The sequence below is a fragment of the Tessaracoccus rhinocerotis genome (assembly GCF_007197885.1).
In the GTDB taxonomy this organism is placed as follows: Bacteria; Actinomycetota; Actinomycetes; order Propionibacteriales; family Propionibacteriaceae; genus Arachnia; species Arachnia rhinocerotis.
Genome location: NZ_VKKG01000003.1, coordinates 114,451 through 227,656, shown reverse-complemented (window position 1 = coordinate 227,656; position 113,206 = coordinate 114,451). Strand labels below are relative to the sequence as shown.

Below are 113,206 nucleotides of genomic sequence, written 5' to 3'. Positions count from 1 at the left end.
AGGACTGGAACCAGCAGCAGCCGGCCCAGGACTGGAACGCGCAGCCACAGGGCAGCGCCGACTGGAACCAGCAGCAGCCCCAGGGCGGCGCCGACTGGAACCAGCAGCCGCCCGCCCAGGATTGGAACGCCCAGCAGCAGCAGGGTTGGAACCAGCAGGGCGGCTTCCAGGGTGCCCCCGCCTACGGCGGCCAGCCGGGCCAGCAGCAGTGGCCCGCGCAGCGCACCGGTGGCGGCAACGCCTTCGCCAACGTCTTCGACTTCTCCTTCAAGAAGTTCGCACTGCCGAAGGCCGGCGGCACCATCTTCCTGGTCGCCGTGGTCTGCTTCGCCGTCTGGTGGGTCTTTGACCTGGTATCTGTCCTCACCATGGGGGCGGAGTACGGGGGGGTCAGCACGTCCACCGTCCTGCAGGTCGTTGTCGGTGGCCTTGCTCGTACCTTCCTCGGGATCCTGCTCGTGCGGGTGCTGATCGAGGGCGCCAGCGCCGTCGTGAAGCTCGCCGACAGGGCAGACGACGACAAGGACCCCTCGGGCGTCTGACGCCCCCCGAACGAACGAAGGGACCGCAGCCACCTGGCTGCGGTCCCTTCGTCATCCCGCTGATTCTGCGACCCGGAACGCTTTCTGAACTGTTTCAAGGTGACCTCGGATAGGGTTCCGGGTCTCGGAATCAGCGGACCGGCTCCGCCACCCTCAGGCGGTCACCTGCGCGAACCGGTTGGGGCGAGAGGATCTCCGGAGTCGGACGCCGACGTTGCGCGCCACCTTGCCGACTCCGCGGGCGGCATCGACGGCTGCCGCACGCACGGCGCCGCCGACCTCCGCGACGCGGGAATGGCCCGGCTGCTTGTTGGGGACGGCGTACTTGAACACCTTGCCCCAGGCGGACGCCACCTGCTTCGGCAGCGGGCCGGTCACGTAGGTGAGGTTGTGTCGCTCCATGAGTGCACGGATGCGCGGGGCGATCTGCGCGTACCGGTTGCTGGGGAGGTCGGGGAACAGGTGGTGCTCGATCTGGTGCGAGAGGTTCCCGGTCATGATGTGCATCGCACGGCTGCCGGAGATGTTGGCCGAGCCGAGCATCTGGCGCAGGTACCACTCGCCGCGGGTCTCGTCGTCGATGGAATCGGTCTCGAAGGTCTCGACGCCCTCGGGGAAGTGCCCGCAGAAGATGACGCTGTGCGTCCAGACGTTGCGGACGGTGTTGGCGATGGCGTTGGCCAGCAGCGTCGACAGGAAGGACGGGCCGGACAGCAGCGGGTGGACCAGGTAGTCCTTGGTCATCTGCGTTCGGATCTTCTTGAACACCTTGCGCAGGTCGGCGCGGAACTCCTTGTCGGACTTCGTGCCCTCCTTCCAGCCCTTGATGTCCAGGTCGTAGGCGGCGATCCCGTACTCGAAGAAGAGCGCGTTCAGCAGGTTCGTCACCGGCTGGAACAGGAAACCGAGTTTCCACTCCTGGTCCGGGTCGACGCGCAGGATGTTGTAGCCGAGGTCGTTGTCCATGCCGATCACGTTCGTGAACGTGTGGTGGCCGACGTTGTGGGACTTCTTCCACTGCTCCGCCGGGGAGGCGAAGTCCCACTCCCACTTGGTGGAGTGGATCTTCGGGTCCCTCATCCAGTCCCACTGGCCGTGGAGGATGTTGTGCCCGATCTCGGTGTTCTCGAGGATCTTCGCCACGGTGAGGCCGGCGGTCCCGACGAAGAACGCAGGCGGGAACTTGCTGAACAGCAGGATGGCCCGGGAGACGAGCTCGATGCTGCGCTGCACGGTGATGACGCGACGGATGTACTTGGCGTCGGACTCGCCGCGGGAGGCGATCACCTCGTCGCGCAGGGCGTCGAGTTCCTTGCCGATGGCCTCGATGTCGTCGGGGCTGAGGTGGGCGATGGGGTTCGCCTTGCCCGAGGCCCAGGTGGCGGGCTGCTCGGCGGCACGGGAACCGGTGATGCGGTTGGGACGTGCGACGACGGTGTCTGCGGGGGCGTCGACGTCGACGCCGGTGGGGGATTCGAGTGTGGTGGTCATGGTGGTGGGCCTCACAGGACGATCTGGCATGGGCCGGCGGCCGCCGACACACATGTCTGCACGAGGACTGGGTCCTCGGGTACAGCGGTGGTGAGTTCGCCGGTGCGCAGGTCACGCACGCTTCCCTCGCGCAGGGGGGCCACGCAGTTGAAGCAGATGCCCATACGGCATCCCGACGGCATCAGGACGCCGGCTTGCTCGCCGGCGTCGAGGATGGTGGTGCCCGCGTCCGCGGTCACCAGGGTTCCGGAGGCGGAGAAGTCGATCTCTCCCCCGTCACCGACGGCGGTCACCCGCGGTCGGAAGCGTTCGGTGTGGAGGCGCTCGGCGATGCCGTTGGCCTCCCAGTGGGCGTCCGCCTCGTCGAGTAGCCCGGTCGGGCCGCAGGCCCAGGTGTGGCGCTCCTGCCAGTCCGGCACGACGTCGCCGATCCGGTGGGCAGGCAGCCGGACCTCGCCGGCGTCGCGGCCGGTGATGCGCTCCAGGAAGCGGATCCTGCCGGTCTCGCCCAGGTGGCGCAGCTCCTCGCGGAACAGCATCTCCTCGGCGGTGGGTGCGGAGTGGACCACGACGATGTCCGCCGTGGCGCGGGAGTGGTTGCGCAGGATGCCCATCACGGGGGTGATACCGCTGCCCGCGGTGAGGAACAGGAGGCGCTCGGGTGCCGGGTCGGGCAGCACGAAGTCGCCGGCGGCCTGGTCGAGGTAGACCAGTTGGCCGGGCCGGACCCGGTTCAGTACGTGGTTGCTGACCTTGCCGTCGGGGATGGCCCGGACCGTGATGGAGACGGTGTCCGCGTCGACCGGACCGGTCAGCGAGTAGGCACGCCACAGGCGGACACCGTTGACCTCGAAGCCGACGCGGATGTACTGGCCGGGCGTGGGCCGGCGCCAGCCCCGCCCGGGGCGGATCACCAAGCTGGTGGCGCTGGGCGTCTCGCGCCGCACGTCGACGACCCTGCCACGCAGGTCCGCGCCGAAGCGCATCGGGTCGATCAGACCGAGGAAGTCCTCGGGCAGCAGCGGCGTGGCCATGGCTTCGGCCAGCTTGCGAGCGCTCTGCCCCACCATCCCGGCGGTCCTGCGGGCGAACCCGCCGAAACCACGGGAGTCGGGCTTGGTCCGCTCTGAGGTGTCCACTTCCTCAAGCGTAACCTACGGTTGCGTAGGTTCAAGGAATGGCGGGAATCTGTCCATCCAGTGGCGCTCAGAACAGCAGTGCGAGTGCCGGCTCGGCGAGGATCTCGGCGACGTCGTGCAGGAACTGCGAGCCCTGCTCCCCGTCGATGATGCGGTGGTCGAAGGCGATCGCGAGCGTGGTCACCGAGCGCGGGACCACCTCCTCGACCCCGTTGGTCTCCACCACCCACGGGCGCCGCTGGATGGCGCCCATGCAGAAGATCGCGGACTCGTTGCCGTTGATGATGGGCGTGCCCGCGTCGACGCCGAAGACCCCGACGTTGGTGATGGTGAACGTGCCGCCGGTGTAGTCACCGGGCTGCAGCTTGCCCTCCCGGGAGACCGCCACGAGCTGGTTGATCGCTCGGCACAACTCGATCAGGCTCAACTGGTCGGCGTTCTTGATGTTCGGCACCATCAGACCGCGAGGGGTGGCCGCGGCGACGCCCAGGTTCACGCCGGGGTGGTAGACGATCTCCTGGTTCTCCTCGTCCCAGGACGTGTTCAGGTCCGGGTTGCGGGCCAGCGCCAGGCAGATGGCCTTGGCGTAGACCAGCAGCGGCGAGATCCGCAGTCCGGTGAACTCGCGCCGGTTCTTCAGCTTCTCGACGAAGTCCATCGTCGGCGTGACGTCGATGGTGATCCACTCGGTGACGTGCACGTGCGTGTTGACCGAGCGCACCAGGTTCTCCGCGGTCGCCTTCCGCACGCCGCGGATCGGGACGCGACGCTCCTGCCGCCCGTTGAACGGGTCCGACTGGGCACCGCCACCGGCCCCGAACCCGGAACCGGCGCCGAAGGGGCCGTAGCCGCCACCGGGCGGGAACGTGTCCTGCCGGGACTCGCGCTGGAAGGTGGAGTGGTCGTTGACGATCCGGCCCTGGCGCGGCTCGTCGGCCAGGCGCTGGAACGCGACTGCGGCCTCGACGTCGGCGCGCGTGATGGTGCCGTCCGGCCCGGAGCCGACCACGGTGCCGAGGTCGACGCCGAGGTCCTTGGCGTACTTGCGGATCGGGGGCTTGGCGCGCACCGCCGTCGGGTCGGAGGCGAGCACCAGCGTGGACTCGGTGGGGGCCTTGCCCGCGGTGGGGAGCGGGTCCCCGACGGGCTGGGCGTGCACCTCCCCGGCCGGGTGCACCTCGTCCGGGCGGCGGCCGGGCTCGTGGGGCTCGTAGGAGTCGCTGATGGCCTGGCTGACCTCGGACGGCTCTTCGCGACGGCGCCCGCGACGGCGCGAGCGCGGCGCCTCCGAGGGACCGGTCCCCACCAGGTTGGGCGCTGGGGCCTCTGTCTCGACGCTCTCTGCGACACCGTCGTCCAGCTCGATGATCGCGGCGCCCACCTCGACGGTGGTGCCCTCGGCCACCAGCAGGGACTTGATGGTGCCCGCCCACGGCGAGGGCAGCTCCACCAGCGACTTTGACGTCTCGATCTCCACGAGCACGTCGTTGACCTCGACGATGTCGCCCTCGGCGACCCGCCAGGCGACGATCTCGGCCTCGACGAGGCCCTCGCCCGGGTCCGGCAGCAGGAACTTTCGCAGCATCACAGGCTCCTAGTAGGCGAGGGACGCGTCGACGGCGTCCAGGATTCGGTCCACGGAGGGGAGGAACTCGTCCTCCACCTTCGAGTGCGGGTAGGGCATGTCGTAGGCGGTGACCCGCTTCACGGGAGATTCCATCACGTAGAAGAGGTCCTCGTGCAATCTTGCGGCGATCTCGGCGCCGAGGCCAAGTGTGCGCTGGGCCTCGTGCACGACGACGGCGCGGCGGGTGCGCCGCACCGACGCGGTGATGGTCACCCAGTCGATGGGGCTGAGGGTGCGCAGGTCCACCACCTCGAGGGAGGTCCCCTCCTCCGCGGCGAGCGCGGCCGCGTCGAGGCAGGTCCTGACCATCGAGCCGTAGGTGAGCAGGGTGGCGTCGGTGCCGTGGCGGATGATGTCGGCCTGGTGCATCGGCTGCGGCCGCGCGGAGAAGTTCACCTGGTCCTTGGCGTGGTAGCGGCGCTTCGGCTCGAGGAAGACCACCGGGTCGTCGGAGGAGATGGCCTGCTGGATCATCCAGTACGCGTCGTTCGGGTTGGAGCAGGCCACCACCTTGATGCCAGGGGTGTGCACGAAGTAGCTCTCTGGCGACTCGCCGTGGTGCTCGATCGAGCCGATCGCGCCTCCGTAGGGGATGCGGATCACGATCGGCATCGGTACGCGGCCGGCCGTGCGGGCGTGCATCTTGGACACCTGCGTGACGATCTGGTCGAACGCCGGGAACACGAAGCCGTCGAACTGGATCTCCACCACGGGCCGGTAGCCGCGCATCGCCAGGCCGACGGCGGTGCCGACGATGCCGGACTCGGCCAGCGGCGAGTCGATCACCCGGTTCTCGCCGAACTCGGCCTGCAGGCCCTCGGTGATCCGGAACACGCCACCGAGCTTGCCGATGTCCTCACCGGCCAGCAGGACCTTCGGGTCCGCCTGCAGCGAGCGCCGCAGGCCGCGGTTGAGGGCCTTCGCCAGGGTCAGGGTCTCACTCACAGCGCCTCCTCGAATCCGGCGTTGTACTCCGCGTACTCGCGGCGCTGGGCCTCGAGCTCCACGGTGTTGTCCGCGTAGACGTTGTCGAACAGCTCGTCCATGGTCCGCACCCTCAGCTGGTCCACCCACGAGCGGATCTCGGAGCCGAAGTCTTTGGACTCCTCCTCGAGGCGGGCCAGGTGTGCGTCGTCGATGGCGCCCTGCTCACGCAAGTATGCGGTGAGGCGCTTGATCGGGTCCCGCCCGGCCCACTCCTGGGTCTCCTCGTCGCGACGGTACTTCGTCGGGTCGTCGGCGGTGGTGTGGGCGCCCATGCGGTAGGTGAAGGCCTCGATGAAGGTCGGCCCCTCACCGTTGCGGGCCCGCTCGAGGGCCCACTCCGTGACGGCCTGCACGGCCAGCACGTCGTTGCCGTCGACCTGCACGCCCGGGAAGCCGAAGCCGCGGGCCCGTTCGAACAGCGGGATCCGGGACTGCAGCGTCATCGGTTCCGAGATGGCCCACTGGTTGTTCTGGCAGAAGAACACGACCGGGGCGTTGTAGCTGGCGGAGAAGATGAAGGACTCGTTGACATCGCCCTGCGAGGAGGCGCCGTCGCCGTGGTAGGCGATCACGGCCGCGTTGTCGGCTGGGTCCGGGTTGCCGACGAGCCCGTCGAACTGCAGCCCCATTGCGTAACCGGTCGCGTGCAGCGTCTGTGCACCGATGATGATCTGGTAGTTGCGGAAGCGGTCGAGCATCTCCCAGTCGCCGGCGTCGGTGCCGCGAAACAGGGCGATCAACTGCTTCAGGGGCACCTCGAGGCAGAGGGCGACGCCGTGCTCGCGGTAGCTCGGGAAGACCGTGTCCTTCGGTGCAAGGGCCCGGGCCGAGCCCACCTGCGCGGCCTCCTGGCCCAGCGACGGTGGCCAGACCCCGAGTTCGCCCTTGCGCTGCAGCGCAGTGGCCTCGTTGTCGAACCGCCTGGTCAGCGTCATGTCACGCAGCCGCCCGACGAGGTCGTCGTCGGTGCCGCGCCACTCGAACTCGTCGTTCGTGACACGTCGACCCTCGGGAGTCAGCAACTGGACCATCTGGTCGCTCTGTCCGCGCACGGGGTGTCCCCTTCCGATTGGGTTACGGTCCCGTAGCTTACGCAACCGTAGATTCAGATTCCAGCTTCGCCCCGCGTTTCCGCCGCTGGCCGCCGACACGCACAGGGCCCCGACCTCTCGAGGAGGTCGGGGCCCTGCGTCGGTGGGGTCAGTTCTTGAACCTCACCATGTTGTTGAACACCCAGTCACGCTCGAGGGTGAACGTGGTCGAACCGTCCGGTGCCGGGGAGGCCTGGATCAGGTCCGAGAGGATGTAGCTGCGGCAGCCGCCGCGGCCGGTGTTGGCCGTGTCGCACTCGGTGCGCCACTGCCTGCCCTCGGCCGAGGTCCACTCGTTGGTGTACCCGAGTGGGTTCTGCGCCCACTGCGCACGCTTCATCATCGGCAGGTAGGTCAGGTTGTTGTGCTGCCAACCCGTCGTCTGCACGTAGCTCCCGCCACTGCGGGTGACGGTCGTGCCCCAGATGGAGGTGTTGCAGCGCACCGTCTGCGAGTACGGCTCGCACTCGGTGTGCCAGGTCCGGCCGTTCACCTTGTGGAAGCCGGGCGTCGAGTAGACGTCCACGGCCCCCGACGGGGTGCTCGGCGGCACGGTGGGCGTGGCGCTCGGGGCGCCGGTGGGGGTCGCCGTCGGGTCCTGCGTGGGAGTCGGGCTCGGATCCGGGGTGGGAGTCGGGCTCGGATCCGGGGTGGGAGTCGGGCTCGGATCCGGGGTGGGAGTCGGGCTCGGATCCGGGGTGGGTGTCTGGCTCGGCTCCCCCGGCTCGGCCGTCTCGAAGGCCCAGTTGTCGACCTCGATGAGGCGCTGGTCCTGCGGTCCGTGGAACACGAAGAACAGGTCGTGCACCCCTTCGGCCCCGGTCACGTCGGCGGTGACGTCGCTCCACTCGCCCACCGTTGCGTCCACGCCGATGGTGGCGACGACGGGCCCGGTCTCGGAGTCCAGCCGGACCTCGATCGTGGTGTCGTCGACGAGCGGCTTGACCCGCGCAGTGACGCTCGCGGCACCGTCGCCGAAGTCCACCGAAGAGATCCCGGTGAAGTCGCCGTCGTCGATCTTGGTGATGACGGTGTTGCCGTTCTCGTTGTGCTCCGGGAACTCGACGGAGGCGATGTCCACCTGCTCGGTGCGCACACCCAGCTGCCAGGCCAGGGTCTCCGCCTCGAAGGTGCGGTACGGGTCGAAGTCCTTGATCTGCTCGACGCCGGCGTTGGTGCCCTCGACCTCCTTGATGGTGCCGTCCTCGTTGAACTCGACCTCGTCGAGGTGCACGCTGCGGTAGTTGACCACGTTGCCGTTGTTGAGCTCCTCGCCCCACGCCAGCCCCATCACCTGCGTGTGGTAGGTGAAGTAGGTCTTGCCCTGGTAGTTGAACACGTCGGAGTGGTTGTTGCCTCCCGAGCCCGGGAACCACTTGCCGTGCGACGCGAACAGGGTGCCCGCGTACTTCTCCCTGGTGAGGTCCATCGGGTCGTCGGACATCATGTAGGCGATCTGTCCGGCGCCGGGGTAGTCCTGGCCCTCGATCATCTTGTCGTCGTACTGGGAGTTGCCCACGGCGAAGTTCGACGAGTACGAGTAGTAGTACGTGCCGTTGCGCTTGAACATCGAGGAGGCCTCGAACATCCCGGGACCGTCGATGACGGTGATCCCCGCGCCCGTCGGGTCGGCGAGCTTGGAGTAGTCGTTCGGGTCCAGCTTGACCACGCGGGTGGACTTCGGGTGGTACGGGTCCTGCGCGAAGTCCCAGTTGCCGCCGAAGTACAGGTACGGCTGGCCGTCGTCGTCGACGAAGACCTCCGGGTCGAACAGCCACATGCCGCCCGGGAACTGGATCGGGTTGTTCTGGCTGATCAGCATCTTGCCGTTGGGATCCTCCCAGGGACCCAGCGGCGAGCCGCCGACGATGACACCGGTGCCGGACCCGCCGTTGCAGAAGTACAGGTAGACCTCCTCGTCGCCGTCGCCGTCCAGGTCTGCCGACACCGCGGCCGGGGCCCACGAGTTGCCGGCCCACGTCGCGACGCCGTCCATGCCGGCCACAGGGACCTCGCCGTGATCGACCCAGTTGACCATGTCATCGGTGGAGATGACGTTGAGGTGGTTGATGCGGTCGTAGCCGCCGTCGCGCACCGGCAGTCCGTTGGCCCGCTTCTCGGCGGTGCGGTACTGCTGGTCGTCGCTGGTGGAGTAGATGTAGAGGCGCCCGTTGAACACGACGTGGTGCGGGTCGGCGCCGAACTTGTGGCCCATCAGCGGGTTGTGGTCGCCGACCGGCTTGGCCTGGATGTCCTCGACGGGCGACTTCTCGCCCTCCACCGGCTCGGGTGCCGGGTCCTGGACCTTCACCAGCGAGACGTTGTCGATCTCGAAGTCCACGAGGTCCGCCGCGCCGGGCTCGCCGGTCCAGTCGGTCTCGAAGAAGGCGTGGGCCCAGTCGTCCACGCCACCCACGCCGGCGTTCGGGACGTTGGCGACGAACTCGCCGTCGAAGCTGGTCCACTCCCCCTGCGTGGCGGTCCTGGACACCGCGTTGAGGCAGATGCCATAGGTGAAGTTCGCGTCGCAGATCGTGAAGGCGAAGCCCTGCGTCTCGTTGCCACCGGTGTAGCGCAGGTCCGCCTCGAGGCGGTAGGTGGCGCCCTCCTCGAGTGCTCCCGCGACGGCCGCCGAGGGTCCGGTGTTGGTCTGGGTGCGGCCGGTGATCCGCAGCGCGGACTCCGACTCGGAGCCGGGCGAGGTGATCTCGAGTGCGCCCTCGCGGCCGTCGACGATGTACCAACCCTCGTGGTTGCCCTCCTCGAAGGTGCCCGCCGGGAGGATCCCCGCGGGGGTGTCCAGCCGGACGACGCTGACGTCGTCGATCAGGAAGTCGACCGTCGAGGACCAGGGGGTCTCGAACTGGAAGTGCGAGAACACGGTAGTGGCGTGCTCTTCGCCGTAGTTCGTCGACGCCTCGGGGACGAACTCCAGCGAGTACTCGGACCAGCCATCCTTGGCGACCTGCTTGATCGCCCCGGCGGCCGCGACGCAGGACCCGGAGGCCGGGCAGTAGGCGAACCCGAACGGCTCGTTGTCCTGGCCGGTGGTGTGCTTGACCTTGGCGGTCACCAAGTACTGGCCGTCGTGCGCCAGGGCCTCGGTGAACGTACCCCTGAGGCCGTCGTAGAAGGCGGTGCGGTTGGTCAGGGCGCCACTGTTCTCGCCCGATGCGGCATCGTCGCTCAGGGCGAACTGCCCCCCGGCAGAGGGCGCCCAGCCAGTGGTGCCCTCCTCGAATCCGGGGTTCGTGACGATGTTGTCACCCGGCGCCGCCATCGCGGGCGGGAGGGTGACGGCTGTGGTGGCGACGAGCGCGATCACGCTCATCCCCAGGAAGGCCCGCGAGCCCGGGCTGCGCATTCTCCTGCGCTGTCTGCTGCTTGTCACTGCTTCTCCTTCGATGCAATGGGTTGCGGGGGAACACCGGCGGTGGTCCCCGGTCGACGGACCCTCACGGGCCGTCCTGGCGACCCGGGTGGGGAGGAGCCCACCCGGGCCACGTCAACTGCTGAACCTGACCTGGTTGTTGAACACCCAGTCGCGGCCGGCGCGGTGGGTCCAGGCGCCGTCGGTCCCCTGTCGGGAGACCACCAGGTCCGTCCAGATGTAGCTGCGGCACCCACCGCGGCCGGTGTTGGCGGTGTCGCACTCCGTGCGCCAGCGGCGCCCCTCGGACGAGGTCCACTCGCCGGAGTACCCGAGGGGGTTCTGCGCCCAGGAGGCCCGGGGCAGCAGGGGTAGGTAGGTCAGGTTGTTGAACTGCCACCCGGTGTTCCCGACGAACTCGCCGTCGACCATCCGAACGGCGGTGGCCCAGATGTCCGTGCGGCACCGCTGGGTCTGCGAGTACGGCTCGCAGGTGGTGTGCCAGGTGCGCCCGTTCACCCGGTGGAAGCCCGGGGTGCTGTAGACGTCCACCTGCACCGCCGCCGGGGGCGAGGGCGGAGCCGTCGAGGGCGTCGGCGCCGGGCTCCCGGTCGGGGATGGCTCAGGAGTCGGGGGCGGTGTCGGACTCGGGGAGGGCGTCGGCACCGTCGCCAGATCAGCCCGGAGCTGGGCGACGACGGCCGCCAGCGCCTGGGCGGGTGCGTCGATCTGGTTCTGCGTCGACGGTGACCCCACGGCTTCCGCTGCGGTCAGGGCCTCCCCCAGCTGCTCGGCCTGCGCCGCTGTCAGGCCGGTCTGGTCGAGGGTCCGGGCTGCGGCGACGGAGGCGTCCAGCAGGCTGCGGTCGAGGGCGACGCCGTCGGCGCTCAGGGTTCCGCTGAGCAGGTAGTGGTCAACGTCCACGCGCCCACCGGTGCGCTCCAGGGCGTAGTTGAAGATGCCGAACCGGTACCCCATGAAGTGGGACAGGCTCCAGTCCATGGTCAGCGGACCTGCGGGGCTGCCCAGGTCCTCCCAGGTGCGGCCGTCGAGGGAATAGCGGAACTGCACCCACAGCTGGCCTGGACTGCTCTCGAAGTCCGCATCGGCCTTCAGGTGCACGTCGGTGGCCGTGCCGAGGGCGACGGTGGAGCCGGGCACGAACGCCTCTGCGGCGGACTGGTCGAAGGAGTCGCTGAACGGCTGCAGCCGCTGCACCACGCCCAGGGTGAGTTCGCCGTCGACGCGCTTGACGCCGGCGTAGGCGAAACTTCGGGTGTAGGTGGCCAGCCCCGCGACGTCGCCGTCGAGCATGCCCGAAACGTCGAGGCTGATCTCGGCCGAGGCCCTGGGCCCGAACGTTCGCTGCGAGAGCGTGTTGCGGGCCTCCTCGAAGTGGGCGAGTTCCCTGGCGGGCGCCTTGGTGTAGACGGCGTTCCCGCTGACGGTGTGGCCGTTGGTCAGTCGCAACCACCCCGGGCGCTCGGTCAGGGACCAGTAGCGGTTGTCCGGGTTGTGGTTCCACTGCCAGGCCAGGTCCAGGTTCGAGCCGTTGTGGGCGTACTCCGCCTCCACCGGCTGCTCCACCACGCCGGCCCGGCCGATGAAGGAGATGTCGTCGACCAGGTAGTCCACCTGGTCGGCCGGCGTCTGGTTCGGCCCCCAGGGGGTCTCGACCACCAGCGTGATGTCGCTCACATCGTCGCCGTCGGGGACGGCGAACTGGCCCGCCACGTCAGTCCACTCCCCCCTCACTGCGACGGCGCTGGCAGCCTGCTTGATGCCGCCGCCGTAGCTGAGGCCGATGATGAATCGCATCGTGTCGGGCCCCTCGTCGTAGCGCACGCGCATCGACGACGAGTAGGTCACGCCGTTTCGCACCTTGCCGTCGAGCACCTGGCCGGGGCCGGAGCCGTTGTTGACGCGTCCGGAGACTGCCAGCACCTGGGAGCCGTCGACAGCGGCCACCTCCAGGTCTGCGGTGTACTGCACCGCCCACGGGGCTACCTCGCCGCTCTCGAAGTCGCCGTTGCCGAGAAGTTCCACCCCGATGAGGGACTCGTCGACCTCGGGGGCCGCCGGCAGGTCCCACTGCTCGTCGCGGAATGGCTTGTGGGGTGCATCGTTGCGGAAGTCGTCGGAGGTCACGACGCTCTTGAGCCGCTGCGCCGCGGCCAGCTCGGGCGGCAGCGTCACCAGGTGCTGGAACTCGTCGCCGAGCCGCACCCGGCCCTCGTCGCCGAAGGTGGGCCAGCCCTGGCTCCAGGTGGCGGGGATCAGCGCGGGAATGCGGCCGACCGGGAATGTGTCGCGGAAGAAGAAGCCGTGCCAGACCGTCTCCCCGTCGGTGGTCACGGGCACGAGACTGCCCTGGGCGAAGCCGTCGGAGTCGAGGACGCTCCTGGCCTCGTAGGTGTTGCGCCCGTCCTCGGAGGTGTATCGACCCAGGAGTTCCTCCGAGCGGAGCAGGACCACCTGCCGCCCGCCGCCCGGGGGCCACGTGATCGTGGGGATGTAGTAGTAGCCGTCGAACCAGAAGACCTGTTGCCCCTCGTAGGCGGGGGTCATCGCCGGTAGGTCGTGGTCCGTGTGGGTGGTGATGTCCGGGTACTCGGCCACCACCGTGGTGAGGTCCTCGCTGAGCTGCACGGCGCTGGTGCTACCGCCTCCGTAGAACACATACGGCGTGCCTCCGTCGGCCTCGTCGAAGAACAGCGACATGTCGTGGAAGCCGCGGCCCAGCGCGATCCGCGTCCAGGCGCCGTCCTCGACGTCGTCGGTCCAGAAGATGTAGGCACCACCGACGTTGTTGGTGTTGAAGGCGACGTAGAACCGGCCGTCGTGGTAGCGCAGCGACCCGGCCCACTGGCCGGCTCCGTATGAGTTCTGACCGTTGCGCAGCGACGACGCGTCGCCCATCGCCAGTCGGTCGTAGACGTAGTTGACGATCTCCCAGTTGACCAGGTCGTAGGACTTCATGATTGGGGCGCCAGGACTGAGGTGCATCGTCGTGCTGAGCATGTAGTAGACGTCTCGGCCCTCACCGCTCTCGGCGGCCGGCACCCGCGCCACGCTGACGTCGGGCACGTCGGAGTTCAGCACCGGAACCGTGTAGGTGCCGTCGCCCCCGTCGGTGCTGGTAAGGCTCCGCACCACGTCGGGGTCCTCGGCTGCGGCCGGCGGGCCGAGCAGGGAGCCACCGATCACCAGCCCGAGGACCAGGAGCAGCACACGCATTGCGGGGCGGGACTCTCGATTCACCATGACAAGCTCCTTTGCCTGCGTCTGTAGAGCACCCGGGACGAATGTTACCGGGAACACAGCGAAGGTATACCGATAAACCTCGGGCGTCAAGGGTTGGGCGCAAGTGGTCGGTTGGTTCACCGGAAGGGGCGAATCGCGGCCGCCGGCTGACGTCGTCGGAAGGGGCTCGAGGGGCGCTTTTCGACGTGGAAAACAGCCTTCGGGTGACGTCGCGGTGACTCGCAGGTGAACGACACCTTAACCCCTTGACCAAACGCTCGGCGCCAACGAGAGTGTCGTCAAGGACACAAGATGGCATCGCTCGATGCCCAACAGGAAAGAAGAACACGATGAAACTTTCCCGACGCCTGACGGCGGGGATGGCCGCACCGGCAATGGTGCTGGGCGGCCTCACCCTCGGCACGGTTGCGGCACCTGTGGTGGCCAACGCCGCCACCATGTGCGAGGCACCGGACGACACCGTCAGCATCTTCAGCTACAACGACTTCCACGGTCGTGTGGGCCAGTACGACGAGCGCTCCGACGCGAACGTCTACACCGCCGCCGACCTGTTCACGCCGGTGGAGGACGAGCGCGCCACGATCGGCGCGGACCACGTCGCCCTCATCAGCAACGGCGACGACATCGGCGGCTCCACCTTCGTATCGATGATCCAGGACGACATCCCCACGCTGGACATCCTCAACGCCATCGGGCTTGACTCGGCCACCACGGGCAACCACGAGTTCGACAAGGGCGCCGCGGACCTCCTGGACCGCGTGGTCCCGTACGTGAGCCACCCGATGATCGTGGCCAACGTCAAGGACGCCTCGGGTGACATCCCCGACGGGCTCACCGCCTACACGACCTTCGACAAGGGCGGCATCACGATCGCCGTCATCGGCGCCGTCACCGGGGCACTACCCAGCCTGGTCTCCCCCGCCGGGATCGAGGGCCTCACCGTCGAGAACCCCGTCGAGGCCATCAACGAGACCATCGCCGACCTGCCGGCCGGCGTCGACTTCGTGATCGCCTCCCTCCACGAGGGCGCCCCCAACGGCGACGCGACCATCGAGGAGAACATCGCCGCCAGTGGCGCGTTCGCGAACATCGCCGAGGCCCTGTCCGCCGACGTCGACCTGATCCTCAACGGCCACACCCACCAGCTCTACGACTGGGAGACGGCCAACGGCACCCCGATCGTGCAGGCCGGCCAGTACGCCGAGCACCTGATGAAGATCGAGATCGGCGTCAACGCCGCGGACGAGTACTGCGGCTTCACCGACATCTCCGTCGTCGATCCCGGCGACTCGTCCGCCAGCACCTCACCGGTGATCCAGGAGATCCGTGACATCACCGACGAGGCCATCGAGGTCGCTGCCGTCGAGGGTTCGGTGGGCGTCGGCTTCGCCAACGAGGCCGTCAGCACTCCCGGCTCCGGTGGCTCCGGCACCCGCAACGTCGAGTCCCCGATGTCGAACCTGGTGGCAGAGATGTTCTTCGAGCAGCTCGGCGCCGGCGACCCCGAGTTCATCGGTGTCCAGAACCCGGGCGGCACCCGAACCAGCTTCGACCGCGGCATCATCACCTACGAGGAGGCCGCACTGGTGCTCCCGTTCGCGAACTCCCTGATGACCACGCAGGTCACCGGCGAGCAGTTCAAGAAGGTGCTCGAGCAGCAGTGGCAGCGCGACGCGAACGGCGAGGAGTACGAGGAGTCCCCGAGCCGTCCGTTCCTGGCGCTGGGCCTGTCCTCCAACGTCACCTACACCATGGACGAGTCCCGCGCCTGGGGCGACCGGATCACCTCGATCTCCATCAACGGTGAGCCGATCGACATGGCGAAGCTCTACACCGTCGGCTCGGGTTCGTTCCTGATCGCCGGTGGCGACAACTTCCACGAGTTCGCCAACGGCGTCAACACGGCCGACACCGGCCGGGTGGACCTCGAGGCCTGGGTCGAGTGGATCGGTGCGGGCGATGCCCTGAGCCCCGACTACTCCAAGCGCGGCGTCTCCGTGATGGGTGAGATCGGCACGCTGACCGAGGGTGCAGCACCGGTGGAGATCACCCTCGGCCAGCCGCTCGAGGGCGGCATGCAGACCGACACCCTCGACATGCTGCTCGACGCAGAGGGCGAGAGGGTTTCCCCGCAGCTGCCCAACACCAACGTCAGCGCCTGGATCGGCGACGAACTCGTGGGCGGCGGGGCTGTCACCGATGGTGTCGCGACGGTCAACCTCGCCGTTGCACAGGGCACCGACCTGGCGGCGGGCGAGCACATCGTCACACTGGTCGTGGAGCCCTCCGGCACCGAGATCTACCTGCCGGCCACCGTGGCACTGACCGCGGACCCGGTGGAGCCCGAGGAGCCGTTCGACGTCTACACCACCCCGGGCCTGCACCACCACAACGGGCGCCAGTGGATGACCGCCTGCGAGCCGTACTCGCAGACCGAGCGCTGCTGGACCCTGATCTGGGCCACCCAGGTGGACCTGGTCAACGGTGAGGTGTTCAAGCGCAACGCCTGGACCTTCAACAACCTGACCTACCTGCCGATGGCACGCAGCGCGTGGGCCAACAACCCGCTGGGCTACACAGGTCAGTGGACCGCCACCGACGGCCGCATGTGGCGCACCGAGTGCGACACGGCCAGCACCGGCAAGAACGGTTGCCGCTCCTACGTCCAGGCTCGAGTGGTGTCCTCCATCGCCCGCGCCGACGGCGGCTACAACTACGTGCCGGAGACGAAGTGGGTGTTCAACAACATCGTGAGGTTCAGCTGACCGGCTGAGCGGTACCTGACGATCCCGGAGGGGTCGGGCCCCGGGCCCGGCCCCTTCGTGGCGCTAGAACGACCCGGGATCTGCGGCGGCGATGGCCCGGGCCCAGAACGGGTCCTCGGTCCAGTCGGCCGGGAAGCCCATCGTCTCCCGCTCCAACTCCCGGCCCGCCAGCAGGGACGCGAGCTCGCCGGCCCACGGGCTGGTCGGCGACACGGTGAACAGCGTCGACTGCACCGCCGACAGGACGCAGTACATGGTCTTGGCCGACTCCTCGAGCAGCCGGTCCCAGTGCCGGGGCCACTCGACAGCCTCGCCCTCCGGCACCTGTGGGTAGCGCTCCAGCCGGACGTCCCACATCCGCTCGTGGTGGGCCGCGAGGTTGCGCAGGCGCACGAACACGTCGAGCCATGACGAGAGCAGGTTGTCGGTCGAGCCCATCCCCCTGGCGACGGCTCGACGGTGCGCCGGCTGCTTCAGCGCCTTGTGCACCCGGTTCAGCTGCCCGATGCTCAGCACCTCGACCATCAGCCACGACGGCGGCAGTTCGGGGGTGCGGTAGCGGCGCAGGTAGTCCTGCAGGGCGGGGAACGGCTGCTCGAGGGCCTGCGCCACGTTTCCCTGCAGCACCCTGAAGTCGTTGGCGTCGGCGAAGTAGTGGGGCCTGGTGTACCAGTGGGAGTCGCTGTCCACCTGACTCATCACCTCGCTGAGAGCGGCCCGGAAGGCGATCTCGATGCGCGCCAACGAGTCCATGGCCAGCAGCCGGAGGTCGCGGTCGAACGAGTACAGGGACAGCACGTCGGCGAAGGTGGTGCCGGGCGCGATCTCGTGCCTGCCGCCCTGGCGCTCGAACGGGCGCAGGTAGGGCGCGAGCCGGTAGTAGCCGATGTGGAACAGTGCCTCCCGGGCGAGCGACCTGTCATCGACGACGAGCCCTCGGGCCACGAGCAGGTCCACCAGTTCCGCGCTGCTCAGGGGCGGCTTGTTGAAGTGCCCGCCTCCCCTGCCGTTGCCCATGGCCGGAGCCTATCGGTCCGCTCAGTCGGCCAGGGTGGCGACCAGGACGGCCTTGATGGTGTGCATGCGGTTCTCGGCCTGGTCGAACACGATGCTGGCGTCCGACTCGAACACGTCGTGGGTCACCTCGAGGGCATCCAGGCCGGTGGCCCGATACAGCTCCTCCCCCACCGTCGTGGCCCGGTCGTGGAAGGCCGGCAGACAGTGCATGAACTTCACGTCTGGGTTCCCGGTGAGCGCCAGCAGTTCCGCGTTGACCTGGTAGGGCCGCAACAGCTCGATGCGCTCGGCCCACAGCTCCTTGGGCTCGCCCAGGGAGACCCACACGTCGGTGGAGACGAAGTCCACCCCGGCCACGCCGGCGGCGACGTCGTCGGTCACGGTGATCCGGGCGCCGGTGGCGGCGGCGATCTCGTGCGCCCGTTCGAGGACCTCGGGTGCCGTCTGCTGCTGCTCGGGGGCCACCATGCGGATGTCCGATCCCATCATGGCCGCGGAGATGAGCGTGGAGTTGCCCACGTTGTTGCGGACGTCCCCGATGAAGGCGTAGCTGACCTGTTCCAGGGGCTTGCCGGAGTGCTCGGTCATCGTCAGCTGGTCGGCGAGCATCTGCGTCGGGTGCCAGTCGTCGGTGAGGCCGTTGAACACGGGCACCCCGGCATACTCGGCGAGGGTCTCCACCGTGGCCTGGGCGGCGCCGCGGTACTCGATGCCGTGGTACCAGCGGCCCAGGACGCGTGCGGTGTCGGCCGCGGACTCCTTGTGGCCGACCTGGGATCCAGCCGGGTCCAGGTAAGTGGTCCGGCCACCCTGCTCGGCCACCGCAACCTCGAAGGCGCAGCGGGTGCGGGTGGAGGTCTTCTCGAAGATCAGGGCGACGTTGCGGCCCTGCAGCCGCTGCACCTCCCGACCCTCGCGACGGGCGGCCTTCAGCTCCGCGGACAGCTCCAGCAGCGAGCGCCACTCGTCGCTGGTGAAGTCGAGTTCCTTGGTGAAGCTGCGTCCCCTGAGGTCTCCCATGAGCCGGCCCTTTCGTCGCTTGCGCAAGACAGCAGACTAGCGGGCCGCGGCAAGCACCTCGTCGAGGATTCCGGGGATGGCGGCCTCGACGTCGGCGAGCGTGGCGTGGAAGCCCGCGGAGTCCCCGTACCAGGGGTCCTCGAGCGGGGTTCCCGGCGGCATCGCGGGGTTGAAGTCGTTCAGCAGGCGGATGTGGTCGGCGCCCGGGCTCATCCGGCGCAGCCGCTCCACCTGGTACGGCTCGACGGCAACGACGAGGTCAGCGGAGTCGACGTCGGCGGCGCTGATCTGGCGCGCGCGATGGCCGCCGGTCTCGTAGCCGGCGGCCTGCAGCACTGCGGCGGCACGCGGGTCGATCGGGTTGCCGGCCTCCTCGGTGGAGAGTGCGTAGCTGGAGATCTCCAGTTCCAGCCCACGCTCGGCGGCCACCCGGCGGGCGACCCGCTCGGCCATCGGGGAGCGGCAGATGTTGCCCAGGCAAACGAAAACGAGAGAGGTCATCGCCCCAGCCTAGGAGCCGAGCTGGGGCAGCACACCGTCCCAGATGGCGCGCAGCACGTCGTGCATCGCGAACTCCTCGTGGCTGGTCACGGTGACCACGGCGCGCTGGTGGGGCAGCACCACCACGAACTGGCCGCGGTTACCGTCTGCCCGCCAGGCGCCCTCAGGGGTGCAGTCCCACACACCGAGCCCGTAGCGGACGGCCTCGGGCTCGTCGCTGCCGGTGGCGACCCAGTCGTCGTGCATGGCATCAACCCAGTCCGCGGGGACGAGCTGCTGCCCGTCCCACTGCCCGCGCTGCAGCAGCAGCCGCCCCATGCGGGCGAGCTCGTCGGTGCGCAGGTGCAGGCCGTAGGCGCTGTAGCTGTGGCCGCCGCGACAGGCGGCCCACAGCGGGTTCACGATGCCGAGCGGTTCGAAGAGGGTGGGCAGCAGGAAGTCCCGCACGCTTCGCCCGGCCACCGCGGCGACGGCACGGCCGAGCATGTAGGTGGAGCCGTTTGAGTACTCGAACTCCGCCCCCGGCGCGTGGCGCAGCGGGGCGGCGTAGAACTGGCCGGCCAGGTCGGGCGCCAGCTTCTCCTCCTCGGTGAACACGGTGGAGCTGCTGCCCGAGGTCATGGTCAGGAGGTGGCGCATCGTGATCGAGTCGACACCGTCGGCGGCGGCGCCCGCGGGTTCGACGACGTCCACCAGTCTGGTGTCGAGCCCGATCCGCCCCTGGCCGTGCAGGATCCCGAACGCCAGGGAGGTGAAGGTCTTGGAGCAGGAGAACACGTGGATCGGGTCGTCCGAGCGCCAGCGCACCTCGATGTCGTCGTGGCCCTCCCGACGCAGGTGGATGCCCTGCACCCCGAGCCCGGTCTCCCCAATGATGCGGACGAACTCGGAGAGCTCCCGCGGCGGCTGCTCGCCCTGGTCCACTCGGACCGGCGTCGGGCGCATCAGAAGATGTAGGTGGGCAGGCAGATGATCACGAACAGGACGAAGCCGATGAACAGGGCGATCGAGATGATCGCCTCCTTGCCGAAGGCCTCGATCAACTGGGGTCCGTCCTGCTCCTCGCCCTCGACGGGTTCAGTGGCGGGGACGTCCTCCGGGGCGGGTCCGGCCGCGTCGGCGCCTTCCTCGGTGTGCGGTCGTGTGGACATGGTCCTCACCCAATCAGTCTGTTGATGTCTGCGTACAGCGCGACTGCCAGCACGAGGAACACGAAGGCCATGAACCACGTGTAGAGCCACTTCATCTTGTGGTCCGCGCTCCAGAACCGGCGGACGCTGTGGATGCCGTTGACGACGGCGACGACGCACAGCACGATCCCGATCGGCGCGGCGAACACGCCGGCGAAGCTGATCAGCGGCACCGCGATGGGGACCACCAGGTAGGTCACCAGACATCGGACGGCCGAGACGACGAGCGAGGTACGGAAGGCCCTGTGGGCGTCCCCGACGACCTGCTTGCCCGTGCCCGAGATGCGCAACAGCCGACGCATGAACCGGTCGGCGGCGCCCTGCGGCGCCCGAACTGGGGTCGAGGTGTCAGCATGCGTGGTCAAGGTGCACTCCTGGAGGATTCACCACCGATACTAACCGACCGGGATCCCGCCCGGTCCTCTGAGGCTGGGGATACGCTGGAAGGTGCCGGGCCGTTCCCCCGGGGCCCCGGGGATACAGGAGAGCCGTGACCACAGCAGCGTTGGGGAACAGTCCCGAGGCCACCGAGGCGGCCGAAGTCGCGGCAGCCCTGGAGGTGGACCCCGACAAGGGCCTCAACTCCGACGAGGCCGCACGACGACTGGCCGAGTCCGGTCCGAACGAACTGCGGGCCAGCCCACCGGAGCCGACGTGGCGCAAGGTCCTGCGCCAGTTCCAGGAGCCCCTGGTCTATCTGTTGCTGGTCGCCATGGTGATCTCGCTGGCAGCCTGGTTCGTCGAGGGCGCCACCGGCGCTCCCATCGATGCCATCGTCATCGCGGCCATCGTCATCGCCAACGCCGCCATCGGGTACGTGCAGGAGAGCCGCGCCGCCGACGCGGTCGCCGCGCTCCAGAGGATGACCACCGTGAACTCGACGGTGGTCAGGGACGGCTCGCAGAGGTCAGTGCCCTCGAGCGAGCTGGTTCCCGGTGACGTGCTGGTGCTGGCCGAGGGCGACGCCGTCGGTGCCGACGCCCGGCTGCTCACCGCCACCGGCCTGCGCGTCCAGGAGGCCTCCCTGACCGGTGAGTCCGAGGCCAGCACGAAGAACCCGGCAACACTTGCGGCCGGCATCGCGCTGGGCGACCGCGCGAACATGGTGTTCAAGGGCACCTCCGTGGTGCAGGGCGTCGGTCGTGCCGTGGTGAGCGCCACTGGCATGGGAACCCAGATGGGCAGCATCGCCGAGATGCTCGACGAGACCGAGGCGGATCCCTCGCCGCTGGACCGGGAGATCGAGCAGGTCTCCAAGATGCTCGGCATCCTCGTGCTCGGCATCGCGGTGGTCGTGATGGCAGCGCTCGTGCTGGTCAACGGGGCGGACACCACCGAGGAACTCGTCACTGTGCTGCTCATGGGCGTCTCCCTCGCCGTCGCTGCGGTCCCGGAGGGCCTGCCCGCCATCCTCTCGCTGGTGCTGGCGGTGGGCGTGCGCACGCTCGCGGGCCACAACGCCCTGATGAAGGAACTGCACTCGGTGGAGACGCTCGGCGCGGCGTCGGTCATCTGCTCGGACAAGACGGGGACCCTGACCCGCAACGAGATGACCCTGCGCACCGTCGTCACCGCCTCCGGCGAACTGGACCTGAGCGGAACCGGCTACGACCCCGACGGCAAGGTGACCGGGGAGCCCGACGACGCCACCCTCCGTGAGGCGCGGATGGCGCTGACAGCCGGCTCGATAGCCAACGACGCGCAGCTCAGGAAGGACGAGTCCTGGGAGATCCAGGGCGATCCCACGGAGGCGGCCTTCCTGGTGGCCCAGCACAAGCTGGAGGGCACCGCCGACCGGGTCCGGGCCTACGGTCGCGAGGGCGAGGTGCCGTTCACCTCCGAGCGCAAGCTGATGTCGGTGGGGGGCCGCGAGGCGGGCACGGACGCGATCCGGCTGTTCTCGAAGGGTGCCCCCGACGTCCTGCTCGCGGAGTGCGACAGCATCCAGGTCGGCGACGCCGTCGAGGAGATGGACGAGGCGCGCCGGGAAGGCATCCGCGCGACGGTGGAGCAACTCGCCGCCCAGGGCTACCGCACGCTCGGCACCGCCTTCCGCGACCTGAGCGAGGAGGACGCCGCCGTCATCGACGACGCCGACGAGCACGCTCTCGTCTGGCTCGGCGTCGTCGGCATCATCGACCCGCCCCGCACCGAGGCCGCCAACGCGATCCGCGAGGCGCACCGGGCCGGGATCCGCACCATCATGATCACCGGCGACCACCCCGTCACCGCGGCCCGCATCGCCTCGGACCTGGGCATCGTCGAGGAGGGCGCCCGGGCCCTCAGCGGCAACGAGCTCGACGCGCTCAGCGACGAGGAGTTCCAGCAGGCCACCCGCGACGTCTCCGTGTTCGCGCGTGTGGCCCCGAAGCACAAGCTGCGCATCGTCGACGCGCTGCAGGCCGACGACCAGCTGGTGGCGATGACCGGCGATGGCGTGAACGACGCCCCGGCCCTGAAGTCGGCCGACATCGGCGTGGCCATGGGCATCACCGGCACGGAGGTCACCAAGGAGGCCAGCGAGATGATCCTGGCCGACGACAACTACGCCACGATCGTCACCGCGGTCCGCCTCGGGCGAGGCGTCTACGACAACATCCGCAAGTTCCTGCGCTACCTGCTGTCGTCCAACATGGGCGAGGTGGCGACGGTGTTCTTCGGGGTGCTGCTCGCAGGCTTCATCGGGCTGGCGGTCCCGGACGACCCGAGCGCGATGGCGGTGCCGCTGCTGGCCACCCAGATCCTGTGGATCAACCTCGTCACGGACTCCGGCCCAGCGCTCGCGATGGGCGTCGACCCCGAGGACGGCGACGTCATGGGGCGGCCGCCACGGCATCCGTCCGAGCGCATCCTGAACCGCTCCATGTGGCTCCAGATCATCTCCATGGGACTCGTCATGGGCACGGTCACACTACTGACGATCGACATCTTCCTGCCCGGCGGCCTGGTCGGTGGCTCCGACTCACTCGAGGTGGCCCGCACCGCCGGGTTCACCACACTGGTGTTCGCCCAGCTGTTCAACGCCTTCAACTCCCGCTCGGAGTTCCACTCGGCCTTCTCGCGCCCCTTCGACAACAAGTGGCTGTGGCTGACGGTGCTGCTCGCCGCCGCGCTGCAGTTCGCCGTGGTGGAGCTGCCCTTCCTGCAGGTCGCCTTCGGCACGACGCACCTGGACGCGGCACACTGGCTGGCTGCGCTCGGGATGGCCTCCATCGTGCTCTGGTACGGCGAGCTCGCCAAGCTGGGCCGCCGCGCCCGCGCCCGGGCGCGGAACCGGTAGCAGCCTCGACGCCGACGCTCGGCCGCGCCGTCGTTCCCGGATGGCCCCATTGGATAGGGTGGTGACATGCAGATCCTGGTGGTGGACGACGATCAGGCCGTCCGTGATTCCCTCGCGCGCTCGCTGAAGTACTCCGGCGACGAGGTCATCACGGCAGGCGACGGTATCGAGGCCCTGGCCAAGCTCGCGGGGCACACTCCGGACGCCGTGATCATGGACGTCATGATGCCGCGCCTGGACGGCCTGGAGGCCACCCGGATGCTGCGGGAGAGCGGCAACGATGTCCCCATCCTCATCCTGACCGCGCGCGACGCCGTCGGTGACCGGGTGGACGGGCTCGATGCCGGCGCGGACGACTACATGGTCAAGCCGTTCGCACTCGACGAGCTCCTGGCGCGCCTGCGCGCCCTGACCCGCCGCTCGAAGCCGGCGGCCGAGAACGACTCGAAGGCCCTCAGCTTCGCCGACGTCACGCTGGACCCGCAGCACCGCGAGGTCACCCGCGCCGGCCAGCACGTCTCGTTGACCCGCACCGAGTTCGCTCTGCTGCAGGCCTTCATGGAGAACCCGCGCAAGGTGCTGGAGCGCAGCACGCTGCTGAACGAGGTCTGGGGCTTCGAGTTCCCTGCCACCGCGAACTCGCTGGAGGTCTACATCGGCTACCTGCGGCGCAAGACCGAGGCCGGCGGGCAGTCCCGCCTGATCCACACGGTCCGTGGCGTCGGGTACGTACTGCGTGAAACTCCCCCGTGATCGGTAGCTTCTGGATCAGGCTGAGACGCGGTGTCGAGAGGATCGTCACGGGCCAGAGCCTCCAGGGGCGGCTGGCCTCCCTGACGGGTATCAGCGTCTCGCTCGCCGTGCTCCTCGTGGGTACCACCGCGTACTTCATCACACGCTGGTCCCTGCTCGACGAGCTGGACCAGGAGCTGACCTCCACCGCACTCACCGCCACGGCCACCATCGGGGACGACGTCTCCGGCTTCGGCGGACTCAACGTCACCGGTCTCCGGGGACCGGACGAGGTGCTGGCGGTGGTGTCCGTGAACGGGGACACGCGCACCTCGACGGGACAGACCGTCACGCTGCCGGGCGGCCCGCCAGAGATCGCGATCGCGCGCCTCCAGCAGGGCTCCTCAGAGCGGTCGGTCACCCTGGCTGACGGCCGGCAGTTCCGAGTGGTCTCCGTACCGCTGCAGTCCAGCAACGGCGGCTACGCCGTGATGTACGCGCGCTCCCTCGAGCCGCTGCAGTCGACCCTGCGCTCGCTGTGGGTGGTGATCCTGATCTCCGGTCTCGTCGGGATCCTGACGACGACGGTTGCGGTCCTACTGGTCGCCAAGGGCGCACTGGCGCCCGTCCGGCGGCTCTCCCGCGCCGTCCGAAACGTCACCCAGACCGACCAGCTCAACCCCATCCGGATCTACGGCAACGACGACCTCGGCGAACTCACCAAGTCCTTCAACGGCATGCTCCGCTCCCTGCAGACCTCCCGCGAGCAGCAGCGGCAGCTGATCGCCGACGCCGGACACGAGCTGCGCACGCCGCTCACCTCGATGCGCACCAACGTAGAACTCCTCGTCGCCGACGACACCTCCGGCATGCTGCCCGAGGGGGCCCGCACCGAGATCCTCGCCGACGTCTCGGCGCAGCTGGGCGAGTTCTCCGCGCTCGTGGGCGACCTCGTGGCCCTGACGCGCGACGACCACCTGCAGCGTCCCCACGAGGAGCTCGACCTGTCCGACGTGGTGGACTCCGCCGTCGAGCGCGCGCAGCGCCGCGGCCCGCTGCTGACCTTCAACGTCCAGCTGGAGCCCACCCACATCCTCGGCGACGCCTCCACCCTGGAACGCGCGGTCACCAACCTGCTGGACAATGCGGTCAAGTTCTCCCCCGCCGCAGGCGTGATCGACGTCATCCTCGCCGACGGCGCGCTGACGATCATCGACGACGGCCCCGGCATCGCCGAGGACGACCTGCCGCACATCTTCGACCGGTTCTACCGCTCCGACCGGGCCCGCAACACCCCCGGCACCGGTCTGGGACTCTCCATCGTGGTGCACACCGCCGAGGCGCACGGCGGCACCGTGAGGGCTGGGAACGAACCCGGCAAGGGTGCGAAGTTCACGATGAAGATCCCGATGTTGCCCGCATTGCCCTTCGAGGACTGAGCGGCGCACTAGATTCTCCCCATGACACGACTGCGCAGGGTCGATCCGGCCATGCCGGGCTGGACGCGGCGCCGTGCCGGCAAGGGCTTCAGCTACCTGGACGCCGACGGCCGGCGCCTTCCCGAGGAGGACGTCGAGCGGATCAGGTCGCTGGCCATCCCGCCCGCCTGGACCGACGTGTGGATCTGCCCCGTCGAGAACGGCCACCTCCAGGCCACGGGCACCGACGACGCGGGCCGCAGGCAGTACCTCTACCACCCGGACTGGCGGGGCAAGCGCGATCGGGAGAAGTTCGAGAAGATCACCGCCGCAGCCGAACACCTGCCGCGGGCACGCCGCCAGATATCGAAGGACATCGCCGGTGACGGCATGGGCTTGGAGCGCGCCTGCGCGACGGCGGCGCGGCTGCTCGACGTCGGCTACTTCCGGATCGGCAATGACGCCTACGCCGACGCGAACGGCTCGTTCGGGCTGACGACCCTCGAGCGTCGGCACGTGCGTCGTCGAGGCGACTCGTTGGTGTTCAGCTTCGAGGGCAAGTCCGGGATCGCACACACCGTGGTGGTCGATGACGCAGCGGCCGTGGCGGCGCTGGAGGTGATGCGCTCGCGCCGCACCGAGGACCAGCGGCTGCTGGCCCACAAGGGCGCGGGCCACTGGCGACCGCTGACCTCCGGCGACGTGAACGCCTACCTGTCGGAGCTGTTCGACGGCACGGTCACCGCCAAGGACTTCCGGACCTGGCACGCGACGGTGATCGCGGCCGAGGTGCTCGCCCTGACCGAGGAACCCGGGGACTCGAAGGCCTCCAGGCAACGGGCCATCAAGCAGGCGGTGCTGGAGACGTCCAACTACCTGGGCAACACTGCGGCCATCGCCCGGAACTCCTACATCGACCCGCGGGTGATCACCCAATACGAGGCCGGGAACACGATCAAGGAGGCGGCCACGAAGCGGCACCGCACCCCAACGGCACGGCAGGCCGCGCTGGAGCGGGCGCTGCTGGAGCTGCTGGCCTGAGCCGCAGCTGCACCACCCGCCCGAGGGCTGCCGGTTAGGATCCCACGCGCACGGTCTCCCGCGCCGCGGGCTCCCAGTCCTTGTCGAGCCGCTTGGGCCACCACAGGTGCCGGCCGATGTCGAGCCCCAGCGCGGGCACGAGCAGCGTCCGCACCAGGAACGTGTCCAGCAGCACACCGAAGGCGACGATGAACGCGAGCTGCAGCAGGAACAGGATCGGGATCACCGCCAACGCCGCGAACGTCGCCGCCAGCACGATGCCGGCCGAGGTGATCACGCCGCCGGTCACCGAGAGTCCCCGCAGGATGCCCTGCCTGGTGCCGTGCAACAGGGCCTCCTCCCGGACCCTGGTCATCAGGAAGATGTTGTAGTCGATGCCGAGGGCCACGAGGAAGACGAACCCATAGAGAGGGACCGAGGGGTCAGCGCCCGGCAGGTCGAGGACGTGGTTGAACACCAGGGCGGAGACACCCATCGCGGTGCCGAACGAGAGCACGGTGGTGGCCACGAGCAGGATCGGAGCCAGGACGCTGCGCAGCAGACCCATGAGGATGAACAGGATCACCACCAGGACGATCGGGATGATCAGGTTCCGGTCCCGGATGGAGGTGTCGTTGGTGTCCACCGCCACGGCCGTGGTGCCGCCGACGAGGGCGATGCCGTCGAGCTGGGCGCGGATCTCACGCACCACCTGCTCTGCCTCGGCGCTGTCCGCGGGATGGATGAGGGTCGCCTGCAGCAGGACCTCGCCGTCGTCGACGGTGGGATCCGGCGCGGGCGTCCCGGGCGGGCCGAGGGGCTGGATGCCGTCCTGGGTGACGGGAGCGGACCCGGAGGGACTGTCCTCGGCCAGCACGGAGACGGAGTCGACCCCGTCGGTGGCGAGCAGGACGTCGGCCACCTGCTGCAGGTCGGACTGGGCCACGAGCACGTTGGTGGGATCGCCGGAGCCGCCGGGGAAGTGCTCGGCCAGCGCCACCTGTCCGTCACGGGCGTCGGAGGCGCCGATCACCAGCTCGCTGCTGGCCACGCCGTCGGCCTTGAGGGTGGGGAAGAAGGCCGCGCCGATGGCGAGCAGGGCGATGCTGGCGACCCAGACGATCCTCGGCCGACGCGAGACCCAGCGGCCGATGGTCGCATACCCGCCGCGGTGCACGGCGGAGTCGTCGTCGGAGTCCGCGTCGAACTTCGGGCGACGGGGCCAGAAGGCGGCGCGACCGAGCAGCAGCAGCATCGACGGGAGCAGGGTCAGCGCGGACATCATCGCGAACACGATGCCGATTGCAGCCACCGGCCCGAGCGACTTGTTGGAGGCAAGGTCGCTGAACAGCAGGCAGAGCAGGCCGGCGATGACCGTGCCGCCGGAGGCGAGGATGGGCTCGATGGAGCCGCGGAGGGTCTTGCGGGTGGCCTGCCACTTGGAGCGGTTGCGACGCAGCTCCTCGCGGTAGCGCGCGGTGTAGAGCAGCGCGTAGTCGGTGGCGGCCCCGATGACGAGGATGAACAGGATGCCCTGGGTCTGCCCGTTGAGAGTGAGGACCTCCCACTTCGCGAGCCACCAGTTGACGAGCAGGGCGACGCAGAGGGCGAAGAGGCTGGTGGACAGCACCAGGATCGGCAGGAGGACGGAGCGGTAGACCACGAGCAGGATCACGAGGACGGCGCCGAGCGCCACGGCAAGGAGGAGCCCGTCGATGCCGCCGAAGGCCTCCCCCAGGTCGGCGGAGAACCCGGCCGGACCGGCGACGTTGTGGGTGACGCCGGCGGGGACGCCCTCCGCGACGACGTCCCGGATCTCCGCGACGGCCTCACCCAGCTCGGCCGAGGCGTCGATCGGGATGAAGGCCTGCGCCGCGAGCCCGTCCTCCGAGGGGATCAGGGGCGAGACGCTGTCGACCGCCTGCAGGTCCCCGAGCTCCTCGACCGTGGCGGTCAGTTCGGCGAGGTCTGTCTCCGAGAGCTGGTCCTCGGACGTGAAGACCAGGATGGCGGGGATGACCTCGTCGCCGACGAAGTCGGTGAACCGCTCGCCCACGAGCGTCGCGTCCGCGCTGGCGGGCAGGAAGGTCGCCCTGTCGTTGGCTGCCACCTCCCCGACCTTGCCGAAGTAGGGTCCGCCGATGGCGGCGCCGACCAGCCACAGCACGATGAGGAACACGGGGATGAGCACCCGCAGCCACACCGGGGGCTTGCCGGGCAGACCTGCACCGACCCTCCCGCGGGACGCGCGACGGGGGGCGGCGTCGTCCGACTCCTCCACCTTTTCCAGGATCTGCGAAGACATGGGCTTGTCCTATGTTTGTCCAATGTTGATTGAGGCCAGCCTAGACTCCTTCCAAGCCGTTTGTCCAATGTTTGTCGAATCTTGTTAGACTTCGCATCAAACGTCCGAGAGGCAAGCCATGAACGCGCCAGCCGAGCCCGTGCCGGACGACCGGCGCGCCCACAACCCGCGCGACACCGACGGCCCCGCGATCTCGCGGGACGAGGGGGTCTGGAGGATCCGCTCGATGCGGGCTGCGCGCGACGTGCTGAGGGCGCGTCACCGCACCACCCAGGCCGGTTTCACGGCGGAGTACATCCCCAAGGGATTCCTGAAGCACCATCCGATCCTGATATCCGACGGCCCCCTGCACGACGAGCAGCGCACGAAGGTGGGCCGCTTCTTCGCGCCGAAGGTGGTGCGGGAGCGGTACCTCGCCGACATCGAGGCCGTGGCCGACCGGCTGCTGGACGAGGCGACCGGCCGCGACTCGTTCGCACTGGACCAGCTGGCGCTGTGGTTCAGTGTCGAGGTGACCTCGAGGATCGTCGGACTGACCGAGTCGCCGGTGCCCGCCATGTCGCGTCGGCTGGAGGCCTTCTTCAGGCAGCCGCCCCTGGACATGGCCCGGCCGGACCTGGGCCGAACACCGCGCCAGTGGATGCAGGCCGCCGGCAGGGCCCTGCTCCCCCTGGCCATGTTCCACCTGCGCGACGTCCTGCCCGCCATCCGCTCCCGGCGTCGGCACCCACGCGGCGACATCGTCAGCCACCTGGTCTCGGAGGGCTACACGCAGGCCGACATCCTCGTCGAGTGCGTGACCTACGGCACCGCCGGGATGGTCACCACGCGCGAGTTCATCACGATGGCCGCCTGGCACCTGCTGGGCGACCCCCGCCTCAGGGACCGCTACCTGGAGGCCCCGGAGGCCGAGCGCCACGCCATCCTGAACGAGATCATCCGCTTGGAACCGGTCGTCGGGCACCTCTATCGCCGCGTGAGCGAACCGTTCACCGTCACCGACGGCGAGCACGAGGTCGACCTGGCGGCCGGAGACCTCGTCGACGTGTGCGTGCGCCACACCAACACCGACCCGGGCGTGGTGGGTGACGCCCCGCACCACCTGCGGCCCGGGCGCGAGCTGCCGCGGGGCGTGGACCCGTCGGTGCTGACGTTCGGTGACGGCGCCCATCGCTGCCCCGGCCAGCCCCTGGCCATCACGGAGACCGACGTGCTGCTGACCCGCCTCCTCAGGCTCGGACCGGAGGTGCTCTCGGAGCCCGAGGTCGGTTGGGACGACCTGATCGAGGGCTACCGTCTGCGTGGACTCGTGTTGCGCACCACCCCCAGAGCCGGAGGAACGCCCTGATGGACCAGTACCAGTACCTGTTGCTGATGGCGGCCTGCGTCGCGATCACCCTCCCTCTGGAGTTCGTGCTCAGGGCGCGCGTCTACCGCCGCCCGGTGCGGCTCCTGCTGGCGATGCTGCCCGTGCTGGTGGTCTTCGTGGCATGGGACCTGCTCGGGATCGTTCGTGACCACTGGGGCTACAGCGCCGAGTACACGACCGGGGTGATGCTCGGGATCATGCCGCTGGAGGAACTCGTGTTCTTCCTGGTGATCCCCGTCTGCGGACTTCTCAGCTACGAGGGCGTCGGCTACGTGCTGCGCCGCATCAGGACGGACGAGAATGCCTGAGTACACACTCCTGACGCTCCTTGCGGTGGTCGCGGTGGCGGCGATCGAGCTGCTGTGGCTGCGCACCGGCATCTTCCGCTCGCTCCAGTACTGGTTGTCGATGGCCATCGTCATGTTCTTCCAGGTCCTCGTGGACGGCTGGCTCACCAAGCTCTCGGCCCCGATCGTGATCTACAACCCCGTGCACCACGCGGGCGTCAGGTTCCCCTGGGACATCCCCGTGGAGGACTTCGGCTTCGGGTGGGCGATGGTCACCCTGGTCATCCTGGTCTGGGTCCACCTGGGGCGACGGGAGGAAGCTCGGTGACCGCCACCAACACCGCCGCCTTCGACAGGAGTGCGTCGCGCTACGACCTGATGGTCGCACTGAACCCCGGGTACCACCGCGAACTGCACCGGGCCGCCGGCGCCCTTGCCGATCGCCTCACCGACGTCCCGGACCCCCAAGTGGTGGACCTGGCGTGCGGTTCAGGCGCGTCGACCGCGGCGCTCGCCCGGGCACTGCCCGAAGCCGAACTGCTCGGCCTGGACGCCTCCTCGGGCATGCTCGCGGCGGCCGGGGCCAAGCAGTGGCCCGCGCGGGTCCGGTTCGAGCAGGCGGTCGCGGGCGAGCTGGACCTCGAACGGCTCGGGCGTGGCAGTCGCGACGGCGTCCTCACGTGTTACCTGTTCCGAAACGTCCCCGAACCGCTGCGCGACGTCGCCGTGGCGGAGGTCTTCGCCCTGCTGCGGCCCGGCGGCTGGCTCGTGGTCCAGGAGTACTCCGTGGCCGGCAACCGTGGCGCGCGTCGCGTCTGGGACGCCGTCAGCCACGCGGTGATCATCCCGCTCGGCGCGCTCCTCGACCGGAACCCGGGCCTCTACCGCTACCTGTGGCGCAGCGTCCTGGACTTCGACTCCGTCGCCCGCTTCGCCGACCGGCTCGTCGCCGCCGGATTCACCGACGTCTCACACCGCACCGCCACCGGCTGGCAGCGCGGCATCCTGCACACCTTTGTCGCACGCAAACCGGAGCCCCAGCCATGAACCAGTTCCCCGGACGCGACCGCCACGCCGTCGCGCACCCCGCCCACTCCGGATCGGCCCGCGTGGGCGACACCCGCCGCGTGGTGGTCGTCGGAGGCGGGATCGCGGGCATCGCCGCGGCGGTCGCCTTGGCCGAGCGCGGCGTCCGGGTGAGCCTGCTCGAGGCCGACGACCGGCTCGGCGGGCGAGTGGCGGCCTGGCCGCTGCCTGACGGCCGCACAATGAGCCGCGGCTTCCACGCCTTCTTCCGCCAGTACTACAACCTGCGGACGCTGCTGCGCCGGGTGGACCCGGCCCTGGACCGGCTGGTCCCCATCGACGACTACCCGCTGCAGCGCCCCGACGGCCTGCGCGACTCCTTCACCGGGCTCACCAGGACCCCGCCGTGGTCCGTGCTGCAGTTCGTCGCCCGCAGCCCCGCCTTCACCCTGCGCGGCCTGGCCGGCGTCAACGTCGCCGCGGCACTGGAACTGCTGCGGGTGCGGTTCCCCGGAACGCACTCCGACTACGACGGCGAGTCCGCAGCCGCCTTCCTGGACCGGCTCCGGTTCCCGGACGGTGCGCGGGACCTGGCGCTGGAGGTCTTCGCGCGCTCGTTCTTCGCGGACCCCACCGAGTTCGGCGCGGGCGAGCTCGTGGCCATGTTCCACACCTATTTCCTCGGCTCCGCCGAAGGGTTGCTCTTCGACGTCCCCGACGACGACTACGACTCCTCGCTCTGGCGCCCGCTGGGCGAGTACCTGCACGCAATCGGGGTGGACGTCCGCACCGGGACGGGGGCCCGCCGGATCGCCGTCGGCGACGACGGCGCCACCGTCTCGCTCGACGACGAGGAACTGGCCGCCGACGCCGTCGTGCTGGCCACCGATCCCCGAGCCGCGCGTGGCCTGGCCGCTGCCGTCGAGGGCGACGACCTCGACGGCTGGCGTGCGGCCGTGGCGGCCACCGTGAACGCGCCGCCGTTCACCGTGGTGCGGCTGTGGCTCGACGCGCCCGTGGCGGTGGACCGGCCGGCGTTCCTGGGCACCTCGGGCTACGGCCCGCTGGACAACGTCTCCGTCCTGGAGCGCTTCGAGGGCGGAGCCAGGGACTGGGCCGCGGCGAACGGGGGCTCGGTGGTCGAGCTCCACGCCTACGCCTGCGACCCGGCCGTGGCCTCCGACGACGACGCGGCGGCCGGGGTGGTGGCGCAGCTCGAGGCCGAGCTGCACCAGGTCTACCCGGAGACGGCCCGGGCGGGCGTGCTGGCGCGGGAGGTGCTGGTGCGCGACGACTGCACGCTCATCGGCCCGGAGCGCTGGGAGGAGCGGCCCGGTGTGGCGACGCCGTCGCCGCGCCTGGTGCTGGCCGGCGACTGGGTCCGATGCGACCTGCCCGTGGCGCTGATGGAACGGGCGGCCACGACGGGCTTCCTGGCCGCCAACCAGCTCCTGCAGGGCTGGGGCGTGGCCGGGCACGACCTGTGGACGGTGCCCATGACCGGTCTGCTCAGGCGGGCAGCCCGACGGTGACCGCCCGCACGGCGACCCCGAGCTTCTCCCGGCCGGGGACGCGGATGCGGCCGGCGAACACGTCGTACTCGGCCGCCTCGATCCGGTCCAGGATCCGGCTGTAGAGCACCAGGGCGGTGCCGACGCAGCGCCGCGAGGCCGGCGGCAGCATCGCCAGGCCCGGGCGGGCGTCGTCGTAGAGGGCACGGTTGCGCGCCACCTCGAAGGCCATCAGCTCCCGCCACTGCGGGGTCACGCGCCGCAGCCACGGGTCGGCGCCGAAGCGCTCCAGGTCCTCCCGCGGGAGGTAGACGCGCCCGCGGTCCAGGTCCTCGTCGACGTCGCGCAGGAAGTTGGTCAGCTGGAAGGCCTTGCCCAGCGCCCGGGCGGGCTCCATCGCCTCGGGCGTGTACGGCTCCAGGACCGGCAGCATCATCTCGCCGATGACCGCCGCGGAGCCCTCCATGTAGCCGTTGCTGAGCGCGTCCCACGTGGGCCAGGTGTCCTGCACCAGATCGGCGGCCATGGCGTCGAAGAACCTTCCGAAGCACTCCGGGTCGGTGCCGCGGCGACGGATGCTGTCGACGATGGCGGCCATCACCGGCTCGTCGGAGGAGCCGGCGGCCAGGGCGTCGAAGAACCAGGTCCGGAACGTCGCGAGCCGCTCGGCCGGCGTGCCGTCGCGGGGGACCGAGAGGTCGACCTTCTCCGGTTCGTCCACGATGTCGTCGGCCAGCCGGCACAGCGCGTAGACGGTGTGCACGTCGCGGCGTTGCTCCCTCGGCAGGAGCAGCGCGCCCCAGAAGTAGGTGGTGCCGTGCCTGCGGGTGAGTTCGGCACAGCGGCGGTAGCCCGCCTCGAGGAGCTCGCTCATCGGGACATCTCCTCCACCCGTCGGGCGGCCAGCTTGCCCGAGATCAGGACCATCGGGATTCCCACCCCGGGGGTGGTGCCGGAGCCGGCGAACACCAGCCCCGGCGCCCGCTTGTCCACGTTGCGGGGACGGAACGGTCCCGTCTGGGGGAAGGTGTGGGCCAGGGCGAACGGGGTGCCCGCAGCCATGCCCTGCCGCTCCCAGTCGACGGGGGTGACGAGGTCCTCGGTCACGATGTCGACGGGGTATCCCGCCTCCTGCAGCGTCCGCAGCATCCGCTCCCGCAGCTGCGGTGCCTCCCGCTCCCAGTCGATCCTGCCGACGTGGAGGTTGGGCACCGGCTCCAGGACGTAGAGGGTGTGGTGCCCCTTCGGCGCGGCTGTGGTGTCGTCGACCGAGGGAACGGCGACGAACCGCGACGGGTCCTGCATCGGCCTGCCGCGGTCCAGCAGGTCGGTGAAGGCGTCGTCCCAGGCCCGCCCGAAATGGATGTTGTGGTGTCCGGCCCGCTCGGGCAGTTCCCCACGAACGCCCAGGTGCCACACCAGGGCGCTGGGCGAGTAGCTGCCGCGCCTGAGCACCCGCGGCGGGGCGAGGTCGGGCAGGAGCCGCTCGTAGGCGGTGGGCAGGTCTGCCGTGACCACGACGGCATCGCCGGTGACGACGCTGCCGTCGACCAGGCGCGCGCCGGTGACCGAGCCGTCGGCCGCTCGCTCGACGCCAGCGACGGTGGAGCCGTACCGGAACTCCACGCCGGCGGCCGTGGCCGCCTCAGCCATCGCTCGCGGCACGGCGTGCATCCCGCCTTCCGGGAACCAGACACCCTCGATGGAGTCCATGTAGGTGATCACCGCGTAGATGGCCAGCGCCCGCGCGGGCGCCATGCCGGCGTACATCGCCTGGAAGCTGAACACCCGGTGCAGGCGCTCGTCCTGGAAGCGACGTGAGACGGCCGGCCCGAGCCTGCCGAAGCCGCCGAGCCCGACCAGGCGCGCGGCGGCCATCGGCCTCCGGAGCAGCCCGAGGGGCGAGTCGAAGTTCACGTCGATGAAATTGGGGACCTCGACGTCGTTGAGCTTGGTCAGCCAGGCGACGAAGTCGTCAAAGGCGGCGGCGTCCCGGGTGCCGCACTCGGCGGCGATCTCGGCACGCATCAGCTCGTGCCCCGGTCGCACGTTGAGTGTGGAGCCGTCGGCGAAGAACGCGTGGTAGGCCGGGTCCAGGAGCTTGAGGCTGAGGTGGTCGGCCACCGTGCTGCCGACGGCCGCGAACGCCTCCTCCAGCAGCGGGACCATGGTGAGCACCGTGGGCCCGGTGTCGAAGCGGAAGCCGTCGCGCTCCAGGGTGCCGTTGCGACCCCCTGGTACGTCCTCCCGCTCCAGCACCGTCACGCGGTGGCCCGCTCCAGCCAGGTGCATGGCGGCGGCGAGGCCCGACAGGCCTGCACCCACCACGACCACCCGACGGCGTGGTCCACTCTTGGGTCTGCGTCGCCCGATCATGCGTCGCGCCACGCCATCGCACGCGCCACCTCTTGCAGGCCGGCGAGCCCGTCGGGCACCATCGAGGTTCCCTCGAGGCACGCCAGGGCCGCGTCGAAGGAGCCCCGGATCAGGTCCTCCAGGGCGGAGTCCACCCCGGCGGCCCGCATCGCGTCGGCGAGTTCGGCCACCTCCTCCTCAGTGAACTCTGGCCTGCCGACCTTGGCGAGCAGCTCGCCCGGCCTGCCGACGAGGCGCTCGGCCGCGATGGACAGCGCCACGGTCGCCTTGCCCTCCAGGAGGTCGTCGCTGCACGGCTTGCCGGTGACCTCGGGATCACCCCAGACGCCGAGGTACTCGTCGCGGAGGGCGAACGCCTCTCCGATGTGCTCGCCGCACTGCAGCAGCGCCTGCGAGGTGGCGGCCGGCGCCCCAGCCGCGACGGCGGCCAGCTGCAGCGGGCGCACCACGGTGTAGCGGCCGGACTTCAGGCGCGCCACCTGCTCGGCGTGGGGGCGGTCCCGGCGGGCGGCGGCAGCCCCCGTGAGATCGGCGCGCTGACCGGCGATGAGCTCGACGGAGAGTTCGTACCAGACGTGCCGCATGGGAGCCGGCAGCCCGTCGACGAGGCGGTCGGCGACGGTGTGTGCGAGGTCACCCAGCAGGATCGCGAGATTGCGCCCGAACACCTCCGGCGAGCCGCTGGCGGCGGCCTCCCGGTGCCAACTGGCTGCCTGCACGTGGGCGGAGGGACGGCCGCGACGGCTCAGGGACTCGTCCATCACGTCGTCGTGCACGAGTGCGAACAGGTGCAGGGTCTCCAGCGCGGCCATCGCGCGGGTCAGGTGGTGGTGTGCCGGGGAGCCGGGTACGCCGCCGGCAGCGATGAAGCCCCAGTAGGCGGTGACCACCCGGAGCCGCTTGCCGCGGCCGACCAGGAGGTCGCCCAGCCAGCCCGGCAGGTCGTGGGGCAGCACGTCGACGCCGAGGCCCCCCACGTGCGTCCACCACTCGCCCTGCAGCGCCTCGAGCTCGGCTGACAGCAGCGCGTCGACGTCCCTCACCGCCGCGGTGACATCGGTGGCCGGTCGGCGCTCCAGGTGGGCGACACCCGGGAACGCGGCCTCGATGAGCGGGACCTGCAGCGCCGCCCAGGGGCTGTAGACGTGGGGGGTGGCGGAGACGGCCGTGGTGAGCCTGTCCCAGTCCACCCACGCCCACTCGGCCACCTCGTCGGGGTTGAGCGCAGGGCTCTCGTCCGTCACGAAACCCGCGAACACCGGGCAGACCTCGTTCTCGACGATTCCGGAGGCGTCGGAGGCGCGGTAGCGGAAGTCCGGCAGCAGTGGCACGAGGGGGCCGACGTGCAGGCCGAGCTCCTCACGGATGCGGCGCCGGGCGGCGTCCTCGAGCGACTCCCCCGGACGTGGGTGCCCGCAGCAGGAGTTGGTCCAGACGCCGGGCCAGGTCTTCTTCGCGAGCGCGCGCCGGGTCACCAGGACCTGCCCCTTGGCGTTGAACAGGTACGTGGAGAACGCCAGGTGCAGCGGCGTGGCGTCCGTGTGGACGCTGGTCCTGTCGGCGCGGCCGATCGGACGTCCGGCGTCGTCGACCAGCACGACGTCGTCCGGTACTGCGGCGCCCACTCTGGCTGTGGGCTCGGAGGCCGATCTTGGGGTCATGATCCGTGTCCAATGTTTGTCGAATGTTTGAATGAACTGTAGCGGCGGCTCCGACGATGAGCAATACTCTGTCCAAGGTTTGTACAATAAGCTCCGTTGACTGGTTCCAGAGAACCACGAACGAGGACCAGAATCGAGGAACTGCCGTGTACACCGTGAAACAGGTCGCGACCCTCACGGGGGTGACCGAGCCGACGCTGCGCGCCTGGGAGCGTCGCTACGGTGTTGTCGAACCCGCCCGCTCGTCCGGCGGCTACCGCCTCTACGACGAGACCCAGGTGGCCCTGCTGCGCGAGATGGCGGCCCTGGTGAGCAACGGCGTCCCCGCCTCGCACGCCGCTGCGGCGCTGCGCTCACGGCCAGCGGCAGCCGAGCAGGGCCCGCCGACGCAGCCCTCGGGTGACTCCTTGGTGGAAGCCGCGGAGGCCCTCGATCCGGTCAAGCTCCACCGGGTGATAGACCAGGCGTTCGGCTCCGCGCCCTTCGAGCAGGTGGCCGAGCACTGGCTCCCGGAGCAGTTGCTGCGGATCGGCGAGGCCTGGGAACACGGCAGGCTGGACGTGTCGCAGGAGCATTTCGCCAGCGCGAGCCTGATGGGCGCAATCGCCGGCGTGTTCAGTGCGGCGCCCGAGCCCAACCCCGCCTCCAGCGTGCTGGTGGGGCTGCCTCCGGGCGCCCGGCACGACCTGATGCTGTTTGCCTTCGCCGCGTGCCTGAAGCGGACGGGAACCGCCGTCGTGTACCTCGGGACCGACGTCCCCGAGGGGTCGTGGCTGGCGGCCGCGTCGGAGGCTCGGCCCCGGGCCGCCGTGCTGGGGGTGACGGCCCCGGAGGAGGTGCCGCGGGCGCAGGCGATCATCGACGGCCTCAAGGGCGTCACACCGCCGCTGTCGGTCTGGGTTGGCGGCTCGCAACGGCATGCGGTCACCGGGGCGGAACAGCTGCCCGACGAGGTGGCGCGGGCCGCCGCCCTCCTGCACCGGAGCCTGCTGGCCGGCCGCAACTGAGCAGCGGCAGCCGGGGCGTGGAAGTATTGGGCCATGTCTGAGCTGCCAAGCCCCATGGATGCGGCCCGCCGCGGCCCGAAGGGCAACATCGATCGCTTCCTCGCCTTCTGGCTCAACATGCTGGTGGAGGGCAAGCAGCACAGCGGCGGTCCGGCGCACCTGCGCAGGACGATCGAGAAGTTCCTCTCGGAGCCCACCCTGGTTGCCGCACGCGAGAGCGTCGGCGACGCCGTCCTGGCATCGGAGCTGCGCGACGCGGCCGAGACCTACTTCAACACCTGCCGCAGCGACACCGGCTACACCACCACGCTGTTCCGGACGCGCAAGCTGGAACCGGACCAGGTGACGGCCAAGGCCGCCAAGGACGCGGCCTGCATGATCGCGGCGCTGGCCCGCAGCAACTCCCTGACGGGGTTCGCGGAACGGTTGCCCTCACTCGTGGCGCGCGGGTTCACAGCGTCGTTCGGGGAGGAGTCCGAGCCCACGCTGCGGCTCGCCGTCGGCAAGGACCCCGTGGCCTCCCGGATCGCACCGTTGATCTGGGACTGAGGGCCAGGAGGCAAGGGGCCGGACCACCTCATACGTGGTCCGGGCTCACGGACCATTCCAACGGAACGCGAGCCGGAACGGCGGTAGCGACACGCCCGGACATGGGCGGAGGCCTGATCAAGTATGAGTTGATCAGGCCTCCTGGGTGACCAGTGAGGGGGCGACCCCGCTGATCGGGAAGGACATCCGGTTCCACCTCCGCTCGCATCGCTCTGCGAGGTCTGCGGACTTGGCCGCGGACTGGAGGTCGGTAGGACCTTACCTTCCGATTGCGATAGGGAGAGCGAACTCCAAATCGAGGCTGGCTACCCGTCAATCGTCCCGCTTCGCTGCAGGGCCCTCCGGACTCGAAAGTCCTTCGGCAATGGACGCTGGTTGGCCTCCTCGGCACTTCCCGCGAGGGTTGTGCGTACAGAGATTTCTACCCCACCCAAACCACTCCTCGCAAGGGTTTCTGCAGAACTCGCCCAAAGTCCGTTGTCGCCTCGGCGTGTCGGATTTGACCAGCCTCCAGGGTTCACTCCCGGGCGCGGCGCGGCTGCACGAAATCGGGCTTCAAGTTGTTCGGCCACCAGATCCTGCGGCCGATGTCGAGGCCGAGCGCGGGGACCAGCAGGGTGCGCACCAGGAAGGTGTCCAGCAGCACCCCGAAGGCGACGATGAACGCCAGCTGCAGCAGGAACAGGATGGGGATGACCGCCAACGCCGCAAACGTCGCCGCCAGCACGATTCCGGCCGAGGTGATCACGCCGCCCGTGACGGCCAGCCCGCGCAGGATGCCCGGCCTGGTGCCGTTGGCGAGGGACTCCTCCCGGACCCTGGTCATGAGGAAGATGTTGTAGTCGATGCCGAGCGCCACCAGGAACACGAACCCGTACAGCGGTACCGAAGGGTCCGCCCCGGGCAGGTCCAGGACGTGGTTGAACACCAGCGCGGCCACACCCATCGCCGTCCCGAAGGACAGCACGGTGGTGGCCACGAGCAGGATCGGGGCCAGCACACTGCGCAGCAGGCCCATCAGGATCACGAGGATCACCGCGAGCACGATGGGGATGATCAGGTTGCGGTCACGGATGGACGTGTCGTTGGTGTCGACGGCGACGGCCGCGGTCCCGCCGACCAGTGCGAGGCCGTCGAGCTCGGTGCGCAACTCCCTGACCGTGTCCTGCGCCTCGATGCTGTCGCCGGGGGCTGAGAGGGTGGCTTGGAGGAGCACCTCGCCGTCGTCGACGGTGGGCTCGGGCGGGGGTGTCCCGGGCGGCCCGAGCGGCTGGATGCCCTCCTCGGTGACGGGCGCGGACCCGGACGGGCTGTCCGTGGCGAGCACCGCCACGGAGTCGACTCCTTCGGCGGCGAGCAGGATGTCGGCTGCGCGCTGGAGGTCCGACTCAGCCACCAGGACGTTGGCCGGGTCGCCGGAGCCGGCGGGGAAGTGCTCGGAGAGTTCGGCCTGGCCGTCGCGGGCGTCGGAGGCGCCGATCACGAGCTCGCTGGTGGCCACGCCGTCGGCCTTCAGCGTCGGGACGAAGGCGGCACCCACGGCCAGCAGCAGGACGCACCCGACCCACACCGTCCGCGGCCGTGAGGAGATGAATCGGCCGATCGCGGCATAGGCGCCGCGGTTGAAGGCGGTCTCGGTGTCCCGGTCCGGGTCGAACACCGGACGGCGGGGCCAGAAGGCGGCCCGCCCGAGCAGCAGCAGCATGGCCGGCAGCAGCGTAAGGGCCGAGAGCATGGCGAACACGATGCCGATGGAGGCCACGGGCCCGAGCGACTTGTTGGACGCGAGGTCGCTGAACAACAGGCACAACAGGCCGGCGATGACCGTTCCGCCGGAGGCCAGGATGGGCTCGATGGAGCCTCGGATGGTCTTGCGGGTGGCAGCCACGCGGGTCTTGTTGCGGCGCAACTCCTCCTGGTAGCGGGCGGTGTACAGGAGGGCGTAGTCGGTGGCTGCGCCGATGACGAGGATGAACAGGATGCCCTGCGTCTGTCCGTTGAGGGAGACGACCCCCCACTTGGCCAGCCACCAGTTCACCAGCAGGGCCACACACAGCGCGAACACGCTGGTGGCGAGCACCAGGAACGGCAGCAGGAGCGAGCGGTAGACGACCAGCAGGATCACAAGCACCGCGCCGAGTGCGACGCCGAGCAGCAACCCGTCGATACCCGCGAATGCCTCGACGAGATCCGCGGAGAAGCCGGCCGGTCCGGTCACGTGGTGGGTGATGCCCTCGGGCACCTGTTCGGCGAGCGCGGTGCGCACCGCGGCCACGGCTTCCTCGAGGTCCGCCTCCGCGTCGAGTGGGATGAACGCCTGGGCGGCCATCGCTTCCTCTGACGGGATCAGCGGGGAGACGCTGTCCACGACGGCGAGGTCGCCCAGCCCCTCGACCACGGTTTCCAGTTCCGCGAGGGTCTCCTCGTCGATCACGTCGTCGGCGGAGAGGATGACGATGGCGGGGATGGTGTCGTCACCGACGAAGTCGGTGAACCGCTCGCCGACGAGGGTGGCGTCGGCGCTGGCGGGCAGGAAGGCGGCCTGGTCATTCGAGGAGACCTCCCCGACCTTGCCGAAGTACGGTCCGCCGATGGCGGCACCGGCCAACCACACCAGGATCAGGACGATCGGGATGCCGGTCCGGAGCCAGGCCGGGGGTCTGCCGTGGGAGGGTTCTGATCGGCCGCGTGTCATCACGCCTACAAATGTAGGGCCGTTACGGGTGAGGGGGCGCATCCGCGACCGTCGGCAGCTCCCCGCGAACCGCCTGAGCTCATTTGTAAGTCGGAGCAACGAACCTATGTACAACGTTGCATTTCGAACGTAGCATCGGCACGGAGGGGCATGCCCGCTCCTCGACGCATGCAAACCGTTCAAGGAGGAACAGTGACCATCGTTACGCATTCGCAGAGGCGCCCCGGAGGGGATCGAACCCCCGACCGAGGCGGCCAAAGGGTCAAGTCCAGCGGAGTGGTGTAGCGATTCCTTCGGTTAGGCAGTGAGTGCGAGGGGTTCGGTCACATCCTCAACGGGGTTGGTGATGGTGGTGAGTCGGCAACGGGTGAGAACGTCGAGGCCGAGGTAGCGACGGCCTTCTGCCCATTCATCGGTCTGTTCGGCCAAGACTGCGCCGACGAGGCGGATGATCGCCTCCCGGTTGGGGAAGATCCCGACCGAGTCGGTGCGGCGCCGGATCTCCCGGTTCAGGCGTTCGGCAGGATTGTTCGACCAGATCTGGGTCCACACGTCCTTGGGGAAGCCGGTGAACGCAAGCACGTCCGCCCGGGCGGCTTCGAGGTGCTCTGCAACCTGGGGTAGCTTCTCGGCGGTGTAGTCGAGCAGCCGGTCGAACTGCGCCTGGACCGACTTCTTGTCGGGTTGGTCATAGACGGAGTGGAGCATCGCCTTGACCGCCGGCCACATGCTCTTCGGGGTCACGGACATCAGGTTGGCTGCGTAGTGGGTTCTGCAGCGCTGCCAGGAAGCGCCAGGCAGGTTCGCCGCGATCGCCTCCACCAGCCCGGCATGGGCATCGGAGGTGACCAACCGGACCCCAGCCAGGCCACGGGCGACCAGGTCGGCGAAGAACGTGTTCCACGCCGGTTTGGTCTCGGAGGTGGCGACCTGCAAACCCAGGACTTCGCGGTGACCGTCGCCGTTGACGCCCGTGGCCACGAGCACGACGGCGTTGATCACCCTGCCGCCCTCACGGACCTTCATCGTCAACGCGTCAGCTGCGACGAAGGTGAACGGGCCTGCCTCGTCCAACGGGCGGTGCCGGAACTGGTTGACGTGCTCATCGAGGTCAGCAGCCATGCGGGAGACCTGCGACTTCGACAACCCGTCGATGCCCAAGGTCTTGACCAGCTTGTCCATTCGGCGGGTGGAGACGCCGGCGAGGTAGCAGTCGGCGATTACGGTGATCAGGGCCGCTTCGGCGCGTTTGCGTCGCTCCAGCAACCACTCGGGGAAGTAGCTGCCAGAACGGAGCTTCGGGACGGCGACATCGACGGTGCCGACGCGGGTGTCCAGGGGGCGGTGGCGGTAGCCGTTGCGCTGGACCACACGTTCGGGGGTCGCCTGTCCCCATTCGGCGCCGCAGACCTGGTCGGCGTCGGCTGAGAGGAGAGCGTTGATCATGTTCTGCAGCAGCTGGCGCATCATGTCAGGTGATGCTTCGGTCAGCAGGTTGCCCAGCACGCGGGCGGGGTCGACAATGTGAGGAGCGGTCATCGTGGTTGATTTCCTTTGAGAGAGCTGTGAGATGTGAACTCGAAGGATCCCACGGTGACCGCCCTGCCGTCATCGACGGCCACGGCCACTGTGGGGGCTACACCACTATGAGGGACTCAACTGGCCAAAGCCCCCTGACCCGCAGCGCCAAGCTGTTCGGGACCCTTCTCACCGCCCTGGCAATGGCAGTGAGCATGTCCTCGACGTCGGCAATGGCCGACGACGAGGCAGCCCTCACCCCCGGCCCCACGGTCATCGCCGACCCGAACTCGCCGACCGGCTACACCGTGCAGTTCGTCTACCACGACCCCGACGCCACCACCGTGACGTTCGTCGCGGACATCCTGCTGCGGGACTGGGAGGACCGGAGCAACACCACCGTCTACCAACCCGACCAGTACCGGCCCGGTCTGATGCGCGGTGGCGGCGCCTACGAGGCGGCGATGACCGAGGTCGGCGACGGCTACTGGGTCACCGAGGTCCCGCTGGCCGCCGGCGCCAACCAGTACTGGTTCTACGTCGACGGCAACAGGCAGCTGTGGGTCACTGATCCCGCCAACCCGCCGATCTACGCCCCCGACGGCCTGACCGGAACTGCCCGCCGCGCCTTCAACAAGGTCAACGTGCCCTACGACGCCCAGAAGCAGGACTACGCTCCGATGGCGGCGCGCGAGATCGAGAACCCCCGCCCGGGTTCGCCCGAGGCCAACTGGAGCTACGTGCCGTTCGAGGTAAACGGCACCACCCGGACCCTCGGCGTCTACCTGCCGCCGAACTACGACGAGAATCGCAGCACGCCGTACAAGACCATCTACATGCAACACGGCGGCGGCCAGGACCAGTCCGACTGGATGAACATCGGCAGCGTCCCGGTCATCATGGACAACCTGATCCAGGACGGACTCACCGAGCCGGCGGTCGTCATCACGACCAACGCCAACTACCTCGGGTCGGCACAGGACGGGTACCCCAACCTGCGCGAAGTCATCATCCCGTTCGTCGAGAGCAACTACAACGTCTCGTCGCACCCCACGCAACGGGCCTTCGCGGGCCTGTCCATGGGCAGCTTCGTAACGTCCAACATCGTGAACTACGACCCGACGATGTTCGGCTACTACGGTCCCTGGAGTGGCGGAGTCAGCATCAACCCCGACACGCCCAACCTCGCCGTGCCGTACATCCTCTACGGTGGCGGTGCCTGGGACTTCGGCCTGCCGAACCCCGACGCAGTCGCCGTGCGTGACGCAGTCGGAATCGTCGAGAACGTCATGGTGGCCGGAGCCCATGACTTCAACGCCTGGAACCAGCTGTTCACGATCTTCGCTCGCGACTACTTGTGGAAGCCGGGAGCGTTCCTCTCCGACGAGATCGGTCAGCTCCGGGACGGTGTCGCGGACACCAGCCTCACCAAGGGTCTGAAGAACGCGCTCACGGTCAAGCTCGACCAGGCGTACAAGCAGGTCGAGCGGGGCAACACCAGCGGCGCACTGGGTGCGCTGGACGCCTTCGTCGACCAGGTGCAGGCGCTGACCAACCCCGGCAAGCTGTCCGCGGAGGAAGCGGCGGAACTGACCATGACTGCGGAGAAGGTCGTGTTCAACGTGGGTTACTGGAACCAGTGACCCTCTGACGGGGGTGTGGGCGAGTTCGTGTCCACACCCCCGGACCTTCGCCCTCGCCGCCGAGATCGGCCCCGGCCGCTGGCCCGACAAGCTTCACCGGAGTGCTGCCCGCAGCCCCCGCTCGCCGCGCCGCATCAGAGCGCCGTGGGCCCAGGACGCCAGCGGCCGGCTGAACCTGATCGGCAGACGGCCGGAGCAGACGCACCACACGATCTCCATCCGAGTCCCTTGCCCCTGCGCGTGGCAGGTCCAGCTGCCGTGGCCGCGGAGGTCTCCTTCGGCCACGAACTCCGTCCGGTGCGGGGGCTCGACCACCGTCGGTTCGACCTCGAACGCGAGGCTGAAACCCAGCGGGCTCAGGGCCACGAGGGACACCCGGCGCCCGGCTCCCGCACGAGCACGAACGCCCGGCCACCAGTCCGACCAGCCCGCGACGTCGACCAAGGCCTCCCAGGCCCTGTCGACACGGGCGTCGACCAGCCACCGGGACTCGAAGTGGAATGCGCGCGACTCCCCCGGGCGTGCGACGGTGTGGTGGTGGTCCGCGGAGGCCATCCCTCAGGCCTGATCGTCGGTCGGTTCGTCGTCGCGCGGGACCACGTCGATGGTCACGCGGCCCGCCTCGAAGTCCACCGGGGACGGGCCGCCGGGTGCGCCGTCCTCCGACTCCACGAACCGGACCTTCTCGAAGTCCCGCTGCTCGCGGACGTACTGCATCCCCGGCTGGAAGATGGAGAAGAAGTCTGACACGGCGCCTCCTTGCGGTGCTGCCGAGCCTACCCGCGCCCGGCTCCTCCGCACTAGGCTCCGGTCATGCCCGAACTCACTGCCGAGCTCGTCGCCGGCCTCGTCGGGCGCGAGCTGCCACAGTTCGCCCAGCTCGCCGTCGAACCGGTTGAGCCACAGGGCTGGGACAACCGCACCTTCCGGCTCGGTGACGAGCTGTCCGTCCGGATCCCGAGCGCGGACGCCTATGCGGCCGGCATCGAGAAGGAGGACTCGGTCCTGCCCAGGTTGGCGGGGCGGTTGCCGGTCGCGGTGCCGGAGGTGGTCCACTCCGTCGGGCCGTCCGCAGCCCTCCCCCGTCCGTGGTCGGTGAGGCGCTGGCTGCCCGGGAACACTCCTGACGCGACGGCCGGGGTCGACGGCACCGAGCTCGCTCGCGACCTCGGCCGGACCCTGCGCGCGCTTCGCGACGTGCCTGCCGGGGGCGGCCCGTGGGCCGGTCGGCACTCATTCCTGCGCGGGACGCATCCCAGCGCGTACGCGGACGAGGTCCAGCGCTGCCTCGGGGATCCGGCCCATTCGGGGCAGGCAGCAGCCGCGCGGGCGATCTGGCGCGAGGGCACTTCCAGCGCGTGGTCGGCGGATCCCGTCTGGTTCCACGGCGACGTCGCCGTCGGGAACCTGCTCGTGGACGCCGACGGCCGGCTCAGCGCCCTGATCGACTTCGGGACCTGCGGCGTCGGCGATCCGGCCTGCGACCTGGTCGCCGCCTGGACGATGTTCGACGGCTCCGACCGGCGAGTCTTCCGGGAGACCGTCGGGCTCGACGACGACACGTGGCGCCGGGCGCGAGCCTGGGCGTTGTGGAAGGCGCTGGTCACTGTCGCGGACCCGGACAGCCCACTCTTCGACGTCCATTCCCGCGCCCTTCCGGAGATCCTCGACGACCCGGTGGTCAGCTGACCACGGTGAGCGGCCCCTCCTCAGGGGTCGGCGGCTGGAAGTTGTCGAAGTAGCGGGCAGCCGTCTCGTGGTCGAGCTCGAAGTCGTCCCCGTCGCCACCAGCCCGCTCACGGATCCGGGCGAGGACGGTCTCGCGGTCGGTGGCGAGGTAGACCGTCTCGGGAACCAACCCGTGCTGCTCGACGACGGCGCGCCACTCGTCGCGCATCCGGCGGGACCAGAACGAGAAGTCGAGCACGACGTCGCGGCCCTCCTGCAGCAGGCGCTCGAGCTCCGACCTCAGTTGCCGCGCGATCTGCCGGTGCACCTCGGCCGGAAGCGGCATGCTGCGATGCCCGAGCTCCCATGCCGTCTGGTCGAACGACAGCCTCGCCATGCCCTCGGCTTCCAGCCGGCGCGCCCGGGTGGACTTGCCCGAGCCCGCCGGGCCGCACATGAAGACGACTCGCTGCATGCCGGCAATTGTCACACGCAGGGCCCGCACCTGTCTGTCGCGGCGCAGTCGCAACGGGAGCGCAACGTTGTCGTAGACCGTCAGTGAGGGCAGGAGGTTGTAGGTCTGGAATACGAACCCGAACTGATCTCGTCGGACCTGACTGAGGCGACGCTCGGACAGCAGGGTCAAGTCCTGGCCGCCCAGTAGGACGCCGCCGCTCGTCGGCGGACGTAACCCTGCTGCTACGTGAAGCAGAGTGCTCTTGCCAGATCCTGATGTGCCCATGATGGCTGTCACCTGCTGCGGCTCGAAGGACTCCGAGAGCGGTGCAAACAGTTCGTAACCGGTGGCGCGTCCTCCGACCCGGACCGACACTGCCTTGAGTTCCAAGGAGGATTGGTTGGTGGCTGTCATGTGCCCCACCTTGGTCGAACCCCCACCTCTGCTGATCGGACGTTCATCCAATTCCGAGTCCGCCGATTGGGTGGGGGGAGGCCTGGCCACCTCCCTGATGTTTCTGCAGGGAGCACGGCGAAACATGGAATGCATGATCAGAACAACACCCTCTCATCAGCCCGTCATCGCCGTGCGAGGGCTGCGCAAGGCCTTCGGCCCTAAGGTCGCCGTTGCCGATGTCTCCTTCGCAGTGGACGCCGGTGAGATCTTCGGCCTCCTCGGTCCCAATGGTGCTGGAAAGACGACCACGGTCGAATGCATCAGCGGAATGCTTGAGTCAGACGACGGTGGCATCAGCGTCCTCGGGCGGCACCCCTCCCAAGAGGGGACGGTCCTGCGCTCCCTGGTCGGCTACCAGATGCAGACGAGCGCCTTGCCCTCCACTCTGCGCGTTGAGGAGGCCCTACGCGTCTTCGCCTCCTTCTATCCCAAGCCCGCAGCAGTACCGGAACTGCTCGACACGGTGGGGCTGACCCACCGGAGGAAGGCAGCTTTCAGCGCACTGTCGGGTGGCGAGCGCCAGCGGCTGTCCATAGCCTTGGCCCTCATCGGCAATCCCCGGGTCGCCATCCTCGACGAGTTGACCACCGGCCTCGATCCCCAAGGCCGCCGCGACGTGTGGGCGTTGGTCGAGCGAATTCGCGCGTCTGGGATCACCGTCCTGCTCGTGAGCCACTTCCTCGATGAAGTCGAACGACTCTGCGACCGCTTGGCGATCATCGCCGACGGTCGGACCATCTTCGACGGCACCCCTGAGCACCTGATTGCCCGCGCTGCGGAGGCAAACCCGGAGATCGACAACCTCGAGGACGCCTACCTTGCGCTGGTCGATGCCAACCAGACCCACTACGAAGGAGCATCCGCATGAACGCCCTCAGCGCCCTGACGCGCATGGAGACGACCCTCCTGTTGCGCAACCCGAACGCCCTCTTCATGGCACTCGCTTTCCCCGCGGCCCTCCTCCTGGTGCAGGGATTTGTTATCCCCGGCACCCGCGAACCCGTCACGGGGATCAGCGATCCAGTGTTCGAGGGTCTGCGCGTCATCGACCTCTTCGTCCCCATTGCCCTCACGGTCGTGCTGGGCAGCGTCGCGCTGACGAACTTCCCCTCCGCGATGGGCGGCTATCGGGAACTGGGCGTGCTGCGCCGCTTGGGCAGCACGCCGGTGGGCCCGCACCGCGTACTCGGGGCCCAGTTGATCGTGTCTGCTGCATCGCTCCTTGCCGGGGCAGTCGCAGCGACCGGCGTGGCGATGGCGCTCCTCGGCGCACAGGCACCGCGATCAGTTCCGCTCGTGCTCGCCACCTTCTGCCTCGCGGCAGTCGCGATGCTGTCGCTCGGCGCCATCGTCGCAGCCCGTGCATCCAGCGCCCAGAACGCCAACGGGATCGGCATGCTGATCTTCATCGCCTCCCTCTTCAGCGCCGGGGTCTGGACGCCCGGACCGCTCATGAACGAAACCTTGCGTCAGATCGCGGGGTTCACACCGCTCGGTGCAGCCTCCCAGTCGCTGTCGGCAGCCTGGTACGGACAGCCCTTCCCTTGGGCGCAGCTCCTCGTGCTCCTCGGCTGGGCCGTGCCCTGTGCACTCATCGCTTACCGGACATTCCGCTGGCGCTAGGCCGTGTTGCCAAACCCGATTCGGTGATTCGTGGGTGAGGTCTTGGTTCGTGTCTCGCGGTGTGATTTCTGATGAGGCATGCACATCGCCGGAAGAAGCGCGGACGTCGATCGGCTTTGGTGACGCGCAGAAGCTCCGCTACCGCGGGCTAACGTGGTGGAGTGCTGCTTCGGGTAACTCGGGCAATGGCGGGGCATCGCGATGGGATCAGACAAACTCGCCCGCAACTACCACGCGGGACTCTGCTTCGCTGCCACCCTCCACTGGGTTGGCACCGCACGCTAGAGCGTGTGGGCCGTGCTCGCAGATACGCACACCACTCTGGCAAGAAGGTTGAGGCCGCCCTGTTACCGCATGATGAGAGGACCTGATCCGCCATAGAATCGGATGATGCCGTCCCCTCTTTCTGTGAGTCGCCCGTCAGGCCGGTCATTGACCGGTCTCATCCACGGTCCCGAGGATGGGACGCCGATCCTGTACATCGCCGGGGCGGGAACCGGCAAGTCCATGGTGTTTGGTGAGGATCTACTCGATACCCGCGGGATTCGGCTCATCACGATGGATCGTCCTGGCATGGGCAGTTCGGGTGCCGACCCCACACGCACCCCGGCGTCGACAGCGGACGACTATCGCGCCTTCGTCGCGGTCGCGCTCGGCGTGACCAACCCCACCGTTCCCATCGTCGCGAACTCGCAGGGCGCGCTGTTCGGTCTCGCCGCGGCCGCCCAGGGGTGGGCACAGACTCTTGTTCTAGCTTCGCCAGCAGACGAAGTGGCCAATCCGTCAGTGCGCGAGCTACTCCCCGAGGCTGCGCGTGCTCTGCCCGATCTCGTGCAGGGCACACCGGACGCGGCTCGGGATCTGCTGGGTTCCTTCACCCCGCATGCCATGCGCACCATGGTCCTCGATGGGGCCGACGCGAAGGACCGCGCCGTATATACCACATCCGCCTTCGACGCTCTCTATCAGACCGCCCTCGCAGAGGGGTTTGCTGGAGACGGCGGAGGCTACGTCGCCGACACGATGATGGCGACCACGCCCTGGCCCGTCGATCTGGCCGCGATCACGACTCCTGTCACTGTGCTATTCGGAGCCCGTGACCGAGTGCACTCGCCCGATCACGGCGCACTCCTCACAACCCGGATCCCGCACGCTCGACGAGTAGTGGTAAGCGAAGCTGGCGGAGCACTCCTCTGGACCCACTCGGGCCTGGTGTTCGATATGGCACTCCAGCTACCCGGCTCACCACCCGAAACTCTTTAGCAACACGCCCAAGGCGATGATCAACAGCGGAAGTAGACCCGTTCCTCGAGCATCGGTAGCCGCGCCTTCGACGAAGCCCACGGGCGATCCGTCCGCTTCGTTGGAGGGAGCGGGCCGTTCGGCGCGTCCCTCTCGATCAGCCATTCGGGGGATTCGAGGTCCGCCCGACTTTCCGATGTGTGATTCCCGTGCGGCCGCGAGGATGAAGTCATGACTGCGAACATCGAGACCTTCGTCCCAGAGGACTTCGAGCCTCCCCTGATGCTGACTCATGAGCACTTCCGCCTGGAGCCGCTCGGGCCCCAGCACAATGAGGCAGACCGCGCAGCCTGGATGTCGAGCATCGATCACATCCGGTCGACGCCTGGATACCCGGACGGCAACTGGCCCCCGCCCGAGGGGATGACCCCCGGGCGCAACCTGCGTGACCTTGTCCGCCATGCGGATGACTTCACCGCCCGCAAGGGTTTCACATTCACGGTCCTGGATCCGGCTGACGGCGACGTGATCGGTTGTGTGTACCTCTACCCGTCGCCCTCGCCCGAGCATGACGTCGTCGCGCAATCCTGGGTACGTGCCGACCGCGAACACCTCGACGTGCCATTGGCCAGAGCGGTGGCCCGATGGATGGAGACCGACTGGCCTTGGAGCCGCATCGACTACGAGGGCCGCTGGTCCTGAACCACGAGTCAGAGGCCGTCTGCGTGGGCATCCGTGTATAGTCGTCGGCCTTCCGCCGGAGGTGAGAGCCGCATGGTCAACCCCCAAGACGCCACACGATGGGAGCGGAGAACGCCCCACGCCATACTCATGTTGCTTGGACTCGCCTCGCTGATTGCGTCCGCGACGGCCAGCCTCTTCGGCGTCCACACGCCGACGTGGCTCATCGTCCAAGCAGTCCTCGTCCTTGCAGTTGGGTCCTGGTCCTGGTGGTGGACTATCGCCCATCCCCACTGGCGCCGCGACCCCGACAGGATGGCCATCCACTTTGCGGGCCGCTCGATCGTGGCCTTCATCCTGACGTGGATCAACCCGTTCTTCGGGATTTACGCATGGGTGGGCTATCTCGACCTAGGAGAACTCAAGCATCCGGCGCGGCGGCGGCTCGGCATGTTCGCGGTCGCCGTGACACTGGCCGGCTCCCAGTCCGGCGGGTTCCCGATTGCGGGGGTGCTCCAAGGAGCCATCTTCTTGGTGCTCCTTGCCGTCAACATTGGGTTGGTTCTGCTCCTGGACCACCTGCAGGCTCAGATCAGGAGGCGCACCGAGGAACAGGTCGCAATGATCGAACAGCTGGGGCGTCTCAACGAGGATTTGGAGAGTGCCGCACGAGAGAACGCTGAGCTGCACAAGACCGTGGTCGAGCAGGCGCGGGAGGCTGGCATCCTCGATGAGCGACAGCGGCTGGCCCGTGAGATCCATGACACCATTGCGCAGAGCCTGGCCGGGGCGCTGGCCCAACTGCAGGCCGTCCAATCCAGTGGTGAACCGAACGCCCGCGTGGAGCGGGCCACCGCTCTCGTCCGCAGTGCGCTCGGTGACGCTCGGCGATCTGTGCTGGATCTCTCGCCCGAGCCACTGAGTTCCACGGGGTTGGCCGAGGCGGTCATGACGTTGGTTGAGGAGTGGCGCGGGGACCATTCTCCCCAGGCACGCGTAATTGTGACCGGCAACGTGCGTGCGCTGCATCCAGAGGTCGAAGCCACCGTGCTGCGTGTCGCCCAAGAGGCGCTGGCCAACGTCGGCAAGCACGCTGATGCCGACCGAGTGGGCGTGACGCTGACCTATGACACTGATCAGGTGGTGCTGGACGTGCGGGACGACGGATCGGGCTTCGATCCGGCTGGAGACGTGGGTTCCACGTCGTTCGGCTTGCGCGGCATGCGACAACGTGCAGACCGTCTCAACGGGATCCTCAACCTCGAAACCTGCCCTGGGAGCGGCACCGCCATCTCCCTGCACTTACCTGCTCTACCCAAGGAGGCAGCATGATTCGCGTTCTGGTAGTCGACGACCACCCCGTCGTGCGCGACGGGGTATCCGCCACCATCTCAGCCGATCCCGGCGTGGAGGTCGTAGGCCAAGCGTCGGACGGCCCACAGGCTGTCGAGATGGCCGCCGCCCTGCAACCCGACGTCGTCATCATGGACCTTCGCATGCCGGGCGGCGGAGGGGTGGATGCGGTGCGGGCAATGAAGGACCGCGGTCTTCCCGCCGCAGTGCTGGTGCTGACCACGTTCGACACGGATTCAGACACCGTGGCAGCCATCGAGGCAGGAGCCAGCGGCTACCTGCTCAAGGATTCTTCCGCGGAAACCCTGCTCAACGCCATCCGGGCCACAGTGGCGGGGGAGACGGTGCTGTCGCCTGCGATCGCCACACGACTCGCTTCACATGTGCGTAGTCCGGAGACCCGTGCGAATCTGAGCGCCAGGGAGCGCGAAGTCTTGCGTCTGGTGGCCAAGGGCATGGCCAACCGATTGATCGCGAGGGAACTGTTCGTCAGCGAGGCGACCATCAAGACGCACCTGACCCACATCTTCGAGAAGCTGGGAGTCGTGGACCGTGCTGCTGCCGTTGCTGCTGCGTATGAGCTGGGCATCCTGGGCTGACCCATCAATTGGCGGACCCACAACGGCCTTGAAAAGAGGGATGCCGTACTGGCCGATTGACCGATTGCCCACGCCGACGTAGCCGGGAGTCTGGAATATGAACCACTTCCCAAACATTGGAGTCCCCCATGTTTCCCGCCCTTGGGATCCTCCGCTCGGAGGATGCCCACTGACGAGAGTCGGCCACAGGGAGAGTCCGCACCGTCGGACCTCGCCGAAGGCGACGAGCCCGACGCGCCGCAGAGAAGAAGACCCAGGCAACACCATCCAACTGAGAAAGGACAAGCCCCATGCTTGACGCCTCAAAGCTCCCACTGGCCAATGAAGTTGCCCGGCTTCGCGAACTCACCCATGCTGATGCGGCAGCCTACGCTGCAGGGACCGAGGACGCCGCGGTCCGTGCCTACGCGCACCTGCCCGCTCCCGAATACACCACTGAGTCCGTGATCGAGATGATCGACGGCGAAGTCGGACTCGGGCTCGACCGGGGGGATCTGGCCGTCCTCGCCGTCGCACACGAAGCGACGAACGAATTTGCCGGCAGCCTTGTGCTCTTCGACCTGACGGATGCCCAAGCCGAAGTGGGTTTCTGGGTGCATCCCGCATCCCGCGGTCGTGGCATGTCCGGGGCTGCCCTCGAACTGGCAGCGCGCTTCTCCCAACTGAGCGGGCTCTCGAAGCTGACGGCACGAACCGTCATCGACAACGCGGGGTCGCAACGGGTGCTTGCCGCAGCCGGCTTCGAGTTGATCGGAAGCGCCTCAGGAACGACCCCTTCCGGGGACGTCGCTGAGTTGCTCCATTACGAGCTCTCTCTTCCCTCCAAGGAGGCCCAATCGACGAGGACGCGATGACGATCCCGGCCATGGATCAACCCGCCCGGATGCATCCTTCGTGATGACGCAGGTGATTGTTCTCAATGGCGGTTCAAGCTCAGGTAATTCCGGAATCGTCCGCTGCCTCCAGCACGTCCTGCCGAGGCCGTGGATCAGTATGGCCATTGACGACCTCATCAATCAGTTGCCGTCGTCAATGCTGGGATCAGGCGGTGGGATCGCGTTCGGTGAGCAGGGCGAGGCTGCAACTCGGAGGTGACTTCCACGCCGTTGCAGACGCCTGGACGCGGGCAATTGCAGGCCATGGCGAAGGCTGGCGCAGGCATGATCATCGACGATGTGTGGACTGACGCCGCGAGACCCCTTGAACGCATCCGGGTCAACATCGCTCCCATGCCTCACATGCCCGTCCGGTCGGCTTGTGCCCGGACGAGCTGATGCCGGGTGTCCAAGACCTCGTGAGCCGCCTGGTTAGGCGCGACGACCACGATTCGAGGACGAAAATCCGAGGCATCTCAGACGACCTCGAAGTTCGCCATCATCATCATGTCCTCGTGTTCGAGGTTGTGGCAGTGGAAGACGTACCTGCCGCGGTAGCCGTCGAATCGGATGAGCAGTTCCGCCCTGCCGCCGGTGTCGAGGTTCACGGTGTCCTTCCACCCCTGGTTGTAGCGGCCGGGATCGTCGTTGCCGTCGCGTCCGATGACTTGGAAAGGGGCGAGGTGGATGTGGAACGGGTGCTCGACGTTCTGTGCCCGGATGGTCCACTTCTCGGTCGCGCCGAGCTCAGGATGCGCGACGATCGTGTCGGGGCTGAACGGTTGTCCATTCACCGTCCACAGGGTCGTTCCGTGGGCTTGTGCGCCGCCTCGGGCGAAGACGAACTCCCGCTCGACGCTCACGTCGTCTTCTGAGAGATTTTCGAGGTCGGCGAGTCGATCCGGCACGACACTCGTGTCAGCCTCCCGGCGGGCGACGACGAACCGCATGACTTGGGCCGTGCCCCCGCTGCCGTTCTCGTTGACCATCGTGATCTGATCGCCGACGTCATGGCCTGAGAAGTCCACGATCACGTCGAACCTCTCGGCTTGGGCGATGTCGATCGCGTCGTGCTCGACGGGGGCGGAGAGCAGTCCCTGGTCGCTGCCGATCTGGACGAAGCGGGGCCCGCCGTCGAGGCGGAGGCGGTAGCGGCGGGCGTTGGAGGCGTTGAGGATGCGGAGCCGGTACTTGGCGTCGGACACTTCCAACACCGGCCAAGCGGCACCGTTGACGAGGATGCAGTCGCCGAGGACGCCGCTCATGTAGCCGTCGGTCACCCCTGGGGTGCTGGTGAGGGTGGGATCGACCGAGGGGTAGAGGAAGGACCCGTCGGCGGCGAAGGCACGATCAAGGATCATCAGCGGAATGTCCCGCTCACCGGAGGGAAGGCTGAGCGAGTCCTCGGTATCGTCGTGGATGAGGTGGAAGCCGGCCAAGCCCCGGTAGACCTGAGGGCCTGTGAAGTCCATCCGGTGGTCGTGGTACCACAGCGTCGCGGCGGGCTGATCCATCTCGTACACGTATTCCTTGCTGCCGACAACGCCGGTACCACCGTGCCCGGAGTGCCCGCCCGCACCGCTGGCCGACAGGATGAGATCAGTCGGGTACCCGTCATGCTCGGGTGCCGTCTTGCCTCCGTGCAGATGCACCGACACCGGCACCGGTAGCTCATTCCGATGAGTCACGACGGTGCGCCGCCCGCTACGGGAGACGATGGTCGGGCCGGGCAGGATGCCGTTGTACCCCCACACCTCGGTCTTGAGCCCCTCGAGGATCGCGGCCTGCCCGACCTTCTGCGTGACCTCGAAATAGTCCGTGGTCCCGTCGCGGTGGACCGGTTCTAGCACGGGCGGGATCGGCAGCCGGGAGCGGAACGCTTCGGGAAGCGGCACCTCGCTCTCCAGCACGCGCCCTGCGCTTCCCTGTGTGCTGTTGTTGAAACCGCCGCTGTCGATCCCGCACGCGGCCAGCAGGTTCGACAATGCGACACCGGCCACGGTGGCCCCACCGATCTTCAGCCCCGTGCGGCGGGACAGGCCGCCGCGATGCGACTCACTCATCGGTCGCCCTCTCCGACGTGCGTCTCGTACTCCGGTGGTGGATCAGGACCGCGACAACAGCTCCAAGCACTGCGAAGACGGGCATGAGAAAGCCGAGAACGATGCCGGGGCCGGGCGGGATGGTCCCGTTGCTGAAGAAGGCAGTCGCCAGGAGGTCTTGCACGATGAGCGCGAGCAGCACCCCACCGATGACACCGAGCGCGCCGATTCCGACTTTTCGCATCACATTTCCTTTTCGTTGATTGCCTTCCACGGAGGCGGATGGTCGGGGCCGGTCGGTCGCGGATTTCCGTGTGCGCCGTGCGGGGTATCGGTGGTCGATCACGAGTGCGATGGCCACGCCCGCGACAGCGAGAGTGATGGTGACCGCACCCAAGAGGAGCGCCACGACGAGCGGAGGGTCGCCGGGCACGATGAAACGAGCCACGAGGCCGACGAGTAGACCACCGATCAGGCCGAGTAGTCCGACCCCGAATTTGCGTAGGAGCGTTGTTCTCCGGCCGGTGTTCCCTGCCGGGGCCGTACCGGGCGAGGCATCGGTGCGTGTCTCATCGGCTATGCGCTCATCCGAGTCGTGCGGATCGCGAGGCTCGCGGGGCGTGTTGCTCATTGGTCTGCGTCCCGGCTCAGCGCGACTCGGTGGCGACACGGGAACGAACGCCTCGTAGTCCCTGCAGCAGGAGCGCCAGTCCACCGGCGGCCAGACCCCAGATTGCGTTGGTCAGCAAGACCGGGATGATCGCGATCCGTATGGCGAGCGGGCCTTGGAGCTCACCGGTGAGGATCGGGGAGAGGATGCCGCTGAGGATGATGGAGAGCACCGCGTAGGTGAGCCCGGTGAACAGCAAGGTCAGCACAGGATGGGCAGTCTTGCTCAGGCCGACGACCGCGATCCAGACGGCGGAGATGACGAGGGTGATGATGATCGGCACCACTGGAGGGTCGCTGACATCGAGCTGATGCTCCACCATGCTCACGAGCGGCCTGACCAGCGCGAGCGCGCCGAGACCGGCGATGAGCGACCATTGAAGTGACTTGATTGTGTTCATGCCAGCAACGCTAGAAACGCACTCGCGTCCTCACAACCGCCTCGGCTCTCGACCTGTGTCTCCTCCAGTCTCATCTTGGGTACGTCGAGAAGCGACACCTGGCACCGCCTGGAGGCTCATGACTGGAACGCTGCCTGCCCGTAGCCTTGGCGGTATGGATGAACGATCTTCGGCGCCTGGCCGTGAGCCGGTGGGCGATGATCGCCGCACCGGGCATGCGGCGCCGTGGGTCGTCGACGCGCTGCTGGGAACAGCTGTGACTCTCGCGCTCGCCCTCATCATCGCGACAGGCTCGGGCGGCGCCAAGTCGCCGGATGTCATCGCCTACCTGTTCGCGGCCGGCTTCGGCGCTCTGATGCTACTGCGCCGGAGGATGCCGCGGACGGTGCTCGTTCTCAGCGTGCTCGGGATGTTCGCCTACTACAGCCTCGACTACCCGCCGATCGGCGTCGCGGTGCCTGTACTTGCCGCTCTGTTCTCCGCAGCCGAGGCCGGGCTCATGCTGTGGTCGACGGGAGCAACATTCGTCGTGTTCGCCGTCTCCATGTTCTACCGGGTCTACGACGACGAAGAGGCGATCGGGTTCCTTCTCGGCTACGAGTCCGTTTCCAACATCGCTCTGTTCTCCGCGGCGATCGCGCTCGGGTACAGCGTTCGAGCCCGTCGCCTCCGTGCAGCTCAGCAGGCCAAGATTGCCCTGCTCACCGAAGCGCAACTCGCCCGTGAGGCGGAGCTACGAATGCAGAGCGAACGTGAGCGAATCTCCCGAGAGCTGCACGACACGATCGGTCACACCATGTCGGTCATCTCCATCCAAGCAGGGGTGGGTGCCGAAGCAGTCGGGCAGGACGATCGCGCCGTCAGCGATGCCCTCGACCGCATTCGGTCAGCCAGCACACGATCGATGCAAGAGCTCCGCTCGATGGTGCGCATCCTGCGTTCGACCTCCGATCGCGACGAGACACGGAGCATCCAATCGCTCTCGGCCGTGGAAGAGCTCGCGGACGCCGCCAGAGGTGCCGGCGTCGAGGTCACGACCGACATCACCGCAACCCACTCGGAGGTGTCCGCACCGGTCGACGCGGCGGCATACCGAGTGATCCAAGAGTCGATCACCAACGTCGTCCGCCACGCCGGCGCCACGCACGCGCAGGTGAAGGTCGGCATCCGTGACGGCCGACTCCACATCAGTGTCACCGACAACGGACGGGGAGCGGAGACCGGTGCCGGTGCGACGGGCGGGTATGGCATGGCTGGAATGAGCGAACGAGTCAGGCTGCTCGGCGGTTCGTTGACCACGCGCTCCTTCCCGGGCGCCGGTTTCGCCGTCGAGGCCACCATCCCCGCGAGGCTGCCATGATCCGCGTCGTGTTGGTCGATGACCAGGAACTCGTCCGAACGGGTCTACGCACTCTCGCCGAACATGACAGCGACATTGAGGTCGTCGCCGAAGCAGACAACGGCCGCGCCGGCATCAGCGCGGTACGCGAGCACCGGCCGGATGTCGTGCTCATGGACATCCGCATGCCGCAGATGGACGGGATCGCCGCGACGCGGGCAATCGTGACCGACCCTTCGCTCCTGAACGTGCGGGTCGTGGTGCTGACGACCTTCGATGAGGACGAGAACGTGCTGGCAGCGATCCGGGCGGGATCGGCCGGCTATCTCCTCAAAGACATCGCCCCCACCGAGCTGCGAAGCGCGATCCGCACCGTCGCAGCCGGCGACTCCCTATTGTCGCCGGCGATCACGCGAAAGGTCATGGGCACGCTGGCCGAAGTCCCAACCACCAGCACCCGCCCGGCTCTGCTCGATTCGCTGACCGACCGCGAACGCGAGGTCCTCGCCCGGATCGGCCTCGGCGAATCGAACGAGGAGGTTGGCGCCAGCCTCCACATCAGCCCTGCCACCGCGCGCACCTACGTCAGCCGACTCCTGACCAAGCTCTCCGCCCGCGACCGATCGCAACTCGTGATCCTTAGCTACGAATCAGGGCTCATCCGCCCCGGTGAAACAGCCACAACGGTTACCCCAGGGTTGGGCAGGAAAAAGGGCGAATCATGAGTCATTCCACGAAACGAGAGGGTCAAGTCCAGCGGAGTGGTGTAGCGATTCCTTCGGTTAGGCAGTGAGTGCGAGGGGTTCGGTCACATCCTCAACGGGGTTGGTGATGGTGGTGAGTCGGCAACGGGTGAGAACGTCGAGGCCGAGGTAGCGACGGCCTTCTGCCCATTCATCGGTCTGTTCGGCCAAGACTGCGCCGACGAGGCGGATGATCGCCTCCCGGTTGGGGAAGATCCCGACCGAGTCGGTGCGGCGCCGGATCTCCCGGTTCAGGCGTTCGGCAGGATTGTTCGACCAGATCTGGGTCCACACGTCCTTGGGGAAGCCGGTGAACGCAAGCACGTCCGCCCGGGCGGCTTCGAGGTGCTCTGCAACCTGGGGTAGCTTCTCGGCGGTGTAGTCGAGCAGCCGGTCGAACTGCGCCTGGACCGACTTCTTGTCGGGTTGGTCATAGACGGAGTGGAGCATCGCCTTGACCGCCGGCCACATGCTCTTCGGGGTCACGGACATCAGGTTGGCTGCGTAGTGGGTTCTGCAGCGCTGCCAGGAAGCGCCAGGCAGGTTCGCCGCGATCGCCTCCACCAGCCCGGCATGGGCATCGGAGGTGACCAACCGGACCCCAGCCAGGCCACGGGCGACCAGGTCGGCGAAGAACGTGTTCCACGCCGGTTTGGTCTCGGAGGTGGCGACCTGCAAACCCAGGACTTCGCGGTGACCGTCGCCGTTGACGCCCGTGGCCACGAGCACGACGGCGTTGATCACCCTGCCGCCCTCACGGACCTTCATCGTCAACGCGTCAGCTGCGACGAAGGTGAACGGGCCTGCCTCGTCCAACGGGCGGTGCCGGAACTGGTTGACGTGCTCATCGAGGTCAGCAGCCATGCGGGAGACCTGCGACTTCGACAACCCGTCGATGCCCAAGGTCTTGACCAGCTTGTCCATTCGGCGGGTGGAGACGCCGGCGAGGTAGCAGTCGGCGATTACGGTGATCAGGGCCGCTTCGGCGCGTTTGCGTCGCTCCAGCAACCACTCGGGGAAGTAGCTGCCAGAACGGAGCTTCGGGACGGCGACATCGACGGTGCCGACGCGGGTGTCCAGGGGGCGGTGGCGGTAGCCGTTGCGCTGGACCACACGTTCGGGGGTCGCCTGTCCCCATTCGGCGCCGCAGACCTGGTCGGCGTCGGCTGAGAGGAGAGCGTTGATCATGTTCTGCAGCAGCTGGCGCATCATGTCAGGTGATGCTTCGGTCAGCAGGTTGCCCAGCACGCGGGCGGGGTCGACAATGTGAGGAGCGGTCATCGTGGTTGATTTCCTTTGAGAGAGCTGTGAGATGTGAACTCGAAGGATCCCACGGTGACCGCCCTGCCGTCATCGACGGCCACGGCCACTGTGGGGGCTACACCACTATGAGGGACTCAACTAACGAGAGAGGGGCTGCGCCCGTCAGGTCACACCACGACACGAGTGCGCGGACACTTCTGGTCGGCCCATCGCCATCTGTTCTGGAGCGTCTCTCGACATCTGGGGCCCACCCGAGTCTGCGTACCCGCGGGGCCGATCATCTTCTACGCTGCGTGGGCCGGCTCGCCAGCCCTTGAGCGTCTCGTCGATGGTTCGCGGCAGCGTGAGTGACACTCCTACTTCGAACGAATCGTAGATATAGGCCCGTCTATCTAGTCTGGGCTGCGGCTCGACAGCCTCCGGTGATCCGGGATGTCCACAACCGGGTAGTTACACCCATGTAGTTATCCACTCCTGTGGAAAACTCCGTGGACAACTCACCGGCGGGCGGGGGCAGTACGGTTGGACCGAGTCGAGTCCACGAACGAGGAGGCACCATGGGTTGGAGCGAGCACGCCATCTGGTGGCACGTCTATCCGCTGGGATTCACCGGCGCCCCCATCCGCCCCGACGACGCGGCCGGGCGCGAGCTCCGCCCTCGCCTGGGCCGCCTCGAGAACTGGTTGGACTACGTCATCGAGCTGGGTTGCAACGGCCTGCTCCTGGGCCCCGTCTTCGAGTCCGAGAGCCACGGCTACGACACCACCGACTTCTTCAGGATCGACCCCCGCCTGGGCGACCAGGCGGACTTCGACCGGCTCGTCGCCGAGTGCGGCAGACGCGGGATCCGGATCCTGCTCGACGGCGTCTTCAACCACGTCGGGCGTGGTCACCCCGCATTCGCCCGGGCAGTCGAGGGCGGCCCCGAGCGCGACCTGTTCGTGCTCGACCCGGCCACGGGTGAGCCAGCGGTGTTCGAGGGCCACGGTTCCCTGGTGGAGCTCAACCACGAGTCGCAGGCAGTCGTGGACCTCGTGGTCGAGGTGATGCTGCACTGGCTGCGCCGGGGGATCTCCGGCTGGCGCCTGGACGCGGCCTACGCCGTCGTGCCGTCGTTCTGGGCGAAGGTGCTCCCCCGCGTCCGCTCCGAGTTCCCGGACGCGTGGTTCGTCGGCGAGGTGATCCACGGCGACGTCGTGGCGATCGTCGAGCAGAGCGGGCTCGATTCCCTGACCCAGTACGAGCTGTGGAAGGCCACCTGGAGTTCACTCAAGGACGGCAACTTCTTCGAGCTCGACTGGTGTCTGCAGCGGCACAACGAGCTCCTCAAGACCTTCGTCCCGCAGACGTTCGTCGGCAACCATGACGTCACCCGGATCGCCACCACCCTGGAGGCCCCGCGCGCCGCCCTCGCCCACGTCGTGCTGTTCACGGTGGCGGGTATCCCCTCGGTCTACTACGGCGACGAGCAGGCCTTCCACGGCACGAAGTCCGAGCGCGTCGGCGGCGACGACGAGGTCCGTCCACCCTTCCCGGACAGCCCCGCCGAGCTGTCGTCCATCGGCGAGTGGGCGCACCGCCTGCACCAGGACCTGATCTCCCTGCGCCGTCGCCACCCGTGGCTGACCACCGCCCGCACGGAGACCACCGCCCTCACCAACACCTCCTACAGCTACGACGCCGTGGGCGCCGACGGCGAACGCCTGACCGTCGCCCTCACCCTCGAGGGCTCGCCCTCCGCCACCGTCACGGCGGGCGGCGAGACCCTGCTGCACGTCGCCGTCTGATCCAGCAAACCCAGGAGCAAACCATGGAAGTGCAGTCCGTCCTGGAGCCGGAGGAGTTCGAGCGCACCCTCGCGGCGCGCGACCTCACCCGTGCGCAGGAGCTCCTCGCCCGCGCGAGCACCGGCGACGTCGTCGACGAACTCGACCGCCTCCAGGCGAGCGAGAGCGCCGTCGCGTTCCGGCTCCTTCCCAAGGACCGCGCCCTCGAGGTGTTCGAGCTCCTGGATCCCGCGTCCCAGGGCGACCTCGTCCGTGTGCTGCGCACCGACGAGACCGCTGCTGTGTTCGAGCCGATGGACCCCGACGACAGGGTCACGCTCCTCGACGAGCTCCCGGCGGGCATCGCGACGCGGCTCATGTCGGGGCTCTCCGACGACGAGCGCCTCCTGACCACCACCGTCCTCGGCTACCCGAAGCGCTCGATCGGGCGCCAGATGAGCCCCGAGGTGGCGGTGGTGCACGGGGAACAGGACGTCGCCACCGCACTGGCCCACGTCCGAGACGTCGTGGACGACAGCGAGACGATCTACACGATCTGCGTCACCGACAACACGCGCCGCCTCCTGGGCGTGGTGAGCCTGCGGGACCTGATCTCTGCGGCCCCCACCACCCTGGTCGCCGAACTCATCTCCCCCGCGGACACCGCCGACGCCACCGAGCCGGCGGAGGACGCGGCCCGACGCTGCGCCGAGCGCCGGCACCTGGCACTGCCCGTGGTGGACTCCGAGGAGCGCCTCGTCGGCATCCTCACCGTCGACGACGCGCTGCGCATCATCGAGGAGGCCGAGTCGGAGGACCTCGCCCGCCAAGGTGGCGCCGAGCCACTGCGACGGCACTACCTCTCCACCCCGATCATCCGGATCGTGCGCTCCCGCGTGGTGTGGCTGCTCGTGCTAGCGATCGGCGCCAGCCTCACCGTCCAGGTGCTGGAAGTGTTCGAGGAGACCATCGGCAAACTGGTGGTGCTCTCGGTGTTCATCCCGCTGCTGATCGGCACCGGCGGCAACACCGGGAACCAGGCCGCCACCACGGTGACCCGCGCACTGGCCCTCGGAGAGGTGAGGCCCCGGGACGCGATGAAGGTGCTGGGCAGGGAGCTGGCCACCGGCGCCACCCTCGGGTTGGTGATGGGCAGCCTCGGGTTCGCCATCACCTCGCTGATCTACGACGTCGGAATCGGCAGCGTGATCGGCCTCACCCTCCTTGTGATGTGCGCGCTGGCAGCCACCGTCGGGGGTCTGATGCCGCTGTTGGCCAAGGCCGTGCGTGCAGACCCCGCGGTGTTCTCCAACCCCTTCATCAGCACGTTCGTCGACGCCACCGGCTTGGTGGTCTACTTCCTCATCGCCAAGCTGATCCTGGGTATCTGAGCCTCAATCCGTGGCGGTGGTGCCCTCGTAGAGGCCGATGTGGTTGCCGTCGGGATCCTCGAAGGCGGCCCACCAGCTGGTGGGTGAGATCTCGCCCTTGGGCATCGTGACCCGTGCCCCGTTGGCCTCCGCCTTCGCGAGCACCTCGTCGATGGAGTCGACCTCCACGTACGAGCGCGGTTGGGTGAATCCCTCCCCGCGGGGCGCGAGCCCACCGCCGGAGACCTGGTTCGGCGCCTGCCACATCGGGTAGCCCTCGAACCCCGGGATCTCGGCGATGTTCCAGCCGAACAGGTCTCCGTAGAACTTCGACGCCTTCGCGAAATCCGTGACGGGGATGTCGATGTGTGTGATGTCACCATGAGCCATTGGCCTGTCCTCACTTCGTCGGGAATCCAGACACTACGCCTCGTCACCGACAGCCGGAAGGGCTCAGTAGGTGGCCTTCCAGGGCTCCACCTCGGCGACCCAGGCCAGCACTCCCCCACGCACCACCCGGACCGACGGGTGACCGGCCGCGACGAGGAGGTCGCGGGCCTGCCGCGAGCGGACGTCGGTGCGACAGTGGATGATCAGGTCGCGGTTCCGGTCCAGTTCGACGTCGCCGGCCACGAGGCGTCCGAGCGGGACCAGGCGGGCGCCGTCGATGCTGACGATCTCGTGCTCACCCGGCTCCCGCACGTCCAGCAGGTCGAAGTCGGTCCTGCCGGCCGCCCGGTCCGCGAGCAGGGTGGAGAGCTCCCCGACGCTGATCATGCCGCCAGCGGCGTGGGCGGCCTGGGCGGCGGGCACTCCGCACCAGGCGTCGTAGTCGATGAGCTCGGTGACGGGCTCGCGGTCGGGGTCGGGCTTCACCGTGATCTCGCGCCAGCTGAAGTCGAGGGCGTCGAGCACCACCAGCCGGCCGAGCAGGCTGCGGCCGATGCCCGTGACCACCTTGATGGCCTCGTTCGCCATCGCGGTCCCCACCATCCCGGGCAGCACGCCCACCACTCCGCCCTCGGCGCAGGACGGGACCGTGCCCGGCGCGGGCGGTTCGGGGAAGACGTCACGGTAGGTCGGGCCGGCGGCGGCGTCGAAAACTGCAACCTGGCCCGCGAACTGGAAGATGGCGCCCCACACGCAGGGCATGCCGAGGATCTCGGCGGCGTCGCTGACCAGGTAGCGGGTCGGGAAATTATCGGTGCCGTCGACCACGAGGTCGTAGTCGGCAAGGACCTCGAGTGCGTTGGCGCTGGTCAGGCGGCCGTGGTGTTCCACGACCTCGACCTCGGGGTTGAGGGCGCGTACCTTCTCGGCGGCGGAGGTGACCTTGGAGCGGCCGATGTCGGAGGTCGCGTGGATCACCTGCCGCTGCAGGTTGGTGGCGTCGACGACGTCGTCGTCCACGATCCCGAGCGTCCCCACGCCGGCGGCGGCGAGGTACAGCAGGACCGGCGAACCCAGCCCACCGGCCCCCATCACGAGGACCCGTGCCGAGCGGATGCGTTCCTGCCCCGTCGTCCCGAGTTGGGGCAGCATGATCTGGCGTGAATAACGCTGCAGTTCGTCGCGGGTCATTTCTGCTGGGGCATCACTGGGCACGTCCCCATCGTCCCACGCCCGCCCGACCCAGCCCCCTGCCAGCTCGCCTGCGCTGTCGCGAACTGGCCTCCGCTCCTCCGGTTCACCTACGCTGCAGCGCAAGCGCGACCAGACGGCGCAGGCCAACCGCATCCAGCGCCAGCGATATCCGCGCAACGGTCGAGGACTGCTCGAACTCGAACCGACCCGCTGGCACGATCACCCCAGGTATCGGAGCCGGTTCCGCGGTCCGTTGCACTCGTCGCCCAACCGCATGGCGGCGATCGCGCCGTCGGAGCGGAGGTGTTCGAGCCGGGGAAGCACGCGCTCACGGAGCGCGAACGGGGAGATCGTGTTGACGTTGATCTTGGTTCCGCCCTCGAACCCGGCCACGGTGGAGACCCGCCACTTCAGCAGGACCCGCCAGGGCATGGCGACGTAGACGTCGCGCGGCTGGTGGTACCACTCCTCGTTGGTGGGAATCTCGGATCCGGTTGCGGCGTGGCAGGCGTGCAGCAGGTCCGACATCCCGCGCACCTCCTCCGTGGTGTGTTCCCACGGCACGGTGCTGGGCGACTTGGAGAACACCTCCAGCGTTGGGAACCGGTGGCCGAACCCGGCGAAGGCGACGGCGTGCTCGTTCTCCGCCAGCAGCAGCCCGTACTCCTGCGCCTTGTCCACGGCCATCTCGTTGTAGAAGTTCGGGCGCGTGCGCAGGCGCGCCAACTCCTCCTCGGCCCGGATGCCGCGCTCGTCGATGGCCACGAGTTGCTTGTGGAGGTGGTCGAAGCTGGCTCCGGCGGGCCGCAGCCAGTTCTGGAACGCGCTGACGTAGAGAACGTTGCGGTCGAAGCGGTACAGGTCGGCCATGGCCCAGATGGTGAACCGCACGAACTGGGCGTGCTCCTCCGGGGTCAGCGCACCCGACGACGCCAGCTGGCTCTCGTTGGTGGCGCCGTCGACGTAGTGCCGACGAGCGATGATGACGTCGTGGCCGCCGTCGAAGAAGTTGTCGACGTAGTCGAGGCGCTCCGCCTCCGAGAGCAACTCCCAGCCGGCGTCGTCGACGCCGTAGGCCTCGGCCTTCAGCCGCGCGACGCGCAGCACGTGCTCGCGGCCCTCGGGAGCGTCGAGGTACTCCTGCATCCGGAGCCTGATCCGCGTGGGCATGCGGTGCTTGTGGTTGTCCTCCCAGTAGTCGAGCGAGAGGATCTCGAACAAGTTGGGCACTCGGCGGAACTCGGCGCTGGTCTCGTACAGGCGGTTCGCAGCAACGGCGTCGATGCGCTCCCAGCCGGTCTCGTTGCGGACCATCCGCGCCTTCTCGGGCGGGGTGTCGAGGTAGCGCAGCTCACAGAATGCGCAGTGCCTGCCGGCGCGTTCGGGCTCGATGGGACGGTCCCGCCCTCCGGGTGCGCCCAATGGTCTGTGGCCCCTGCCGGGGACTGTCCACACCTGGGTCCCGGAGAACGGGTTCACCTGCTTTATGGTGCCGTCTGGGAGGATCTGGATGGGTTCAGCCACGCCCGCAGCCTAGTCCGGGGCCCGCCGGGTGGAAACGTCCAATGCCCAGGAAGCAGGTCACACTTTGGTATCGGTCTCGCCTCCGAAGCGTCTCGGGAGCTCGCCTACGCTTGGTTCATGTGGAATCCCGTTGAACAGCTGCGACTCGGCCTCGGACGCGTGCTTCGCAGTAGGGTGGCCGGCCCCGACGCCGACGCCAAGGCCGCCCAGATCTGGGGCGCGCCGGGTGAGCGCTGGCACGACGAGGGCGACGTCATCTGGCACGTGAACTCGGACGCGGCCATGTACGCGGGCGGCATCCGCTCGCTCCTGCTGCAGGCCCTCCACCCGGCCGCGATGGCTGGCGTGGCCGGCCACTCCGGCTATCGCTCCGACCCCTGGGGCAGGTTGCAGCGCACCTCGGAGTTCATCGCGATGACAACCTACGGACCGGTCCCCTCGGCGGAGGCGATGATCGGCCGGATCCGCGACATCCACGAACGCGTCCGCGGCAAGACCGACGACGGCACCCCCTACCGGGCGTCGGACCCGCACCTGCTGGCATGGGTCCACATCGCCGAGACCGAGAGCTTCCTCGAGGGCTTCAAGCGCTACGGAGACCGTCGCCTCACCGCCGCACAGCGCGACGAGTACGTCGCCCAGGCCGCCCCGGTGGGTGAACTCCTCGGCGCCGTCGACCTGCCTCGCACCGAGGCAGACCTGGCCGCCGCCCTCACCGCCTTCCGGCCGGAGCTGCGGGCGTCCCCCGCGGCGCGCGACACCGTCGACTTCATCCTGCGGACGCCGCCGGTCCCGTGGCCCGCCCGGCCCGGCTACTGGATGCTGGCCGCCGGGGCGATCGCGTCGCTCCCGGTGTGGGCGAGGCAGGAACTAGGGCTCCCGACCGGGCGGTTCTTCGATGCGGTCGGCAACGTCCTGGGGAAGTTCTCGACGGCAGTGGTCCGATGGGGCCTGAGTGGGCCGGACCCGCACCGTCGGAAGGCCATGGTGACCAGCGTGCGCGACACGCCGTGATCTCAGCTCCACAAGGCCCCGAAATCGTTTTCATCCGCACTGTGGTCACACCCGGCGCGGGCGGGCCTCCCCGAAGTGGGCGTGCTCACCCGCGTCGGAGGCTGACGCGAACGTGCCCTGTGCCCGGCGCACGCCCTGCACCTGGTGCTTCGGGATGAGGTCCTCGAGGAACCCGTAGTCGCGCAGGACGTGACCCGCACGGAGGTCCCCGGCGCGGGACTTGGCTGCGAGGCTGCGGTACCAGTCCGCGATGTCGCCCCAGCCGGGTGCCGCGAGGGAACCGCCGAACTCCCGCACCGCCAGCGACGAGCTCAGCGACGCGAACCGCAGCCGCTGCTCGAGCGGCCACTTCGCGATGCTGCCCAGGATGAACGACGCGGCGAACACGTCCCCGGCGCCGGTGGGGTCGATCGCCTGGACGGACAGGGCGGGGCAGAACACCTCCTCGCCGGTGGTCTGGTCGATCGCGAAGGACCCGCTGACGCCGTCGGTGACGACCGCGACCGGCACCCGGTCCGCCAGCCGGCGCACCGCGTCGCTGGGCGAGTAGGTGCGGGTGTAGTGCATGGCCTCCACCGCGTTGGGGGTGAAGGCGTGGCAGTGGTCCAGTGGCTCGAGGTCCGCCGAGTCCCACAGGCCGCTCTCGTCGAAGCCGACGTCGGCGAAGATCAGGGTGCCGCGGTTGCTCAACTCCTCCCACCAGGAGGTGTTCATCTTGAGGTCGACGGCCGCCGCGCGGGCCCGCGGGGCGGCGAGCAGGTTCGGCTCGAGCGACTCCGGCAGCCCGTGCGTGTGGGTGACCATCCCGCGGTCGCCGCGAAAAGCCATCGAGACCGTGAGAGCAGAGTGCGTGTTCTCGAACCGGCGGGAGGCGGACAGGTCGATGCGTTCCTGCCCCTCGAGGGTCTCCCACATCCAGTCGGCGTAGGCGTCGTCGCCGAATCCGGCCACCAGGCCGGTGCGCAGCCCCAGCCGGGCGACCGCGGTCGCAAGATTCGCGATCCCACCCGGGCACGAACCCATGCCCGCGCTGTGGAGCTCCTCCCCCGGCTCGGGCAGGCGCGGCAGTCCGGTGAAGATCAGGTCGAAGAACAGCGGTCCGGTGGTGAGGACGTCCAGCGGCGGGTCGCCCTGGGCTCGCGATTCGGCCAAGGGATCCCACGCCCAGCAGGTCGGGCAGAAGTCGTCGTCGTGCTCGTGGTCCTTCATGGCGATCGTCCCCCAATCGGTTACCCACAGGAGTCTATGCCGCGGGGCCGGTTAGGCTCGGAACCATGAAGCTCGTCATCCTCGGCGGCGGCGGATTCCGCGCCCCGCTCGTCCACGAAGCGGTCTGCGGCAGCGACCTCATCCACGAGGTGGTGCTGCACGACTCGTCGCCGGGCCGGCTGGACGCGGTGCGACGCGTGGTCGAGGAGAGCGCTGCCGGCCGCGAGGACACACCCCGGCTGCGGGTCACCACGGACCTGCGCGAGGCCCTGACCGGCGCCGACTTCGTGTTCGCGGCGCTGCGCGTGGGCGGGTCGGCCGGGCGGATCCAGGACGAACGGGTGGCACTGGACCTGGGGCTGTTGGGTCAGGAGACCATCGGCCCCGGCGGCCTGGCCTACGCGCTGCGCACCATCCCGGTGATGCGCGAGGTCGCCCGCACGATCGCCGACGTGGCGCCCAACGCCTGGACCATCAACTTCACCAACCCCGCGGGGATCATCACCCAGACCATGCGCGAGGTCCTCGGCGACCGCGTGGTGGGGATCTGCGACACCCCGATCGGCCTGGTACGGCGCGTCTCGCGGTTGCTCGGGGTCTCCCTCGAGCAGGACCTGGACCGCGTCGACTACGACTACATCGGGCTGAACCACCTCGGCTGGCTGCGGTCGGTGAGCATCGACGGCACCGACCGGCTGCCGCAGGTCCTCGCCTCCGACGACCAGCTCGAGCACGTCGAGGAGGCCCGGCTGATCGGCAAGGACTGGGTCCGCGCCACCGGTTGCCTGCCCAACGAGTACCTGTACTACTACCTGAAGACCGATGAGGCCATCGCACGCATCAAGGACTCCGAGCAGACCCGCGGCCAGTTCCTCCACCAGCAGCAGGACCGCTTCTACGCGCACGCCGACGGCTGCGCCTCGCCGCTGGCGCTGTGGCGCGACGTGCTCCACGAGCGGGAGGCCACCTACATGGCCGAGGCGCGCGAGGCCGACGAGGAGCGGCGCGAGGAGGACGTCGCCGGCGGCGGCTACCAGGAGGTGGCGCTGCGCGTCATGAACGCCCTCGTCACGGGCCGGCCGGAGCGGATGATCCTGAACGTGGGCAACGGCACCGGGCGACCCAACACGCCCAGCGGATCGGGACCGGAGGTGGCGGGCCACCCCTCCGACGATCCGGTGCGGCGTGTCGGGTCGGGCCCCGCCGGGCGCACCCGGCTCGCACCCGGCCGGCGCGTCGTCGAAGGGCTCCCGGACGACGTCGTGGTCGAGGTGGCCTGCACCGTCGACGGCACGGGAGTGCACCCGTTGCCGGTCGCGCCCTTGGGGCTGGGGATGCTCGGCCAGATGGCCCGCCTGCGCGCCTCGGAGCAGGCCATCGCCGACGCCGCCGCCACCGGCAGCCGGGACCGGGCCTGGGAGGGGTTCTCGCTCCACCCGCTGGTGGACTCGCCCCGCCTCGGCCGGGCGCTGTTGGAGGGCTATAGCGAGGCGCACCCGGCGATCGGGGAGCTCCTGCGCAAGCCCTGAGGGATCGGCTCAGTAGGCGGCGGTGAACCGTTCGCGACGGTGGGCCGGCTTCTCGATCTCGTCCAGGATCGCGATTCCGAGGTCACCGGCGGAGAGGTTCGAGTTGCCCTGGGCGTCGGTCACGAGGACCTCGCCGCCGAGACGGTACTTGCCGGTGGTCTCCCCCGGCGCGAACGAGCCGAAGCCACCTGCGGGGCTGAAGTAGAACCAGTCCAGGGCCTCGTCCGCGGCCCGCAGGTCGGAGAGCACCTGGGCCATCTCGAGCATCTCTGGCTTGAGCTCCGCCGGGACGTCGCCGTCCAGGATCCGCGGCCCGTCCGGTGCCACCCTCAGCGACGCGGCACCTCCGACCACGCCGAGCCGGGCCCCGGAATCCTGTGCGATCGAGGCCAGCTGCGCGATCGCGCCGCCGACTCGTCCCACCATCTCCCCGCGCGGCGGAACCGCCACCACCACCACGTCGGAGCCGTCGACGGCCTCACGGGCGACGTCCTCCTCGGCGAACGAACCGGTCCTGTACTCGACGCCGTCGAGTCGGTCCTCGGGCAGGTGGCGGCTGTAGGAGGTCACTTCGTGACCCCGTTCGACCGCCGCCTCGACGATCCCCCTGCCTGCGTACCCGGTGCCACCGATGACTGTGATCCGTGCCATTCCATTCCTCCAATAGTTGAAGACTCAACCACGACTGTACAGGTTGTCTGGACCCGACCCGAGTTCAGCGACGCAGCGTCAGCGCCCGGTGAGGTCGTCCGGCACGGGCGGCTCCGGGAACGGCTTGGGGAACCCCTCGCGAACATGGGAGACCGGGTCGCCTGCCAACTCGCGGGCCATCATCTCGACGGCCTCGTCGATGGCGATGTTGCCGTCGCGGAAGTCGATCTTGGTGCCGGCGAGGTCGGTGCGACCCACCGTGGCGAGGATCATCTGCGCCACGTTCGCGCGCGAGGTGTCGCCCCCGGTGACGTGGTTGCCGAACTCGATGTGGTTCGACCCCTCCTCGAGCGTCAGCCTTCCGGGACCGAGAATGGTCCACACCAGCTCGGACCTGCGCAGGTGGCCGTCGGCGTCGGCCTTCGCCTCGGCGTACGGGCGGAAGGAACTGTCCTGGGGTACGTCGTCGCGGCCGGCGCCGGCGTAGGACACCATGATGAACCTGTCAGCGCCCTCGGCCTGGGCCGCGTCGATGGTCCGGATGGCGGCGTCCCTGTCGACGGCGTAGGTGCGTTGCGGATTGCCACCGCCGGCCCCCGCGGACCAGACCACGGCGTCGTGACCCCGGACGAGCCCCCCAATCGCGTCGCGGCCGAGGCTCTCGATGTCCGCGACGAGCGCCGTCGCCCCCGTGGCCTCGACGTCGGCCACCTGTTCCTCGGACCTGATCACCGACGTCACCTGGTGACCCACCCCCACCAGGAGCGGAGCGGCCAACAGGGCCACCTGTCCATGTCCTCCGATGATGATGATCCTCATGCCTCGACCCTACCGGCGTGCCCCCGTCAGGCCAGGGCTTCGAGGAAAAGCCTCCGGTAGCGGGCGCCGTCCACGTCCGTGACCACCTCGACGGGGCCGTCGGGTTCCTCTGCCGGGCGTGCCGTGTCGGTGCTGGTCCGCAGGTCGACGACGGTGCGGCCGCGGGTGATCCCCGGAGCCAGGGACACCGACACCGGCGCGCGACGCCTCGTCACACCCTCCGGGTCGATCACTGCGCAAACGGCGCCCGCGTCGCCGATCCCGACGACGCGGCCGCCGGAGGCATCCTCCCCGGTGACGCCGTCCAGGTGGGCGAGCAGGTCCCCGGCGGTGCGCCGCAGGGGATCCCCGGCGGCGCGGAGCCGCGCGATGTCATCCGCGTCGCACGTCACCCTCCGGAACGGCTCGAGTCCGTACATCGTCACGGGCAGCCCACAGCCGAGCACGATCTCGGCGGCCTCCGGGTCGTGCCAGACGTTGAACTCGGCCGACGGGGTGGCGTTGCCGACGAAGATGGCGCCGCCCATCATTGTGATGCCGGCGATGCGCTCGGCGAGCCGTGGGTACATCCGGAGCAGGACGGCGATGTTGGTCAGGGGCGCGAGCGCGATCAGGGTCACGGCCTCGGAGGTGGCCTCCAGCGTGGCGCGGAGCAGTTCGACCGCGTGCACGGGCTCGACTCGGCGCCCGTGGGCCGGGCGGGCCAGGTCGGCCAGTCCGTTGCCGCCGTGGACGTGGCCGGCGCTGCGGGCGGGCTCCACGAGGGGCGTCGACATACCCGCCGCAACCGGGACCGGGCCCGCGCCGGAGAGCTCGAGCACGGCGAGGGTGTTGTCCACGACCTGCTCCAGCGACGCGTTGCCCGCCACGCACGTCACCGCCCGCACGTCGAGGGCGGGATGCCGGACGGCGAGCATCAGGGCCAGGGCGTCGTCGACGCCGGTGTCCACGTCCAGCACCACTGGTATCGGTGTCCGCGTCATCGCGTGCGCCTGCTCAGTGGAGCGAGTCGTCGGCGGCGGTGAGGCGCCAGTCCAGGAAGCGCACGCGCAGGCCCGCCCGGGTGGGGGCGCAGGCGAGCGGGCCGGCGTTCAGCTCCGCCGCCTCGGGGACGGGGATGACGCGCAGGAACTGCCACGACTCGTCGTCGCGGCGGGCCCTGATGGTGACGGCGTCGCCGGTGCGGGAGGCGCGGATGGTGACGCGTCGGCCGTTCCAGTCCGGGACGGGGGCCACGGACCAGTCCGAGCGGGGCCACGTGACCACGGCGCCGGCCTGGAGCAGGCCGTCCGCGTACTCGACGCCCGCCTTCACCCAGTGCTCCTCGTCCTGGCGCAGGAAGATGCCTGCCTGGTCGAACTGCTCGGAGAAGTCGACGGCGATCTCCACCTCCATGGCATGGTCCTGCGGGAACGGCACGACGAGCGCGTGCTCGGAGTCGTGCACGAAGCCGTAGCTGGTGTGGCGCCAGGCGTCGCTGCCCTCGGCGGCCTCCACCACGAGCGCGTCACCGTCCTGCTTCACCGCCACGGGTTCGTGCGTCCAGGTGCCATCTGCCCAATTGATTCGCGTCATGGCCCCAGCATGCCGCACCGGTACGTAGGATTCGCCACATGACGGAACCCGAGATCCACGGCATCCACCACGTCACCCTGACCGTCACGGACGTCGGGGCCGCTGCAGAGTGGTTCAACCGCGTGCTGGGGTTCCGCCTCCTGACGCGGCTGGAGCACAACGGCCTCGACAAGGCACTCAGCAAGCGCGGTTCGGTGATGGTGACCTTCATCAACCACGGCGACGCCGACCCGGCGGGCTTCGACGAACGGCGGGTTGGGCTGGACCACCTGAGCTTCGCCGTCACCGACGCCGAGCTCGATGCCTGGGGCGAGCGACTGGACCAGCTCGGCGTCACCCGATCCCCTGCCGCGAACGGTCTGAGCGGGCGACTGATCGCCTTCCGCGGCCCCGACGACATCGCGCTCGAGTTCTACACCCTCCCGGCCGAGCGGGGGCAGTAGCAGTGGCCCACCCACCCAGGTTCAGCGAGGACGACCCCTACCTGCAGCGCTTCCGGGACCTGGCGCTGGCGCTCCCCGGGGCCGGGGAGAAGATCGCCCACGGGCGGCCCGTGTTCTTCACGAGGAAGGTGTTCGCCTACTACGGCATGAGCACGAAGACGGACGGGGAGTGGGTGCAGCACCCGCAGTCGGTGTGCCTGCTGCTGTCCGAGGACGAGCGCCTGGCCGCTCGGGGACTGCCCACCTGCTGGGTGCCCGGCTACATCGGCCCGTTCGGCTGGCTCGGGTTCGACATCGACGAGGAGACCGACTGGGACGAGCTGGCCGAGTGGGTGGACGACTCCTACCGAATGACGGCACCGAAGAAACTCGTCGACGAGCTGGACGGGCGCGCGGGCGGCTGAGAACGCGAAAGACCCCCACCGCGAACGGTGGGGGTCCTCCGGAGTTGCTGGGCGATCAGCCCTCGACGACCTCGAACGGGACGTGAGCGGTGACGGCCTGGTGCAGCTTGACCTCGGCGGTGTGGGCCCCGAGGGACTTGACCGGCTTGGTGAAGCTGACGGTGCGCTTGTCCAGCGACGGGCCGCCGGCCTTCTTCACTGCCTGCACGAGTGCGGAGGCGGTGACGGAGCCGAACAGGTGTCCCTTGTCGGAGACCTTCGCGGGGACCGAGACGGACAGCTCCTCGAGCTGCTTGCGGATCTCGGCGGCGTGCTCGACGCCACGGATCTCGCGAGCGTCACGAGCGCGCTTGATGCCCTCGATCTGCTTCTCGTTGCCCTTGGTCCAACGGATGGCCTTGGACTGGGGAAGCAGGAAGTTGCGGCCGTAGCCGTCCTTGACCTCGACGACGTCGCCGGCGATGCCGAGCTTGTCAACGGTGCTGGTGAGGATGAGCTTCATGAGTTCTTCTCCTATCAGCGAGCGGTCGAGGCGTAGGGCAGCAGGGCCACCTCACGGGCGTTCTTGACGGCGAGGGCGACCTTGCGCTGGTCCTGGACGGACAGTCCGGTCACTCGACGGGCGCGGATCTTGCCCCGCTCCGAGATGAACCGCTTCAGCGTGTTGGTGTCCTTGTAGTCGATGTTGGCGACGCGAGTCGTCTTCACCGGCATGATCTTCTTCTTGTTCACAGGCTTGCGCTGTGGACCGGCCATTGTGGTGCTCTCCTTGTGTGCTGGGCCTGGTCAGACCCTGGAAGCCCGTCTTTCGACGGAATGTGCCAGCTGGCCGTGTTCGGCCAGTTGTAGCTGTGGATCAGAACGGAGGCTCTTCGGCGTTGGACTGTGCCCACGGATCGTTGCCACCGCGGTTGCCGCCGGCGTTTCCGCCACTGCTGCCCCACGGGTCCTGCGATCCGGAGTTGTTGCCCTGGGCGCCCTGGGAGCCTTGGTTCTGGTTGCCCTGCCAGTTGCCGCCACCGCCGCCGCCACCGCTGGTGCGGGTGACCTTGGCCGTTGCGTAACGCAGTGCGGGACCAACCTCTTCGACGTCAACTTCGAACACGGTGCGCTTCTCGCCCTCGCGGGTCTCGTAGCTACGTGCCTTCAGGCGCCCCTGAACGATGACGCGGGACCCCTTGGAGAGGGTCTCGGCAACGTTCTCGGCGTACTGGCGCCAGACCGAACAGTTGATGAACATGGCCTCGCCGTCTTTCCATTCATTGGTCTGACGGTCGAAGTTGCGGGGCGTCGACGCGACGGTGAAGTTCGCGACGGCCGCACCGTTGGGGGTGAAGCGCAATTCGGGGTCGGCGGTGAGGTTGCCGACCAGCGTGATCTGGGTTTCGCCTGCCATGTCTTGCTGCCTTCCGAGTGATTGGTCTTTCGATCCTAGTGGGTCGCCCTGACGGCCGACCGCGGTAGCTGGTAACCACACTCTGGGAGTTCGTACCCCCGGGTCGTCACCGGCGACGGATCGTTGTGGAAAACTCAGTCCTCGAGACGGAGAACCTTGGTCCGGACGATCTGCTCGTCGATGCCCATGAGACGGTCCATCTCCTTGACGACGGCGGGCTCAGCGGTGAGCTGGACCACGGCGTAGAGGGCTTCGGACTTCTTGTTGATGTCGTAGGCGAGACGACGGCGGCCCCAGATGTCGATGTTGTCGACCGTTCCGCCACCCTTGGTGATGGTTTCGAGGTGCTTGTCAACGACGGTGGGAACCTGTCGCTCATCCACGTCTGAGTCGATGAGAATCATGACTTCGTACTTGCGCATGCGCAGCCCAACCTCCTTCGGACTAACGGCCACGGGCGGTTCCCGCGGCAGGAGGGCGTGGCCGACGTGTGTCGGCCGACTCCCGACTCTACCCGAGCCCGAGCTACCCGGCGAAATCACAGCCGCGACGACCCGGCGCGACCGCTGTCCGCAGCAGGCGTCAGCGCGACGCCGCGAGGTTGGGCAGCACGCCCGAGGCCTCGATCGCGTCCCAGAACGCGTCGGCCCAGGCCCGGTAGCCCTCGTCGTTGGGGTGGAACCAGTCCTTCGCCGTACTGCGGTGGTAGCGGAAGTACCCGAGCTTGCGGGACGGCTCGTGCAGCTCCACCAGGTGGTGGCCGCGCTCGGCCACCAGCTCGGCCGCCTTCTGCGCCATCGCCACCGACTGCCTGTCCATGCCCGGGATCATCACCCACGGCACGTCCGCGATGAAACTGCCACGGGGGACCGTGGAGAGGATGGTGGACAGCGAGTCCGTGAACTTCTCCAGGTTGCTGTGGGGAAAGATCACGTCGTTCGCGCCGATGTCCATGGTGACCACGTCCGGGGTGAACGGCAGGGACCGGAAGGTGGCCAGCTGGTCGCGCACGACGTCGGCGCTGACCGCACCGGAGACGGACAGGTTCGTGACGGCCACCGGACGGCCCGTCGCCTCGGACAGTCGGGTGGCGAGCAGGCCGACGTAGCCCTTGTCCACCCTCGAGGCACCCACGCCCTGCGCCGCCGAGTCGCCGAGCGCAACGTAGTGCAACACGTCGGCGGGATGCTCGGTGGGGCGGTTGCCCCAGTGCGTGGCGTACTCGTCGACGTGGCGGTTCACGGTCCTGCGCCCGTTCAGGTAGTCCGCCGCGAGGACCCCGAGGCCCACCACGGCGGCGCCGACGATTCCCGCCCGCACCCAGTTCATCGTCGCCTCCGGTACGGACCCGGGATCACGGGGTTGCCGTCCCTGGACCAGGCGATCAGACCGCCCGCGATGCACTCGGCGAGCACGCCCTTCTCACGCAGTTGTGCGGCCGCCACGGACGAGCGCAGCCCGTTGTCGCACATGACGATGATGGCGGCGTCGTGCTCGGCCAGCGGGTCGTCGCCGAAGATTGCAGCGACGTGGTCGGTCTGGAGTTCCTTGGGATCGACGGGGCGGGCGCCGGGGGCGTGTCCCGCCTCGTACTCGCGCTGCGTGCGCACGTCCACCAGGACGGCTCCACGGCTGAGCGCGAGCATGGCGTCGTCGACGCCGAGACCCGGCAGCTTCTTGCCCAGGAAATCCATCAGACCCATGCGGTCAATCGTGCCGCGTCGCCGGTCCAAAACAAAGCGCGACCGCACCACTAGGGTGGGGGCCACGGGGAACCACACAGCAGGAGTTGAGCCATGACATCCGACGGCGCCACCTACGCCCCCGACCCGATGCCGAGCCCCGTCGTCGGGCCCGGCGAGTTCACCTTCGGGGTGATGCACCTGGACCACGGCCACATCTACGGCATGACCGAAGGCCTGGTCGGCGCGGGCGCCACCCCGAAGTGGGTCTACGACCGGGACCCGGAGAAGGCGGCGGCCTTCCGGAGGCGCTTCCCCGACGTCGCGGTCGCCCGCAGCGAGGAGGAGGTGCTCGCCGACGACGACGTCGCGCTGGTCGCCGGTGCCGCCGTCACGTCCGAGAGGTGCGCGTTGGGGCTGCGCGTGATGGAGGCGGGCAAGGACTACTTCACGGACAAGGCGCCCCTGACCACGCATGCGCAGCTCGCCGCCGCCCGCGAGGCCACCGCCCGCACCGGCCGAAAGTACGCCGTGTACTACTCCGAGCGGATCCACAACGAGGCCGCGGTGATGGCCGAGCAGCTGATCGGCCGGGGCGCGATCGGCCGCGTGATCCAGGTGATGGGGATGGGACCGCACCGGCTCGGGACGGGCCGGCCCGACTGGTTCTTCGAGAAGGCGTCCTACGGCGGCATCCTGTGCGACATCGGCAGCCACCAGTTCGACCAGATGCTCACCTTCGCCGGGGCAGGCTCCGCGCGGCTGACGCATTCCGCGATCGCGAACCACGCCCACCCCGAGCACCCGGAGCTCGACGACTTCGGGGAGGCCTCCGTCGTGATGGACACCGGCGCCACCGGCTACCTGCGCGTGGACTGGTTCACCCCCGACGGCCTCAGCAACTGGGGCGACGGCCGCACGTTCGTCCTGGGCACGGAGGGCTACATCGAGCTCCGCAAGTACGTGAACATCGCCACGGGACAGGGCGGCGGGCACGTGTTCCTGGTCGACGGCGAGGGCGAGCACCACGTCGACGTCACGGGCACCGTCGGCTTCCCCTACTTCGGGCAGCTCGTACTGGACTGCCTGAACCGCACCGAGAACGCGATGACCCAGGAGCACGCGTTCCGCGCGGCCGAGCTGGCAGTCACCGCCCAGCGCGACGCCGAGGTGGTCGGCCGGGGCTGAGTGGGTTTGGTCTCGACACGCGTCGCTCGTTCCTCGCGGCGCCACTCGACCAACGGGGGTGCCGTCTCGCTGGCCGCGGGTCGAGGCCAGGTCAGAGGATGCCCAGCATTGCGAGCCCCCAGCACATCACCAGCACGGCGGCGATCAGGCCGAGCAGCAGGAAGCCGAGCAGGCGCCGTCGGGCGGACCAGACCACGAAGGCCGGGATCGCCAGCAGGGCGATGCCGAGGGCCACGTACGCGATCCGGATCCCGATCCCCGGCCCGGCCTCGGGCGCGAGGTCGGTGCCCGACGACAGGTTCCCGGGACCCGCCAGCAGCGCGAACACCAGCAGCGGCAGCACACCGGTCAGGACCATGGACAGGGCACCGAGTCCCACCAGGATAGCCACCGGCCACTGCGACCACCAGGTCTCCCTGCCGCCGCGGCCCATCTACTCTCCCTTGCGGAGACGCTCCAGCCGCGTGTACATCTCCTCGATGGCGGCCTTGAACTTCTCCTCCACCTGCCGACGGCGAACCTTCAGCGTGGGCGTGAGCAAACCGTTCTCCATGGTCAGGTCCTCGTCCATGACGGCGGTCTCCTTGGGACGGTCCTGCGACGGCAGGTGCGCCGTGATGGCCTCCACCCGCCTGCGCAGTTCTTCGCGCAGCTCGTTGCTCTTCAGCCAGTCGGCGACCTCGCCGGGCCAGTCGCCGATCTTGGCCAGCTCCTCCACCTGCGGCAGCGACGGCTTGACCAGCAGGGTGATGAAGGGCCGGTTGTCGCCGAGCAGGACGGCGTGCTCGAACAGCGGGTCGGAGAGGATCAGCCCCTCGATGGGCTGCGGGGCGACGTTCTTGCCGCCGAGGGTGACGATGATGTCCTTGATGCGGTCGGTGATCACCAGGTAGCCGTCGGTGTCGACGTAGCCGGCGTCGCCGGTGTGGAGCCAGCCGTCCACGATGGCCTCGTCGGTGGCCTCCTGGTTGCGCCAGTAGCCGGCCATCACGTTGGGGCCGCGGTAGAGGATCTCGCCGTACTCGCCAATCTTCAGCTCCGAGCCCTTCATCACGCGACCGGCGGTGCCGATCTTGAAACCCTCGGGCGAGTTGAAGCTGACCAGCGGCGACGCCTCCGTGAGGCCGTAGCCGGTGGACACGGGCATGCCGACGGCCGAGAAGAACTCCTCGATCTCCTTGCGGATGGGCGCCCCGCCGCAGGCCAGGACTGTCTTGGGTCCGCCGAGGGCGTCGCGCACGTTGCCGAGCACCAGCTTGTCTGCCAGCGGCAGCTGGGCACGCCACCACGGCGAGGGCGTGCGACCCTGCCGGTAGGCGTGCTGGTTCTTGGCGCCCACCCGCAGCGCCCAGCTGAAGATCCGGCGCTTCACCGCCGACGACGCCACCTTCGCGTGCGCGGTCGCGAACACGGTCTCGTAGAGCTTGGGGACGCTCACCATCAGCGTCGGCTTCGCCAACACCATCTGCTCCGCGACGGTGCGGGCGTTGGCGACGTAGGTGTTCATGCAGCCCTTGAGCAGGACGACGGTTGTCCAGGCGCGCTCGAGGGCGTGCGACAGCGGCAGGAACGCGAGGGAGTGGTCCTCGGGGCCGAACGAGAAGAGCTCCTCGAGGGCCTCCTTCTGCTTGATCAGCGCCTGGTGCTCGAGCATGACGCCCTTGGGGTCGCCCGTGGTGCCGGAGGTGTAGATGATGGAGGCGAGGTCCTCGCCCCGGGCGTCATTCAGCCGCGCCGCGATGGCGCCGTCGTCCGGGGTGCTGCGGAAGTCGTCGTAGGAGACGACGCCCTCGGGCAGCGGCTCCCACGGCTCGATCACGACGACCCGCTCGAGCGCGGGCAGCTCGTCGGTGACCTCCAGCAGGCGCTCGGCCTCGGACCGGCCTCCGACGAACATGACGCGGACGTCCGAGTCACCCGCGATGTGGCGGATCTGCTCCGGGGTGGAGGTGGAGTAGAGCGGGACGGGCACGGCGCGCGCGGTGAGCGCACCGAAGTCGATCTCGGACCACTCGGGTGAGTTGGCGGCGAACAGACCGATCCGGTCGCCCGGCTCGATGCCCAGGTCGAGCAGGCCCTGGGCCACCTCGTCGACCTTGCGCCCGAACTGGGCGAAGGTCTGGGTCTCCCACGCGTCGTCGCGGCGGATGCGGGTGGCGGTGCGGTCGGCGTGCGCGGCGACGGTGCCACGCAGGCGGACGGCGAGGTGTTCGATCATCGGGTCTCCTCGGATCGGCTGGCGTGATCCAAGGCTACTGGTCCGCAAACCTGCGGTGGGTCGGCGGGTCCCCGCAGCCGACCCACCGTCGCGGTTCACTCCGCGGCGTCGCGGCCCTCGGCGGGTGCCTGCGGATGCTCCCGCTCGGGGGTCTCGTCGCCGGGATCGACGGCGCCCTCCGCGGGCTCCTCCGAGTGCGTTCGCTGGGTCTCCTCGGTGTTGGGCTGCTCGGTCATGCGGCTCTCCTTCCAACGGTGCGGACTTTTCCCCACACTAGGCGCTCGACGGCTCGCAAACCGCTGTTCGGGGCAGGTCCACCCGCCCGGCCTCGGCGTGCGAGACTGTGCCACGTGAGCACCGCAGCCGCGACCGGCCCCCACCCCGGCGACGTCGTCGACCCGCGGCCCTGGCGCAACCGGATGGCCTTCGGGCTGGGCACGCTGGGCCGCGACATGACAGCCGCCATGGTGAGCATGTTCCTGATGTTCTACCTGACCGAGGTGCTCGACGTCTCGGGCTCGATGGTGGCGGCGGTCACGGTGATCCTCGTGGTGATGCGCATCTTCGACGCGGTCAACGACCCGTTCATGGGCGTGCTCGTGGACAACACCCGCACCCGCTGGGGCAAGTTCAAGCCGTGGATCACCGTCGGGGCACTGCTTTGGGGACTCACCACGGTGCTGATGTTCGTGGACACCGGGCTGCAGGGGGTGGCGTTCCTCGTCGTGTTCACGCTGGTCTACCTGGGCTGGGAGATCAGCTACACCATCAACGACATCTCCTTCTACGGCCTGTTGCCGTCGCTGACCCGCAACCAGAAGGAGCGCGAGGCCATCGGCGTGATCGCGCGGATCTGCGCCAACATCGGGCTGTTCTCGGTGGTGGCCGCCATCGTGCCGGTGACGACGATGCTGGGCGAGCGGTTCGGGAGCCTGCAGCAGGGCTGGTTCGCGCTTGCGATCATCCTCTCCGTGGTGATGGTGGCGTTCCAGTCGTTGACCGTCCTGTTCGCGCGGCAGCGGGTGGAGGTGCCGGCCGAGCACACCCCGGTCCGCGACCTCGTGCGGGTGATCGGGAAGAATGACCAGCTGCTGTGGGTCACCCTCGGCATGCTGCTGTTCATGGCCGGCTACAGCGGCACCACCAGCCTGGGCATCTACTACTTCAAGTACGTCTACGGCGACGAGGGCATGTACTCGGTCTTCGCCATCGTCCTGGGCGTGGCCCAGCTGGCCGGGCTGGCGGTCTTCCCGCTGGTGGCGAGGGTGCTGCGCCGTCGGGCCATCCACCTGCTGGCGACGGTGCTGTGCGTCGTCGGACTGCTCGTGTTCGCGCTGGCGGGCCAGAACATGCTGGTGATCGGCGCGGCCGGCGTGCTGCTGTTCGTCGGGCAGGCCTTCATCCAGCTGCTGATGCTGATGTTCGTGGCCGATTGCGTCGAGTACGGCGAGTGGAAGCTCGGCCGTCGCAACGAGTCCATCACGTTCTCGCTGCAACCTTTCATCTACAAGGGGTCCAACGCGCTGGGCACCGCGCTGGTGGGGATCGCTCTGGTGTGGTCCGGCATCAGCGAGATCTCCTCGCCCGCGGAGATGACCGAGGCCGGTGCAGGTGTGTTCAAGATCGTGATGATGATCATCCCGATGCTGCTGATGGTGCTGAGCTGGGTGATCCTGCGCACCAAGTACCGGATCGACGAGCAGCGCTACGCCGCCATCATCTCCGACCTCCGCGCCCGTGAGTCCGCCTGAGGTGGGACACCCCGTGCGAGACCTCCGGCCCGGGCACCACGGCGAGCTGCCGCTGGACCCCGACGTCGGCGTCGACGACCCGCTCGGGCCGGGCACTCCCCCGTCGCCCCGGGTGCCGTACCGCGACCCGCGCGCGTTGCTGCTCGTGTTCCTCGGCGGGACGCTGGGCACGGGCAGCCGCGAGGCCCTGAGCCTGGCCCTCCCACCCGTCGACGGCGTCGCCTGGACCATCGTGGCGGTCAACGTGCTGGGTGCGTTCGCCCTGGGTCTCCTGCTCGAGTCACTGGCCCGGCTGGGTCCCGACCACGGCCGCAACCGTGCCCTGCGCCTGCTGCTGGGAACCGGCTTCATGGGCGGGTTCACCACCTACAGCACCCTCGCGACGGGCACGGCGGTCCTGCTCGGCGACGGGCGGCTGGGGCCGGCACTCCTGTTCGGGCTCGGCACGGTCCTCGTCGGCGGCGCCGCGACGTGGCTGGGGATCGCGGCCGGGGGGCGACGATGACCCTGCCCGTCTTCCTCGCCCTGGCACTGGCCGGTGGTCTCGGCGCCGTGTGCCGCTTCGTCTTCGACGGTTTCCTCACGGCCCACTCCCCGAGGAGCGGCCTGCCGCTGGGCACCATCTCGATCAACCTGACCGGCTCGTTCGCCCTCGGCCTGCTCACCGGCCTGGCGACGTCGGCGCTGGTGCCCGAAGGCTGGCACCTTGTGCTCGGCACCGGGTTCCTGGGCGGCTACACCACCTTCTCCACCGCGAGCTTCGAGACCGTCCGCCTGCTGCAGGAGGGTCGGCGGGGCACCGCGATCGTGAACGGACTCGGGGTCGTCGTCCTTGCGACGGCGGCCGCCGCGCTCGGCCTCGTGCTGGGTGCCGGCGTCGCGTGAGGTCGGTTTCGGCGCGTCGGTCCGCCCTGTGTTGCAGAATCGGCCCCATGACCCCCATGCAGGAAGCCCTGGCCATCAGGATCCGCGATCACCTGGCCGACGAGCCCTCGGTCCGCGAGGTGTCCATGTTCGGCGGCAGGTCCTTCATGGTCAACGAGAAGCTGGCCGTGAGCGCCCTGAAGGACGGCGGTCTGCTCGTGCGGGTGGCCGCGGAGCAACACGACGAACTGCTGCGCCGCCCCGGCGCCCGCCAGGCCGAGATGGGGCCGGGACGCGAGATGGGTCCGGGTTGGATCGAGGTCTCGCCGGAGACGGTCGGCGACGACGAGCAGTTGGCCGACTGGGTCGCCGTCGCGCGCGCCCACAACCGGCGCGTCACCGCCAAGGCCTGATCGGTTCCTGACTGTCAGGCCCCCGTGGCAGGATTTCTCCGTGTCCCAGCCGAGAAGACCCGACGTCCCAGAGGAGTGGGTCCGCCGCACGGACGCGATCCTGAGCGCGTTCCCCCGGTGCGAGGAGGACCCGGCGTGGACCGGTGTCAGGTGGCGCGTGCAGGGTGCGACCGTCGCCCACATCTTCGGCGGGCACGACCAGCGCTTCCGCATCACGTTCCGTGCGCGCCCCGACGAGGCGGCGGCATTCGCGAACATGGGCGAGCCGTACTTCGTCGTGGGTGAGGACGCCGTGGGGCTGATGGTCGACGACGCCACCGACTGGGAGGAGCTCGCCGAACTCCTGCTGGACTCCTACTGCATCCAGGCCCCCCGCCTCCTGGCACTCCGGGCGGACCCGTCACTGGCCGACGAGGCCTGAGGGCGCCTGCCGCCCCGGGCCTTGCCACTAGGGTGTCGGCATGACTCAAGGCCGAGTGGGGCGTCGCCTCTGGTTCTGGGTGGCCGTCCTCGGGCTGACCGGGCAGCTCGCCTGGACCATCGAGAACATGTACCTCAACGTGTTCGTCCACGACACGATCACCGACAACCCGGCGGTGCTCGCCGCCCTGGTGGCCGCCAGCGCCCTCGCGGCCACCGTCGCGACGCTGCTGGCCGGGGCCTGGTCCGACCGCACGGGCCGCCGCCGCGAGTTCATCGCCGTCGGCTACGTGGCCTGGGGCCTCACCACCGCGGCGTTCGGGCTGGTGGACGTCGAGACGGCCGCCGCCCTGGCCCCGGGCGTCGACGCAGTGGTCCTGGCCGTCGTCGGCATCATCGTGCTCGACTGCGTGATGAGCGTGCTGGGTGCCACCGCGAACGACGCAGCCTTCAACGCCTGGGTCACCGACTCCACCGACGAGCACAACCGGGGCAAGGTCGACGGCGTGCTCGCGACCATGCCACTGCTGGCGATGCTGGTGGTGTTCGGTGCGCTCGACCCGCTCACCCAGGGCGGTCGCTGGCTGACCTTCTTCTCGATCATCGGTGGCGTGACGGCGCTCGTCGGGATGCTGGCCTGGTTCGGGTTGCGCGAGCCGGCCCGACCCCGACCCGGCGGGAGCTACCTGTCCTCGGTGCTGCACGGCCTGCGGCCCGCCACGATGCGCGCCAACCCCCAGTTGTACATCACGCTCGCGGCGTGGGCGGTGCTCGGCACCAGCACGCAGGTGTTCCTGCCGTTCCTGATCATCTACGTGCAGCGCTACCTGCGCATCGACGGCTACCCGATCGTGCTGGCGGTGACGCTGCTCACGGCGTCGGTGGTCAGCGTCGTCGGCGGGCGCGTGCTGGACAAGGCTGGCCCCCAGCGCGGGATCCTTCCGGTGGCGGCGCTGTACGCGGTGGGCCTGCTGCTGATGTTCCCGGCCCGCGGCATGGTGTCGGTGACGCTCGCCGGCACCGTGATGATGTCCGGGTTCATGCTCGGGGTGGCCGCCGTCTCCGCCACCGTGCGCAACCTGACGCCGCCCGACCGGGCCGGACAGGTCCAGGGCCTGCGGATGGTGTTCGCCATCCTCATCCCCATGGTGGTGGGCCCGTTCATCGGGGCGGCCGTGATCTCCGGCGCCGCCGAGACCTACGTCGACCTCGGCGTCGTGAAGCAGGTCCCGACGCCGTGGATCTTCCCTGCGGCGGCCGTCGTCGTCGCATTCATCGTCGTCCCCGCGTTCTTCCTGCGCCGCCACGAGGCGGCAACCACCCGAGAGGAGATTCCGGCATGATCACCCCCTGGGGCGAGTCCCTGGACCCCGAGAACGTGCTGCCCGAGTACCCGCGCCCGCAGCTGGCGCGCGATTCCCACCTCAACCTGAACGGCCGCTGGCAGCACGCGTTCACCGCCGCCGACGTCACCGCCGCACCGCAGCACTGGGACGGCGAGATCATCGTGCCGTTCTCCCCCGAGGCCCCGCTGTCCGGGGTCGGCCGGGTGCTGCAGCCCGACGAGGCGCTCTGGTACCGCCGGACCGTGCAGCTGCCCGAGGGGTTCCTGCGTGACCGGGTGCTGCTCCACTTCGGCGCCGTCGACCAGGACTGCGAGGTCCTGCTCGACGGAACCTCCGTCGGCTCGCACCGCGGCGGCTACCTGCCGTTCACGCTCGACGTCACCGACGCGCTGGCCGACGGTGACCCGCACGAGCTGGTGGTCCGGGTGCGCGACGTCACCGACACCTCGTTCCGTTCCAGGGGCAAGCAGACCCTGCAGCCGGGCGGCATCTGGTACACCCCCCAGTCAGGCATCTGGCAGAGCGTGTGGGCCGAGTCAGTACCGTCGCGGTGGGTCGAGCAGCTCGTCCTGACCCCGCACCTGGCAACCGGCGAGGTGGAGGTCACAGTCGTCGACGGCTCCGGTGCTCCCGGGATCGCCGAGGTGCTGGTCCGCGCCGCGGGCGCCGAAATCGCGCGCGAGGCGGTCGAACTCGGGGTCCCCACCCGGATCCGGCTCGGCGCCGCACCCCGACGGTGGAGCCCCGAGGACCCCTTCCTGCACGACGTGGAGGTCTCACTGGGCGCGGACCGCGTCACCAGCTACTTCGGGATGCGTTCCTTCGGCACCGGCCAGGACGCGCACGGCCGCACCCGGCTGCTGCTCAACGGCGAGCCGTACCTGCACGCCGGCCTGCTCGACCAGGGTTATTGGCCCGACGGGCTCTACACCGCGCCCTCGGACGAGGCGCTGGTGCACGACATCGCCACCATGAAGGACCTCGGGTTCAACATGCTGCGCAAGCACATCAAGATCGAGCCGCTGCGCTGGTACCACCACTGCGACCGGCTCGGGATGATCGTCTGGCAGGACATGGTCAACGGCGGGGACACCTACAAGCGGGCCGTGATCCAGGCGCCCGTGCTGCTGCCGTTCGGGCTCGACGACTCCCGCCACGCCCTGTTCGGGCGCGCCGACGAGGAGGGTCGCGCGGAGTACCTCTCCGAACTGGAGGCGACCGTGGAACTGCTGCGGTCGGTGCCCAGCCTCGCGGTCTGGGTGCCGTTCAACGAGGGCTGGGGGCAGTTCGACTCCCTGGCGGTGACCGCGCGCATCCGCCTGCTGGACCCGACCCGCGTCGTCGACCACGCCTCCGGCTGGCACGACCAGGCCGGCGGCGACCTGGCCAGCCGCCACGTCTACTTCCGCGGCTACAAGCTGTCCCCCAAGGACGCTCGGGACCCGCGCGCGGCGGCGCTGACCGAGTACGGCGGTTACTCGCTGCGGGTGCCCGGCCACACCTGGAGCGAGGACGAGTTCGGCTACCGCAAGTTCACGGACCCGGACGAGTTCGAACGGGCGTTCCTGCGGCTGCAGCACACCGACGTGGGGCCCGCGCTGGACGAGGGCCTGGCCGCCTTCGTCTACACCCAGCTGGCCGACGTCGAGCAGGAGACCAACGGGCTGCTCACCTACGACAGGCGCGTCACCAAGGTCGACGCCGACAGGGTCCGCAGCTCCAACGCCCGGCTGCGCCAGCGCCACGACGCCGCGGCCGGGGTCGCCGCGCCGGCACCAGTACCCGTGCCCGAGCGCGAACTCACCTCACCGGTGTCCCTGACGCTCCCCGACGGCCGGCTGAACCCGGAGGCCGTCGGCTGGACCCGCACGCCGCTGGTGAACACCGACGGCGTGGGCCGCGGCCTGCTCGGGAAGGGACGCAACAAGCGCTGGGAGTACTGGGCGGTCACCACGCCCACCCACGTCGTCGCGCTGGTCACCTCCGACATCGACTACGCCGCGGTCCACGGCATCTGGTGCCTGGACCGCCTCACGGGCAAGGCGATCTCGCACGACGCGATCGGCGTCCTGGGCCGCAGCGTGCAGCTGCCGGGCACCCTGGGGCAGGGCCCCGTGCGCACGTCGAGCGGCGCGGTGAGGATCGCCATCAACGAGGACTCGTCGGGCACCCGCCTGCGAGCCCGGGGGGACCGGGTCTCGTTCGACATCCATGCCGGCCGCCCCGAGGGGCACGAGTGCCTCGGCGTCGTGGTGCCATGGACCGACAAGCTCTTCCAGTACACGGTCAAGGACGTCGCGCGCCCCGCGAGCGGCACCATCACCGTCGACGGCGAGACCTTCGAGGTGCCCACGGGCGAGTCCTGGGCCACGCTCGACCACGGCCGCGGCCGTTGGCCCTACGACATCCGATGGAACTGGGGCGCCGGTTCGGGTCGCACCGACGGGAAGGTGATCGGCATCCAGGTGGGCGGGAAGTGGACCGACGGCACCGGCTCGGTCGAGAACTCGCTCCTGGTGGACGGGCGACTGTCGAAGATCAGCGAGGAGCTGGTCTGGGACTACAGCCCCGACGACTGGATGGCTCCGTGGAGCGTGAGCGGCGAGGCGGTCGAGCTGACGCTGCTGCCGTTCCACCTGAAGGAGTCCGTGACGGATCTGAAGGTCTTCGCCGCCAGGACCCACCAGTGCTTCGGCACCTGGTCGGGACGGGTCCGTGACGCCGACGGCACGTGGCACCGGGTGGAAGATGTGGTCGGCTGGGCCGAGGACGTCCACAACCGTTGGTGAACGGGCGCGCTCAGCCCTCCGAGACGGCGTCGGCGAGCAGGTCCGCGCCGGTCCGCTTTGGGCGCGCGTGCCGCAGCAGCGCGGCGGCCACGACGGCGAGCGCGGCAACCACCGCGGCGACGGCGAAGCCGCCGGCCGGGCCGTTCGCGTCGATCATGAACCCCGCGATGGCCGAGCCCACCGCTGCCCCGACGAGTTGGCCGGTGCCGATCCAGCCGTAGGCCTCGGCACTCTCGGAGAAGTCCGTGGAGTCGGAGACCATCGTGTACATCACGGCCAGGGCCGGCGCGATCCCGAACCCGAACACCACCATCGCCAGGCCGGTCCACCACACCCCGGAAACGTAGATGGCGAGGAACGTGCCGACGGCGACGACGGCCAGCCGGCGGGTCAGCGTCCAGTCCGTCAGCGGAAGGTGGCCGAGGGTGAGTCCGCCCGCGAGCGAGGCCACCGCGGCCAGCGCCAGCACGACGCCCGCCTGCAGGCCGCCCTCGCCGAACCGCGCGACGACGCCCACCTCCACCGCGGCGCCGGCACCGATGAGCAGCAGCCCGGTCACCGTGGCGAGCATCACGCCGGGCTTCAGCAGCACGGCACCCAGCCGCGTCTCGCTGCGCGCGATGCGGACCGTCCCGAGCTCCTTCGACGTGATGAACCAGGCGCCGCCGGCCAGCGTCACGGCCACGCACACCAGCAGCCCGACGACCGGTGAGATCTCCCGCGAGACCACGGTGATCACCAGCGGGCCCGCCACCCAGATGATCTCCTGCGCGGAGGCATCCAGGGAGAACAGTCGCGGCAGCTTCCCGACGTCCACGAGCCTGGGATAGATGGTGCGCACGGCCGGCTGCACCGGCGGGGAGCTCAGCCCCGTCAACAGGGCGAACACCACGAAACCCCACAACTGCATCGGGGCGAGCGCGACGACAGCCATCGAGCCGGCGCACAGCACCGTCGTCACCACCAGGACCCGGCGGGCGCCGAAGCGGCCCATCATGCGGCTGGTCACCGGACCCGCGAGCGCCTGACCCACCGACATCGCCGCCAGCACCACGCCGGCAGCGCCGTAGGACCCGAACACCGTCTCGATGTGGATGAGGATGCCGAGCGCCAACATGCCGGTGGGGAACCGGGCCACCAGTTGCGAGGCCATGACCCGGGCAACCCCGGGCGCGCGCAACAGGTTCAGGTAGGAGTCACTCACTCGCCACGCCTCCGACGGACACGATCTGCCGGGCCGAGTGCCCAGCCCGCCAAGCTTGCCAGAGACCCACCCGAGTTCCCGAACCGGGGCGGATGTGACAAACGTCACCGCACACCCGTGAGGGCCTCACCCCGACCGGTGACCACGCGCACTACTGGCGACGCCGATCCCGCGGGATGCTGGAAGCACAGCACCAAGGAGGACGAAATGACCAGCCTGATCGAAGCCCATGACGTACGCCGCACCTACGGCTCCGGCTCCAAGACCTACGACGCCGTCCGCGGCGTCGACCTGACCCTCGCCCGGGGCGAACTGCTCGCCGTCCTCGGAGTCAACGGCGCCGGCAAGACCTCCCTCGTCGAGGTGCTCGAGGGCATGGCGCCGGCCACCAGCGGCACCATCAAGGTGTTCGGCCACGACCCGCACGAGCAGCGCAGCAAGGTCCGGCCCCGCACCGGGATCATGCTGCAGGAGGCTGGCTTCTCCGGCGACCTGACCGTCACCGAGACCCTCCAGATGTGGTCCGGGACCCTGTCCTCGCCGCGCCCGATTCCCGAGGCCCTCGACATCGTGAACCTCGGCCACCGTGCCGACATCCGCGTCAAGTCCCTCTCCGGCGGCGAACGCCGCCGCCTCGATCTCGCCATGGCCACCCTCGGCCGGCCCGAGCTGCTGTTCCTGGACGAGCCCACCACCGGGCTCGACCCGGCCTCCCGCGAGGCAACCTGGGCCGTCGTGCAGGGGATGCTGGACCACGGCACCTCAGTGCTGCTGACCACCCATTACCTGGAGGAGGCGGAGCAGCTCGCCGACCGCCTCGTCATCATGGCCGAGGGCCAGATCGTGCGGGAGGGCACCGTCGCGCAGATCACGGCTGAGGAGCCGTCGCGGATCCAGTTCGACGCCGCGGCCCTCGCCCAGCTCCCGCTCGAGGACCTCGCCGGCCTGCCCGGCCTGACCCGGGTCCCGCAGACCGTGCGCAACGACGTCGTCCTCACCAGCAGCGACCTCCAGGCCACCCTCGGCGCCCTGCTCGGCATGGCCGACGCCGCGGGCGCCCGCCTCGACAACCTCGATGCCCGCTCCGGCTCGCTCGAGCAGGCCTTCCTGTCCCTGTCCAACACCCCCGTCCCGGCCGTCGCCGCCTGAAGGAGGACACCATGACCACCACCCTCGACTCCCGCTTCGCCCCCGCCACGAACCACCGCCCCACGGGCGCCCTGGCACGGGTGAGCGCCATCGCCCGCGCCGAGTCCCGGCTGCTGGGCCGCAACAAGGCCTCCTTCGCCACCGGCCTGCTGATGGGACCGATGATGGCCGGCATGTTCGTGCTCATCAATCTGGGCAACACCGAACTGCTCGGCGCCTCGTTCGCCGGCTACGTCGTCTGCATCGTGCTGACCTGGTCCGCGCTGATGACCGTCTACTACAACCTGACCTCGATCTTCGTCACCCGTCGCGAGGACCGGGTGTTCAAGCGGCTCTCCACCGGCGAGGCCACCCAGTGGGAGGCGCTCGTGGCCGGCGCCGTCCCGTCGGTGCTCATCATGGTGGCGCACCTCGTGCTCGGCGGCGCCGTGGCGATGCTCGCCTTCGGGGTGCCGGAGGTCACCAACCTGCTGCTGGTCCTGCTCGGCGTGCTGGGCACGATGGTGGTCTGCGTCGCGCTGGCCGCCGCGTCGACCGCGTTCACCAGCACGGTCGAGGCCGCCCAGTACTCCACCCTCCCGGTGTTCCTGGTGCTGGGCATGACCGCCGGCACGATGTTCCCGCTGGCCGGGCTCCCCGACGCCGTCCAGACCGTCGCCTCCCTCACCCCGATCAACGCCGCCGTCGAGCTGGTCAGCCTCGGCCTGAACGGCACCACCATGGCCGGCGAGGCCGCCGGCGGTTTCCTCGAGAGCTTCGGCGCCGCCGGGTTCCCGCTGCTGGTGCTCGCGGCCTGGTGCGCCGTCGGGATCCTGCTGGCCCGCCGGTACATGAAGTTCGAGCCGCGCCGCTAGGTTGAGTGGCATGACCAGGAGCCCGGCCGTCGAGGCACCCGCCAACGAGGCGGGTGCCTCGTCGCCGTACCGGAAGTTCGACACGTACACGATGGTCTCCCTCTACGTCGTGCCCGTGATGGCGCTGCCGCTGTCCGGCATCCTGCTCACGGAGGCCAGCGCGTACTCGTGGTGGACGTGGGCCCACCTGGCGGCCCTCGCCGTCGCGGCGGTCTCGTGCGCCTGGGTGCTCCGCTCGGCAGTGCGCAACAGGTTCCAGGGCACTCCCTGGCCCCGGGCGGCAGTCACGGTCTTCGTGGCGTCGTGCCTGCTCGCGGCCGGGTCCGGGGCGTTCGCGGCGCCACCCGGCGGCGACTCGGGCCTCGACATCCCGAGCAGCCTGCTGCTGCTGTCACTGGTGGTCCTCGGCTTCGGCTTCGCGCCGGCGATGCGCTGGGGCCACGTCGCCTGGTGCGCCAGCGCCATCGCCGCCGCCACCGTGCTGACGTGGCTCCTCCAGCACCCCGGCACCCTCGCGACGGGGCGTTGGTTCCCCGCGCTGTTCACCTCCTGGCTGGTGACCTACGGGATCCTGATGTCCGGGGCGCTGGCCTCGTGGACGCTGAAGCTGATGCACGAGCAGGCAGAACTCACCGTCGTCCGCTCGGAGTTGGCGGTGGCCGAGGAGCGGCTGCGGTTCTCCCGGGACCTGCACGACATCTTCGGCCGCACTCTCACCGCAGTCGCAGTGAAGGCGGACCTCGCGGCGGAGCTGGCCACCGCCGGGCAGGTGGAGCGTGCCACCTCCGAGATGCGGGAGGTCCACGACCTCGCCGACGAGGGCCTGAGGGAGGTCCGCGACGTAGTCGCCGGGTACCGCGCCGTCGACCTGGGCGCCGAGCTGAAGGGGGCCCGCGCGATGCTCTCGGCTGCTGGGATCCGCGTGCGGCTGATCGGGGACGGCGAGGGCATCGGATCCCGCGCCGCCGAAGCCTTGGCCTGGACCGTACGCGAGGGGGCCACGAACGTCGTCCACCACTCCGACGCGCGCAACTGCACCATCACGCTGACCACCGACGACGGCGCGGCGCAGGTCAGGATCACCAACGACGGCGTCACCCGGTCCACCCCACGCCCCGGCGGCGGCGGGTTGGACGGCCTGCGGGGCAGGCTGCGCAAGCTCGGCGGCACGGTCGAGACGTCCCTGGAGCGCGACACCTTCACACTCACCGTCCGGGTCCCCGAGGAGTCCGCATGATCCGCATCCTGCTCGCCGACGACGAGACGCTCGTCCGCGACGCGCTGGCCACGATGCTGTCCCTCCAGCCGGACATCGACGTGGTGGCCCAGGCCGCCTCCGGCGACGAGGCCGTCGTAGGCATCGCACACCACCGCCCGGACGTGGCGGTGCTGGACCTGCAGATGCCCGGCCTCGACGGGATCGAGGTCACCGAGGCGGTCGCCGCGTCGTCGCCCGGGACCCGGTGCCTGATCGTGACCTCGCACGGCCGCCCCGGCTACCTGAAACGAGCCCTCGCCGCCGGGGCGCGAGGGTTCCTGCCCAAGACGACGCCCGCGCGGGTGCTCGCCGACGTCATCCGCCAGGTCCACGCCGGCCAGCGCTACGTCGACCCCGAACTGTCCGCGGCCGCCATCTCCGCGGGCGACTCACCCCTGACACCCCGCGAGGCCGACGTCCTGGAACTCGCCGACGGCGGCGCCCCGGTGGAGGAGATCGCAGCCCGCGTCCACCTCTCCCCCGGCACCGTGCGCAACTACCTCAGTTCGGCTGTGGCGAAGCTGGGCGTGGCGAACCGCCACGAGGCCGTGCGGACCGCTCGCAGCAACGGCTGGATCTGAACGCGCGGCGTCGCCCTCAGTCTGACCGCGGCCGACCGTGCGCCTCCAGCAGGCGCAGCCAGATCTCGCTCATCGTCGGGTACGCGGGCACTGCGTGCCAGAGCCGCTCCAGCGGCACCTCCCCCACGACGGCGATGGTCGCGGCGTGCAACAGCTCGGCCACGTCGGGTCCCACGAACGTGGCGCCGACGACGACGGACCTGTCCTCGTCCACCACCAGGCAGGCGTGGCCCTCGTAGCCGTCCCGGTGCAGACCGGCGCCCGCGACGTCACCCAGTTCGAACTCGGCGACCGAGACGTTCAGCCCCTGCTCCCGCGCCGCAGCCGAGGAGAGCCCGACCGAGGCCACCTGCGGGTCGCTGAAGACCACCTGCGGCACGGCCCGGTGGTCGGCCGTGGCCACGTGCAGGCCCCAGGGCGCGTCGTCCACGACCCCGCCGGCCGCGCGCGCCGCGATCACGTCGCCGGCGGCCCGGGCCTGGTACTTGCCCTGGTGGGTGAGCAGGACGCGGCCGTTGACGTCGCCGACGGCGTAGAGCCAGTCGGAGCCCACCACGCGCATGGTGTCGTCCACCTCCGGGTACTCGTCCTCGGCGAGGCCCACCGCCGCCAAGCCAAGGCCGCCGGTGCGGGGGCGTCGACCCGTCGCCACCAGCACCTCGGCAGCGACGACGCGTCGCCCGTCGTCGGTCTCCACCGTGACCGCGCCGTCGTCCCTGGTCACCCGCCGGGCGGAGGCGTCCAGCAGCACCTCGACGCCGCGCTCCCGCAGCCGCGCCACCACGGCCTCCCCGGCGAACGGCTCCATCGATCCCAGCAGGCCGCTGCGCGCGACGACGGTGACCCCCGCGCCCAGGTCCGCGAACGCCGTCGCCAGCTCGCACGCCACCACCCCGCCTCCGATGACCACCAGGCTGTCGGGCACCGCCTCGGCGCTGGTGGCGTCCTTGCTGGTCCACGGCCGCGCCTCCCGCAGGCCCTCGATCCCGGGCACCAGCGGCTCGGTGCCGGTGCACACGGCCACGGCGTGCCGGGCCCGCAGCACCTGCTGGCCCCCGCCGTCGGTGTCGACGGTGACCTCCCGCTCGCCCGTGATCCGGCCGGTCCCACGCACCAGCACCAGGCCGGCACCCTCCAGCCACTCCACCTGCCCGGAGTCGTCCCATCCCGAGGCGAACGAGTCGCGTCGGCGCAGGACCGCGTCGACGTCGAGGGCCCCGGAGACCGCCGCCGCGGTGCCGGCGACGCCCTCGGCCGCGCGCAGCGCCTCGCCGGGCCTGAGCAGCGCCTTCGAGGGCATGCACGCCCAGTAGGAGCAGTCACCGCCCACCAGGCCGTTCTCCACCACCGCCACGCTCAGCCCGCCACGGGCGGCGCGGTCGGCCACGTTCTCGCCGGTCGAGCCGGCGCCGATGACCACGAGGTCGAACTGTGTCTTGTCCATGCCTCCATCCTCACCCGGGAGGCCACGCAATGTGCGGGGTCGGCGGGATCGCCCGGTCCGGATCGGGACGGGGCTCAGGAGTGCGCGTGCGGTTCGTGGTCCGCGTGGTCGCGGCGCTCGAACTGGAACGTCGAGTGCTCGACGCTGACGTCGAAGTGCTCCGCCACGCAGGTCTGGAGGTCGCGCAGGATGCGGGGCGCGTGGTCCTGCCGGAAGCACTCGTCCTCGAGCACGACGTGGGCGCTCAGCACGGGCAGGCCGGTGGTGATCTCGGAGGCGTGCAGGTCGTGCACGTCGACGACGTGCGGCACCTCGAGGATGTGGCGGCGAACGTCCTCGAGGTCGAGCCCCGCAGGGGTGGACTCGAGCAGGATCGAGGCGGACTGCCTCAGGATCAGCAGTGCCCGGGGGAGGATGAGGAGGCTGATCAGCATGCCGGCGACCGCGTCGGCGCGGGTCCAACCGGTGGTGGCGATGACGACGGCGCTGATGATCACGGCCACCGAGCCCAGTGCGTCGTTCACCACCTCCAGGAAGGCGGCACGCATGTTGAGGTTGAGGCCGCGGCCCCCTGCGAGCACGGCCAGCGAGACCAGGTTCCCGACCAGACCGACGATGCCGAACACGAGCAGGCCACCCGGGACGATCTCCGCCGGTTCGAAGAGGCGACGCACACCCTCCACGAGGGCGTAGAGACCCACACCGAACAGGACCAGCGCCTGCAACCCCGCTGCCAGCACCTCGGCGCGACGCCAGCCCCAGGTCCGTTCCGACGAGGCCGGGCGCACCGCCAGCGAGGCTGCGATGAGGGCCATCAGCAGGCCACCGGCGTCGGTGAGCATGTGCCCCGCGTCCACGAGGAGCGCGAGGCTGCCGGTCCAGACGGCGCCGACGACCTCCGCGACGAGGATCGTCGCGGTGATGGCGAAGGCGATCGCGAGGCGCCTGCGCGGGGTGTTCGCACCCCCGTGGGTGTGGTCGTGGCTCATCGCGGCCGATCCTAGCCCGGCGCATTCTCCGCCCGCCAAGCAGGTTTCCCCGCCACCGCGGGCGCGTCGTGCCACGATTGGCTCAGGAGGTCCTGGATGCACCCACTCACCGAACGCTCCCAGGTCAGGGACGTGCTGAAGCGCCCGTTGGGACGCGACGTGATAGACAAGTTGCTGCTGCAACTCGGCCGCTCCTCGAAGTGGGTCACCAACCCGTTGGTGTCCCGGATGCGGCTCGACCAGTTGGAGGCGATTGCGCGCCCGGTGGTGGGCGACGGATTCGTCAGCACGCTGCTGGAGCTTCTCAACGAGCTCCCCGATCCCAACCCGATCACCCATGGCGAACCCACCCCGACGTGGTGGAAGCAGGCGGTGTTCTACCAGGTCTACCCGCGCTCGTTCGCGGACTCCGACGACGACGGCATGGGCGACGTCCGCGGCATCATCAACCACCTGGACCACATCGCCGACCTCGGAGTCGACTGCCTGTGGCTCTCGCCCATCTTCGCCTCGCCCGATCTGGACAACGGCTACGACATCTCCGACTACCGGGCGGTGATGCCGGAGATGGGGACGCTCGACGACGTGGACGAGCTGATCCGCGGTTGCCACGAGCGCGGCATGCGGCTGATCCTCGACCTGGTGGTCAACCACACCTCCGACGAGCACGAGTGGTTCCGCGAGGCCCGCCAGGACCCGGACGGCAAGTACGGGCAGTACTACTTCTTGCGCGGGGGCGACCCGCCGCCGGCCGATCCGCCGAACAACTGGACGAGCTTCTTCTCCGGGCCGGCCTGGCGCTGGCTGGAGGACGCCGAGCGCTGGGCGCTGCACCTGTTCGCCAACGGCCAGCTGGACCTCAACTGGGACAACCCCGAGGTCCGCGACGAGGTGGCCGACATCGTCCAGTGGTGGCTGGCCCGCGGCATCGACGGCTTCCGGCTCGACGTCATCAACTACATCTCCAAGCGCGAGGGGCTCCCCGACGGGAACGAGTTCGTCGGCCAGCTGATGGAGTTCCGCGGCGTCGAGCACTACTTCCACGGGCCGCACCTGCACGAGTACCTCGCAGAACTGCGGCGCAACGGCTTCACCCGCCGTGACGTCCCGCCGGACTCGGTGGGGCCCGGGCGCGACGCCGTCGCCGTGATGATCGGTGAGACCCCCGGGATCGGCATCGAAGTGGGGCGGCTCCTCACCGCCGAGGACCGGGGCGAGATGGACCTGATCTTCAACTTCGACGTCTTGGAGCCGGCCGGCAGGACCCGCTGGCACGACTACCGCTACCCCCTCAGCCACCTGAAGAGCCATCTGGTGGAGTACCAGTCGCGGCTCGGCTCCACCGACTGGATGAGCCTGTTCGTGGAGAACCACGACAACCCGCGCATGATCTCGAAGGTGGAACCGGACCCGCAGTACCGCACGGCCGTCGGCAAGGCCATCGCCGCCATCCAACTGCTCAGCCGGGGGACGCCGTTCATCTACCAGGGACAGGAGATCGCCGCCGTCAACCAGGACTTCCCCGACGCGCTGGCCCTGCGCGACGTCGAGTCCGTCAACCGGCTCGCGGAGGCGGAGGTGCTGGGACGCGACGGGCTGGTCGAGGTGATGGCCGGCTCCCGCGACCACGCCCGCACCCCGATGCGCTGGGACAACACTCCCAATTACGGCTTCACCGGCGGCGAGCCCTGGATCGGGTTCCACGAGGACTCGACGGGCTTCACCGTGGCGGAGCAGGAGGCGGACCCCGAGTCCGTGTTGAACTTCTATCGCGGCCTGATCCGGATGCGGCGCCGCCACAAGGCCCTGACGATGGGTTCGGTGCGGTTCGTCGAGCCCGACCGGCCCGACTGGTTCGGCTGGTACCGCGAGTACGTCGACCCTGACACGGGTGAGCGCGACCGGTGGTTCATCCAGGTCAACCTCACCCGGCACCGGGTGCTGCCGCCCACCTCGGCCCCGGGCCCGCTGCGTCTCCTGGCGCCGTACGAGGTCAGGATCCTGCAGCAGGACTGAGCGCCGCCCGCGCGGAACCGGCCGCCGCGGGACGCCCCGTCACCGTCTCGAGGAAACGCTGGTGGAAACGCCGGTCCCCGGTGAGCTCGGGGTGGAACGCGGTGCCCAGCAGGTTGCCCTGCTCGACGGCGACGACGCGGCCGTCCGGCAGCGTCGCCAGGGCGCTGACCCCAGGGCCGAGGTTCTCGACCACGGGAGCACGGATGAACGCGACGGACGCCGTCGGCGGTTGGAGCGCCGGCACGGCCAGCTCGGTCTCGAAGGACTCGCCCTGCCGACCGAAGGCGTTGCGGCGCACGGTGACGTCGAGGCCTCCCAGCGTGAGCTGGCCCTCGATCCCGTTCGCGAGCCTGTCCGCCAACAGCACCAGTCCGGCGCAGGTTCCGAACACGGGCAGACCACCGGAGATCGCCGCCCGCAGGGGTGCGCGCAGCCCGAAAGTGCGGGTCAGTTTGTCAATGACGCTCGACTCCCCACCCGGCAGGACCAACGCGTCGACACCCGCAAGCTCCGACTCGCGCCGCACGAGAGAGACGTCGGCCCCCAGCGCGGTGAGGGCCGCGGCGTGCTCACGGACGTCGCCCTGCAGCGCCAGGATCCCGACGCGGGGGCGGGTCACCAGCCGCGCTCGGCCAGGCGGTGGGGTGCCGGCAGGTCGGTGACGTTGATGCCGACCATGGCCTCGCCCAGCCCGCGTGAGACCTCGGCGATGACGGCCGGGTCGTCGTGGAACGTGGTGGCCTTCACGATTGCGGCGGCGCGCCGGGAAGGGTCCCCGCTCTTGAAGATCCCGGACCCGACGAAGACGCCGTCGGCACCCAACTGCATCATCATCGCCGCGTCGGCGGGCGTGGCCACCCCGCCGGCGGTGAACAGGACGACGGGCAGCTTGCCGGTCTCGGCAACCTCGGCGACCAGGTCGTAGGGCGCCTGCAGGTCCTTGGCCGCGACGTAGAGCTCGTCGCGGGTCATCGAGCGCAGGGCGTTGACCTGGGACGTGATGCGCCGGATGTGCTTGGTGGCCTCGGAGACGTCGCCGGTGCCGGCCTCTCCCTTCGAGCGGATCATCGCCGCGCCCTCGTTGATGCGGCGCAGCGCCTCGCCGAGGTCGGTGGCCCCGCACACGAACGGAACGGTGAAGGCGTGCTTGTCGATGTGGTTGACGAAGTCCGCCGGCGAGAGCACCTCGGACTCGTCTATGTAGTCCACCCCAAGCTCCTGCAACACCTGCGCCTCGACGAAGTGGCCGATCCGGGCCTTGGCCATCACCGGGATCGAGACGGCCGCCACGATCCCGTCGATCATGTCCGGGTCGCTCATCCGGGACACGCCGCCCTGGGCGCGGATGTCGGCGGGCACGCGTTCCAGCGCCATCACTGCGACGGCACCGGCGTCCTCGGCGATCCGCGCCTGCTCCGGGGTGACGACGTCCATGATGACGCCGCCCTTCAGCATCTCGGCCAGCCCGCGCTTGACCCTGCCGGTTCCTGTGGTGGTGTGCATGAGAACTCCAAACTCTTTGACCTAGGCCAAAAGGTAGCACGGCCTGTGTCGTTTGACGGACGATCATCGTGGCGTCCCACCCAGCGGTACGCTCGGGCCCGTGGACAAGCACGTACCGGCAATCACCGGGGGCACGGCGGCGGAGATCGCCGACAGCGTGCGCGCCCTGGTGGAGCGCGACGAACTGCGGCCCGGTGACGCGCTGCCGCCGGTGCGCACCCTCGCCGAGCAACTCGGCGTCAACCGCAACACCGCCGTCGCCGCCTACCGACGACTCGCCCGCTCCGGCGCCGTGGTGGCGCAGGGACGCGCCGGAACCCGCGTCGCCGAACACTCGTCCGTGGCGCAGGAGGGCTATGCCGAGGCGGGTCCGCTGCGCGATCTGGGCAACGGCAACCCGGCGCCCGAGCTGATCCCGGCCCTCGGACCGGTCCTCGAGGCGGCTGCCGGCAGGCCCGTGCTCTACGGCGAACCGGTGATCGACCCCGAGTTCGAGGTCTGGGCGCGGGACTGGATTGCCCCCGACATCCCGGAGGAACAGGACGGCTGGCGCCTCACCCTGACCAGCGGCGCCGTCGACGCGGTCGAGCGCCTGCTCTCCCAGGCCCTGATGCGTGACGACGCCGTGGCCCTCGAGGACCCGTGCTTCCTCTCCAGCATCCAGACCGTCCGGCTCGGCGGGTACCGCCCCGTCGCCGTTCCGGTCGACGAGGAGGGCATGACTGTTGAGGGCCTGCGGGCGGCCCTGGACGACGGCGCCCGAGCCGTGGTCCACACCCCCCGCGCCCAGAACCCGACGGGCGCCTCGCTCACGGCGGAACGCGCGGCCGCACTGCGCGAGGTGCTTGCCGACCACCCCTACGTGCTCGTGATCGAGGACGACTACTTCTCGCTGCTGTCGCGGCGACGGTTCCACTCCCTGATCGGGCCCGGGCACCGTCGCTGGGCGCTGGTGCGCTCCGTGTCGAAGTTCGTCGGCCCGGACATGTGCCTGGCGGTGACGGCCACGGACCCGGGCACCGCCGACAGGCTGGCGATGCGGCTCAGCCCCGGAACCACCTGGGTCAGCCACCTGCTGCAGCGGATCACGCACGCACTCCTGCACGACGAGGACACGCGGGAGCTCCTCGAGCGGGCGGGGGCCCACTACGCGGAGCGCAACCTCGACGTCGCCCGGCGCCTCAGCGCTGCCGGACTTCCCGTGACCGCCGGCGACGGCCTGAACCTGTGGCTGCCGGTGGCCGCCCCCGCCCGCGTCGTCGCCGAGCGGCTGATGCGGCGCGGCTGGCTGGTTCGCACCGGCGACGAGTTCCGCCTCGCCGACGACGGCGTCGCCTCCCGGCACCTGCGCCTGACGGTGCACGACCTGACCGCCGTCGAGGTCGACGCCCTCGTGGCGGACCTGGCCGCCGTCGTCGCCGCCGCGCCTCGGACGTCCTGAAACGACCGAACTGTTCACCCGTCCAAGGTCACGGAACGACACCCAGCGGTTTGGTTGCGAGTTGCAACCATCTCCCATCGAACATATGCTTGCGAAATGCAACTTTCTGAGGAACTGGCGCGCCTGTTCGCCAACCTGGGCCCCGCCTTCGCCCGCCTCGGCGACGACGGCCTCCGCAACGCGGACTACCTCGTGCTGGCCTGGTTGGACAACCGGATGGCCCTCGACGGCGTCCGCCTGAGCGATCTCGCCGAGGCCCGGGGCTACGACATCTCCACCATGAGCCGCCGCGTCGCCCACCTCGTCGGCGCCGGCCTGGTCGAGCGCCAGCCCGACCCCGACGACGGACGCGCCCAACTCCTCGTCATCACGCGCGCCGGCCGCGCCCTCGTCGCGCAGGGTCGCACCCGCCGCGTCAGCCTCATCACCGAGACGCTCGACGACTGGTCCGAGGAGGACAAGGACCAGCTCGCACGTCTCCTCTCCCGCCTCAACCAGAACCTGGAGCTCTCCCTGTGACCGCCGTCAGCACCCAGGAACCGGCACCGTACGCGCTCAGCCCCGGAGACCGTCGGGTCTTCCTCGGTCTCCTGATCGGGATGTTCGTCTCCTCGATCAGCCAGACCATCGTGGGCCCGGGCATGCCCCGGATCGTCGCCGACCTCGGCGGCATGGAGCACTACTCCTGGGTGGCGACGGCGGCGATGCTGGTCAGCGCCGTGAGCGTCCCGATCGTCGGAAAGCTGTCCGACCTGTACGGTCGCCGCTCGTTCTACATGGGCGGCCTCGTGGTGTTCATGATCGGGTCGGTCGTGTGCGGGTTGTCCGTCGACTTCTGGATGCTCGTGCTCGGCCGCTGCATCCAGGGCCTCGGCATGGGCACGCTGATGCCGCTGTCGCAGACGATCATCGGCGACATCATCCCTGCCCGGCAGCGCGGCAAGTACCAGAGCTACATGGGTGCGGTCTTCGGCGTCACCTCCGTCGCCGGGCCCCTTGCGGGCGGCGCGATCACCGACCTGCTCGGCTGGCGCTGGCTGTTCTTCACCCCGCTGCCCCTGGGCATCATCGCCCTGGTCGTGATCACCCGCTTCCTGCACATCCCGCACGAGCGCCGTGAGGCGAAGATCGATTACCTGGGCATCGCCATCCTCGCCCCGACGCTGGTGGCGATCCTGCTCGCCACCTCGTTCGGCGGCGTCACCTACCCGTGGCTCTCCGCGGAGGTACTCGGCCTGTTCGGGATCGGCCTGGTCGGGCTGGTGGCGTTCATCCTCGTCGAGCTGCGCGCCAGCGAGCCGGTGCTGCCGCTGCGCCTGTTCCGCAACTCCATCTTCACCTTCTCCAACATCGCGGCATTCGCCATCGCCATGGTGATGTTCGGCTCCGTCATCTACATCCCGGTCTTCGCGCAGGGAGTCATGGGTGTCAGCGCCACCGAGTCCGGCCTGATCCTGCTCCCGCTGATGCTGGGCATGATCGGGCTCGGCATCGTCGCCGGCGTGCTCGTGACGAAATGGGGCCGGTACAAGGAGATCATGCTGCTCGGCGTCCTGGTCATGATGGCCGGAATCGGGCTGCTGCTGCGCCTCGACGTCGAATCCAGCAGGCTCCAGCTCACCCTCGCGATGGCTGTGTTCGGCACCGGACTCGGCTTGGCGATGCAGCTGTACACGCTCGTCGTGCAGAACGCCGTGTCCCGGCGCGACCTCGGCGTCGGCACCGCGTCGATCCAGTTCTTCCGCAACGTCGGCTCCACCGTCGGCATCGCCATCTTCGGCTCGATCATGACCGGTGGACTCGCCGCCGCCATCCTCACCCACCTCCCCAACGAGATCGCCGAGCAGATGGGAAGCCGGCTCGACCACATCGACGCCGGCTCCGTCCTCGACCCCGAGGCCATGGCGGCCCTGCCTCCGGAGGTGCTCGACGCCGTCCGCATGGCCCTGGCCGACCAGCTGCACATCGTGTTCCTGGCCTGCCTGCCGATCCTCGCCGTCGCCTTCGTCGCCACCATCTTGATCAAGGCACAGCCGCTCGCCGACACGGTCAACACCGCCGACGAGGCGCGCATCGAGCTGCTGGACACCCTCGGGCAGTCCGCCATGAGCGACGAGGTGGTTCCCGGACTCGGCACCCACGACGAGGGCGTGCGCACCCGCGAGCGGATCCTCGGCATCCACCTCGATCTGCTGCTGCGCGAGAGCCAGCGGCCCGAGCGCGCCCTCCTGCGACAGGCGATCACCGACATCGGCAAGGGGGACCTGGCTGCCGGGCAGGCAATCCTCGCCCAGACCGCTACGATGCTGGCCTCCGACGACGCCCGCGAGATCGTGGCCGCCGAGAAGTTCGCCGCGGCGCTGGCCCGGGCCTCCGCCCAGAAGGGTGGCGTCATCAGCGACGACCTCCGCAAGGAGATCGCCGTCCGCGTGGCCGCGAACAAGGACCGCTCCGAGGTGCTGGGCTCATTCGAGCCCTCCGTGACGGAGGACTACGTGGCCGTGGACGTCAACCAGCTCCGCTACGCCACCAACGACCTCTCGACGGTCCTCCTGCTCGACCTGGCCGCCACCCGCAAGTAGCCGCCGGGTTCGAGCGCCCCGCCGGTCGAGTAGGTCGCCCCGCGACCGTGTCGAGACCCCACCCACCCCGCCGGTCGAGCAGGTCGCCCCGCGACCGTGTCGAGACCCCACCCCACCCCGCCGGTCGAGTAGGTCGCACCGCGACCGTGTCGAGACCCCACCCCACCCCGCCGGTCGAGTAGGTCGCCCCGCGACCGTGTCGAGACCCCACCAGCCGTTGCACCAACAGTGTGTTGGTTTGCCAACGCTCTGGCGTCGGCGAACCGACGAAACGGTGGCGAACGCAGGGAGCGCCGCAAGTAGGGTGGTGCGCATGATGCAGTTCGGAGGACACGTACGCCGCGAGAACCCCATCGTCGAGTCGGCCGCGAGGGGTGCGGACATCGCCCAGATCTTCCTGGGCGACCCGCAGAGCTGGAAGAAGCCCACGTCGGACTACGACGGCGGCGCCGCGGCACTCCGGGCTGACGCGGAGGAGGCGGGGATCGGGCTCTACGTCCACTCGCCGTACGTGATCAACGTCGCATCCACGAACAACCGGATCCGGATCCCGTCGCGCAAGATCCTGCAACAGGCGGTGACCGAGGCGGCCGTCGCCGGCGCGCGCGGCGTCGTCGTCCACGGGGGCCACGTGACCGCGAACGATGACCCGGAGGCCGGCTACACCAACTGGCGGAAGGCGGTCGACGGGCTGAAGCTCGACGTCCCGATCTTCATCGAGAACACCGCAGGTGGCGCGAACGCCATGGCTCGAACGTTGGAGGCGATCGGTCGCACTTGGGACGCCATCGCCGGTTCGGACAACATCGACATGGTGGGCTTCTGCCTGGACACCTGCCACGCCCACGCCGCCGGCCTGGACCTGGAGACCATCGTCGACGACATCCGCGCCATCACCGGCCGCATCGACCTGGTCCACTGCAACGACTCCCGCGACGACGCCGGCTCCGGCGCCGACCGCCACGCCAACCTGGGCCACGGGAAGATCGACCCGCAACTGCTCCTCCACGTCGTCCGGGAGGCGGGGGCGAACGTGATCCTCGAGACCCCCGGCGACTCGGGCGAGCACACCGCCGAGATCACATGGTTGAAGGAGTCACTCAAGGCCGGCTGATTCGGCTGGCAGACGCTCGGTGGAGCGGACAGCACCGGAGACGGAGCCGTCCGCTCCAACCATTTCCAGCACCTTGTGCACCCACAGCACCCCCGACGGCGTTATCCCGGGAGAAGGCGCCCCCACAAGGCGTGACCCGAACCGGAGGAACCCGATGAAGCGACTCCTTTCCACCTGCGCGGCCGGCGCACTCGTCGTCAGCAGCAGCATCCTGACCACCCAACCCGCCCAGGCCGCAGAACCACCGTCGTACTCGGTGATGCTGCTACAGCCAGCCGCCGGAGAGTCCAACGCAGGGGCGCTTGGGCTCAACGACGCCGGTGATGTCGTCGGCTTCTCGGTGGGTCACCAGAGCCATAGAGGGGGGCGGCGACCCTCTGGAGAGCCCGCTCAGGCATCGGTTCCATGATCAACTCCACCACTCGGCCATATGTCAGGATGGCGGACATCTCCGGCAATGGGGTCATCGTGATGACTGGGGACAGCTACGCCACCACGTCCAACACCTCCTACTGGTACGAGCAGGGCACACTCACCAAGATCCAACGCGAGGGGGAAGGCGGAGCCTTTGCATATGGGATCTCCGAGAGTGGAGTGGCTCTCATCAGCGTCGCCGGCGACACGTTCACCGCCACCAGCCCCACCCAGCGGACGCCGCTGCCCGCACATGCTGAGGGAAGCGCCGCGACAGCCATTTCACCGAATGGCCGTGTGGTCACCGGGGCCGTCCTGGACGACCCAGACGCCTGGTACGCGCCGCAGAATCCCCTGCGCTGGGACGATGGGGTGCTTTCCGAACTCACCTCTCCATCGTCCACGCACGGCTACTTCCTGGGAGTCACTTCCGTCAACGACTCCGGGGCCTTCCTTGCCTGCGGCAGCGACATGTATGACTGGCCGTATCACGTGAACGAGGCAACCTGGAGTTACGCTGCCGACGGTAAGCCCAGCCAACTGAGTCCGCTTCCCGGCTCGACGGACGTCTGCGCCAAGGCGATCAACAACGATGGGGTGATCGTCGGGGACGCGGGTTCGAAGGCGACCTTGTGGGTCAACGGTCAAGCGCGTGCACTGAACTCCCTCGTCCCCAACCGATCCGGGTACAGCCTTCAGACCGCAGAGGACATCAATGCCGCAGGCCAGATCGTTGGACTTGCCAAGCTAGCGGACGGTTCGAACCGCGGCTACATCGCGACCCCCAGTACCGCCGAGACCATCTACACCGCACCCGGCTACCACGACTTCAACGGCCGCGCCTGGAAGACGACCTGCGAGCCCTACTCCCGGACCACCCGCTGCCGCAGGGAGATCGTGGCCACCCAGGTCCAGTACAAGAACGGCGGCTACTCCCGCGTCACGGACTGGGCCTTCAACAACCTCACCTACACCCCGAGCCCACGCAGCCTCTGGGCCAGGAACCCCTTGGGCAACACGGGCGAGTGGACCGCCGACGACGGCCGCAAGTGGCGCACCGAGTGCGACACCCCCACCACCGGCAAGAACGGTTGCCGCAGCTACGTGTTCGCCCGCGTGGCCGACGCCACACCCAAACCCGGCGGCGGCTACACCTACACAGTCGAGAGCATGTGGGTCTTCAACAACATGGTGAAGTTCGGTTGATCGACCACCGTCCGGCGACGCACCTGACGGGTGGCTGGACGCCGTCGGCGGGCGACGAGTTTGTCGCGACTGTGCACCAAACCCCCACCCATAGGCGTTAACTCGGATACCTACCAATGGAGGGGGACTCCCGATGAAGCGATTCCTTACCATGTGCGCCACGGGCGCACTCGTCGTGGGGGGCAGCGTGCTTGCTGCACAGCCCGCCCACGCCGCGACCCCACCGTCGTACGCCGTGATGTTGCTCCAGCCCGTCGGCGGTCTGCCGAACTCCCACGCCTCCGGCATCAACGCCCGGGGCGACGTCGTGGGCTCCTCGGAGCCGACCGGCCTGACGATCGACGGCGGCGGCCACGCCACCCTATGGAAGTCACGAACCGGCCACGGCACGGCGTTCGCGCCACAGTTCCCGGCGTCGCAGCAGCTCGACGTCGCGGGCGACGGCACCATCGTCGGCAACTGGGCCGTCGGCCAGCCCAGCACGTTCTGGTACGCCGACGGCACCGGCACCGCGATCCAGCACGAGGGCGCCTACAGCAGGGTCGGCCAGATCTCGGAGACGGGCAAGGCCGTCTTCACCGTGTACGCGACGTCGAGCCAGGTGTTCACCGTCACCAGCCCGACCGCCCTGACCGCACTCCCCGACCCGGCAGGCTCCACCTCGCCGAGTGGCGTGGGCATCTCGGACGACGGTCGCCACGTCGTGGGCACCGCGCAGGCAGGCAGCGCCACCGTCCCGGCGCTCTGGACCGACGGCGTCGGCAAGCTCCTCGCCCTGCCGACGGGCGCAACGGCCGCGCACCTGGCTTCAGTGAACGACGCCGGCACCTCGAGCGGATGCGCGACCATCGGCGGGGTGCAGAACGCGTTCCGCTTCACCGCCGCCGGAGCAGCCACGAAGCTGCCCGCACTCGCCGGATTTCCGAGCGCCTGTGCCAATGCGATCAACAACTCCGGCGCTCTGGCCGGTACCTCGAGCACCGCGAACCACGCCGACTCCCGGGCGGTGGTCTGGGTCGACGGCGTGGTGCACGACCTGAACGCCTTCGCCGCCCAGCGCGCCGGCTACACCCTCACCTCCGTAAACGGCATCAACGCCTCGGGCCAGATCGTCGGCTCCGCACGTCTTGCCGACGGGACGTACCGCGGTTTCATCGCTACCCCGAGCACCGCCGAGACCATCTACACCGCACCCGGCTACCACCGGTTCAACGGCCGCGCCTGGAAGACCGCCTGTGAACCGTACTCCCGGACCACCCGCTGCCGCACGGAGATCGTGGCCACCCAGGTCCAGTACAAGAACGGCGGCTACTCCCGCGTCACGGACTGGGCCTTCAACAACCTCACCTACACCCCGAGCCCACGCAGCCTCTGGGCCAGGAACCCCTTGGGCAACACGGGCGAGTGGACCGCCGACGACGGCCGCAAGTGGCGCACCGAGTGCGACACCCCCACCACCGGCAAGAACGGCTGTCGGAGCTACGTGTTCGCCCGCGTGGCCGACGCCACACCCAAACCCGGCGGCGGCTACACCTACACAGTCGAGAGCATGTGGGTCTTCAACAACATCGTGAAGTTCAGCTGACCGGCCCGGTGGAGCGGACGGCACCGCAGACGGAGCCGAGCGCACCACTCACCAACCCGACCACCCGACGTGGAGCGGACAGCACCGGAGACGGAGCCGTCCGCTCCACCGACCTGTGGACAAAGAAGTTCCCGGATCCCGCACAACCAGAGTGCGGACATGAAGAAGATGATTCTCGTACCCGACCCCCTCAAGCAGCTCATCGCACAGCAAGGCGGCGTGTTCACCCGCCAACAGGCCATCGAGGCCGGCATCACCCGATCCGTGCTGAACCGGTTCTCGCGGGAGGAGCGCTGGTACTCCCCCGCTCGCGGGCTGTGGTCGGTCCAGCCCCATCTGGACTGGATGGCCCGCGTGTGGGGCGGCCTGCTCCTGGGCGGCGACGGCGCCGTCGTGGGCGGGCAGGCTGCCGCGGCGCTGTGGGGCGCGGCACGCACACCGAAACTCGTGACGGTCTGGACCAACTCCCGACTGCGCCACCAGCACCACGGGCACTGGCAGTTCCGGCTGGGCACGCGCAAGGCCGCCGACGACGTCGAACCTGCGCGGCTCCCGCTGGCCGCCGCCGTGGTGGAGATGTGCCGATCGGGCAGTGTCGACGACGTCGTCGGCCATGTCTCCCGCGCGGTCGGCTCGCGGCAGACCACCGCCTCTGAGATCAGGCAGGCACTGGAGGACTGTCGAGCGCACCCCCACCGTCGGTTGCTGGGCGACGTCACCCACGACCACGACTCCGGCGCGGAGAGTCCCATCGAGCGGCGCTACCTCATCGACGTCGAGCGCGCGCACGGCCTGCCCGAGGGCGTGCGCCAGGCGCAGGCGTCCCGTCGCGGCTTCACCGACGTCGCCTACGAGGAGTACCGCCTGCTCGTGGAGCTGGACGGGCGTGCATTCCACGAGGGCCTTGCCGCGCTGGCGGACATGTCGCGGGACAACGGCAACCTGCTCAACGGGAACACCACGCTACGGTATGGGTTGAGCAAAGTCGCCGGCGCACCCTGCCAGGTGGCGGGCGAGGTGTTCACGGCACTGCGACGGCTGGGTCGTTTGGACCGACGCCGCTACTGCCCGCGGTGCGCCCCCTGACCCGGATGAGCGGACAGCACCGGAGACGGAGCCGTCCGCTCCACGCACCGACGGACGCGCAGCCCCTACTCCACCGGGCCTCGCCCGCGCACCAGGTTCTCGATCGAGAGCACCTTCTCCAACAGCTCGGGATCCATCAGGGCGCGCTCGACGACGATGTCGCGCACGCTGCGACCCGTCGCCGCCGCCTCGCGGCCCACCTCGTCGCCGGCCCTGTGTCCGATGTAGTCGTTGAGGTAGGTCACCAGTCCGATGGAGTTCGTGACGTATGCGAGGCACACCTCCGGATTGGCGGTGATGCCCTCGACGCAACGCGCCCGCAGTGTGTGGATGGACCTGCGGAGCAGCACCAGCGACTCCACCAGGGCCTGCGCGATCACCGGCTCCATCACGTTCAGCTGCAGCTGCCCGGCCTCGGCGCCCAGGCCGATGCACACGTCGTTGCCGATCACCTTGAAGCAGACCTGGTTGACCACCTCGGGGATCACGGGGTTCACCTTCGCCGGCATGATCGAGGACCCGGCCTGCCGCTGGGGCAGGTTGATCTCGTGCAGTCCGGCGCGCGGCCCGGAGGACAGCAGCCGCAGGTCGTTGCAGATCTTCGACAGCTTCACGGCCAGCCGCTTCAACGCCGCTGACGCCATGACGTAGGCGCCGGTGTCGCTGGTGGCCTCGATCAGGTTGGGCGCACCGACGCACGGCCGCCCCGTCACCGCGCTCAACTTCTCCACGGCCAACTCCGCGTACCCGTCGGGGGCGTTGATCCCCGTGCCGATGGCCGTCGCCCCCAGGTTCACCTCCAGCATCAACCCGCGCGCACCCTGCAGGTGGCGCAACTCCTCCGCGATGGTCACTCCGAAGGCGGTGAACTCGTTGCCGAGCGTCATTGGAACGGCATCCTGCAGTTGGGTGCGTCCCATCTTCACGACGTCGGCGAACTCCTCGCCCTTGGCGCGGAACGCCCCCACCAGGTCCTCGACCTCGTCGCCCAGTTCGCCCAACAGCTCGTCGATCGCTATCCGCAGCCCGGTGGGGTAGGCGTCGTTCGTGGACTGGCTGCGGTTGACGTGGTCGTTGGGGCTGACCACCTCGTACGTCCCCTTCGGGTGCCCGAGGTGCTCGAGCGCCAGGTTCGCCAACACCTCGTTGGTGTTCATGTTGACCGACGTCCCGGCCCCGCCCTGGAACACGTCGACGGGGAACTGGTCCATGCACCAGCCGTCCTCGAGGACGCGCTCGCACGCCCAGATGATGGCCGTACCGACCTCAGGTGTGAGCGACCCCAGTTCGAGGTTGGCGTGCGCCGCCGCCTTCTTCACCTGCACCATCGCCCGGATCAGTTGGGGCATGTCGTTGACGGTCCGGTCGCTGATGACGAAGTTCTCCGTCGCCCGCAACGTGTGGATCCCCCAGTAGGCGTCGCGGGGTACTTCGCGACTGCCCAGGAGGTCGTGCTCGGTCCTCGTTGTCCGCATGGCCGAACCCTAACGCTCCGCCCGGCCGCGCCGTCGCAGCGGGCCCGGAGCGAGTTGACCGACACCCGCCATCTCCACAAAACCTGACCGGTAGGGTGGGCGACGTGACTAAGAGCGTGTACGTTGCCTCGGCAGAGAAGCAGGTCAGCAAGAGCGCGATCGCCCTCGGCGTGATCGAGTTGTTCGCGCGTCAGGTGAAGACCGTGGGCGTGTTCCGGCCCATGGTGCACTCGCTGGAGGCCGACACCGTCACCGAGGCGCTGCTCTCGCAGAAGGCGATCCGGAACAAGACGCTCGCCGACGCCGTGGGCGTCACCTACGACGAGTACGCCGACGACCACCTGGCCGCCATGGACACGATCGTCCAAAAGTACGCGGCCCTCGCGGAGCGCTGCGACGCCATCGTCATCCTCGGTTCCGACTACGACTACATCGCCGGTGGCACGGAGCTGGACACCAACGCCACCATCGCCGCCAACCTCAACTCCCCCGTGCTGTTCGTCGTCCGCGCCGCGAAGCGCTCCGTGGACCAGGTCCGTCGCATGGCCGAGGAGTCGATCGAGGCCTACGAGGCCCGCCACAACACCGTCGTCGGCATCATCGCCACCCGTACCAACCCTGACGACGTCGACGCCGTCCGGACGGCACTGCAGGGCGTGCGAGACGTGCCCGTCTCGGTCCTCCCCGCGGAGCCGGTGCTGGGTGCGCCGTCGGTGCGGATGCAGATGGAGGCCGTCGGCGCGGAGCTGTGGCTGGGGAACCCGCGCTTCCTGGACCGCGAGTCCCTGCACACCGTCGTCTCGGGGATGACGCTTCCCAACCTGCTGGACCGCCTCCAGCCCGAGTCCACGGTCGTGGTTGCGGCCGACCGCCTGGACCTGCTGCCCGGCCTGCTCTGGGCCCATGAGTCGACGGCGTTCGGGCCGCTGGCCGCCATCTTCCTCACCGGCGGCTTCGCCATCCCGCAGTCCATCGAGACGCTGCTGCGCGGCTCCAAGGTGGACCTCACGATCGCCCTCACCCACGAGGGCACCTTCGAGACCGCGTCCGTCCTGCGCGAGGTGGTGGGAATCTCCACCGGCTCCGAGCGCAAGCGCGCAGTCGCCCGCACGCTGTTCGCCAACCACGTCGACAGCGAGGCGCTGCTGGCCGCCATCGACCTGCCGCGCTCCGAGATCCGCACGCCCACCATGTTCGAGCACCAGCTGATGCAGCTGGCGCGGCAGGACCGCAAGCGCATCGTGCTGCCGGAGGCCTCCGACGACCGGGTCCTCAAGGCTGCCGCCGTCGTGCTGGACCGTGGCGTCGCGGACATCACCCTGCTGGGGGACCCAGCCCTCGTCAGCCGACGAGCCACCGAGCTGGGCATCAACCTGAACAACGCGAAGGTGGTGCAGATCGGTGAGGGCGAGCAGTTCGAGCAGTTCGCCGCCAAGTACGCGGAGCTGCGCGCGCACAAGAACGTGACCATCGAGCAGGCCCGCGAGAAGCTGACCGACCCGTCCTACTACGGCACGATGATGGTCCACCAGGGACTGGCCGACGGCATGGTCTCGGGTGCCATCAACACCACCGCCAACACCATCCGCCCCTCGCTCGAGTTCGTGAAGACCAAGCCCGGCGTCGGCGTCGTGTCCGGCTCGTTCCTGATGGCGATGAGCAACCGCGTGGTGGTCTACGCCGACTGCGCCGTGAACCCGGACCCGACCGCGGAGCAGCTCGCCGACATCGCGATCAGCTCCGCCGAGACCGCCCAGGCCTTCGACGTCGAGCCGCGGATCGCGATGCTCAGTTACTCCACCGGGGACTCCGGCACGGGTGCCGACGTGGACAAGGTCCGCGAGGCGACGGCGCTGGTGCGCGAACGCGCGCCGCACCTGAAGGTGGAGGGACCCATCCAGTTCGACGCCGCAGTCGACGCCACCGTCGCGGCGAAGAAGATGCCCGACTCCGAGGTGGCCGGGCGCGCGACGGTGTTCATCTTCCCGGACCTGAACACCGGCAACAACACCTACAAGGCGGTCCAGCGGACCTCCGGGGCGGTGGCCATCGGACCGGTCCTGCAGGGGCTGAACAAGCCGGTCAACGACCTGTCCCGCGGTGCGCTGGTGGACGACATCGTCTCCACCATCACCATCACAGCCATCCAGGCGCAGAACAGCTCGAGCTGACCCCGCCTGCCGCTCCGGATTTGGCACGTGGCAGACTCACCCCCGTCTCCCTGAGGTCGAGCGCCAGCGAGCCTCGAAGGGCCAACGAAGAAAGAGGTATCTCGTGTCCCAGCCGATCCTGCTCCTGAACTGCGGTTCCTCCTCGATCAAGTACCAGCTGCTTGACCCGGAGCAGACCCGCCCTCTGGCCGTCGGCATCGTGCAGCGGATCGGGCAGGGGCGCTCGACGCTGGACCACGAGGTGGCCGGCCAGGAGTTCCACCTGGACCAGGACTTCGCCGACCACACCGAGGCCGTCGCCGCCGTGGTGGAGCAGTTCAACCAGCACGGCCCGTCCCTGTCGGAGGTCATCGCGGTTGGGCACCGCACTGTCCACGGCGGGAACACGTTCAAGGAGTCCGTGCGGATCAACCAGGCCGTGATCGACAAGCTGAAGGAACTCTCCGAGCTGGCGCCGCTGCACAACCCGCCGTCGGTGGCGGGCATCGAGGCCGCCATGGGGATCCTGCCCGACGTCCCCCACGTCGCCATCTTCGACACCGCGTTCTTCTCGACGCTGCCGCCCGCGGCCTACACCTACGCCATCAACCGCGAGGTGACCGAGAAGTACCGCATCCGCCGCTTCGGCTTCCACGGCACCAGCCACAGCTACGTCTCGAAGAAGGCCGCCGAGTTCCTGGGCCGGCCCGTCGAGGACCTGCGCATCATCGTCGCCCACCTCGGCAACGGCGCCTCCATCTCCGCGGTCAAGGGCGGCGTCGCCGTCGACACCTCCATGGGACTCACCCCGCTCGAGGGCCTGGTGATGGGCACCCGCTCCGGGGACATCGACCCGGGCATGCCCAAGTACCTCGCGGGCAAGGGCATGACCCTGCTGGAGATCGACGACATGCTCAACAAGGCCTCCGGCATGGGCGGGCTGTGCGGCTTCACCGACATGCGCGACGTCGTCGCCGCAATCGACGAGGGCGACAAGCAGGCCGAGCTCGCACTCGACATCTACGTCCACCGCCTGATCAGCTACATCGGCTCGTACATGGCGGTGCTCGGCGGCGTGGACGTGCTCGCCTTCACCGCCGGCGTCGGCGAGAACTCCGCGCCCGTGCGCGAGAAGACCATCAAGCGCCTCGAGGGCCTCGGCTTCATCCTCGACGACGCCGCCAACCAGGTGCGCTCCAAGGAGCCGCGCGAGATCTCGTCGCCGGAGTCGGCGGTGCGCGTGCTGGTCGTCCCCACCAACGAGGAGCTCGCGATGGCCCGCGAGACCCTGGCGGTGCTCGCGGCGGGCTGAGCCGGTTGTGGGGGTCCGACAACTCCCGGCTCGATGCGGTGTGGGCCTCCCACCAGCGGCGGAACACCGTCGTGGT

The 113,206-nt window shown here is 69.2% G+C and carries 102 protein-coding genes and 1 pseudogene (1 of these 103 cut by a window edge); 53 read left to right on the top strand and 50 right to left on the bottom strand.

Features of this window, described 5'->3' with window-relative positions; genetic code table 11:
- On the top strand, positions 1–542 hold the 3' portion of the coding sequence (locus tag FOJ82_RS09195) for a DUF4282 domain-containing protein (protein ID WP_143938183.1). 295 nt of this gene lie to the left of the window's left edge; only the last 542 of its 837 coding nucleotides appear in the window; its start codon lies beyond the left edge, outside the window; its stop codon occupies positions 540–542.
- A gap of 153 nt (positions 543–695) precedes the next feature.
- Here the strand turns inward: FOJ82_RS09195 and FOJ82_RS09190 are convergent, their stop codons facing one another.
- From FOJ82_RS09190 to FOJ82_RS09160, 7 genes are all read right to left on the bottom strand, one after another.
- On the bottom strand, positions 696–2,033 hold the full coding sequence (locus tag FOJ82_RS09190) for a fatty acid desaturase family protein (RefSeq protein ID WP_143938182.1): 1,338 nt from the start codon (positions 2,031–2,033) through the stop codon (positions 696–698).
- An 11-nt stretch (positions 2,034–2,044) separates the two neighbouring features.
- Positions 2,045–3,172 (bottom strand): ferredoxin reductase, encoded by a 1,128-nt coding sequence (locus FOJ82_RS09185; protein ID WP_246099820.1) that lies wholly within the window; start codon positions 3,170–3,172, stop codon positions 2,045–2,047.
- A 67-nt stretch (positions 3,173–3,239) separates the two neighbouring features.
- Positions 3,240–4,739 (bottom strand): dihydrolipoamide acetyltransferase family protein, encoded by a 1,500-nt coding sequence (locus tag FOJ82_RS09180; protein ID WP_185975723.1) that lies wholly within the window; start codon positions 4,737–4,739, stop codon positions 3,240–3,242.
- 27 nt (positions 4,740–4,766) lie between these two features.
- Entirely contained in the window at positions 4,767–5,744 is a 978-nt protein-coding gene (locus tag FOJ82_RS09175; RefSeq protein WP_143938180.1) for an alpha-ketoacid dehydrogenase subunit beta, read from the bottom strand.
- Positions 5,741–6,838, bottom strand: a complete 1,098-nt coding sequence (pdhA, locus tag FOJ82_RS09170) for a pyruvate dehydrogenase (acetyl-transferring) E1 component subunit alpha (RefSeq protein ID WP_246099819.1) — start codon at positions 6,836–6,838, stop codon at positions 5,741–5,743. The genes FOJ82_RS09175 and pdhA overlap by 4 nt, the downstream gene beginning before the upstream one ends.
- A 148-nt stretch (positions 6,839–6,986) precedes the next feature.
- The gene (locus FOJ82_RS09165; protein ID WP_143938179.1) at positions 6,987–10,268 is read right to left on the bottom strand and encodes a carbohydrate binding domain-containing protein; all 3,282 of its coding nucleotides are present in this window, start codon (positions 10,266–10,268) and stop codon (positions 6,987–6,989) included.
- Between the two features lie 114 nt (positions 10,269–10,382).
- The gene (locus FOJ82_RS09160; protein WP_221933087.1) at positions 10,383–13,511 is read right to left on the bottom strand and encodes a beta-xylosidase family glycoside hydrolase; all 3,129 of its coding nucleotides are present in this window, start codon (positions 13,509–13,511) and stop codon (positions 10,383–10,385) included.
- A gap of 329 nt (positions 13,512–13,840) precedes the next feature.
- On the opposite strand from FOJ82_RS09160, the gene FOJ82_RS09155 reads away from it, so the two are divergent.
- Positions 13,841–16,276, top strand: a complete 2,436-nt coding sequence (locus FOJ82_RS09155) for a bifunctional metallophosphatase/5'-nucleotidase (RefSeq protein ID WP_143938178.1) — start codon at positions 13,841–13,843, stop codon at positions 16,274–16,276.
- A gap of 63 nt (positions 16,277–16,339) precedes the next feature.
- Here FOJ82_RS09155 and FOJ82_RS09150 read toward each other — a convergent pair whose 3' ends face one another.
- Genes FOJ82_RS09150 through FOJ82_RS09125 form a run of 6 tightly spaced genes read right to left on the bottom strand, consistent with a single transcriptional unit; the run spans position 16,340 to position 20,369 of the window.
- A complete protein-coding gene (locus tag FOJ82_RS09150) occupies positions 16,340–17,293 on the bottom strand; it encodes an Abi family protein (RefSeq protein WP_143938177.1) in 954 nt (317 codons plus the stop codon).
- A 21-nt stretch (positions 17,294–17,314) separates the two neighbouring features.
- Positions 17,315–18,313, bottom strand: a complete 999-nt coding sequence (argF, locus tag FOJ82_RS09145) for an ornithine carbamoyltransferase (protein ID WP_143938357.1) — start codon at positions 18,311–18,313, stop codon at positions 17,315–17,317.
- Between the two features lie 36 nt (positions 18,314–18,349).
- Positions 18,350–18,814, bottom strand: coding sequence for a low molecular weight protein-tyrosine-phosphatase (locus FOJ82_RS09140; protein ID WP_143938176.1), 465 nt, complete (start codon positions 18,812–18,814; stop codon positions 18,350–18,352).
- A 9-nt stretch (positions 18,815–18,823) separates the two neighbouring features.
- Entirely contained in the window at positions 18,824–19,759 is a 936-nt protein-coding gene (locus FOJ82_RS09135; protein ID WP_143938175.1) for a serine hydrolase domain-containing protein, read from the bottom strand.
- On the bottom strand, positions 19,759–19,965 hold the full coding sequence (locus tag FOJ82_RS09130; RefSeq protein ID WP_143938174.1) for a hypothetical protein: 207 nt from the start codon (positions 19,963–19,965) through the stop codon (positions 19,759–19,761). Before FOJ82_RS09130 ends, FOJ82_RS09135 begins: the two co-directional genes overlap by 1 nt.
- A gap of 5 nt (positions 19,966–19,970) precedes the next feature.
- Positions 19,971–20,369 (bottom strand): hypothetical protein, encoded by a 399-nt coding sequence (locus FOJ82_RS09125; RefSeq protein WP_221933086.1) that lies wholly within the window; start codon positions 20,367–20,369, stop codon positions 19,971–19,973.
- A 125-nt stretch (positions 20,370–20,494) separates the two neighbouring features.
- On the opposite strand from FOJ82_RS09125, the gene FOJ82_RS09120 reads away from it, so the two are divergent.
- From FOJ82_RS09120 to FOJ82_RS09105, 4 genes are all read left to right on the top strand, one after another.
- The gene (locus tag FOJ82_RS09120; protein ID WP_185975700.1) at positions 20,495–23,284 is read left to right on the top strand and encodes a cation-translocating P-type ATPase; all 2,790 of its coding nucleotides are present in this window, start codon (positions 20,495–20,497) and stop codon (positions 23,282–23,284) included.
- 66 nt (positions 23,285–23,350) lie between these two features.
- Positions 23,351–24,037, top strand: a complete 687-nt coding sequence (locus FOJ82_RS09115) for a response regulator transcription factor (protein ID WP_143938173.1) — start codon at positions 23,351–23,353, stop codon at positions 24,035–24,037.
- The gene (locus FOJ82_RS09110; RefSeq protein ID WP_342780570.1) at positions 24,034–25,455 is read left to right on the top strand and encodes a sensor histidine kinase; all 1,422 of its coding nucleotides are present in this window, start codon (positions 24,034–24,036) and stop codon (positions 25,453–25,455) included. Before FOJ82_RS09115 ends, FOJ82_RS09110 begins: the two co-directional genes overlap by 4 nt.
- Before the next feature lie 21 nt (positions 25,456–25,476).
- Positions 25,477–26,475 carry a DNA topoisomerase IB gene (locus FOJ82_RS09105; RefSeq protein ID WP_143938172.1) on the top strand — a complete coding sequence of 333 codons (999 nt, stop codon included), beginning with the start codon at positions 25,477–25,479 and terminating at the stop codon, positions 26,473–26,475.
- A 34-nt stretch (positions 26,476–26,509) separates the two neighbouring features.
- Here the strand turns inward: FOJ82_RS09105 and FOJ82_RS09100 are convergent, their stop codons facing one another.
- Positions 26,510–28,759, bottom strand: a complete 2,250-nt coding sequence (locus FOJ82_RS09100) for an MMPL family transporter (RefSeq protein ID WP_143938171.1) — start codon at positions 28,757–28,759, stop codon at positions 26,510–26,512.
- Between the two features lie 118 nt (positions 28,760–28,877).
- Between FOJ82_RS09100 and FOJ82_RS09095 the strand changes: the two genes are divergently transcribed.
- The 5 genes from FOJ82_RS09095 to FOJ82_RS09075 are packed head-to-tail and all read left to right on the top strand — an operon-like array spanning position 28,878 to position 32,973.
- Complete coding sequence (locus tag FOJ82_RS09095) at positions 28,878–30,107, top strand: cytochrome P450 (protein WP_143938170.1); 1,230 nt, start codon at positions 28,878–28,880, stop codon at positions 30,105–30,107.
- Positions 30,107–30,436, top strand: a complete 330-nt coding sequence (locus FOJ82_RS09090; protein ID WP_143938169.1) for a lycopene cyclase domain-containing protein — start codon at positions 30,107–30,109, stop codon at positions 30,434–30,436. The genes FOJ82_RS09095 and FOJ82_RS09090 overlap by 1 nt, the downstream gene beginning before the upstream one ends.
- Positions 30,429–30,743, top strand: coding sequence for a lycopene cyclase domain-containing protein (locus FOJ82_RS09085; RefSeq protein WP_143938168.1), 315 nt, complete (start codon positions 30,429–30,431; stop codon positions 30,741–30,743). The genes FOJ82_RS09090 and FOJ82_RS09085 overlap by 8 nt, the downstream gene beginning before the upstream one ends.
- Positions 30,740–31,462, top strand: coding sequence for a class I SAM-dependent methyltransferase (locus FOJ82_RS09080; protein WP_221933085.1), 723 nt, complete (start codon positions 30,740–30,742; stop codon positions 31,460–31,462). The genes FOJ82_RS09085 and FOJ82_RS09080 overlap by 4 nt, the downstream gene beginning before the upstream one ends.
- The gene (locus FOJ82_RS09075; RefSeq protein ID WP_143938167.1) at positions 31,459–32,973 is read left to right on the top strand and encodes an FAD-dependent oxidoreductase; all 1,515 of its coding nucleotides are present in this window, start codon (positions 31,459–31,461) and stop codon (positions 32,971–32,973) included. The genes FOJ82_RS09080 and FOJ82_RS09075 overlap by 4 nt, the downstream gene beginning before the upstream one ends.
- On the opposite strand, the gene FOJ82_RS09070 is transcribed toward FOJ82_RS09075, so the two are convergent.
- From FOJ82_RS09070 to idi, 4 genes and pseudogenes are all read right to left on the bottom strand, one after another.
- Positions 32,951–33,826, bottom strand: coding sequence for a phytoene/squalene synthase family protein (locus FOJ82_RS09070; protein ID WP_143938166.1), 876 nt, complete (start codon positions 33,824–33,826; stop codon positions 32,951–32,953). The two genes, FOJ82_RS09075 and FOJ82_RS09070, sit on opposite strands and share 23 nt — an antisense overlap.
- On the bottom strand, positions 33,823–35,277 hold the full coding sequence (gene crtI / locus FOJ82_RS09065) for a phytoene desaturase family protein (RefSeq protein ID WP_246099818.1): 1,455 nt from the start codon (positions 35,275–35,277) through the stop codon (positions 33,823–33,825). The genes FOJ82_RS09070 and crtI overlap by 4 nt, the downstream gene beginning before the upstream one ends.
- 47 nt (positions 35,278–35,324) lie before the next feature.
- Positions 35,325–36,452, bottom strand: a complete 1,128-nt coding sequence (locus FOJ82_RS09060; protein ID WP_342780572.1) for a polyprenyl synthetase family protein — start codon at positions 36,450–36,452, stop codon at positions 35,325–35,327.
- A pseudogene (idi, locus tag FOJ82_RS16950) lies at positions 36,444–36,989 on the bottom strand (isopentenyl-diphosphate Delta-isomerase); the annotation flags it as partial. The gene FOJ82_RS09060 and the pseudogene idi, both read right to left, overlap by 9 nt.
- A gap of 146 nt (positions 36,990–37,135) precedes the next feature.
- Here idi and FOJ82_RS09055 point away from each other — a divergent pair.
- Both FOJ82_RS09055 and FOJ82_RS09050 read left to right on the top strand, forming a co-directional pair.
- Entirely contained in the window at positions 37,136–37,996 is an 861-nt protein-coding gene (locus FOJ82_RS09055) for a MerR family transcriptional regulator (RefSeq protein WP_185975699.1), read from the top strand.
- A 33-nt stretch (positions 37,997–38,029) separates the two neighbouring features.
- The gene (locus tag FOJ82_RS09050) at positions 38,030–38,545 is read left to right on the top strand and encodes a DUF6553 family protein (protein ID WP_143938162.1); all 516 of its coding nucleotides are present in this window, start codon (positions 38,030–38,032) and stop codon (positions 38,543–38,545) included.
- Positions 38,546–39,062: 517 nt separating this feature from the next.
- Here FOJ82_RS09050 and FOJ82_RS09045 read toward each other — a convergent pair.
- Positions 39,063–41,240: an MMPL family transporter gene (locus FOJ82_RS09045; RefSeq protein WP_143938352.1), complete on the bottom strand. Its 2,178-nt coding sequence runs from the start codon at positions 41,238–41,240 to the stop codon at positions 39,063–39,065.
- 297 nt (positions 41,241–41,537) lie between these two features.
- Positions 41,538–42,779, bottom strand: coding sequence for an IS256 family transposase (locus tag FOJ82_RS09040; RefSeq protein WP_143938144.1), 1,242 nt, complete (start codon positions 42,777–42,779; stop codon positions 41,538–41,540).
- Between the two features lie 107 nt (positions 42,780–42,886).
- On the opposite strand from FOJ82_RS09040, the gene FOJ82_RS09035 reads away from it, so the two are divergent.
- Positions 42,887–44,401, top strand: a complete 1,515-nt coding sequence (locus FOJ82_RS09035) for an alpha/beta hydrolase-fold protein (RefSeq protein ID WP_143938161.1) — start codon at positions 42,887–42,889, stop codon at positions 44,399–44,401.
- Between the two features lie 93 nt (positions 44,402–44,494).
- Here the strand turns inward: FOJ82_RS09035 and FOJ82_RS09030 are convergent, their stop codons facing one another.
- Together FOJ82_RS09030 and FOJ82_RS09025 are read right to left on the bottom strand one after the other, a co-directional pair.
- The gene (locus tag FOJ82_RS09030; RefSeq protein WP_143938160.1) at positions 44,495–44,956 is read right to left on the bottom strand and encodes an SRPBCC family protein; all 462 of its coding nucleotides are present in this window, start codon (positions 44,954–44,956) and stop codon (positions 44,495–44,497) included.
- A gap of 3 nt (positions 44,957–44,959) precedes the next feature.
- Positions 44,960–45,151 carry a DUF6191 domain-containing protein gene (locus FOJ82_RS09025; RefSeq protein ID WP_143938159.1) on the bottom strand — a complete coding sequence of 64 codons (192 nt, stop codon included), beginning with the start codon at positions 45,149–45,151 and terminating at the stop codon, positions 44,960–44,962.
- Between the two features lie 63 nt (positions 45,152–45,214).
- Between FOJ82_RS09025 and FOJ82_RS09020 the strand changes: the two genes are divergently transcribed.
- On the top strand, positions 45,215–46,090 hold the full coding sequence (locus FOJ82_RS09020) for an aminoglycoside phosphotransferase family protein (protein WP_143938158.1): 876 nt from the start codon (positions 45,215–45,217) through the stop codon (positions 46,088–46,090).
- Here the strand turns inward: FOJ82_RS09020 and FOJ82_RS16470 are convergent.
- Positions 46,083–46,940: an AAA family ATPase gene (locus FOJ82_RS16470; RefSeq protein ID WP_221933084.1), complete on the bottom strand. Its 858-nt coding sequence runs from the start codon at positions 46,938–46,940 to the stop codon at positions 46,083–46,085. The two genes, FOJ82_RS09020 and FOJ82_RS16470, sit on opposite strands and share 8 nt — an antisense overlap.
- A gap of 133 nt (positions 46,941–47,073) precedes the next feature.
- Here FOJ82_RS16470 and FOJ82_RS09005 point away from each other — a divergent pair, with 133 nt between their 5' ends.
- The 8 genes from FOJ82_RS09005 to FOJ82_RS17025 all read left to right on the top strand — a co-directional run bounded on the left by FOJ82_RS09005 (position 47,074) and on the right by FOJ82_RS17025 (position 53,575).
- Positions 47,074–47,850 carry an ABC transporter ATP-binding protein gene (locus tag FOJ82_RS09005; protein WP_143938157.1) on the top strand — a complete coding sequence of 259 codons (777 nt, stop codon included), beginning with the start codon at positions 47,074–47,076 and terminating at the stop codon, positions 47,848–47,850.
- Positions 47,847–48,605, top strand: a complete 759-nt coding sequence (locus FOJ82_RS09000) for an ABC transporter permease (RefSeq protein WP_143938156.1) — start codon at positions 47,847–47,849, stop codon at positions 48,603–48,605. The genes FOJ82_RS09005 and FOJ82_RS09000 overlap by 4 nt, the downstream gene beginning before the upstream one ends.
- Before the next feature lie 432 nt (positions 48,606–49,037).
- Positions 49,038–49,868, top strand: coding sequence for an alpha/beta fold hydrolase (locus FOJ82_RS08995; protein WP_185975698.1), 831 nt, complete (start codon positions 49,038–49,040; stop codon positions 49,866–49,868).
- Positions 49,869–50,078: 210 nt separating this feature from the next.
- Positions 50,079–50,549: a GNAT family N-acetyltransferase gene (locus FOJ82_RS08990; protein WP_143938154.1), complete on the top strand. Its 471-nt coding sequence runs from the start codon at positions 50,079–50,081 to the stop codon at positions 50,547–50,549.
- A gap of 129 nt (positions 50,550–50,678) precedes the next feature.
- Positions 50,679–51,860, top strand: coding sequence for a sensor histidine kinase (locus FOJ82_RS08985; RefSeq protein WP_185975697.1), 1,182 nt, complete (start codon positions 50,679–50,681; stop codon positions 51,858–51,860).
- Positions 51,857–52,480, top strand: coding sequence for a response regulator (locus tag FOJ82_RS08980; protein WP_143938152.1), 624 nt, complete (start codon positions 51,857–51,859; stop codon positions 52,478–52,480). The genes FOJ82_RS08985 and FOJ82_RS08980 overlap by 4 nt, the downstream gene beginning before the upstream one ends.
- A 290-nt stretch (positions 52,481–52,770) precedes the next feature.
- Positions 52,771–53,334 carry a GNAT family N-acetyltransferase gene (locus FOJ82_RS08975; RefSeq protein WP_143938151.1) on the top strand — a complete coding sequence of 188 codons (564 nt, stop codon included), beginning with the start codon at positions 52,771–52,773 and terminating at the stop codon, positions 53,332–53,334.
- Between the two features lie 43 nt (positions 53,335–53,377).
- Complete coding sequence (locus tag FOJ82_RS17025) at positions 53,378–53,575, top strand: phosphotransferase-like protein (protein ID WP_221933083.1); 198 nt, start codon at positions 53,378–53,380, stop codon at positions 53,573–53,575.
- A 256-nt stretch (positions 53,576–53,831) separates the two neighbouring features.
- On the opposite strand, the gene FOJ82_RS08965 is transcribed toward FOJ82_RS17025, so the two are convergent.
- The 3 genes from FOJ82_RS08965 to FOJ82_RS08955 are packed head-to-tail and all read right to left on the bottom strand — an operon-like array spanning position 53,832 to position 56,467.
- Complete coding sequence (locus FOJ82_RS08965; RefSeq protein ID WP_143938149.1) at positions 53,832–55,418, bottom strand: multicopper oxidase family protein; 1,587 nt, start codon at positions 55,416–55,418, stop codon at positions 53,832–53,834.
- A complete protein-coding gene (locus FOJ82_RS08960; RefSeq protein WP_143938148.1) occupies positions 55,411–56,028 on the bottom strand; it encodes an ABC-2 transporter permease in 618 nt (205 codons plus the stop codon). Before FOJ82_RS08960 ends, FOJ82_RS08965 begins: the two co-directional genes overlap by 8 nt.
- Positions 56,029–56,044: 16 nt before the next feature.
- On the bottom strand, positions 56,045–56,467 hold the full coding sequence (locus tag FOJ82_RS08955; RefSeq protein ID WP_143938147.1) for a hypothetical protein: 423 nt from the start codon (positions 56,465–56,467) through the stop codon (positions 56,045–56,047).
- A 118-nt stretch (positions 56,468–56,585) separates the two neighbouring features.
- On the opposite strand from FOJ82_RS08955, the gene FOJ82_RS08950 reads away from it, so the two are divergent.
- Entirely contained in the window at positions 56,586–57,827 is a 1,242-nt protein-coding gene (locus FOJ82_RS08950) for a sensor histidine kinase (protein WP_185975696.1), read from the top strand.
- Complete coding sequence (locus FOJ82_RS08945) at positions 57,824–58,531, top strand: response regulator transcription factor (RefSeq protein WP_143938145.1); 708 nt, start codon at positions 57,824–57,826, stop codon at positions 58,529–58,531. Before FOJ82_RS08950 ends, FOJ82_RS08945 begins: the two co-directional genes overlap by 4 nt.
- 57 nt (positions 58,532–58,588) lie before the next feature.
- Here the strand turns inward: FOJ82_RS08945 and FOJ82_RS08940 are convergent, their stop codons facing one another.
- Positions 58,589–59,830, bottom strand: coding sequence for an IS256 family transposase (locus tag FOJ82_RS08940; protein ID WP_143938144.1), 1,242 nt, complete (start codon positions 59,828–59,830; stop codon positions 58,589–58,591).
- Positions 59,831–60,369: 539 nt separating this feature from the next.
- Here FOJ82_RS08940 and FOJ82_RS08935 point away from each other — a divergent pair.
- Complete coding sequence (locus FOJ82_RS08935) at positions 60,370–61,599, top strand: alpha-amylase family protein (RefSeq protein WP_143938143.1); 1,230 nt, start codon at positions 60,370–60,372, stop codon at positions 61,597–61,599.
- A gap of 23 nt (positions 61,600–61,622) precedes the next feature.
- Positions 61,623–62,969, top strand: a complete 1,347-nt coding sequence (gene mgtE / locus FOJ82_RS08930; RefSeq protein WP_143938142.1) for a magnesium transporter — start codon at positions 61,623–61,625, stop codon at positions 62,967–62,969.
- 3 nt (positions 62,970–62,972) lie between these two features.
- On the opposite strand, the gene FOJ82_RS08925 is transcribed toward mgtE, so the two are convergent.
- From FOJ82_RS08925 to FOJ82_RS08915, 3 genes are all read right to left on the bottom strand, one after another.
- Positions 62,973–63,338: a VOC family protein gene (locus FOJ82_RS08925; RefSeq protein WP_143938141.1), complete on the bottom strand. Its 366-nt coding sequence runs from the start codon at positions 63,336–63,338 to the stop codon at positions 62,973–62,975.
- A 63-nt stretch (positions 63,339–63,401) separates the two neighbouring features.
- Complete coding sequence (moeB, locus tag FOJ82_RS08920) at positions 63,402–64,553, bottom strand: molybdopterin-synthase adenylyltransferase MoeB (RefSeq protein ID WP_246099817.1); 1,152 nt, start codon at positions 64,551–64,553, stop codon at positions 63,402–63,404.
- 198 nt (positions 64,554–64,751) lie between these two features.
- Complete coding sequence (locus FOJ82_RS08915; protein WP_143938140.1) at positions 64,752–66,056, bottom strand: DUF4921 family protein; 1,305 nt, start codon at positions 66,054–66,056, stop codon at positions 64,752–64,754.
- A 117-nt stretch (positions 66,057–66,173) separates the two neighbouring features.
- On the opposite strand from FOJ82_RS08915, the gene FOJ82_RS08910 reads away from it, so the two are divergent.
- Positions 66,174–67,070: an oxygenase MpaB family protein gene (locus FOJ82_RS08910; RefSeq protein WP_143938139.1), complete on the top strand. Its 897-nt coding sequence runs from the start codon at positions 66,174–66,176 to the stop codon at positions 67,068–67,070.
- A gap of 45 nt (positions 67,071–67,115) precedes the next feature.
- Here FOJ82_RS08910 and FOJ82_RS08905 read toward each other — a convergent pair whose 3' ends face one another.
- On the bottom strand, positions 67,116–68,279 hold the full coding sequence (locus tag FOJ82_RS08905; protein WP_143938138.1) for a carbohydrate kinase family protein: 1,164 nt from the start codon (positions 68,277–68,279) through the stop codon (positions 67,116–67,118).
- Positions 68,280–68,344: 65 nt separating this feature from the next.
- Between FOJ82_RS08905 and FOJ82_RS08900 the strand changes: the two genes are divergently transcribed.
- On the top strand, positions 68,345–69,808 hold the full coding sequence (locus FOJ82_RS08900; protein ID WP_143938137.1) for a family 4 glycosyl hydrolase: 1,464 nt from the start codon (positions 68,345–68,347) through the stop codon (positions 69,806–69,808).
- 9 nt (positions 69,809–69,817) lie between these two features.
- Here the strand turns inward: FOJ82_RS08900 and FOJ82_RS08895 are convergent, their stop codons facing one another.
- The 4 genes from FOJ82_RS08895 to FOJ82_RS08880 form a co-directional block, all read right to left on the bottom strand.
- Entirely contained in the window at positions 69,818–70,459 is a 642-nt protein-coding gene (locus tag FOJ82_RS08895; protein ID WP_143938136.1) for an NAD(P)-dependent oxidoreductase, read from the bottom strand.
- Positions 70,460–70,537: 78 nt separating this feature from the next.
- Positions 70,538–71,278: an SDR family oxidoreductase gene (locus FOJ82_RS08890; protein ID WP_143938135.1), complete on the bottom strand. Its 741-nt coding sequence runs from the start codon at positions 71,276–71,278 to the stop codon at positions 70,538–70,540.
- 26 nt (positions 71,279–71,304) lie between these two features.
- Complete coding sequence (locus tag FOJ82_RS08885) at positions 71,305–72,261, bottom strand: nucleoside hydrolase (protein WP_143938134.1); 957 nt, start codon at positions 72,259–72,261, stop codon at positions 71,305–71,307.
- A 13-nt stretch (positions 72,262–72,274) separates the two neighbouring features.
- Positions 72,275–72,853 (bottom strand): DUF1349 domain-containing protein, encoded by a 579-nt coding sequence (locus FOJ82_RS08880; protein ID WP_143938133.1) that lies wholly within the window; start codon positions 72,851–72,853, stop codon positions 72,275–72,277.
- 38 nt (positions 72,854–72,891) lie between these two features.
- Here FOJ82_RS08880 and FOJ82_RS08875 point away from each other — a divergent pair, with 38 nt between their 5' ends.
- Both FOJ82_RS08875 and FOJ82_RS08870 read left to right on the top strand, forming a co-directional pair.
- The gene (locus tag FOJ82_RS08875) at positions 72,892–73,296 is read left to right on the top strand and encodes a VOC family protein (RefSeq protein ID WP_143938132.1); all 405 of its coding nucleotides are present in this window, start codon (positions 72,892–72,894) and stop codon (positions 73,294–73,296) included.
- A gap of 2 nt (positions 73,297–73,298) precedes the next feature.
- Positions 73,299–73,700 carry an MmcQ/YjbR family DNA-binding protein gene (locus tag FOJ82_RS08870; RefSeq protein ID WP_143938131.1) on the top strand — a complete coding sequence of 134 codons (402 nt, stop codon included), beginning with the start codon at positions 73,299–73,301 and terminating at the stop codon, positions 73,698–73,700.
- Positions 73,701–73,755: 55 nt separating this feature from the next.
- Here the strand turns inward: FOJ82_RS08870 and rplI are convergent, their stop codons facing one another.
- The 6 genes from rplI to FOJ82_RS08840 form a co-directional block, all read right to left on the bottom strand.
- The gene (gene rplI, locus FOJ82_RS08865) at positions 73,756–74,202 is read right to left on the bottom strand and encodes a 50S ribosomal protein L9 (RefSeq protein WP_143938130.1); all 447 of its coding nucleotides are present in this window, start codon (positions 74,200–74,202) and stop codon (positions 73,756–73,758) included.
- Between the two features lie 14 nt (positions 74,203–74,216).
- Complete coding sequence (gene rpsR / locus FOJ82_RS08860) at positions 74,217–74,456, bottom strand: 30S ribosomal protein S18 (RefSeq protein ID WP_143938129.1); 240 nt, start codon at positions 74,454–74,456, stop codon at positions 74,217–74,219.
- Between the two features lie 100 nt (positions 74,457–74,556).
- A complete protein-coding gene (locus tag FOJ82_RS08855) occupies positions 74,557–75,096 on the bottom strand; it encodes a single-stranded DNA-binding protein (protein WP_143938128.1) in 540 nt (179 codons plus the stop codon).
- A 134-nt stretch (positions 75,097–75,230) separates the two neighbouring features.
- Positions 75,231–75,518, bottom strand: coding sequence for a 30S ribosomal protein S6 (rpsF, locus tag FOJ82_RS08850; RefSeq protein ID WP_143938127.1), 288 nt, complete (start codon positions 75,516–75,518; stop codon positions 75,231–75,233).
- Between the two features lie 160 nt (positions 75,519–75,678).
- A complete protein-coding gene (locus FOJ82_RS08845) occupies positions 75,679–76,425 on the bottom strand; it encodes an SGNH/GDSL hydrolase family protein (RefSeq protein ID WP_143938126.1) in 747 nt (248 codons plus the stop codon).
- Positions 76,422–76,799 carry a rhodanese-like domain-containing protein gene (locus FOJ82_RS08840; protein WP_143938125.1) on the bottom strand — a complete coding sequence of 126 codons (378 nt, stop codon included), beginning with the start codon at positions 76,797–76,799 and terminating at the stop codon, positions 76,422–76,424. Before FOJ82_RS08840 ends, FOJ82_RS08845 begins: the two co-directional genes overlap by 4 nt.
- A 93-nt stretch (positions 76,800–76,892) precedes the next feature.
- Here FOJ82_RS08840 and FOJ82_RS08835 point away from each other — a divergent pair, with 93 nt between their 5' ends.
- Positions 76,893–77,966, top strand: coding sequence for a Gfo/Idh/MocA family protein (locus FOJ82_RS08835; RefSeq protein WP_143938124.1), 1,074 nt, complete (start codon positions 76,893–76,895; stop codon positions 77,964–77,966).
- A 91-nt stretch (positions 77,967–78,057) separates the two neighbouring features.
- Here FOJ82_RS08835 and FOJ82_RS08830 read toward each other — a convergent pair whose 3' ends face one another.
- From FOJ82_RS08830 to FOJ82_RS16195, 3 genes are all read right to left on the bottom strand, one after another.
- Positions 78,058–78,399 (bottom strand): hypothetical protein, encoded by a 342-nt coding sequence (locus FOJ82_RS08830; protein WP_143938123.1) that lies wholly within the window; start codon positions 78,397–78,399, stop codon positions 78,058–78,060.
- Complete coding sequence (locus FOJ82_RS08825; RefSeq protein WP_143938122.1) at positions 78,400–80,184, bottom strand: AMP-dependent synthetase/ligase; 1,785 nt, start codon at positions 80,182–80,184, stop codon at positions 78,400–78,402.
- Positions 80,185–80,279: 95 nt separating this feature from the next.
- Entirely contained in the window at positions 80,280–80,420 is a 141-nt protein-coding gene (locus FOJ82_RS16195; RefSeq protein WP_185975695.1) for a hypothetical protein, read from the bottom strand.
- Positions 80,421–80,534: 114 nt separating this feature from the next.
- On the opposite strand from FOJ82_RS16195, the gene FOJ82_RS08820 reads away from it, so the two are divergent.
- The 7 genes from FOJ82_RS08820 to FOJ82_RS08790 are packed head-to-tail and all read left to right on the top strand — an operon-like array spanning position 80,535 to position 87,767.
- Positions 80,535–81,935: a glycoside-pentoside-hexuronide (GPH):cation symporter gene (locus tag FOJ82_RS08820; RefSeq protein WP_246099816.1), complete on the top strand. Its 1,401-nt coding sequence runs from the start codon at positions 80,535–80,537 to the stop codon at positions 81,933–81,935.
- Positions 81,936–81,948: 13 nt separating this feature from the next.
- Positions 81,949–82,440, top strand: a complete 492-nt coding sequence (locus FOJ82_RS08815) for a fluoride efflux transporter FluC (protein ID WP_246099815.1) — start codon at positions 81,949–81,951, stop codon at positions 82,438–82,440.
- Positions 82,437–82,820, top strand: coding sequence for a fluoride efflux transporter CrcB (gene crcB / locus FOJ82_RS08810; RefSeq protein WP_143938121.1), 384 nt, complete (start codon positions 82,437–82,439; stop codon positions 82,818–82,820). Before FOJ82_RS08815 ends, crcB begins: the two co-directional genes overlap by 4 nt.
- Positions 82,821–82,867: 47 nt before the next feature.
- Positions 82,868–83,212 carry a TfoX/Sxy family protein gene (locus tag FOJ82_RS08805; RefSeq protein WP_143938120.1) on the top strand — a complete coding sequence of 115 codons (345 nt, stop codon included), beginning with the start codon at positions 82,868–82,870 and terminating at the stop codon, positions 83,210–83,212.
- A gap of 40 nt (positions 83,213–83,252) precedes the next feature.
- Positions 83,253–83,633 carry an MmcQ/YjbR family DNA-binding protein gene (locus FOJ82_RS08800; protein ID WP_143938119.1) on the top strand — a complete coding sequence of 127 codons (381 nt, stop codon included), beginning with the start codon at positions 83,253–83,255 and terminating at the stop codon, positions 83,631–83,633.
- Between the two features lie 40 nt (positions 83,634–83,673).
- Positions 83,674–84,975 (top strand): MFS transporter, encoded by a 1,302-nt coding sequence (locus tag FOJ82_RS08795; protein ID WP_143938118.1) that lies wholly within the window; start codon positions 83,674–83,676, stop codon positions 84,973–84,975.
- On the top strand, positions 84,972–87,767 hold the full coding sequence (locus FOJ82_RS08790) for a DUF2804 family protein (protein ID WP_143938117.1): 2,796 nt from the start codon (positions 84,972–84,974) through the stop codon (positions 87,765–87,767). The genes FOJ82_RS08795 and FOJ82_RS08790 overlap by 4 nt, the downstream gene beginning before the upstream one ends.
- Before the next feature lie 10 nt (positions 87,768–87,777).
- On the opposite strand, the gene FOJ82_RS08785 is transcribed toward FOJ82_RS08790, so the two are convergent.
- Entirely contained in the window at positions 87,778–88,971 is a 1,194-nt protein-coding gene (locus tag FOJ82_RS08785) for an MFS transporter (RefSeq protein ID WP_221933082.1), read from the bottom strand.
- Between the two features lie 207 nt (positions 88,972–89,178).
- Between FOJ82_RS08785 and FOJ82_RS08780 the strand changes: the two genes are divergently transcribed.
- From FOJ82_RS08780 to FOJ82_RS08765, 4 genes are read left to right on the top strand one after another with little or no spacing between them, the layout of a single operon-like run.
- A complete protein-coding gene (locus tag FOJ82_RS08780) occupies positions 89,179–90,120 on the top strand; it encodes an ABC transporter ATP-binding protein (protein ID WP_143938116.1) in 942 nt (313 codons plus the stop codon).
- Between the two features lie 11 nt (positions 90,121–90,131).
- Complete coding sequence (locus tag FOJ82_RS08775; protein ID WP_143938115.1) at positions 90,132–90,974, top strand: ABC transporter permease; 843 nt, start codon at positions 90,132–90,134, stop codon at positions 90,972–90,974.
- Between the two features lie 10 nt (positions 90,975–90,984).
- Complete coding sequence (locus FOJ82_RS08770) at positions 90,985–92,211, top strand: histidine kinase (protein WP_143938114.1); 1,227 nt, start codon at positions 90,985–90,987, stop codon at positions 92,209–92,211.
- Positions 92,208–92,813 (top strand): response regulator transcription factor, encoded by a 606-nt coding sequence (locus tag FOJ82_RS08765; protein ID WP_143938113.1) that lies wholly within the window; start codon positions 92,208–92,210, stop codon positions 92,811–92,813. Before FOJ82_RS08770 ends, FOJ82_RS08765 begins: the two co-directional genes overlap by 4 nt.
- A 16-nt stretch (positions 92,814–92,829) precedes the next feature.
- Here FOJ82_RS08765 and FOJ82_RS08760 read toward each other — a convergent pair whose 3' ends face one another.
- Positions 92,830–94,257: a dihydrolipoyl dehydrogenase family protein gene (locus tag FOJ82_RS08760; protein WP_143938112.1), complete on the bottom strand. Its 1,428-nt coding sequence runs from the start codon at positions 94,255–94,257 to the stop codon at positions 92,830–92,832.
- Positions 94,258–94,331: 74 nt separating this feature from the next.
- Entirely contained in the window at positions 94,332–95,246 is a 915-nt protein-coding gene (locus FOJ82_RS08755; RefSeq protein WP_143938111.1) for a cation diffusion facilitator family transporter, read from the bottom strand.
- A gap of 96 nt (positions 95,247–95,342) precedes the next feature.
- Between FOJ82_RS08755 and FOJ82_RS08750 the strand changes: the two genes are divergently transcribed.
- A complete protein-coding gene (locus tag FOJ82_RS08750; RefSeq protein ID WP_143938110.1) occupies positions 95,343–97,262 on the top strand; it encodes an alpha-glucosidase in 1,920 nt (639 codons plus the stop codon).
- Here the strand turns inward: FOJ82_RS08750 and pdxT are convergent.
- Positions 97,240–97,881, bottom strand: coding sequence for a pyridoxal 5'-phosphate synthase glutaminase subunit PdxT (gene pdxT / locus FOJ82_RS08745; RefSeq protein ID WP_143938109.1), 642 nt, complete (start codon positions 97,879–97,881; stop codon positions 97,240–97,242). The genes FOJ82_RS08750 and pdxT overlap by 23 nt on opposite strands.
- Positions 97,878–98,765: a pyridoxal 5'-phosphate synthase lyase subunit PdxS gene (gene pdxS / locus FOJ82_RS08740; RefSeq protein ID WP_143938108.1), complete on the bottom strand. Its 888-nt coding sequence runs from the start codon at positions 98,763–98,765 to the stop codon at positions 97,878–97,880. Before pdxS ends, pdxT begins: the two co-directional genes overlap by 4 nt.
- A gap of 100 nt (positions 98,766–98,865) precedes the next feature.
- Between pdxS and FOJ82_RS08735 the strand changes: the two genes are divergently transcribed.
- From FOJ82_RS08735 to FOJ82_RS08705, 7 genes are all read left to right on the top strand, one after another.
- On the top strand, positions 98,866–100,206 hold the full coding sequence (locus FOJ82_RS08735) for an aminotransferase class I/II-fold pyridoxal phosphate-dependent enzyme (protein WP_143938107.1): 1,341 nt from the start codon (positions 98,866–98,868) through the stop codon (positions 100,204–100,206).
- Between the two features lie 96 nt (positions 100,207–100,302).
- On the top strand, positions 100,303–100,725 hold the full coding sequence (locus tag FOJ82_RS08730) for a MarR family winged helix-turn-helix transcriptional regulator (RefSeq protein WP_143938106.1): 423 nt from the start codon (positions 100,303–100,305) through the stop codon (positions 100,723–100,725).
- Entirely contained in the window at positions 100,722–102,788 is a 2,067-nt protein-coding gene (locus FOJ82_RS08725; protein WP_221933081.1) for an MDR family MFS transporter, read from the top strand. The genes FOJ82_RS08730 and FOJ82_RS08725 overlap by 4 nt, the downstream gene beginning before the upstream one ends.
- A 316-nt stretch (positions 102,789–103,104) precedes the next feature.
- Positions 103,105–103,902 carry a deoxyribonuclease IV gene (locus tag FOJ82_RS08720; RefSeq protein ID WP_143938345.1) on the top strand — a complete coding sequence of 266 codons (798 nt, stop codon included), beginning with the start codon at positions 103,105–103,107 and terminating at the stop codon, positions 103,900–103,902.
- A 405-nt stretch (positions 103,903–104,307) separates the two neighbouring features.
- The gene (locus FOJ82_RS08715) at positions 104,308–105,522 is read left to right on the top strand and encodes a hypothetical protein (protein WP_143938105.1); all 1,215 of its coding nucleotides are present in this window, start codon (positions 104,308–104,310) and stop codon (positions 105,520–105,522) included.
- A gap of 133 nt (positions 105,523–105,655) precedes the next feature.
- Complete coding sequence (locus FOJ82_RS08710) at positions 105,656–107,107, top strand: hypothetical protein (protein ID WP_143938104.1); 1,452 nt, start codon at positions 105,656–105,658, stop codon at positions 107,105–107,107.
- 159 nt (positions 107,108–107,266) lie between these two features.
- Positions 107,267–108,193, top strand: coding sequence for a type IV toxin-antitoxin system AbiEi family antitoxin domain-containing protein (locus tag FOJ82_RS08705; RefSeq protein ID WP_143938103.1), 927 nt, complete (start codon positions 107,267–107,269; stop codon positions 108,191–108,193).
- Between the two features lie 65 nt (positions 108,194–108,258).
- Here the strand turns inward: FOJ82_RS08705 and aspA are convergent, their stop codons facing one another.
- Positions 108,259–109,668, bottom strand: coding sequence for an aspartate ammonia-lyase (gene aspA / locus FOJ82_RS08700; protein ID WP_143938102.1), 1,410 nt, complete (start codon positions 109,666–109,668; stop codon positions 108,259–108,261).
- A gap of 104 nt (positions 109,669–109,772) precedes the next feature.
- Here aspA and pta point away from each other — a divergent pair, with 104 nt between their 5' ends.
- Positions 109,773–111,839: a phosphate acetyltransferase gene (gene pta / locus FOJ82_RS08695; protein ID WP_143938101.1), complete on the top strand. Its 2,067-nt coding sequence runs from the start codon at positions 109,773–109,775 to the stop codon at positions 111,837–111,839.
- A 103-nt stretch (positions 111,840–111,942) separates the two neighbouring features.
- Entirely contained in the window at positions 111,943–113,130 is a 1,188-nt protein-coding gene (locus FOJ82_RS08690; protein WP_143938100.1) for an acetate/propionate family kinase, read from the top strand.
- Positions 113,131–113,206 lie beyond the last annotated feature (76 nt).

What these genes read in the sequence shown, in the direction of transcription:
- FOJ82_RS09155 (WP_143938178.1), top strand. Translation starts at nt 13,841, where the DNA reads ATGAAACTTTCCCGACGCCTGACGGCGGGGATGGCCGCACCGGCAATG.
- FOJ82_RS08790 (WP_143938117.1), top strand. Translation starts at nt 84,972, where the DNA reads ATGATCACCCCCTGGGGCGAGTCCCTGGACCCCGAGAACGTGCTGCCC.
- FOJ82_RS08750 (WP_143938110.1), top strand. Translation starts at nt 95,343, where the DNA reads ATGCACCCACTCACCGAACGCTCCCAGGTCAGGGACGTGCTGAAGCGC.
- FOJ82_RS09000 (WP_143938156.1), top strand. Translation starts at nt 47,847, where the DNA reads ATGAACGCCCTCAGCGCCCTGACGCGCATGGAGACGACCCTCCTGTTG.
- FOJ82_RS09030 (WP_143938160.1), bottom strand. Translation starts at nt 44,956, where the DNA reads ATGGCCTCCGCGGACCACCACCACACCGTCGCACGCCCGGGGGAGTCG.
- FOJ82_RS09045 (WP_143938352.1), bottom strand. Translation starts at nt 41,240, where the DNA reads ATGACACGCGGCCGATCAGAACCCTCCCACGGCAGACCCCCGGCCTGG.
- FOJ82_RS08835 (WP_143938124.1), top strand. Translation starts at nt 76,893, where the DNA reads ATGACATCCGACGGCGCCACCTACGCCCCCGACCCGATGCCGAGCCCC.
- FOJ82_RS08975 (WP_143938151.1), top strand. Translation starts at nt 52,771, where the DNA reads ATGCTTGACGCCTCAAAGCTCCCACTGGCCAATGAAGTTGCCCGGCTT.
- FOJ82_RS09090 (WP_143938169.1), top strand. Translation starts at nt 30,107, where the DNA reads ATGGACCAGTACCAGTACCTGTTGCTGATGGCGGCCTGCGTCGCGATC.
- FOJ82_RS08765 (WP_143938113.1), top strand. Translation starts at nt 92,208, where the DNA reads ATGATCCGCATCCTGCTCGCCGACGACGAGACGCTCGTCCGCGACGCG.
- FOJ82_RS09190 (WP_143938182.1), bottom strand. Translation starts at nt 2,033, where the DNA reads ATGACCACCACACTCGAATCCCCCACCGGCGTCGACGTCGACGCCCCC.
- mgtE (WP_143938142.1), top strand. Translation starts at nt 61,623, where the DNA reads ATGGAAGTGCAGTCCGTCCTGGAGCCGGAGGAGTTCGAGCGCACCCTC.
- FOJ82_RS09085 (WP_143938168.1), top strand. Translation starts at nt 30,429, where the DNA reads ATGCCTGAGTACACACTCCTGACGCTCCTTGCGGTGGTCGCGGTGGCG.
- FOJ82_RS08710 (WP_143938104.1), top strand. Translation starts at nt 105,656, where the DNA reads ATGAAGCGATTCCTTACCATGTGCGCCACGGGCGCACTCGTCGTGGGG.
- FOJ82_RS09070 (WP_143938166.1), bottom strand. Translation starts at nt 33,826, where the DNA reads ATGAGCGAGCTCCTCGAGGCGGGCTACCGCCGCTGTGCCGAACTCACC.
- FOJ82_RS08980 (WP_143938152.1), top strand. Translation starts at nt 51,857, where the DNA reads ATGATTCGCGTTCTGGTAGTCGACGACCACCCCGTCGTGCGCGACGGG.
- FOJ82_RS08905 (WP_143938138.1), bottom strand. Translation starts at nt 68,279, where the DNA reads ATGAAGGACCACGAGCACGACGACGACTTCTGCCCGACCTGCTGGGCG.
- FOJ82_RS08935 (WP_143938143.1), top strand. Translation starts at nt 60,370, where the DNA reads ATGGGTTGGAGCGAGCACGCCATCTGGTGGCACGTCTATCCGCTGGGA.
- FOJ82_RS09050 (WP_143938162.1), top strand. Translation starts at nt 38,030, where the DNA reads ATGTCTGAGCTGCCAAGCCCCATGGATGCGGCCCGCCGCGGCCCGAAG.
- FOJ82_RS08780 (WP_143938116.1), top strand. Translation starts at nt 89,179, where the DNA reads ATGACCAGCCTGATCGAAGCCCATGACGTACGCCGCACCTACGGCTCC.
- FOJ82_RS09150 (WP_143938177.1), bottom strand. Translation starts at nt 17,293, where the DNA reads ATGGGCAACGGCAGGGGAGGCGGGCACTTCAACAAGCCGCCCCTGAGC.
- FOJ82_RS08885 (WP_143938134.1), bottom strand. Translation starts at nt 72,261, where the DNA reads ATGACGCGGACACCGATACCAGTGGTGCTGGACGTGGACACCGGCGTC.
- FOJ82_RS08795 (WP_143938118.1), top strand. Translation starts at nt 83,674, where the DNA reads ATGACTCAAGGCCGAGTGGGGCGTCGCCTCTGGTTCTGGGTGGCCGTC.
- FOJ82_RS08755 (WP_143938111.1), bottom strand. Translation starts at nt 95,246, where the DNA reads ATGAGCCACGACCACACCCACGGGGGTGCGAACACCCCGCGCAGGCGC.
- rpsF (WP_143938127.1), bottom strand. Translation starts at nt 75,518, where the DNA reads ATGCGCAAGTACGAAGTCATGATTCTCATCGACTCAGACGTGGATGAG.
- aspA (WP_143938102.1), bottom strand. Translation starts at nt 109,668, where the DNA reads ATGCGGACAACGAGGACCGAGCACGACCTCCTGGGCAGTCGCGAAGTA.
- FOJ82_RS08880 (WP_143938133.1), bottom strand. Translation starts at nt 72,853, where the DNA reads ATGACGCGAATCAATTGGGCAGATGGCACCTGGACGCACGAACCCGTG.
- pdxS (WP_143938108.1), bottom strand. Translation starts at nt 98,765, where the DNA reads ATGCACACCACCACAGGAACCGGCAGGGTCAAGCGCGGGCTGGCCGAG.
- FOJ82_RS09160 (WP_221933087.1), bottom strand. Translation starts at nt 13,511, where the DNA reads ATGGTGAATCGAGAGTCCCGCCCCGCAATGCGTGTGCTGCTCCTGGTC.
- FOJ82_RS09035 (WP_143938161.1), top strand. Translation starts at nt 42,887, where the DNA reads ATGAGGGACTCAACTGGCCAAAGCCCCCTGACCCGCAGCGCCAAGCTG.
- FOJ82_RS08825 (WP_143938122.1), bottom strand. Translation starts at nt 80,184, where the DNA reads ATGATCGAACACCTCGCCGTCCGCCTGCGTGGCACCGTCGCCGCGCAC.
- rpsR (WP_143938129.1), bottom strand. Translation starts at nt 74,456, where the DNA reads ATGGCCGGTCCACAGCGCAAGCCTGTGAACAAGAAGAAGATCATGCCG.
- FOJ82_RS08715 (WP_143938105.1), top strand. Translation starts at nt 104,308, where the DNA reads ATGATCAACTCCACCACTCGGCCATATGTCAGGATGGCGGACATCTCC.
- FOJ82_RS09100 (WP_143938171.1), bottom strand. Translation starts at nt 28,759, where the DNA reads ATGTCTTCGCAGATCCTGGAAAAGGTGGAGGAGTCGGACGACGCCGCC.
- FOJ82_RS08875 (WP_143938132.1), top strand. Translation starts at nt 72,892, where the DNA reads ATGACGGAACCCGAGATCCACGGCATCCACCACGTCACCCTGACCGTC.
- FOJ82_RS08855 (WP_143938128.1), bottom strand. Translation starts at nt 75,096, where the DNA reads ATGGCAGGCGAAACCCAGATCACGCTGGTCGGCAACCTCACCGCCGAC.
- FOJ82_RS08705 (WP_143938103.1), top strand. Translation starts at nt 107,267, where the DNA reads ATGAAGAAGATGATTCTCGTACCCGACCCCCTCAAGCAGCTCATCGCA.
- FOJ82_RS09130 (WP_143938174.1), bottom strand. Translation starts at nt 19,965, where the DNA reads ATGTCCACACGACCGCACACCGAGGAAGGCGCCGACGCGGCCGGACCC.
- FOJ82_RS16195 (WP_185975695.1), bottom strand. Translation starts at nt 80,420, where the DNA reads ATGACCGAGCAGCCCAACACCGAGGAGACCCAGCGAACGCACTCGGAG.
- FOJ82_RS08775 (WP_143938115.1), top strand. Translation starts at nt 90,132, where the DNA reads ATGACCACCACCCTCGACTCCCGCTTCGCCCCCGCCACGAACCACCGC.
- argF (WP_143938357.1), bottom strand. Translation starts at nt 18,313, where the DNA reads ATGGGAGACCTCAGGGGACGCAGCTTCACCAAGGAACTCGACTTCACC.
- FOJ82_RS08895 (WP_143938136.1), bottom strand. Translation starts at nt 70,459, where the DNA reads ATGGCACGGATCACAGTCATCGGTGGCACCGGGTACGCAGGCAGGGGG.
- FOJ82_RS17025 (WP_221933083.1), top strand. Translation starts at nt 53,378, where the DNA reads ATGACGCAGGTGATTGTTCTCAATGGCGGTTCAAGCTCAGGTAATTCC.
- FOJ82_RS08985 (WP_185975697.1), top strand. Translation starts at nt 50,679, where the DNA reads ATGTTGCTTGGACTCGCCTCGCTGATTGCGTCCGCGACGGCCAGCCTC.
- FOJ82_RS08760 (WP_143938112.1), bottom strand. Translation starts at nt 94,257, where the DNA reads ATGGACAAGACACAGTTCGACCTCGTGGTCATCGGCGCCGGCTCGACC.
- FOJ82_RS08960 (WP_143938148.1), bottom strand. Translation starts at nt 56,028, where the DNA reads ATGAGCAACACGCCCCGCGAGCCTCGCGATCCGCACGACTCGGATGAG.
- FOJ82_RS08925 (WP_143938141.1), bottom strand. Translation starts at nt 63,338, where the DNA reads ATGGCTCATGGTGACATCACACACATCGACATCCCCGTCACGGATTTC.
- FOJ82_RS08945 (WP_143938145.1), top strand. Translation starts at nt 57,824, where the DNA reads ATGATCCGCGTCGTGTTGGTCGATGACCAGGAACTCGTCCGAACGGGT.
- FOJ82_RS08940 (WP_143938144.1), bottom strand. Translation starts at nt 59,830, where the DNA reads ATGACCGCTCCTCACATTGTCGACCCCGCCCGCGTGCTGGGCAACCTG.
- FOJ82_RS08990 (WP_143938154.1), top strand. Translation starts at nt 50,079, where the DNA reads ATGACTGCGAACATCGAGACCTTCGTCCCAGAGGACTTCGAGCCTCCC.
- FOJ82_RS09095 (WP_143938170.1), top strand. Translation starts at nt 28,878, where the DNA reads ATGAACGCGCCAGCCGAGCCCGTGCCGGACGACCGGCGCGCCCACAAC.
- FOJ82_RS09135 (WP_143938175.1), bottom strand. Translation starts at nt 19,759, where the DNA reads ATGCGCCCGACGCCGGTCCGAGTGGACCAGGGCGAGCAGCCGCCGCGG.
- FOJ82_RS08950 (WP_185975696.1), top strand. Translation starts at nt 56,586, where the DNA reads ATGACTGGAACGCTGCCTGCCCGTAGCCTTGGCGGTATGGATGAACGA.
- FOJ82_RS08805 (WP_143938120.1), top strand. Translation starts at nt 82,868, where the DNA reads ATGACCCCCATGCAGGAAGCCCTGGCCATCAGGATCCGCGATCACCTG.
- FOJ82_RS08830 (WP_143938123.1), bottom strand. Translation starts at nt 78,399, where the DNA reads ATGGGCCGCGGCGGCAGGGAGACCTGGTGGTCGCAGTGGCCGGTGGCT.
- FOJ82_RS08840 (WP_143938125.1), bottom strand. Translation starts at nt 76,799, where the DNA reads ATGGGTCTGATGGATTTCCTGGGCAAGAAGCTGCCGGGTCTCGGCGTC.
- FOJ82_RS08900 (WP_143938137.1), top strand. Translation starts at nt 68,345, where the DNA reads ATGAAGCTCGTCATCCTCGGCGGCGGCGGATTCCGCGCCCCGCTCGTC.
- FOJ82_RS08890 (WP_143938135.1), bottom strand. Translation starts at nt 71,278, where the DNA reads ATGAGGATCATCATCATCGGAGGACATGGACAGGTGGCCCTGTTGGCC.
- FOJ82_RS08720 (WP_143938345.1), top strand. Translation starts at nt 103,105, where the DNA reads ATGCAGTTCGGAGGACACGTACGCCGCGAGAACCCCATCGTCGAGTCG.
- FOJ82_RS08955 (WP_143938147.1), bottom strand. Translation starts at nt 56,467, where the DNA reads ATGAACACAATCAAGTCACTTCAATGGTCGCTCATCGCCGGTCTCGGC.
- FOJ82_RS08770 (WP_143938114.1), top strand. Translation starts at nt 90,985, where the DNA reads ATGACCAGGAGCCCGGCCGTCGAGGCACCCGCCAACGAGGCGGGTGCC.
- FOJ82_RS09040 (WP_143938144.1), bottom strand. Translation starts at nt 42,779, where the DNA reads ATGACCGCTCCTCACATTGTCGACCCCGCCCGCGTGCTGGGCAACCTG.
- FOJ82_RS08730 (WP_143938106.1), top strand. Translation starts at nt 100,303, where the DNA reads ATGCAACTTTCTGAGGAACTGGCGCGCCTGTTCGCCAACCTGGGCCCC.
- FOJ82_RS08845 (WP_143938126.1), bottom strand. Translation starts at nt 76,425, where the DNA reads ATGAACTGGGTGCGGGCGGGAATCGTCGGCGCCGCCGTGGTGGGCCTC.
- FOJ82_RS09005 (WP_143938157.1), top strand. Translation starts at nt 47,074, where the DNA reads ATGATCAGAACAACACCCTCTCATCAGCCCGTCATCGCCGTGCGAGGG.
- FOJ82_RS09140 (WP_143938176.1), bottom strand. Translation starts at nt 18,814, where the DNA reads ATGACCTCTCTCGTTTTCGTTTGCCTGGGCAACATCTGCCGCTCCCCG.
- FOJ82_RS16470 (WP_221933084.1), bottom strand. Translation starts at nt 46,940, where the DNA reads ATGACAGCCACCAACCAATCCTCCTTGGAACTCAAGGCAGTGTCGGTC.
- FOJ82_RS09115 (WP_143938173.1), top strand. Translation starts at nt 23,351, where the DNA reads ATGCAGATCCTGGTGGTGGACGACGATCAGGCCGTCCGTGATTCCCTC.
- FOJ82_RS09105 (WP_143938172.1), top strand. Translation starts at nt 25,477, where the DNA reads ATGACACGACTGCGCAGGGTCGATCCGGCCATGCCGGGCTGGACGCGG.
- FOJ82_RS08965 (WP_143938149.1), bottom strand. Translation starts at nt 55,418, where the DNA reads ATGAGTGAGTCGCATCGCGGCGGCCTGTCCCGCCGCACGGGGCTGAAG.
- FOJ82_RS09020 (WP_143938158.1), top strand. Translation starts at nt 45,215, where the DNA reads ATGCCCGAACTCACTGCCGAGCTCGTCGCCGGCCTCGTCGGGCGCGAG.
- FOJ82_RS09075 (WP_143938167.1), top strand. Translation starts at nt 31,459, where the DNA reads ATGAACCAGTTCCCCGGACGCGACCGCCACGCCGTCGCGCACCCCGCC.
- rplI (WP_143938130.1), bottom strand. Translation starts at nt 74,202, where the DNA reads ATGAAGCTCATCCTCACCAGCACCGTTGACAAGCTCGGCATCGCCGGC.
- crcB (WP_143938121.1), top strand. Translation starts at nt 82,437, where the DNA reads ATGACCCTGCCCGTCTTCCTCGCCCTGGCACTGGCCGGTGGTCTCGGC.
- FOJ82_RS08910 (WP_143938139.1), top strand. Translation starts at nt 66,174, where the DNA reads ATGTGGAATCCCGTTGAACAGCTGCGACTCGGCCTCGGACGCGTGCTT.